Genomic DNA, 114196 nt, shown 5'->3' on the forward strand with positions numbered 1-114196 from the left:
GCCGATGGTACTGCACTGGTGACGGTGTGGGAGAGTAGGACGCAGCCGGACAAACATTCAGAAATGGCCCCCACCTTCGTGGGGGCCATTTCGCATTTGGGGCCATCTGGATCGCTGCGATAGTCTGTGCTCATGGCCGGGCTGCAGCAGCTTCTTCCGCAGCCGCGCTGACGCTCCACCCGGACGTCACCGCGGCAAACCCCTCCTGTGTGAGGGGCTTTTTTGTGGGCAGCCACCCGAGCAGGCAGGAATGACATGAGCGAGACGGCGCACCGCTACACGGCCGAACTGGCCGACCAGATCGAGTTGGCCTGGCAGGACCGTTGGGAGGCCAGCGGCACGTTCAACGCGCCCAACCCGGACGGTCCCTTCGCCGATCCCGCGGAGGTCGCGAAGCGCGAGGGCGGACACCTGCTCGTCCTCGACATGTTCCCCTACCCCAGTGGAGCCGGCCTTCACGTCGGTCACCCCTTGGGGTACATCGCGACGGACGTCTTCTCGCGCTATCACCGGATGCTCGGCAAGAACGTCCTGCACTGCCTGGGCTATGACGCCTTCGGGCTCCCCGCTGAGCAGTACGCCGTGCAGACCGGTCAACACCCGCGGGTCACCACTGAGGCCAACATCGTCATCATGGCCCGCCAGCTGCGCCGGCTCGGGCTCGGACTGGACCAGCGTCGTTCGATCCAGACGATGGACCCGGACTACTACCGCTGGACCCAGTGGATCTTCCTGCAGATCTTCAACTCCTGGTACGACCGCGACGCCGAGCGCCCCGATGGCAGTCGCGGCCGGGCTCGTCCCATCGCCGAACTCGTCGCCGAGTTCGAGGCCGGTACCCGGGAGTTGCCCGAGGGTCGGGCCTGGGCCGACCTCGAGCCGGCCGAGCGTGAAGGAGTGCTCAGTGAACACCGCCTGGCCTACGCCTCGGAGGCTCCCGTCAACTGGTGCCCGGGTCTGGGCACGGTGCTCTCCAACGAGGAGGTCACCAACGACGGCCGCTCCGAGCGTGGCAATTACCCCGTCTTCAAGCGCAACCTGCGCCAGTGGATGATGCGCATCACCGACTACTCCGACCGCCTGGCCGATGACCTCGACCGCGTGCAGTGGCCGGACAAGGTCAAGGCCATGCAGCGCAACTGGATCGGTCGCAGCCACGGCGCGCGCGTTGCGTTCCCGGTTGTCGGCGCCCCGGAGGGCAGCGAGCCGATCGAGGTCTTCACGACCCGACCCGACACCCTGTTCGGCGCGACCTTCATGGTCCTGGCGCCCGAGCACCCCCTCGTCGACACCCTTGTCGCGCAGGGGGAGTGGGCGCCGGGAACGAACCCGGCGTGGACCGGTGGCGAGGCGACTCCGGAAGGTGCGATTGCGGCATACCGGCGGGCGGCTTCTCGCAAGAGCGACGTCGAGCGTCAGATCGAAGGCAAGGACAAGACCGGTGTCTTCACCGGTGCCTACGCGGTCAACCCGGCGACCGGCGCCGAGCTGCCGATCTTCATCGCCGACTACGTCCTCATGGGTTATGGCACGGGCGCGATCATGGCCGTGCCCGGTCAGGACGAGCGTGACTGGCACTTCGCCGACGTCTTCGGCCTGCCCAGGATCCGCACCGTGCAGCCCACCGAGGGGCACCCCGACGACGAGGCGTTCACCGGTGAGGGTCCGGCGATCAACTCGGCCAACGACTCCATCGACCTCAACGGCAAGCCGATCGCGCAGGCGAAGGCCGCGATGATCGACTGGCTCGTCGAGCAGGGTCATGGCGAGACCACGGTCAGCTACAAGCTGCGCGACTGGCTCTTCAGCCGTCAGCGCTACTGGGGCGAGCCGTTCCCCATCGTCTTCGACGCCGACGGAACTGCCCATGGCGTGCCCGAGTCGATGCTGCCGGTTGAGCTGCCGGACGTCCCCGACTACAGCCCGCGCACCTTCGACCCCGAGGACGCGCAGAGCTCCCCGGAGCCGCCGCTGGGCCGTGTCGCCGAGTGGGTCAACGTCGAGCTGGACCTCGGCGACGGCCGTGGCGTGCAGCCCTATCGCCGCGAGACCAACACCATGCCCAACTGGGCGGGATCGTGCTGGTACTACCTGCGCTACCTCGATCCCGAGAACCGCGAGGAGCTCGTCTCGGCCGCGACCGAGGAGTACTGGATCGGCCCGCGCGACACCGCCGTTGACGGTGCGCCGGCCGGAACGCGCGACCCCGGTGGCGTCGACCTCTACATCGGTGGCGTCGAGCACGCCGTCCTGCACCTGCTCTACGCGCGCTTCTGGCACAAGGTCCTCTTCGACCTCGGGCATGTCTCGAGTGAGGAGCCGTTCCGGACCTACTTCGCGCAGGGCTACATCCAGGCTGCCGCCTTCCGCGACGACCGCGGCCAGCCGGTTGAGTCCACTGAGGTTCAGGAAGTCATCGGCGACGACGGTCACTCGGCCTTCACCTGGCAGGGCCAGCCCGTGACGCGTGAGTTCGGCAAGATCGGCAAGTCGCTCAAGAACATGGTGTCCCCGGACGACATGTATGCCGCGTATGGCGCCGACACCCTGAGGCTCTACGAGATGGGTCTCGGCCCCCTCGACCAGAGCAAGCCGTGGGACACGCGTGCCATCGTCGGGTCCCAGCGATTCCTGCAGCGTCTGTGGCGCAACGTCGTTGACGAGGAGACCGGTGAGGTGCGGGTCAGTGACGCGCCCATGGACGACGCGACGGCTCGGGTGCTGCACCGGACGATCGACGCGGTGAAGCGTGACTACGACGAGCTCGGGTTCAACACGGCGATCGCACGCCTCATCGAGCTCAACAACGCACTGACCAAGCTCGACGCCGTTCCCCGTGAGGCGGCGGACCAGATCGTGCTCATGGTGGCGCCACTCGCCCCGCACATCGCGGAGGAGCTGTGGTCGCGCCTGGGTCACGCCGAGTCGCTGACGCACGAGGACTTCCCCGTGGCGGACCCGGCCCTGCTCGTCAAGGACTCGGTCACCTGCGTCATCCAGATCAAGGGCAAGGTGCGTGACCGCATCGAGGTCGCGTCCGACATCAGTGAGGACGAGCTGCGCGAGTTGGCGCTCGGACTGCCCAAGGTGCTCGAGGCCACGGCCGGGGGAGTGCGCACCGTCATCGTCCGAGCCCCCAAGCTGGTCAACGTCGTCCCTCTCTGACTGGACTCTCCTGGCGCCTTCGTGCCCCAAACGGACACGAGCGCGGCGGCCTTCGCCGACGGATCGTGTCCGTTTGGGGCACGAAGACGGTCCTTGGTCTCGACCAACGGTGTGGATGCAGGGCATCGTTGGTGGCATGAGTCCTCAGGTGTGGATCCTCGCGGCAACGGCGCTGGCCGCAGCCGTGTTCGGCGGGGCAATGTTCGCGTTCTCGTCCTTCGTGATGCCAGCCCTGCGTGAGCTCGCGCCACGCGACGGCATCATCGCGATGCAGTCGATCAACCGGTGGGCTCCCAAGAGCCTGCTTTTGCTCCCCATGGGTGTCCTCGCCCTGGGTGGCGTCGCGGTGATCGCCATGGCGCTCTCGGGGCAGGGCGACGATCGAGCTTTGAAGATCGTTGGCGCGCTCCTCGGATTCGCGTCCCTCGTCATCACCGCTGCGGCCAACATCCCGATCAACAACAAGGTCGACGCGCTCACAGCTGGCCGGGAAGCGGAAGGCGAGTGGGCGGCATACGCCGCGGTGTGGTGCCGGTGGAATCACCTGCGCACCGTGACGAGCCTCGCCTCAGCCGTGCTCCTCGCCCTCGCCGCCGCGCGTACCTGACGCACTCGCCCTAGTCTCGGAGTGGGAAGTCACGAGGCCTTGGGGGAATGGAACGTGCGAGCAATCGTTGGAGTTGCGGTGGTGCTGTTGGCCCTGTCGGGTTGTAGCGAACCGGAGGACCAAGAACGACTCATTGTCGACGTCATATCGGATGTCTGCCTCGCTGGGGAATGCCACGGGTTTCCGGTCAGTGGCGTCGAGCTGACGCTCACTGTCGCCGAGAGGACGGTGGGTTCGTCTGTGACCGATGACGCGGGGAAGGCCAGCTTCGTGTTGCCGAAGGGGAGCGGTCAGGGGGAAGTTCGGATCGCACGGACACCCTGGCCCCGCTACCCGGCGGAGACCATCTCCGCGCCCGTCACGTACACCCATGGCGGGTACCTGTCCATCTCGCTGCGGTTGCCGATGTTGAAGGCCACGCCGGCCACCTGAGGCCAGGCGACGTGGCCTCCCCGATCTCACTCCGTGGACCGGGGGTCCCGAGGGGTGACGGGCTCGCGCTAGTGTGCTGATCCAAGGTCACGAGTACCAGTGTTCAGCCCCGGCTTGCTGGTCGGCAACCCTCCTCCGCGGTGGGGTGCTCCGGGTGACGACCTGGTCGGCTGCAGCAACGCAGTCGGCAAGCGCGGACTCGCGAGCACCTTCGAGAGTCCATCGACTCTCCAGGGAGCACCGGATGTCCATCGCCAGCTCGATTCCTCACACCTTCACTCGCGAACGCCGCCAGCCGTGGCTGCGCTCCGTCCCCGCGCCGAGCTCGCCCGTCGAGGCGCTGGCCCAGCCGTCAGCCCAGGCTCCCACCACGACCCCGGCCATCACGGTGCCGGCGGTCGTCGCGGCGCCCAGGGTTCCGACCTGCCACGGCACGTTCGTCGAGTACGCGAACCTCGACCACGGGGCGTCGACCCCGGCGTTGGCCAGCGTCGTTGCGGCCGTCGACAAGGCGACCCAGACGTACTCCAGCGTCCACCGCGGCCAGGGGTGGACGAGCCAGGTGTCGAGCCACTACTACGAGGCCGCGCGCGACGAGGTCGCCCGCTTCGTCGGGGCGCGTGAGAGCGACGAGGTCGTCTTCACTCGCAACACGACCGACTCGTTCAACCTCCTCGCCCGGTCCCTGCCGCGTCGCACGCAGGTCATCGTCTTCGCGAGCGAGCACCACGCGACGCTCCTGCCGTGGGAAGCCCGCAAGACGACTCGCCTGCCGGTGCCGCTGACCCACAAGGACGCCGAGGCCCTGCTCACCGAAGCCCTCAAGCGCGCCACCTCCTCGAGCACCCTGGTCGTCCTCAGCGGCGCCTCGAACGTCACGGGCGAGTACTGGCCGATCGAGCGCCTGGCCGCGATCGCCCGCAAGCGTGGAGCCCGCGTCGCGCTCGATGCGGCCCAGCTCGCTGGTCACCGTCGGATCGACCTCGACACCCTCGGCGTCGACTACGTCGCGTTCAGCGGCCACAAGATCTACGCGCCCTACGGCGCCGGCGTGCTCGTTGGTCGCGCCGACTGGCTCGACGCGGCTCCGCCCTACCTCGCCGGTGGTGGCGCCACCGCTGCCGTCGGCCCGCTCAGCACGACGTGGCAGACCGGTCCGGCTCGCCACGAGGGCGGCAGCCCCAACGTCCTCGGCGCGGTCGCCGTTGCTGCGGCCTGCGCCGCCATCCGCGAGAACCGCGGCGCCGTCGAGGAGCACGAGGCGCGTCTGGCCACCCGCCTCGTCGACGGACTGCGCGCCATCGACGGTGTCGAGACCTTCAGCATCTTCGGCGACGACGCGGACCGTGCGCCGGTCGTGGCGTTCACCGTCGAGGACGTCGAGTCCTCCCTCGTGTCGGCCGCCCTTTCCGCGGAGTACGGCATCGGCGTGCGCGACGGGAAGTTCTGCGCGCACCTCCTCGTGGATGCCCTCCTCGCGGACGAGGAGGCCCACGTCACCACCGCGGTGCGCGTGAGCGCCGGGTTGGCCACAACCACCGAGCACGTCGACCGGCTCCTCGCTGCAGTGGCAACCCTCGCGTCGCAGGGACCCGGCGTCGAGTACCACCAGGTCGAGGGCCGCGGCTGGGTCCCCGTGGACGACCAGCGGGAAACGCTCGTCGACCTGCCCTGGTGACCACGCGGCATACCTGCACATCGTCAGGAGTGTTCGGGACCAGTGCGCGAGTGCTGACCACAGCGACACCGTCTGAGCACTAGCCTCAGACCGTGGTCACCGCACTCGTCACCGACTCGACGGCATACCTGTCTGCTGACCTCATCGAGGCGCACGGCATCGGTGTCGTGCCCCTCCACGTCGTCGTCGGCGGGCAGGAGCGCCGTGAAGGCGTCGATGTCGCGGCCGGTGAGGTGGCCGACGCGCTGCGCAACTTCCGGCCCGTGTCGACCTCGCGCCCGGCGCCCCAAGCCTTCCTCGACCTCTATCGTGAGCTCGCGGACAAGGGCGCCGACTCGATCGTCTCGGTCCACATCTCCGCCGACCTGTCGAGCACGCTCGGCTCCGCGCAACTCGCGTCCCAGCACTCGCCGGTCCCCGTGACCGTCATCGACAGTCGGTCGATGGGCATGGCGATGGGTTATGCCGTCCTCGCCGGTGCCGCTCTCGCCGCCCGTGGGGCGACGGCCGAGGAAGTCGCTGACCACGTTCGTGCGCGCTGCAGCAACGCGACCGTCGTGTTCTATGTCGACACCCTCGAGCACCTCCGGCGCGGCGGTCGGATCGGCAAGGCGAACGCCCTCGTGGGATCAGCCCTGGCGATCAAGCCCATCCTCGGACTGCAGGACGGCGCGATCGTTCCGCTCGAGCGGGTGCGCACGTCGTCGCGCGCCATCGCCCGCCTCGAGGAGCTCGCTGTGGAGGCAGCCGGATCGCAGCGGGTCGACGTCGCCGTCCACCACCTTGACTCCGCCGAGCGCGCCGAGAAGCTCGCCGAACGACTGCAGACCCGCATCGAAGGGATCGAGGACTTCCAGCTCCTTGAACTCGGCGCCGTCGTGGGTGCGCACGTCGGGCCGGGCACTCTGGCCATCGCAGTCAGCCCGCGGATCTGACCCCGGTCTCGCCGTGAGCCTCTCGACCTCCGGCACGGTTCTCGTGGCGTTGGTCGTCGCGACGCTCTGCTACGCGATCGGCGGGATCAACCCGGCCACCATCATCGGTCGTGCCCGCGGGGTCGACGTGTCGCAGGTCGGTTCCGGCAACCCCGGTGCGACGAACCTCGGACGGACCGTCGGCAAGAAGTGGGGGATCGTCGTCGGGGTCCTCGACGTGCTCAAGGGGTTTGTGCCGACATTCGTCGTGCTGCGGACCATGGGCACGTGGGTGGCACTCGCTGCGGGCGTGGCGTGCGTGCTCGGCCACATCTACAGCCCCTATCTCGGCGGGCGTGGCGGCAAGGGAGTGGCGACGTCGCTCGGGGCGATGCTGGCGCTCGTGCCGTGGGTGGCGCTTGCCGCGCTCGTGGTGTTCGCGGTGTGCCTGCCGTTCGTCCGGCGGCTCGGCAACGCGTCAGTGCTCGCGTGCACGTTCTTGCTGGGGGCGGGTGTGTGGCTCGTGGTGCGGGCCGACACCACTGTTGACCGTGGCGTGGGGGTCTGGCTCGTGGTCGTCTCGCTCATCGTGCTCGCCCGGCACCATCGCAACATCGCGACCTGGATGGGGCGCCTGAGCGGCTGAGGTTGTCCACAAGGTCCCTGGTCGTCGGGTGGTCGTCCACAGATGGTTCGTCCGGGGTTGGGTGGGGCGCCCGTCGTTCCTAACGTCGGCGTATGCCGTTCCGCCGCGAACCCGACACCGTGTCACCGCGCGCCCTGGCCAGGGTGCGAGAGGGCGGTGGCCCGGGTGATCGGACCGATCGGGTCGATGGCGGGGAGGTCGAGGTTCGTGGGGACGTCGAGGAGGGTGGGCGGCACCGACCCCTCGAGGTGCCGCGCGGTCCGGTCTTCGAGCTGCCGCTGAGTCTGCGCGGTGCCCGGTGGGTGCCGAGCCGCTCTGCCGTGATTGCCGTGCTGGCAGTGATCGCCGTGGTGGTCGTCGTCTTCGGGGTGCGCATCTGGCTGGCGGGTGCCGGTGATGGTGCGGCCGTGGGGCCGCGAGCCACTGCTGGGTCGCAACCCACGGGAGTGAGCCGGGGGACGTCCACCCTGTCGCGGGCCTCACCTGGCGCGCCCTCGGCGACGGTGAACCCGTCCGCGGGTCAAGGTCCCGGGGTGGACACGGCCGGTCCCGTGGTCGTCCATGTCGTCGGGCAGGTCGCGAAGCCCGGCGTCTATCGCATGACGGCCGGGGAGCGGGTCGGCGACGCCGTGACCGCGGCGGGCGGCGCCACTCGTGCCGCCGACCTCACGGCGGTCAACCTTGCCCGGGTGCTCATCGACGGCGAGCAGATCGTCGTCCCCAAACCCGGCGAGGTCGTGGCGGCTCCCGGTGCGGCGGGGTCGGGCACGAGTGCGGGTTCGGGCGCTGGGAGTGGGGGTGCAGTCGCGGGCTCAGGGTCTGGTTCGACTGGTGGCACGGTCTCGCTGAACTCGGCCGACCTGTCTGCCCTCGACACCTTGCCCGGCGTGGGACCCGTTCTCGCCCAACGAATTCTCGACTGGCGCACCGAGCACGGACGGTTCACGAACGTCGAGGAACTCGGTGAGGTGAGCGGCATCGGGGAGAAGCTCCTTGCCCAGCTGACGCCCAAGGTCACGCTGTGACCGTTGATGAGTCGGCAGAGCTGCGCGCGCGCCGGGATGAGTGGACCCGTGAAGTGGTGCGCTTCAGCGACATCCGGCTGCTCGTGCCGGCGCTCGCGGCGTGGGCCCTGCTCGCGTCCACCCTGACCTGGTCAACGGGGCCACGATGGGTGGTCACGGGCGGGCTGGTCACGGCCCTCGTGGCCGCACAGGTCCTGCGACGGCGTGCCCGCCGACTGCTGCTCGTCGTCGGTGTGTGCCTGCTCGTGCAGGTCGCGGGCAATGGGCAGCACGCCCTGCGTGGCATCGGGGACCTCGACGACCTCACCACCGCCCGGGCTGTCGTCACGCTCGACGCGACCGTGACCTCGGACCCCGTGGAGCTCGCGGCGCGAGGGAGTGGAGAGCCCGTCGTCATGGCCAAGGCCACAGCGCACCGGGTCGATGGGCGCGGACGGAGCACGCCGGCATACGCCCCGATTTCGTTGCGCGGAGACGAGTCCTTGCTGCGGGTGAAGTGGCACGACGAGGTGCGGCTGCGTGGGCGGTTGGCGCCGCCCTTGCCGGGCTACCCGGAACTGGCCGTGCTCCGAGTCTCGAACCAGCAGGTCACCGAGCCTGCGGGCGCGATCGCTCGTGTCGCCGAGCATCTGCGGTCCGGGCTTCGCAGGGCGGTGGACCCCACCCCTGCCGATGCGCGCGGGCTCCTGCCCGGACTCGTCATCGGTGACACGAGTCGGACTCCGCCAGATCTCACAGAGGCCATGCAAGCGACAGGGATGACTCACCTGACGGCCGTCAGCGGTTCGAACATCGCGGTCGTGGGTGGGATGGTGCTCGGGCTGTGCGTCCTCGTCGGGGTACCTCGGCGCTGGCGGCCCTACGTCGTTGCCCTCGCGATCCTCGGGTTCGTCGTGTTGGCGCGTCCCGAGCCGAGCGTGGTGCGGGCGGCCGCCATGGGACTGATCGGCCTCATCGGGATGAGTCGCTCGCGCCGAGCTGCCGGTCTTCCGGTGTTGTCCGGTGCGGTCGTCGTCGTGCTCGTCGTCGACCCGTGGATGTCCCGATCATTCGGGTTCGCCCTGTCGGCGCTGGCCACGCTTGGTCTGCTCCTCTTCACCCGGCCGTGGGGCGACGCGATCGCACAGCGGCTGCCACCGAGGTTGGCGTTCATGGGGCCAGCGATCGCCATTCCCATTGCGGCACAGGCGATGTGCGCTCCGCTCATCGTCCTGCTGCAGGGCTCGGTCAGCATCGTCGGTGTCGTCGCCAACCTCGTCGCGGCACCACTGGTGGCGCCGGCCACGATCGCCGGCGTGGTGGCTGCGCTGGTGTCGGTCGTCGCCGATGGTCCTGCCCAGCTCGTGGGGTGGCTCGGCGCCGTGCCCACGTTGGGCATCGCGCGGACTGCGCGCGTCATGGCCGACGTCCCGGGCGGGACACTGCCGTGGCCCGATGGGGCGCCGGGTGCGCTCCTGCTTGCGGGACTCACCGTCCTGCTGTTGCTCATGGGGCGGTGGCTTGGGCGCTACGCCGTGGTCAAGCCTCTCGTCTCCCTGCTCATCGTGGCCGTGACGGCGGCCATGACGATCCCGACGCGGGTCGTGACCTGGCCACCGGACGGCTGGCGCATCGCCTTCTGCGACGTGGGCCAGGGTGATGCGGCGGTCGTGCGGACCGGACCTGGGCGGGCGCTCGTCGTCGATGCCGGGCCTGAGCCGGCGGCGGTGGACGGGTGTCTCGACTCCCTGGGTGTCGAGGTCGTCGACGCCGTGGTGCTGACGCATTTCCACGCCGACCACGTCGAGGGTCTCCCGGGGGTCCTCGGCGGACGCGAGGTCGGTCAGGTGCTCGTGTCACCGATCGCGGAGCCGGGCTACCAGGTCGCTGAGGTGACGCGCTGGACGGGAGCACGCGGCATACCCGTCTCTGCGGTGGCGGCAGGCGACCGGCTCGCCTTCGGCGAGGTGACCGCGGAGGTCTGGGCGCCCGTGCGGCGCATCGCGGCGGGGTCGGTGCCCAACAACGCGAGCATCGTGCTCGCCGTCCGTGTGGGGGAGGTGGATGCGCTGCTCCTGGGAGACGTCGAGCGGGAGGCAGCGCACGATCTCGTGTTGAGGATGCGACGGGATCCCCAGATGGCCTCTGCTGCAACGGAATTCGACGTGGTCAAGACGCCGCATCACGGAAGCGCGAACCTGGACCCTGCGTTGATGGCCGCGGTGCGGGCACCCGTCGCGGTGATCAGCGTGGGCAAGGACAACGACTACGGGCATCCGACGGCCGCGCACCTGGCGATGCTCAGGAGCAACGGGTATGCCGCCTATCGCACCGACCAGCGTGGGCACGTCGCCGTCGTCGAGCGTGACGGTCGACTGGAGGTTGTCACGGCGAAGTGAATGGCGCGGTCGATCAGTGGGCCAAGGCCTTCTTGCGGGTCTTGGCGCTCGACGCCTTGGCGCTCTCGACGAGGGCGTCGAGGGTGGCCTTGACCGCCGGCACGCGCTGGAGGTCCGGCGTGGTCACGGCCACGATGTGACGGCGCGAGGCCGGCGTCATCGGGAGCGCGGCGACGTCCTCGTGGTGGACGGTCTTGAGGATGAGGTCGGGGATGACCGCGACACCCAGGCCCTCGGCGATGAGACCCATGACCGCGACGTAGTCCTCGGTCTCGTAGGCAATGTTGGGGACGTAGCCGGCCGTGCTCGCGAGCTGGAGGAGGTGGCCGCGACAGCGCGGACAGCCAGCGATCCAGGTCTCGTCCTTGAGGGCGGCCATGTCGACGTTCTTGGCGTGGGCGAGCTCGTGGGTGCGGGGGACTGCGAGCAGCACCTCGTCGTCGAGGAGGGGAGTGGTGACGAAGGCGTCGAGGTCCTCTTCGCCGCGACCGAGGTCGGTGCCCTCGTAGACGAAGGCCACTGCAAGGTCGCACTCGCCGGCGCGCAGGGCCGCAAGGGACTCGCGTGGTTCGGCTTCGCTGAACGTGATCGTGACACCGGGGTGGTCGGCCTTGACCTTGGCCAGCGCCTTGGGGACGAGGGTCGCGGACGCGCTGGGGAAGGCCATGAGCCGGACGCGGCCGGAGCGCAGTCCGGCGATGGCCGCGACTTCTTCCTCGGCGGCGTCAAGAGCAGAGAGGACAGGGCCCGCGTGGCGGGCGAGCACGGCGCCGGCCTCGGTGAGCCGCACGCTGCGACCGATGCGCTCGACGAGCGTCGTGCCCGTGCGTGTCTCGAGGCGGCGAACCATCTGCGAGATGGCGGGCTGGGAGTAGCCGAGCGAGAGCGCCGCCGCGGTGAAGCTGCCTTCATCGGCGATGGCGCGCATGACCCGGAGTCCGGCTGCATCAATCATGGATGCATTCTATAACGCTCAGTTATCAAAGTTCCAGTCCTCTGCACAGGGTGTGATGCAGGGTCCTGTGGTGGTGCGGCGTATCTGTGGGGAGAGCGCCGCCTCCTTCCGTACATGAAGACCACGATCCGCCGGCGGACAGCCCGCCGCAGCCACCACCCGGACGTCAGCTGTGACGCCCTCGGGCGCTGGCACTGGAAGTGCCAGTGTGGCGCCGGGGCCCACGCGGGAGGGTCGGCCACGGACTGGCGCTGGATGGTCACGGGGGCCCTCGTCCACCAGAACGCCTGCCCCGGCGAGTGACCGCCCCGGCCTCTCCCTTGCGTCTGCGTGAAGGGTCGCTGGAGCCGCCACATCCGCAGACGCAACGTGGGAAGTGGCGGAAAGTTTGCGGATGATGTCGTGGGAGCCACTAGGCCGACGGGTTGCCCTCGGTGTGAGGTGGTGACATGACCTCCGAGACTGCTCCGTTGCCCGCCATCGCCGACAACGCCGCCCTGGTGTTGATCGACATCCAGAACGGATTCGACGACGCGGCGTGGGGGCGCCCCGGTCCAGATGCCGCGGCGGCGCAGGAGCGGATGCGCGAACTCGCGCACAAGTGGGGCGAGTCGGGTCGACCCCTGGTCGTCGTACGCCACGACAGCACGAGCTCCGCCTCACCGCTGCGCCCGGGGCAGCCCGGCAACGACGTGGTCGCGTGGGTGGCAGAGCTCAAGGCCGACGTCCTCGTGACCAAGAGCGTCAACTCGGCCTTCATCGGTGAGCCGGACCTCGACGGCTGGCTGCGTGGACGCGGCATCAGCCAGATCGTCGTCATCGGGATCCAGACGAACATGTGCGTGGAGACGACGTCGCGAATGGGCGGGAACCTCGGCTACGACGTCATCGTGCCGATCGACGCGACGAGCACCTTCGACCTGGCGGGGCCGGACGGCGCAGTGATGTCGGCCGAGGACCTGGCCCGGGCCACGGCGACGAACCTGCACGGTGGAGGTTTCGCAACCGTCACTTCTGCGAGGGCGATCCTGGCGTCCGCCTGATGAGCGTGTCACTCGGCGTCGCGCCGCCCTGACCCCTCGGGGGCGGTCTCGTGCCGACTTACGATGGTGCGGTGAGTTCTGCGGTCAGGTCCAACATGAGCACCAACGTCAGCGTCGCCGACGTGGCTGCCCTGTTGCGCGACTGCGATCCAGCGCTCGTCCTCACCGGTGCCGGCATCTCCACCGAGAGTGGCATCCCGGACTACCGCGGCCCGGACGGCAATCGTCGGGTCACGCCAATGTCGCACCAGGAGTTCATTGCGACGAGTGCTGCGAGACAGCGCTATTGGGCTCGCAGCTTCATCGGCTGGCAGCGCTTCAGTGCGGCCGAACCCAACGCCGGACACCGCGCCGTCACCGGGCTCCAGCGCGCCGGGGCATTCGGCACGGTCATCACCCAGAACGTCGACGGACTCCATCAGGACGCCGGCACGCGTGACGTCATCGAGCTCCACGGGAGCCTCGCCGAGGTCGAATGCCTCACCTGCGGGGAGCGCGTGGACCGCGACCTCGTCCAGGCGTTCATGGACGACGCCAACCCCGGATTCGCCTCTCTCGCAATGGGACTCGTCGGCGACGGTTCTCAGGTGAGCAGTCAGATCCGGCCCGACGGCGACATCGTCCTGGCCGACTCGGCCGTCCAGACCTTTGTCGCTCCACGCTGTCTCGTATGCCGTGCCGACACCGTCAAACCCGACGTCGTCTTCTTCGGTGGTTCCGTTCCCAAGGCGCGGGTCGAGCAGTGTTTCGCCCTCACCGACGCGGCGCCCGCGCTCGTCGTGCTGGGGTCGTCGCTCAAGGTGATGAGCGGCTACCGGTTCGTACGACGGGCGGCCGCACACGGCATACCCGTCGTGGTCGTCACGAAGGGCCCCACACGCGGCGACGCCGAGACAACGCATCGGATCGATGCGTCGCTCGGCGTCACGTTGTCCGCGTTGGCGGACGAACTCGCTGTGAGTGTGGACTAGATCCGGCGGAGGACCGCGGTGACCTTGCCCAGGATGGTGGCGTGGTCGCCGTCGATCGGGTCGAAGGCGGGGTTGTGCGGCATGAGCCAGACCTTGCCGTCCTTGCGCTTGAACGTCTTGACTGTCGCCTCGTTGTCGAGCATCGCGGCCACGATGTCGCCGTTGTCGGCGTTGGGCTGCTGACGCACGACGACCCAGTCACCGTCGCAGATGGCGGCGTCGATCATCGAGTCACCCACGACCTTGAGCAGGAAGAGCGAGCCCTCGCCGACGATCTGCTTGGGCAGCGGGAAGACCTCGTCCACCATCTCCTCAGCCATGATCGGCACACCGGCGGCGATCCGTCCGAGGACGGGCACGTAGCTCGCCTCGGGACGCGCGTCACCCGAACCGGTCGGATCCATCTCGGCGTCGATGTCGTCGGGCGAGGCGCCACCGCGATAGCCGCGGATGTCGCTCGGCGTGTCGGGCGAGATGACCTCGAGCGCGCGCGGCCGGTTGGGGTCGCGGCGCAGGTAGCCCTTCTTCTCGAGCGCATTGAGCTGGTGCGACACCGAGCTGGGGGAGGTGAGGCCAACTGCCTGGCCGATCTCGCGCATGCTCGGCGGGTAGCCGCGCCGATCCACGGAGTTGCGGATGACGTCGAGAACCTTGCGCTGACGCACCGTGAGCGTGCCGTCACCGGGGTCGCGGTCGGGCAGCTGCTGCACAACACTGTCGTCGGCGTCGTGGCGGCGCTTGTCGCTCATGGGTTCGTCTCCTCGCGGGGCGTTGTCAGTGGTGCCTGATTGGCTTCCTGACATGAGCACAGACTACGGAGTTCGAGTACATGTTTCAAACATCTGTTCGACGCGTGTCTTGAAGTCCTCGAACATCCGTGCTAGAAATCGTACAAGCGTTCGTTCGAACACCGTTTCGATCGTGACATCGACCCAGGAGGACACCATGAGTGCAGTTGCAGTTCTGGACAGCGCTGCATTGCTGGACGGCACCACCAATGGGTATGCCGCACCCCGGCCCGTTCCGCGTCGTGCCCCGCAGCCGCGGCTCGTGTCCGTTCCCACGGGCGAGTCGGTGCGCGAGGTGGCGCAGCCCGCGCTGCGTCTGACCCGGGCCGGACGACTCGTTCTCACCAGTGCCGTCGTGCTCGTCGCTCTCCTTGTGGCGTTCGTCGCTCTCACCGGTGGGGCTGCCGCGTCGGCGCCCGCCGAGACGGTGACCGTCCAGCAGGGACAGACCCTCTCCGAGATTGCCGCCGAGAACTTGACCGGCGTGTCCATCGCGACTGGTGTGTCGATGCTCCAGGACGCCAACGACCTTGCCAGCGCGCAGGTCCAGGTCGGCCAGGCCATCGTCATCCCGCAGGGCTGATCGCACAGACACACACCACGAACTCCGAGCCGCTTCGACCCCGGCTCGGTCCTGAGTCCTTGGATGAGCTTCGACCCCTCTCCGACTCAGCAGGGAGAGCGCCCCGCCACTGTTGGTGCGGGGCGCTCTTTGCTGCGCAATAAGTCGGGGCAGTTTGCGCTTGGACCTCTCATGACGAACGAGAAGATTCAGAAGGTCAAGCAACTGCGGATCGTTGTCGAGGCGCAGGACTATGACGAGGCGGTCCGGTTCTATCGCGACGTGCTGGGCATGGACGAGATTGCGGCGTTCTCCGAGGGCGGCGACGACCGTGTCGCGATCCTCGAGGCCGGGCGGGCGACGTTCGAGATTGCGAGCCCCGCGCACAAGGTCGCGATTGACGCGGTCGAGGCCGGCGGAACCCCGAGCCCGAAGATCCGGATCGCCTTCGAGGTTGACGACGCGGAGTCGGCGACGCGTGAGGCCGAGGACGTCGGTGCGACCGTCGTGGCTGAGCCGGTCCTCACGCCGTGGATGTCGCTCAACTCGCGGCTCGAGGCGCCAGCCGGCCTGACGATCACCTTCTTCCAGGAGACCGTGGACTCGCACGAGCGTGCCGAGCGTGAAGGGTTCGGCACCAACGAGGTCTGACTCGTCAGCGGATCCAGACGGTGAGCGGGCCGATGGTGTCGAAGCGAGCGGCACGCGCCGCCGCGACACCATCGCCCGACTCCCACCCGACAAGGTGGTGACCCGGTGCCACGAGTGCCGCTGCAGCGGCGGCTCCGACCCACGCGCGCGCATCGTCCCCGTCTGCCGCGAAGACGTTGGTGATGCCTGCGACCTGGCCCGTCACGTTGACGATGCACCCGGCGGTCACGTGCTCACCCTCTGTTGCGGCCAGGACCTTCACCCCCTCTTCTGCGAGCAGCGAGGGACCGAGAATGACTGCGTCCTGCGGGGCTGACGCCCAGGCCCGACTCCACCCCTCCATCTGCGCTGCCGATCGAACTTCGCGCCAGGTCCCACCGTCGCCGCCAGTGCGTGCGGCGGCATCGTCGGCGTCGAGCCAGAGCCATTCACCCGCGATGAGCGGGGCGAAGTCGGCCCTGGTCAGGTCCAGGCTCGCCCAACTGTCCTTGATCGAGGCTCCGGCAGCGGCGTCGATGCGCTGCAGGATGTCGAGCTCGCTGGTCGACTCCGTGAGGGTGACGGCGTCCGGGTAGAGCGGAGGAGTGCGTACCGGGCTCGACCACACCGCAGAGCCGAACGTTCCCGAGATCCCGTGCGAGCGGCATACGCCATCGCACCAGAGCGCATTGTTGCGGGCGGCGAGCTCGATGCGGTCGGTCACCACCCGATCATGGTCACGGGACAACGGCGTGTCGCGTGATTTTCGGGGGAATGGGTGAGAAATGCACGGGAGGGGTGGGGGGAAAGGCGTTGGCGGTCAGGGCTTCTCGCCTGTTAGGCATGGCGCATGACTTCTCCCGAGATCGCCTGGCCGCGCACGACTGAGCGCCTGACCCTGCGGCCGGTGACCGATGGCGACATCGACCAGATGCTGACCTACCGCAATGATCCCGAGGTCCGACGCTGGCTCATTCGGGCCACCGTCGATCCCGCGACCTTCCGGCAGAAGTGGCTCGCGTCGGTCGAGGATCCAGACGACCACTCGTGCATCGCCCTCGTGGGGGACCAGCACATCGGCAGCGGAATGTTGGAAGTCCTCGATGGCATGGGCCAGGACGACGCGCCGGAGTCCATCAAGGTCGAGGGAATGCTCGGCTACATCCTCGACCCGGCGCACGCGGGCCACGGTTATGCCACGGAGCTGGCCCACAACCTGCTCTCCTTGGCCTTCGACAACCTGGGCCTGCGTCGGGTGACGGCCGGTTGCTACGCCGACAACATCGCCTCGCGGCGGGTTCTCGAGAAGGTCGGCATGCGACTGGAGCAGTACGGCGTGCAGGACTCGTGGCAGGCCGAACTCGGCTGGATCGACGGCTGCACCTATGCGCTCCTCAAGGAGGAGTGGGACGCCGCGGTCTCAGGCGAAGACGAGGCGCAGCGGTAGCTCGTGGAAGGCCGCGAGGAACTCAGCCGCCTCGGCAATGCCGTCCCGTTCGGCTGGATTCAGGTCGACCTCGGGCCGGATCGTCACCGTGGCCTGCTTGGCCTCGGCCTTGCGCTTGAACGTACCGATGTCATGTCCGTCCACGACGACGATGCCGCCACCGGCCTCCGAGACCAGGCGCGTCCGGTCGGCCTCGCGGCTGCGTCGTGTGAACCCGATCGTCGGATAGGTCAGCGCCGCTTCGTCGAACGTCGACAGCAGGTATGCCGTGTGGTCGCGTGTCGTGCGCGCCGTCACCGAGGGGTCGAACCAGAGCGTCTCGCCCTGGCACTCGACCGACTCCATCGGGTGTGAGGACTGCAGGGATGGCGAAGTCGTGAGTTCGGCTGTGGCAGAACGGATCTCGGTGAGCGTCAGGCCGCTCCAACGCTGAAGGTCACGCTCTGATGCGGGGCCGTGTCCGGCATGGAAGCGGTGGGTGAGCTCGACCGCCGACCGCTCGCGTGACCACGAATCCGACTCTGCCGCCGGGATCACCTCATCGACCAGGACGTAGGTGTGTTCGGTCCCGCGGGGTGGCCCGGAGCAGATCACTGACCGCACCTCGCCGACGATGAGCTGGTGTGCCATGGGCTCGCCCGGCCCTGGGAGGCCAGCCTCGGCAAACGCTGGCCCGATCTCCTTGCGCGTCATGGCTTTGCCGCCCGCCAGCAGTTCGCGCAGCAACTCGGGTCCGCGTTCCTTCATCTCCGGGGTGATGCCGAGCTGGCGGTGTCGCGCAGGCATGGAGCCTTCGACCTTGGAGCCGGTGAGCGCCTGGATCCAGCGCAGGTCCTCGGGTGCGACGTGGTGCCAGGTGGGTCGCAGGATGTGGGTGCGCACCCAACCGCCGGCCGACTGCTCGGCCAGCACACCGGCATACGCCGTGGTGCGTGTTCGCATCGCGAGGGAGTGCGCCGCGAGGGGTGCGTCCTGGGATTGGACGCAGGTGAGCAGGCGCACGGCGTCCGCGGCCCGGGGGAGGGCGGCGGAGGAGAGGCGTTGGGTGGCGAGGCGTCGGCGGATGACCCACTCGCGGGTGACGATTCGCGTCATGGGCACATCCTGCCTCGAGAGGATGTCCCCATGGAGCAGAGCACCGAGGTCGACATCCAGGCAACGCCCGAGCGGGTATGCGAGGTCATGACCGACGTCGAGCGTTGGTCGGAGTGGACCGACACCTCGCGGCACAGTGTCGAGGCCCAGTCAGGCGGTGTGACCCGGGCGAGGTTGTCCGTCGACCAGGCGGGGCCACTCGGTGTCGTCATGGGGCGGCTCTTCTTCAAGGGCCTCACCGACCGCTACCTCGCCAACGAGGCCGCCGGGCTGAAGGCCCGGAGCGAGGGTTCCCGCCAGGGCCGCCTCGTGGGCCCGCGCCTGTGCGTGGGCGTGAGCCAGCGCGTGGGCGTCGGCCTGCGCCTTCGCCCGAGAGCGCGCCCGACGCCGCCCCAGTCCGCGCAACCCGAAGAAGAGTGCCGCCAGCAGGGCAGGGATGCCGAAGAGCAGGCCGGCGCCCACCGCCGTTGACATGCCCGCCGCGGAGTCGGCTCTCTCGAGTGCCTTGCCGGCCGCCGCGGTGTCGCCCTTGACGAGCGCCGACTGCGCGCGCTCGAGGTCGGCTCCGGGCCGGAGCACGAGGCCACCCAGAACGGCCAGGGGGTTGGCGTCATCCACGTCGGAGCGCAGCTCGCCATACGTCGCGGCCCGGGCACTGAAGGCACGCAGCTGTGCCGCCACTGCGTCGTAGCTGGTCTTGTCACCCGCCTGCTCGTATGCCGCCCGCACACCCTTGGTGTCCAGACCGGCCTTCGTGGCTGCGGACTGGGCCGTGCCCGCCTGGGTGGACAGGGCGGAGGTCTGGACGAGCCCGGCCTTGGCCACGGCGAAGTTCCAGTTGGCCATGGCCTGGCGCACTCCGCGCGGGAGAGCCCAGTCGCCGTCGAGCTTGTCGTTCGTGGCGTACGTCTTGCGGGTGGCATCGCGTGCGGTGAACTCGGTGGCGGACTTGGGGCCCGTGACCCATGCCGTCATGATCGAGCGGGTCTGCTTGTTGCCGCCGGTGACCTCGAACAGGTCGTAGGCCTGCTGCCAGCTCGTGCCCTGGGCGGCGAGGGTGCCATCGCCGGGGGCGTCGTAGATGGTGCGCTTGGTCGTGAGTGCGCGAAAGAGCTGGGGCTTTGCTGCCGGGGTGCTGCCCGCGACGAGAGCGTGGACGGCGTTCCAGGAAGCGGGGTAGGCGTAGTCCTCGGCGGTGGTCGCGGAGTCGGACTCGTCGGTCCACTCGGCGAGCGGGAAGGCCCCCTTCTGGGTGGGCCTGACCGTGTCGCGGTCATCGTCCTTGCCCTTGGTCGCGGCCATGACCTGTGTTGCCAGCTCCTGCGCCAGTCCTTCGGTGAGCCAGCGCTGGTCGAGATTGTCGTAGTTGGACCAGGCGTGCGCCAGCTCATGGGCGAGCAGTGCCGGGTCGAGGGCTTCGGAGATGTTGATGCTGCCGAGCTTGTAGGTGCCGTCCCAGCCGTAGACCTGGCGGCTGAAGTCCTCGGAGATGCTCGTCGTGGGCGTCGGCCACTTCTGCCCGGTGAGCTTCTCGAGCTCTTGCAACGTCGGCGGAAGGTTCTTGGTGATGTGCGCGACCCAGGCCGTGTCGCCGGGGAAGGCCGCCAGGTTGAACGTGCGGTTGCCGACCTTGACCTCTTTCTTGAGGGTCTGGGACGAGTCACGCAGCGACAGGAGGGACCAGAGGCCGTCGGAGCCGCCACCGCTCAGGGTGGAGATCCGGTTGTCGCCCTTGGTGGTCTCGGAGTACGGCTCCGAGAGGTCGACGGTCATGGCCCTGGGCGCCACGATGTCGATGGCGGCCTCGCCATCCTCACCGGGCGAGAAGACGTCGATCGCAGCGAACCCCGTGCCCACCCGACCCGGACTCAGGGACCGCGGGGGAGCGCCAGGAATGGTGTAGGTCACCGTGAACGTGCGGGTCTGGCCGTACTGCAACCGCTTGGGAAAGGAGACGTCGGCGTACTTCTGGCCCTCGACGGTCGTCAACTTCACCGAGATGGGCGACCCGTTGGAGGTTGCCCTGAGGTTGGTTCCACCGTTGGGCAGCCACAGCGGGTAGCCGGTCCAGAAGAAGTACTTCGTGGCCGTCGACGGACTCTGATTCGTGACGGTCATGGTCTGGGTGACGGTGATGGGTTTGCCGTCGCCCGGCACGGTGTAGGTCGCCTTGCCCTTCTCGGCGAGTCCTCCTTCGGCATTCGCAACGCTCGCCGTGGCGACCAGCCCCACGGCTGCAACGGCGATGGTGGTGAGTGCGGTCGCGGCCGCACGGATCGATGGCCCCCAAGTCATGCGAAAAGTATGACTTCTCAGACCGACAGCGTCCGACGCATGGTCAAGCGCGGCAACTGGCTCGCTGTCGCCGAGGTGGTGCCGACGACCTCGAAGCCGGACCGCTGGAACATCGCCCTGGTCCCGACGAACGCCATCGTGAGATCCATGCGTCCCGGGGGATCGACAGGATGCGCCTCGACGGCCGGGGCTCCGTTCGCTGCCGCGTAGTCCACGGCCCCGTCGATGAGGTGCTGTGTCACACCGCGTCTGCGAAAGCCGCTGCGGACGACGACGCACACGATGCTCCACACCGGCACGTCATCGGTGGGCAGCATGAGCTTGGAGCGGTTGAGGCGGGTGATCTCCGAACGGGGACCGATGTTGCACCAGCCGGCCGGTTCGCCGTCGAGATAGGTGACGACGCCTGGTGGGTACTCGCGCTCACACAGGGACCGCATCGCCTGCTCGCGCTGATCCTTGCCCTTGCCGCCAAGCTCGGTGATCTCAGCGGCGGCGAGTCGGTGGGACACGCACCAGCAGTGGGTCTGTCGTCGGTTCTTGTTGATGACGTCGGCGAAGTCCTCGAACCGGTCGGGCGTGACCGGATGCGTCTCCCATGTGTGCTCGCTGGTCGTTGCGGTCATGAGTGCATCCTGACGCGTACGACCGACACTGTCCTGCGCCCTCGCGGGAGTGGGCACTGGTGAACCTCCGATCGGACCGGGCAAGATGGTGCCGCCCCCTCGATGAAGGGGCCCGTTCGTGTCACGGACGGCTGACCCTCACAACGGAGTGAGCATGACTCGTTTCAACCAGCGTCGGCGGACGACCTTCGCCGTCGCAGTGACGGCGGCAGCTGCTGTCGCCCTGCTCGGCGGTGTCCCCACCGTGGCATCCGCTTCCATCACCGAAGCCTCGACCCCCGTGCCGATTGCCACGCCGGACGGTATGACCATGAGCTACATCCTCAACACGAAGGTCGCGAACCCGGGCCAGACCCGTCTGGTCGAGAAGGCCGTGGCCATGGCTGGCGGCGTCGTCGTCCAGAGCTGGCCCCAGATTGGCGTGGTCGTGGCCCACTCCCAGAGGTCAGCCTTCCGGGCAGACGTCCGGGCATTTGGTGGCAAGGCACTCGAGTCGGTCGGCGCGAGCCGCACCGCCGAGGTCCTCGAGGGCACCCCGGCGGACGCACAGGCCCCGTGGGGCCCCGGTGCGAGCGGCTACAAGCAGGGCGCCAAGAAGTCCACGAACGGCGACGTCGAGGCTCCCACCACTCCGGCCGCGACCACCGACGCCCGTGAGGGCGAGCAGTGGGACATGCAGATGATCAAGGCCGACCAGGCCCACAAGATCACCGACGGTTCCCGCAATGTGCTCGTCGGAGTCCTCGACAGCGGGATCGACCCCGACCACCCGGACCTCCAGGCCAACATCGACGTGGCCGACTCGGTGAACTGCACTGACGCCGGGCGCCCGGACACCTCCGCGACGGGTTGGTACCCCACCACCAGTGACCACGGCACCCACGTCGCGGGCACCATCGCTGCTCCTCGCAACGGAGTGGGCATCGTTGGAGTGGCGCCGAACGTGCGGATGGCCGCAGTCAAGGTCGTCAGCGACCAGGGCTTCATCTACCCGGAGTACGCCGTGTGTGGCTTCATCTGGGCCGGTGAGAAGCACATGGACGTCACCAACAACAGCTACTACATCGACCCGTTCGAGTTCTGGTGCAGCGACCAGCCCGACCAGGCCGCAGCCAAGGAAGCCGTGAGCCGCGCTGTTGCCTGGTCGACCAAGCAGGGTGTGGTGCACGCCGCCGCCGCAGGCAACTCGGCGTACGACCTGTCCGACAAGTCGAAGTTCAAGGACCCGGGCAGCCCGAACGACACCACGCCGGTCCTGCGCACCATCAACAACGACTGCCAGGACATCCCGGCCGAACTGCCCGGTGTCGCCACCGTGTCGTCGGCCACCCGAACGGGCGCGCTGTCGAACTTCTCCAACCGCGGTTTGGGCGTCATCGACGTCTCCGCCCCCGGCAGCTCGATCCTCTCGACGATCGTGCGCAACAACGGGTACGGCACCAAGAGCGGCACCTCGATGGCCTCCCCGCACGTCGCGGGCGTCCTCGCGCTCATGAAGTCCGCCCACCCGGAACTCACGCCCGAGCAGATGGTGGCCAAGTTGCGTGCGGACGCCACTGACAAGGCCTGCTCTACCGCGAGTGGTCCGGCCTGCGTGGGGACCACGCAGGACAACAGCTACTTCGGCGAGGGCATGGTCGACGCCCTCAAGGCCGTCAGCTGACGCACCAGCTCGTCGAGAAGCACTGAGGTATCCCTGACTGCCGGGGGTGGGCACACCGCTCACCCCCGGCAGTTGTGCGTTGCGTGGTGCTGGACCTCGTCGGAGTTCCAGTGGGAACAATTCTCTTGCGTCTGCAGTTGTGTAATCATGTAAGCACTGCAAGACGCAGAGCTCCACCACAGGAAGGGAGACCCCCATGAGGTCCCACCACACACACTTCAGTCCAGAAGATTCCGAGCACACTCCCCGCGGCGAACGCGGTCCTCGCGGCGAAGGCGGCGAGCGACGCGGTCCCCGGGGCGGCGGTCGGGGTCCCGGCGGTCGCGGCGGACGCGGACCCGGCATGGGTCGCCCCGGCGGCTGGCAGCAGGCCGATGTCCCCAGCGCCGACGATGCACAGGACTGGTTCAACGGGCGCCTGCCCGAGGACTGGTTCACCGAGGTCGACGTCAACGTCGACCGTGACGAGATCACCGTCATCGGCACCCTGCCCGAGCCAGACGGCGGCGCCAAGCTCGAAGGCGCCGAGGCCGAAGGTCGCGTCAGCCGTTGGCGCTCCGACACCAAGGAACGACGCATCGAGATCGCCCGCGAAGCCGAGGGTCGATACCAGCGCAAGGTGTCCTGGGGGGTGCGGCTCGGAGACGGGACGGCACTGTTCACCCACCTCGCCGCGCCGGTCATGACGCGACTGCGCCAGCCCGAGCGCCAGGTCCTCGACACCCTCGTCGACGCCGGCGTGGCCCGCTCCCGCAGCGACGCGCTCGCGTGGTCGGTCCGACTCGTCGGACAGCACGCGGACGAGTGGCTCGGCCAGCTGCGCGAGGCCATGAGTGAGGTCGACAAGCTCCGTTCCCAGGGGCCCACGATCTGACCTACTGCCTTGCGTCTGCGGATGTGGTCGCTCTAGCCGCCGAATCCGCAGACGCAAGAACCGTGCAACGTATGCCGGCAGCTCTCGCGAGCTGGCGGCATACGTCGCGTTGTGGCGGTGTTCTGTCAGGCGGCGTGCTCTCCGGCGATGCAGAACTCGTTGCCCTGCGGGTCGGCCAGGGTGTGCCACGCGAAGTTCTCGTCACCTCGGCGCTCCACGAGCGTTGCCCCGGATGCAAGAAGGTGCTCGGTCGCACCCTCGAGATCCTCGGTGGTCAGGTCGAGGTGCAGGCGGTTCTTGCCCAGAGTCGGGTCCTCGACCTTCTGGAAGGCCAGCGTGACGGGCAATGAGCCGCCCTTGACGATGACGAACCAGCCGTCATTGGTCTCGGCGATCTCGGCTCCCGTCACCCGCGCCCACCATGCGCCCAGCTCCTCTGCGTCAGTGGTGTCGGTCGTGATCATGGCCAGCTTCAGTGTCATGCCCCGAACGCTATGACCGACCTCTGACAGAGCGACCAGGGATGTCCGTGCGGGGCACGAAGCGGGGGTGGGATGTCCGTGTGGGGCACGAAGTCGGGTTCACGGGCGGCGACACGCCGACGGTGAACTCGCCACGCGGATGGGCTTGCGGCGTGTGTCACAGCGGCGCATACTGGCTACTACATCTAGTGGTTACACCGATGTAGTTCATCCACATGTGGTTCACAGGGGCGGGGCACTTCTCCACAGGTTGTCCCCAGACCGTCCCCAGAGTTGTCCCCAATCCCGGCCCAGATGAGGGTCACAGACGCGAAAAGGAGTCGGTTTCATGCACTGCCCGTTCTGCCGCCACACCGACTCCCGCGTCATGGATTCGCGCGCCACCGACGACGGCTCGAGCATTCGCCGCCGTCGCCAGTGCCCCGAGTGCGGCAAGCGCTTCACGACCGTCGAGACCGCGGCACTGTCCGTCGTCAAGCGGTCCGGAGCGGCCGAGCCGTTCAGCCGCGCCAAGGTCCTCGTCGGCGTCCGCAAGGCCTGTCAGGGCCGCCCGGTCACCGAAGACCAGCTCGCCCTCCTCGCCCACCAGGTCGAGGACAGCATCCGCGGCGCCGGACAGGCCGAGATCGACGCCCACGAGGTCGGCCTCGCCGTCCTCGAACCGCTGCGCTGCCTCGACGAGGTCGCCTACCTGCGGTTCGCCAGCGTCTACCAGGCCTTCGACAACCTCGAGGACTTCGAGCAGGCGATCACCCTGTTGCGCGTCGAGCGCGATGAAGCCACGGGCGAGGAACCACCAAGGGGTATGCCGGCCCGCGGGCCGGGTGCCCCGGTCGCCCCGCCGGGCTGACCGGGCAGGGCAGCGGCACCGCAGCACACGGCATACCCGGCAACCCTAGAGACACAGAACTTCTGTCGCCAGATCCATGACAAGGCGACACCACCAGCAGCACCTGACCACTGTCAGTGGTCACCGCAAGAATTGATGCAGTTCATACGAACGCCCGGGATGAGCCGGGCAGAAGAGGGAGTCAGGCAATGACGGAGACCGCCGGCGCACGCACAGGGGCACGCAAGGCCAAGGGCAAGGGTGTGCTTGTCGAGCGCATCTTCACCACGCCCGGTGTGCACCCCTATGACGAGGTGACCTGGGAGAAGCGCGACGTCGTCCAGCAGAACTGGAAGACCGGCGCCACGATCTTCGAGCAGCGCGGGGTCGAGTTCCCCGACTTCTGGAGTGTCAACGCCTCCACGATCGTCACGACGAAGTACTTCCGCGGCGCCGTCGGCACCGAGGCACGCGAGACCGGGCTCAAGCAGCTCATCGACCGCGTGGTCCTCACCTATGTCAAGGCGGGCAAGGAGCACGACTACTTCTCCTCCGACAAGGACGCCGAGCTCTTCGAGCACGAGCTGACCTACGCCCTGCTGCACCAGGTGTTCAGCTTCAACTCCCCGGTCTGGTTCAACGTCGGAACGGCTTCGCCGCAGCAGGTTTCGGCCTGCTTCATCCTCGCCGTCGACGACTCCATGGACTCCATCCTCAACTGGTACAAGGAGGAGGGCTTCATCTTCAAGGGCGGCTCGGGTGCAGGTCTCAACCTGTCGCGCATCCGCTCCTCGAAGGAGCTGCTCAGCTCAGGTGGCACGGCCTCGGGTCCGGTGTCGTTCATGCGTGGCGCCGACGCGTCCGCGGGAACGATCAAGTCCGGTGGAGCGACCCGTCGTGCGGCCAAGATGGTCGTCCTCGACGTGGACCACCCCGACATCGTCGAGTTCGTCGAGACCAAGGCCCGCGAGGAAGACAAGATCCGCGCCCTCCGTGACGCCGGCTTCGACATGGACCTGGGCGGCAAGGACATCGTGTCCGTGCAGTACCAGAACGCCAACAACTCGGTGCGCGTCAACGACGAGTTCATGCGCGCCGTCGAGGAGGGCACCGAGTTCGGTCTGAAGTCGCGTGGCGACGGTTCGGTCATCGAGACCGTCGACGCCCGCGAGCTCATGGGCAAGATCGCCAAGGCCGCGTGGGAGTGCGCCGACCCGGGCATCCAGTACGACGACACGATCAACGACTGGCACACCAACCCGGAGACCGGCCGCATCACCGCGTCCAACCCCTGCTCCGAGTACATGTCGCTCGACAACTCCTCGTGCAACCTGGCCTCGCTCAACCTGCTCAAGTTCCTCAAGGACGACGACACGTTCGATGTCGTGAAGTTCCAGCAGGTCGCCGAGCTCGTCATCACGGCGATGGACATCTCGATCTGCTTCGCGGACTTCCCGACCGAGCCGATCGCCAAGACGACTCGTGACTACCGCCAGCTCGGCATCGGCTACGCCAACCTCGGCGCGCTGCTCATGGCGACCGGTCACGGCTACGACTCCGACGGTGGCCGCGCGCTCGCCGCGTCGATCACGTCGCTGCTCACCGGTGCCGCCTACAAGCGTTCCGCCGAGATCGCCGGTGTCGTCGGACCGTATGCCGGGTACGCCCGCAACGCGGACGCCCACAAGCGAGTCATGCGCAAGCACGCCTCGGCCAACGACTCGATCCGCACCATGCAGACGATGGACAAGGACATCCACCGCGCTGCGACGAAGGCGTGGGACGCCGTCGTCAAGGTGGGGGAGAAGAACGGCTACCGCAACGCCCAGGCGTCGGTGCTCGCGCCGACCGGGACCATCGGCTTCATGATGGACTGCGACACGACCGGCATCGAGCCGGACTTCTCGCTCGTCAAGTTCAAGAAGCTCGTCGGTGGCGGCTCGATGCAGATCGTCAACCTCACCATCCCGCGTGCCCTGCGCAAGCTCGGCTACACGGAGGAGACGGTCGAGGCGATCGTCGAGTTCATCGCCGACAAGGGTCACGTCATCGACGCGCCCGGCCTCAAGACCGAGCACTACGAGATCTTCGACACCGCCATGGGCGCGCGCTCCATCTCGGCCATGGGCCACGTGCGGATGATGGCGGCCACGCAGCCGTTCCTCTCCGGTGCCATCTCCAAGACGGTCAACCTGCCCGAGGACGCCTCGGTCGAGGAGATCCAGGACGTCTACATGCAGGGCTGGAAGCTCGGCCTCAAGGCGCTCGCGGTCTACCGCGACTCCTGCAAGGTCGGTCAGCCGCTGTCCGATGGTGGCTCCACCGCGAAGGATGCTGCCACCGACAAGGCTGCCGGTGTCGCTGCTGCGGCTGCCGGTGCTGTTGCCGGCCCGGCGCAGGTCGTCGAGAAGGTCGTCTACCGCCCGACGCGTGAGCGTCTGCCGAAGCGTCGCTCCTCGCAGACGACGTCGTTCGCCATCGGTGGCGCCGAGGGTTACCTCACCGCCGGCACCTACGCCGATGGTCGCCTCGGTGAGGTCTTCCTCAAGTTCGGCAAGCAGGGTTCGACGCTCGCCGGTGTCATGGACGCGTTCTCCATCGCCGTGTCGGTTGGTCTGCAGTACGGCGTGCCGCTCGAGACGTTCGTCGAGAAGTACTCGAACATGCGCTTCGAGCCGGCCGGCATGACCGACGACCAGGACATCCGGATGGGTCAGTCGCTCGTCGACTACGTCTTCCGCCGCCTGGCGCTGGACCACCTCGACTTCGAGACCCGGTCGTTCATGGGCATCCACACCGCCGAAGAGCGTCAGCGTCAGCTGGAGACGGGCTCCTACGCCCCGTCGACGGTTGAGGGTGACGACACCGAGGCACTCGAGGACGAGATCGAGTCGTACTCACAGGGTGTGGGTGCGTCCTCCCCGAAGAAGACGGCAGAGGTGGCACCCAAGGGGGACTCGCCGGCCGTTGACGACGTGGAGCACGCCAGCGAGGTCAAGTCCGGTGCAGGCGCGGCCTCGGCCCGCAAGGTCTCGGACGACGTCCACTCCTCGGCTGAGCTGATGGAGAAGTTCCAGGGCGTCTCCGCGGACGCGCCGATGTGCATGACCTGCGGCACGAAGATGCGCCCGGCAGGCTCGTGCTACGTCTGCGAAGGCTGCGGAAGCACCAGCGGCTGCAGCTGATCCAGCAGTAGCTAGAAGAGCGGCCCCGAGGACCTCCTCGGGGCCGTTCGTCTTGCCCTCGCCATGGCTCGGCGTTCGAGGCTGAGAGCCACCAGTTGGCTGGGGGGAGACGTCTGGGGGACAAGCCTCAGGTACGCGGAGAACTAAGGTGACGGGGTGCACCCCTCAGCCGAACGCGCTCTAGACCTCATCTCCAGCCAGCAGTCCCCGGCCAAGCTGCTCGACGCCAGTCGAGAGGCGTGGGACGAGCATGGCTACCCCTTGACGTACGCGTGCTTCATGGCGCTCGTGGCGTTCGGCGACAACTTCGGCGGTCAGGGGAGCGATGGCGAGCCCCTGCAGGTCGTGATTCCACGCCCGCCCTCCGAGGTCATCATCCTGGCTGGGCGACGCCGCGGTGAGGAGGCGCTCGACATGCTCAACAGCCTGTTCACGCGCGTCCGGGAAGCCGACCTCGCGCGGACCCAGGAACTGGCTCCCGGCCCGTCGCTGGCGGACCTGGACAAGAACTACAAGGGGAACGCGGCCTACCTGATGGCGTACATCGTGGGATCGGGAGTGGCGACCCTGGTGGAAGAAGGCCAGGACGGCGAGGGAGTCCTGGACTCAGTCGGACAGTTCCTCGAGGAGCTGTCCGGCTAGACCCGTCGTCGATTGGGATCGGCCCGAGTCCGTTCGAGCATGAAGCTCTCGATGCGTTCGAGGGGCAGGAGCCGGCCCCGCCTCAGATGAGTCGGGTCCGTACCCACCTCCTAGGTGTGCCTAGCTCTTGCCTGCCAGACCTGAGCACAGGTGAGGATCTCCTAGGCATCACCGGCGAACAGGATTCCGGACGGTCAGTCGCTCGTCGACTACGTCTTCCGTCGCCTGGCGCTGGACCACATGGACTTCGAGGCTCGCTCGTTCATGGGCATCCACACCGCCGAGGAGCGTCTGCGCCAGCTGGAGACGGGCTCGTACGCACCGTCGACGGTCGAGGGAGACGACTCCGAGGCACTCGAGGACGGGATTGAGTCGTACTCGCAGGTTGTCGGGGCGTCCTCGCCGAGAAAGACGGCCGAGGTGGCCCCAAGGGTGACTCGCCGGCGGTCGACGCGGTAGAGCATGCCAGCGAGGTGGGTGCCGGTGCGGCCTCGCCCGAGATCTCCTCGGACGTGCACTCCTTGGCCGAGACGCTCGAGAACTTCCTGGGTGTCTCCGCAGACGCGCCGATGTGCATGACCTGCGGCACGAAGATGCGCCCCGCCGGGTCCTGCCACGTGTGCGAAGGCTGCGGAAGCACCAGCGGCTGCAGCTGATCAAGTGGGAGATCGACCTGCCCGGGCAAACGCTTGTGCCGGGCAGGTCGATGCTTTATGCAGAGACTCTGAGGGAGGGCTCCGTGACCCCTACCGGTGAGACGTTCGCCGAATCCAGGACACCGCAGCCTCCGAAAAAGGTGCGGACGCCTTGGCCCCCGCAGCGATCACTTGGAACAAGCGTGTGATCGCAGTCTGGGTAAGGCACTTACGGAGATCAACGAGATCGAGTCCTGATGCGGCGCCTTTCCCAATGAATGATGTCGACCACGCACCGCCCTCAACTTCTGCTGTTAGGCCCCAACGACGGATTCGATCCATGCCACTTCGGCGGGGTGCCGACGAACCTTCGGTGGCTTGCGGCAGGATGGGTCCAGTTGCCACCAGCACTTAAGGAAGCGCATGTCCGCCCCTGCGGTCGTCCCTGCCGTACCGCTCGCGAAGCCCTCCGTTCTCTCCGTCGTCGACGATGCTCCGGTTCGTCCCACTAGCGTCGAGCTATTCGCCGGAGCGGGCGGCTTGGCGCTTGGATGCCAGATCGCTGGCTTCAATTCCGTCGCCACCCTGGAGCGAGACAAATGGGCGTGCGACACGGTCAGGGAGAACAAGCGACGCGGTCACGAACTCGTCTCCGATTGGAACGTCCACGAGGGCGACGTACGCGACTTCGACTGGTCGGGGGTGGCCGACGACATCACACTGGTGGCGGGAGGCCCGCCCTGTCAGCCATTCTCGGCCGGCGGACGAGCCAAAGCCGCCGATGATCCCCGCGACATGTTCCCGGCGACGGCGGAGATCATCGCGGAGCTGAAGCCGAAGGCGTTCATCCTGGAGAACGTCCGAGGGCTCACCCGCGCCGCTTTCGCCGACTACTTCGAGTACATCCAACTGAGGCTCACGCTGCCCACCCTCACAGCCAAGCGGGACGAGGAGTGGATCGAGCATCTGCTGCGGCTACGCATGGCGAGCGAGAACCGGGGACGGTACAACCTGAGCTATCGAGTCGTCCCCAACATAGTGAACGCCGCCGACTACGGCGTACCGCAACAGCGGCACAGGGTCTTCATCGTCGGGTTCCGGGGAGACCTCGATGTCGATTGGACCTTCCCAACTCGCACGCACTCCAAGCAGGTCTTGCTGCATTCGCAATGGGTCACTGGGGAGTACTGGGAAGAGCACGAGGTCCCGAAGAGCAAGCGACCTGAGGCACCCAAGACCGGCATCCTTAAGTCTCTCGACGCCGAGCCAGGACAGCGCTGGCGCACCGTACGCGATGCCCTAGTCGGTCTTCCCGAACCCACCCTCAAGCCGTCTAAGGCCGTGCTCAACCATGTGCTCCAGCCGGGAGCCAGGTCGTACCCGGGCCACACAGGTAGCCCTCGGGACATGCCGGCCAAGACGCTAAAGGCGGGCTATCACGGGGTGCCGGGTGGCGAGAACATGCTCAGGGACATCGACGGCTCGATCCGATACTTCACGGTGCGCGAGAGCGCGCGACTCCAGACGTTTCCCGACGACTACGAGCTCCATGGCTCCTGGGGCGAGGCGATGCGTCAGATTGGCAACGCCGTACCGGTGCTACTCGGGCAGGTCGTCGCAGAAAGTGTCCACAAGGCCTTGATCAAGGAGGGGATTGACCTATGACCGACACGCAGCCAGCTACGCTCAACCTCACGCCGTCTCCACGGATTCTGGAGATGATCGCGGAGGTCGACCTTCAGCTTCACCAATGCCTAGGTGAGTTGATCGACAATGCGCTGGACGAGTTGGTCGAGGCATCGGCCCAGGACCCGACTCTGGAACCGCGGATCGACGTCACACTTCCGACCGCCGGGGCGGCCGAGAAGTCCTCGGAGATCTGCGTGAGTGACAACGGGCGTGGCATGTCGCCGGAGCAGCTCCAGGACGCGCTCAGCGCGGGTACGTCGGGCAAACAGCGCTTCGGCAGTCTGGGCCTGTTCGGGATGGGTTTTAACATCGCCTCGGCGCGGCTGGGCGCCATCACTGAGGTGAGGACCGGCTGCAACGGCGACGACCAGTGGGTCATCGCGACCATCGATCTCCTGGCGATGCAGCGCCAGGCGAGTTACGACGTTCCGCTGCGCTATGAGGACAAGGCGCGCGAGGAGCACGGCACCCTGGTTACCGTCACCAAACTGCGCGAGGACATGGTGACTCGGCTGAGATCCACTCGTGCGGTGAGGGACACGATGGCGCACCTGGGGCGCATCTACACGTTCATGCTTCGTGACCCACAGGGCGGCCACTCCGGCGCCGAGCTGATGGGTGGCGCGGATCAGCGGCTGTATGTGAACGAGCGCGCGGTCTCGCCACATCTTCCGTGCATCTGGGATCCGAGCCGTTCGGTGATCTACAAGGGCGCTCCCGTCCCGACCGCGACCAAGATCGACATCCCGCTCACCAACGCTTACGCGTGCATGAACTGCGGACGCTGGTACACGACGGCCTACGAGAAATGCATCGACTGTGAGAGCACCGACATCAAGGAGCAGGAGCGACAGGTCCGCGGCTGGCTAGGCATCCAGCGTTACGCCGACAAGTCGGACTTCGGCCTGACGTTCCTGCGCCACGGCCGCGCCATCACTTACCAGGACAAGTCGCTGTTCAACTGGGAGACACCGGACGGCGACTTCGAGCTGGAGTACCCCATCGAGCTCGGGATGGGGCGCATCGTTGGTGAGCTTCACCTCGACCACGCGCCCGTGAATGTCCGGAAGACCAACTTCGACACCTCCTCGCAGGAGTGGCGCTTCATGGTCGAGAAGGTCCGGGGCCCGGAGCCTTTACGACCGAAGCACGCGATGCGCCTGGTGGGGCACGAGAACGGCTCGCCGATGAGCCAGTTTTTCAACGCGTACCGAGAGACCAGGCCCGGGTTGCGTTATCTTGTCCCGGGTAACGGCGAGACCTCGATTCACGAGCAGGCGAAGTCCTGGGGGACGAAGTTCCGCGACGGCGATCCCGAGTACTTGACCGATGAGAAGTGGTACAAGGCGGCGGCAGACCATAACCGAATCAAGGACGGCCCACCAGCTGAGACAAAGCCTTCGACCGACGATGACGACTGGCTGGATGACGAAGGCCTGGGGCACCTCGGCGGTGGAGACGACGCGACCGAGTCGACCGACGATGAAGACGCCGCCGAGACCGAACCAGTCAAGCCCGAGACCCGTGAGGAACGATTCGCGCGATACCGGGCTTCCGCGATGCTCATCCCCGATACCGACCGCGCGATTAGGATCGGGACTTCGCAGCCCGTGCTTCGCGTCTACGTCACGTCCGGAGTCGAACTCACCGAGGATGGCCTGAGTCAGCCATACGCGATCCAGATCGTCGGCGGCGAAATCGAGGTGTACGTCGACTCGGGCACGTCCCTCATCGCCCAGTACGCGTGGTCGCCGATGAACGTCGCACTCGTGTGCGCCGCGCCTCAGCTCAAGAGCGTGTACTCCGTCGACTGGTCGATCCACCAGCTCGTAATGTCCATCCTCGACCAGTTCCCCGATCGCAGGGTCGACGCTGCGGCCGTGCGGGCGCGCGCGGACTCGCTACTCGACGACATGCGTGACCGCCTCGGCGATCTGGCCTCTAAGGATCCCAACGCCTACTGGAGCGGTCTGTCCGGGGAGGCTCGTCGCGCCGCAGAGGCGAACGCGGTGACCATCGCGCCGGACATCGACTGGAACGCCGCCGTCGACATTGGCGACTTCGGGAGGTATCTGAGCGCCGAGGGCGTTCACGACCTTGTGACCAACAGCCCCGCGCTAGTGCTGGACGGCACCCTGTTCCGAGCCACCTACGCGTCCCTTGGCGAGGAAACGCAGGCGGATCAAGTGGCGCGCGTCGGCGCGCTGCTCGCTGATCTGCGCAGGATGACTGCGGGAGCGCCCACTCGAAGGGTAGAGCTGTCCCGGCTGCTGCTTACAGCGGAACTTCTCGACGAGGAGATCGTCTCGGAATGACGAACTCTTTTCTGGATCCATCCTTCCTGGTCGAGGAGGGACCGAAGGGGTTCACCCGACAACTGGAGAGGCTCCTCAGACTGATCGCGTTCACCGACGTCGTCAACGTGGACGGTCCCGGCGACAAGGGTGCCGACGTACTTGGCCGCCTGAAAGGGGAGGACTGGATCTTTCAGGCAAAGTGGAAGATGTCGGGATCCGTTGACTTCGAAGCCGTGGACGAAGCGCACGCCGCGATGCAGCACTACGGTATTCACCGCGCTGTGGTTGTGACGAACCGCCAGTTCTCACGGAAGGCCACGGAACGAGCAAAGGCGTTGCGGGGTGTCGGCGTCAACATCACCCTCTGGGACGGTGGCCGCATGTCCACTATCTACGCGCGTGCTCCCGACAACCCACAGTCTTTCGACCTGCACAAGTATCAGGACCGGGCCGTCGAGGAGTCGTGGCGAGCCTTGACCGAGACCGGTCAGGCTCTCGTGTATCTCGCGACCGGGCTTGGCAAGACCGTCGTTGCTGGTCGAGTGCTCAGACGGTTCCTGCTGGCGAACCCTGGAGCTCAGGTACTGGTCACTGCGCACATGGTCGATCTGGTGGAGCAGCTCGAACGCGCGATGTGGCGCGACATCCCTAAGAACATTCCTACGCGCCTTCTCCATGGCTCGTCCAAACCCAATGCGCTACCGGGGGTGACCTTCGGCGTCGCGCCGACCGCCAGGCACTACATCGCGTCCGGGTACTCGCCGAGCCTCGTCATCGTGGATGAGGCGCATCATGTTGGCGAGACCGGCAACTACGCGACGATGCTCGACCGACTGCCCAAGGCCAAGCGCCTCGGAGTGACCGCTACCCCGTGGCGAGGGGACAAGTACGACATCGAGCAAACCTTCGGCGAGCCAGTGGTCCGGGTGTCGATCTCGAAGGGCATGAAGCTCGGCTACCTGGCGGACGTCAAGTACCGGGTGTTCGCTGACAACATCGACTGGGACTTCGTCCGAGAGGCCTCGGAGCACGGGTACACCATCAAGGACCTGAATAAGCGTCTGTTCATCCCGGAGCGGGATGAGGCCGTCAAGGGACACCTTGAGAAGGTCTGGGATCGGACGACCAATCCCCGCGCCATCATCTTCTGTCAGACCATCGAGCACGCCGAGCAGGTGCGCGACCTCATCTCGCGTCGACCCGGGTGGGAGCGGACGTCGACCTTGCACGCCAATCTCAAGAGTCGAGAGCGGCGTGCGCGGCTGCTGAACTTCCGGTCCGGCGAGGTGCCGATCCTGGTGGCCGTTGACATCCTCAATGAGGGTGTGGACGTCCCCGATGTGAACATTCTGTGCTTCGCGCGTGTCACCCATAGTCGACGGATCTTCGTCCAGCAGTTGGGGCGTGGCCTGCGACTACGGAAGGGCAAGACCTACGTGGAGGTGCTGGACTTCGTTAGCGACGTCAGGCGTCTCGCCGAGGTTTACGACATGCGCGAGCAGGTGTCCGAGGACGAGATCGAACAGGTGTCGCTGGGAAGCAGCCAGTTCCTGTTCGAGGACCTGCAGGTGCGGGATCTCCTCGAACAGTGGATGGCCGATGTCGGCGACCTGGGAGGTGCGGACGACAGCGTGCGTCTCGAGTTCCCGCCGATCGAGGGAGTCTGATGGCGGCGATTCCGGCCGACGTGCGGTCCGAGGTGATCGAGGAGCTCGTCCGCCAGTTCGACGCGGCGCGGTGGGAGGAGTTGTCCTCGCCCGAGGCCAGCGGGATGTACGACCGGTTCGTGAAGGACCCGAAGATCGGCGGGCGGCTGTCGACCTACATGCCGGCAGACAAAGTGAGGGTTTGGATCAAGGATGGTCCCGCCAAGGAATACCGTCGGGCGCTGGAAGGTATCGGACCAGTCGCCTCCTTCACGAAACGCGCGTATCCCGGTCCCGAGTCGGTGGTGCGCCTCGCCCTTGGAGACCGGTGGGTGCCCAAGAAGGACACCACCGAGGAGAAGCCCATGCGGTGCTTCGCCAAGGACCCAGAGGGCCAATCGATGTTCGTGATCTGGGGACCCTTGAGCGCGCTCCAGGGGCTGATCTGGAATTCCTGTCTGATCCGCGCCGAAGATCCCCTGAAACCCATCACCGTCGTCGTCACGAGGCCGACCAGTGCCTCGCTGCCGAGCGACGATTGGGAACTGGTGAAGCGCCTGTGCGACATCGTCGACGCGGACTGCAGGCAGGTGACTTACGCGGTGAGTCGGAAACCTAGCGTATAGTTTCGGCGGCCTCACGAACCGTAGAGGAGATCTGGTCGGCCACGCTCGCAGGGTCTTCGTGCTCCCAGAAGCGGAGTACCAACCACCCGGCTGCGATGAACGCGTCGGACGACTCGACGTCCCGCCGCTGGTTGACCTCGATCTTGTCGGCCCAGAAGTGGCTACGGGAGCCAGTCGCGGGTCGGTAATGGTCCGGACAGCCGTGCCAGAAACAACCGTCAATGAGGACCGCGATCTGCTGCCTGGGAAAGGCGATGTCGGCTGTCCGCCGCAGCCCGGGGACGGGCCGGTAGCTCACCCGATACCGCAGCCCTCTTTGGTGTAGTTCGCGTCGGACCGACATCTCGGCAGCCGTGTCGCGCCCACGTGTGTTAGACATTCGAGCGCTGACGGCGGGATCGACGGCTGGTGGAGAGACCATGAGGCTATGGTCTCCTATCCGTCTACGTGCGGTCAGCGTGGCGGAGTCGACGCCGCTGTTGCCGCAGGTGCAGCGCCGCAGCGCGCCGACGCGTGGGCGGTTCGAGGTGACTACCCAGGGCCTAGCAGGGTCTGCACTACCGTGGAAGCGCCCGATTCCGCGCCCGGTCCGTTCACCAAGGGCGCACGTGCGGCCAGAGCGAAATCTCGATGTCGTCGATGCTGTCCGCGCCGGCGACCATGCCATCCACGAGTGATTAGGCTGCGGCCCACCATCTCTGGGTCAAATACCAGGAAAGGTCGACTTGAAGATGTTGACGAGTTGGCTGGCGCGCTCTCGATCAAATTGAAGCGACTGAGAGACCTTGCCGAGGATCGAGCGACCGTCGGAGCCGTAGGTATCTAGCTGGATTACAAGGTCGCCGTCGCGATCCGTGACTCTCCAGCCGCATTCGCACTCGGTGTGTCGACTGGTCTTGTCTGACGTTGACTTGGTGAAGTTCGTAACGAAGGCCATAGAAACTGTTTGTACCAGTGCTGGGCCCATTGTGGGGGGATTCGAGGATTGCCATGCCTTCGGCGGCGATCCTGACGTGATCCGTGAGATGGGTCGGCACGAGGCCGCGAAAGCGATTGGCACTCTAGGGTGTCTTGCGTGACCGGACGTGCGGTGGACGTGCTCATGTATGGCAACTTCATTGATCCGCTCGAGGAGCATGGCGTACAGCTCGTGAACACCATGCTCGCCCGAACCCGAGCGAGTCAAGACGCGCCAACTGGCGACCAGAGCCTGCCTGAGGGCCCCCACTTCGTCTACGAACATGCCCCCAATCTGTTTGGCGGCAGATCGGGTCGCGGACCCCTTCACGTTGCTTGGGACACAAATCTCCTGATCGACTATTTTGAGCGCGGTCCTCGCCTTTGGTCCGGCGAATCGATGCCCGACACGCTGCCGGGAACCTATGGCGAGGAACTTGAGGGTCTGCAACTGATCGTGACTCTGTGGGTCCTACGCGACATCCGGTTCCATGTGCCTCGCTTCTTTCTACGAGACACGAAGCGCAAGGCCTTGTCGAGCGAACGCCGAAGACAACGGCATCATGCTATGCACGAGTTCCTCCAGGCGATCGCCTTGGTTGCAGATGGCGGAGGCAGCGATGGCCCAAAACAATGGACTTGGCACAGAACTGATCAGGTTTTCCTGAACCGTGTTCCGGCGGGAAACGACCGCGCACTTGTCGAAGAAGCCCTTCGGTCTGGAATGGACGTTTTTTTGACCCGGGATGCCGGCGTCCTGGCGGCGAAGTCGTCCCTACGACTCCTCGGCCTCACCGTGGCTAGTCCCCTTGACCTCGTCGAGGAGCTGGCGGCAGCCGGTGCCCTCCACTGCCTATTCGAGCCTCGCTCCCTTTACTGGGCCATGCCGGATCAGGCCAGGGTGGCGCACTTGGTGCGTGCGATGGGGCCCTCCGTTGACCCCTAAGGATGCGCGGCGACGCGCCAACTTGTGGCGTGGGCTGCCTGGAGAGACATGAGCAACTAGAAGTTGCTCATTGGACTGGTCTCGCGTCTCCTGACGTGCAACAACAGGTTGGACGTCAGGAGGTTGGTCATTGGTTCGGAACGCTGGAGGGACAGGTGCACGTCAAGGCCTCGCCAGAGGTGGTCTTTGAGGTGGTGAGTCGTCCGGAGCACATTCGCGAGTGGTGGTCCGACGACGCCAGCCTCAACGACGTGGCACCCGGTGCCGTCGGTGAGGTGGTCTGGGGCGACCGCGCCCAGGTCGAGTCCTTCACCGTCGTTGAGGTGGACCGCCGCGCCGGTTCTCCTTCCGCTGGGTCACGTCCGAGGGAGAAGCGGCCACGCAGGGCAACTCACTCCTGGTGACCTTCGATCTCGAGCCCTCGGCCACTGGTACGATCCTGCGGCTCGCCGCGACCGGCTTCCGGGAGCGGGGCTGGGAGGTCGCCGTCCTCGAAGAGGTTTACCGCGACCACGAGAACGGATGGGACACCTTCTTGCCACGGTTGGGTGCCTATGCGTGAACCCTCACGGCGTCATGAACACCCTCACGAGCGCCCCCATCGACGACGACCTCTGGTCGGCAGTCGGGGACCCCACGCGCCGGCGGATGCTCGACGCCCTGATCGCCCGCCCGGGCACCGCCACGAGCCTCAGCGAGCACCTCCCGGTCACCCGCCAGGCGGTGGCCAAACTGCGCCCGGGCTCGACGGGTTCGCCGGTGATGGACGCTCGGAGACCGCCGCAGGGGGTCTTCGCCGCGATGATGAATCGCGACGCCCGCCTGCTTCCTCTGCTCACCCATGCCGTGCGCCACGGGGGTGGGGTGGCGCCGGATGCCTACGAGCCCGAAGGCACTCTCGCCCAGGACGTACTCGGTGCCGAAGGGATCGAGAAGAACCTCGTGCCCAAGGTGCTTGGTGCCGTGCCCGGCCCCGCCGTTCGCGCCGGCGGCACCGACGTCCTTGACATGGGCTGCGGAAGCGGCATGGAGGTCGTCGTCATGGCACGGGCCAACCCGACCTCGCGCTACACGGGTTACGACCTCGCACCCGATGCCATCGCAAGTGCTCGGAGCAAGGCCGCGGAGGCGGGCGCGGAGGCGACCTCGAGGAACGCGACATCGTCGACATCCCAGCCGCGTCCTTCGGCCCCCTCACGGCGCTGGACACCATTCACGATCTCGGTGACCGCCTTGGCGCCCTCGTCGCCGCCCGCGAGGGACTTCGCGAAGGCGGAACCTTCCTCATGTGCGAGGCCACGGCAACGGGTGGCTTCGAGGTCGACCGGCACTCGGACTCGGCGTGGGAGTACTTCACGTGCCTTGCAACCTGTTTCCCAAGAGCCAGTTCTTCGGCGGCCCCAGCCTCGGGTCGATGTGGGGTGTCTCCGGTGCCCTGCCATTGCTCAAGGAGGCCGCCTTCGCGGAGGTCGCGACGTACGACACCAATGCCGGTTCGACCGTCTACGCCTGCCGCGCAACGAGGGGCTGAGCAACGAAGGGCTCCACGCCGCCGTTGGCCCAGGTGGCTGCGCCCCTGCGCGCAGCCACCCAAGCCAGCCACACGGCATACCCCAGGGATGGATCGGGCGAAGCCCGGATCAGAACGTGTCGTTGATGGTGATCCGGTCGTAGCCCTTGGGCTTGGGGTCGGTCCCGAAGCAGTTCAGGGTCGCGGTCTGGCCGGGGAGGATCTGGTCCGACGTGCAGTCGAGGGACGCCAGCACCTCGTTGCCCTTCATGAACTTGATCTCGACGAAGGGGCCGTCGCGATCGTCGCGGTTGTTCGTCACCTTGAGGTTCTTCAGCTCCATGCCGAAGTCGCTGCTCGTGATCTTCCAGCCGGCGGCGTACGCCAGCTTGCGGATGTCGAACGCCTTGCCCTCGACGATCGTCACCGGGTTCGCCTCGTTGCCGACGTCGTCCGGGTCGACCTTCGGCTCCGAAGGGACGGCCGGCTTGGCGGGCGTCTTCGCACCGGCCGCGGCGGCGGGGGAGGAGGTCGTCGTCGGTGCCGCCGTGGTCGGGTCGTCACCGCCGCCCTTGAGCGCAGCCTGGAAGCCGAACATGGCGATGAGTCCGATCCCGACGGCCAGGATCGGGTGTCGCAGGACCCAGCCCTTCTTCTTCACCGGCGGCGCTGGCGGGTTCGTGGGCTGCCACTGGTTGGGCTGCGGGGTGTGGGTGGGGTTCTCGCTCATGTCGTTCTCCTTGGCTGGCGGCCGCATATCGGCCGGGTTGGCGTGATGAGCTGAGTTCATCGCGTATGCCGGGTTGCGGTCTGCCACAGGCCGGCTCACGTTCGTTGGCCGTTTGGGGGAGATGGGGTATGCCGGGTCCAGCCGTTTGGTGGACACGGCAGGCCGGGTGCCGGGCCGGGGGAGCGGGCGAAACACATCGGCAACCAAGGGTTGCGCAACGGTTTGAGGTCGCATACTCTGATGCGCAACAACAGGTTGCATATCAGGAGGTAGGTCATGGAGTTTGGAACGCTCGAGCGACAGGTGCACGTCGAGGCCTCGCCAGAGGTGGTCTTCGAGGTGGTGAGTCGCCCGGAACACATCCGCGAGTGGTGGTCCGACGACGCCAGCCTCGACGAGGTGGCACCAGGTGCTGTCGGGGAACTGGTCTGGGGCGACCGCACCCAGGTCGAGTCCTTCACCGTGGTCGAGGTGGACCCGCCGCGGCGGTTCTCCTTCCGCTGGGTCACGTCTGAGGGGGAGGCGGCCACACAGGGCAACTCGCTCCTGGTCACCTTCGACCTCGAGCCCTCCGCCACCGGTACGACCCTGCGGCTCACCGAGACCGGCTTCCGCGAGCGGGGCTGGGAGGTCGCCGTTCTTGAGGAGGCCTACCGCGACCACGAGAACGGGTGGGACACCTTCCTGCCACGACTGGTTGCCCACGCCGGGACGCTGTCGGCGCCATGAGCTGCGGGCAGGAGCCTCAGCGAGGGCCTCCCGGCCACCCGCCAGGCCGTGGCCACTCCGTGGGCAGCCCGTGGGACGCCCGACTTCAGCGCATCAAGCGGCTCGCCGAAACCATCGAGCGCGCCAACACAACACAAGGCACGACAACACAGAAGGGAAAGAACAATGGTTGACATCCTGCACCAGGTGGGAGTCCAGGCGACTCCCGACAAGGTCTACGAGGCCATCGCCACCATCGATGGACTCAAGGGGTGGTGGACCGAGGAGACGACCGGCTCCACGGACGTCGGCGGAGTGATCCAATTCCGTTTCCCCGCAGGCGGATTCGACATGCTCGTGCGCGAGAGCATCCCCGGCGAACGCGTGCTCTGGGAGGTCGTCGACGGCCCTGAGGAGTGGATCGGGACGACCATCGACTGGTCCTTGGTCAATGAGGGCGACTGGACGACGGTGAACTTCAGCCATCGCGACTGGAGGGAGCCGGTCCTGTTCATGCACCACTGCAGCACCAAGTGGGCGACCTACCTCGTGAGCCTCAAGCAACTCATCGAGGACGGCGCCGGAGCCCCGAGCCCGCGCGACCTCAAGATCATCAACTGGGAGATCGAGGCAGCGGCGAGCTGAGGCTCGGGCGGCCGCAGTTCGGCCGGTTGGTGTGATGGGCCGAGTTCATCGCGTATGCCGGGTTGCGGTCTGCCACAGGGCGGCTCACCTTCCGTGGCCGTTTGGGGGAGATCCGGTATGGCGTGTTCAGCCATTCGGTGGACGCGTATGTCAGTGCCGGGCTTTACTTTGGGCACATGACCGCCATCCCCGTCCCGCCCCGCCCTTCAGGGGTGGAGTTGTGGCGGTCCCGGTTGGGGAGCCCGAAGTGGCGGACGTGGTGGCTGTACTTCCCGATCTGCTTCTGCAGCTCGATGGTGGCCGCGATGACGTGGGACACGCGGCGGACGGGAGCGGTTGCCACAGGGACCGCAACCGACATCGCCATGTTGGTCTTCCTCATCGGGGCTCTCGCTGGTGTCAGCCTGGTGTGGCGCCGGCGGTTCCCTGAGCTCGTCGTAGTCGTGACGAGTGCCATCGCGCTGTTCCTTCCGCTGGACCCCGTGCCCGCGTTGATCGCTCTTGGCTCTCTGCTCGTGCGGCGCCTGGACCCGGTGGCTGTGGGTCTGGGTGCCCTGGTGAGTGTCTCGACGTTCATCTCGACGTGGAAGGACACTCGGGGCACGTCGAATGCCGCCTCGTTCTGGCAGGCCCTTCGCGGTGGCGAGGTGGATGCGACCCACGAGCCGTTCTCGGTTGTGGCAGTCCTGGCACTCACGTTCGTGCTCGTAGGGGTGGCCGTGGGGTTGGGGTTGCTGATCCGCTACCGCGATCGCTTCACGAACGCGCAGATCGTGGTGGAGAAGCAGCAGGTCGTGGTGGACACCTTGAGTGACGAGGTCGCGCGCCAGTCGGATCGTGAGCGCATCGCCCAGGAGGTGCATGACGCCCTGGGGCACCGGCTTTCGCTGCTGTCGTTGCACGCTGGCGCATTGGAGGTGACGTCGGGGGACAACCCTGGGGTCGCTGAGTCGGCTGCTCTGGTGCGTGCAAATGCGCAACAGTCGATGGCGGACCTGCGTTCGCTGCTCGCGATGCTGCGTCAGCCGGATTCACCCGATGTGGCTGCCGCAGTGCCTACGCTGCGCGACGTGCCGGCGCTCATTGACGAGACAGTCGCGACGGGCGTGAACCTCGTGTCCACGGCACAGCTCGAAGGCATCGGTCGGCTCGACGAGACCACGAGTCGGAGCGCGTTCCGCATCACGCAGGAGCTGCTCACGAACGCCCGCCGTCACGCGCCGGGCATCGGGGTGCGCGTCCTCGTTCGGGCGACACCGGAGTCCGGCGTCGAGATCGAGGTGGCCAACCATCTGCCGGCCGACGTGGCACTGGAGTTCCGCCCGGGAAGCGGGCTGGACGGCATACGCCACAGGGTGTTGACGCTCGGCGGTGACTTCCGATGTTTCGTCGACGACCGACGGGTCTTCCGTGTTGCCGCGCGACTGCCGTGGGTGTGGGCAGCCGACCTCGGGTCCGCCTGGACGCCCGGTGATCAGGTGGAAGGAGAGACCCGATGACGCGCGTTCTGCTCGTGGACGATGACCCCTTGGTGTGCGGAGCCCTGGAGACGATGCTCGGGTCGGCCGAGGACCTTGAGGTGGTCGGCAGCGTCAACGACGGCGACCAGGTGATCGAGGCGATCCACCGCCATCGGCCTGACATTGTCCTCATGGACGTACGAATGGCGCGGCAGGACGGCATCACGACCACCGCTTCTTTGTCTGCCTTGGCGTCACCGCCGAAGGTCATCATGCTGACGACGTTCGACCACGACGACGTGATGTTGCGGGCGGTGCATGCCGGTGCGGCAGGGTTCCTCCTCAAGACCGCGAGCCCGCTCGACATCATCGCGGCGGTGCGCTCCGTGGCTGCGGGCGAGGGCGCGTTGTCGGCGCGCAGTGCCCGCCAGGTTGTCGAGCACCTTCAGTCCGATCCGGCGCGGGATTTGAGGCGAGCCGCCGAGGCGCTGGTCGCGACATTGACCGATCGCGAGAGAGACGTCGTGCGGTGTGTTGCACGCGAGATGACGACGGCGCAGGTTGCCGCTGAACTGTTCCTGGGGGAGGCCACAGTGAAGTCGCACCTGGCCCGGGCGCAGGACAAGCTCGGTGCCCAGAACCGAGTCGGAATCGGCATCATCGCCGACCGCGCCGGCCTGGTCTGACCTGCGCACGGGACGTCCGGCGTTCGCCCGCGTTTCCCTGCGGCACACGACATGCGTGATCCGGCTCCTCGCAGGCGGTTGGAACACGGCTGAGGGGACACTGGGGCCATGAGCGCGAGCCGCGACGTCGAGGCCCCACAGGTACCCACGCGGCATCGTGAGGCCGAGACGCGCGGGGAGCGGATCGCTCGACCCTTGCGGATGATGACGGGCTTGCGCGAGCCCGCTGACGAGGCTCTGCTCGACCGGCTCGGGGCCGGGCTCATGGAGCGCGACGAGTTCGCCCATGATCTGGCCGTCGCGATGCTCCTTCGTGTTGGTGCACAGGGTCGCGTCAGCCGGGCGCAGTGTGCGGCTGCTCTCGGGAGCGGACTCGAGGCTGTCGGCGATGATGCGCCGCCGGCTCTGGCTCGGTTCATGGAGGCAGTGAGTGCGACGCCGTCCTGGGTCGACTGGGATCTGGTGGATCGCGGCGCCTCGGTCTTCAATCGGCTGGGGCGCAACGCTGGTGACGTCCTGCTGATGCTGTCGCTCACGGGCGGCTACCGGTTCGGTGGCCCGCCGGACCTCCTCGTCGCGACGGGTGCCCTGACGGGGGACTCAGCGATGCAGCGCCTTGCCGAGACGCAGCACTGGGTGCTCAGCCTCATGGTTCCTGGCGCGTTGCAACCTGGCGGTGACGCATGGCGCCAGACGTTGCACGTCCGGGTCATGCACGCCATGGTCAACGCGACCTTTGAGAGCTCACCTGACTGGGACGTCGCGCGTTGGGGCCTGCCGATCAACCAGACCGACCAAGCGGGGACGCTCGGCCTCTTCGGCGCGACAGTGATCCTCGCCAGTCGTGGCCTCGGCGTTCCCATTGCGCCGGGTGACGCCCGCGCCTTGCTGCATCTGTGGAAGTACGTCGGATGGCTCATGGGCGTTCACCCCGATTTCCTCAGCGACGTTGAGCGAGAACGCAATTGGCTCAACCTGCACATCCTGCTCGCGGCGGCCGACCAGACCGACGCGGGTCGTGAACTCGCCCGAACGATCGTCCGCGTACAGCCCGACCGGCGGTACGGTATACCCCATCCGTTGCTGTCTCGAGCGCGCGGACGGTATGAGCAGGAGCGGTTGCTCAGCATGCTCACCGTCCTGCTCGGACCGGCGAGCATGCGTGAGTTGGGGCTGCCGCTGCGGCCTCCCTGGGCGTATGCCGCCCGCCTCGCGACCAACGTCTGGAGTCACCGTGTCGTGGGTCGGCTCCCTGGTGGTCGCGACGCGCTTGAGCGGCGCGGGCGGGCGGTGCAGCTGCGGGACCACTCGACATACTTGCCGGTCGGCACCAAGGACGGTGTCGCCGATCTGCCGGATCGTCCGGCGCGAAAGGTCTTGCCGTGACGACGCGTACACGTTCTTGGTGGGGCTGGGGCAACGTGGAGGACGCAGTGTCCGGTGAGGAGGGCGCTGTGTTGGTTGCTCGTGTGGCCGCGCCCACCAGCGCGTCATACGCTGCGCCACCCGAGACGCCGTGCAGCGCCAGACCCGCGACGAGGGAGGGCACGTCCTCGGGCGAGAGGCCGATCACCGGCAACGTGATCCCGGCCCCGACGGACATCCTCAACCCCAGACGGCTCATCGACCCGGTCGGTCGTCTGCCGGCCGCGGCCAGCGGGTAGGTCACTACTGCCGACTGGTGTGGGTCTACTGGCTCCCGTACAAGCGGGCCTTGGCCTCGCGGATCTGAAGCGTGACGACGGGCTCGTCCTGAAGGTCTGCGACACCGCCGAGTGGAATCCAGTTTGCGCCACCGTTCACTCTGTATGAGCCGGTGAGTTCCGCGTCGACCTTCACCGCCGCCTCGCTCGGCTCCTCGTAGCTGTGTTGGATCTTGCCCTCGGGATATGGCCCACCAAGATCGTTCGTCCGACCTGAGGAGGCCCCGTCACCGAAGTCATAGTTGTAGGCCGCCGGGTCAATCCGAAACTCGATCGACCATGAGAGCAGTTGAACCTTCGGGCTGATATCACCCGGGCCGAGCCCTCGAGAGGGCCACTGCGCCTCGAAGTAGGTCGGCAAATTGACAAGCGTGACGTCACCCTCCGGTTGGATGTTGACTGTCGGTTTGGCAAAAGGAAGTGATCGGAATGCCTCAATGATCTGTCCCTGCGTCGGAATCGCAGGCGGAGGCTGCGCGCCTGGCGGGAGGTCTCTTGGCCCGCAAGACACCCCGGTGAATTCCCAAGGGCCGCCCGTGCGGAGTCGGCGGTAGACCCTCAGCTCGGGTTGGGCGCCGTCTCCCTCTTCGGCGCAAGCTGCGGTGGCTTGTTCACATGACTCTCCGGTGATCTGACCAGGAACAAGGTTCCCAGCATTGCCCCCTGGACAACTGTAGGTATAGGCGTACTCGTACGGATCTGGCTTGAACACCACAGGTTCGGGCTTCTTACCTCCGTCGTTCGAGCGACCCCGCGGACGGTCCTTCGGCTTGATCGGCACGCACTTCGCTGCAGTGTTAGCTGACGTGTTGCCGAGCGCAGATCTGGCCTTTGCCAAGCGGAATCCTGCCGGGCACGGGCTAGCGGCCTGGGCTTGAGATGTCATGGCGAAGCTCGCCGACACGATGACCGTCGCGATCAATCCAGAAATGCTTCGACGCATCATCGCGGGCCCACCGCCTTGACCTTCCAGCCGTTTTCCCAGACCAGGTCAACTCGAAAAGAGTCCTTTCCGGGTTCACCTGGGGAGACAGTTTCTCCTTTTGCGTTCACGCTCGGGACGTCAGCCACGTCGACGTAGACGTCAACGACGGTTCGGTCGGGGAAGGGCTGGGTCTGAGCGCCAGTGATCGTGAAGGATGGGCGTGGTTGACGTTGGCCGTCCGACTTGGCGGCCTCGACTGTGTTCGCCGCTGTTTGGCAATTTGTGCACGATCTCTGTGCGTATGCAGTGATGGCTGAATTGTCGAGCGTGACGTATGCCCGGTCCACTTCAAGGATGTAGAACCGTGCGAATGCCACTGCCCCGGCGTCAGTCTGCGCCCTAGCCGCGGCCGGCAGCTGGACGCTGGTGGTTGAAGTGGGTGACGGACTAGACGTACTCGTCGTCGACGCTGTTGACGACGCCGAAGCCGTTGCTGTTGGCGTCGGGTCTTTGTCGCCGCCGTTGCAGCCGGCCAAGAGCAGCGTGACTGCCGTTGCGGCGGCGACGGCATACGTCATCGTCCTGCGTGACTTCATCGTTCGGAACCCCTCCATCGTGCGGTGCCCGGCAGCCACTCAGAGGGGCGCGAGGCATCGTGTCTTGTGATCCAGAGTAGAGAAATCGGCGAGTTTCGCCACTTGAGCAAGTGGGTGAAGCGGGTCACGACCGCGCCACCGCCTTGAGCCGGTCGGCAATGGCGGCAGCGTCCTTGGTTGACGCGCCATACAGTTCCACGACGAACGGCCCGACGCTGAAGATCGACTGCTGCACCGTCTCTGGTTTCGACTGGCCGGTGTACTGGGAGGTTGCCGTGATCGTGAATCCGCCGTCACCGAGCGCAGAATCGGTGATGCCGGTGACCTTCCCGGTCGCGACGTGGGTCCCCTTGCTCCTCGTGTAGCGGCCCTTGCAGCCGCCGAACGTTGCCCGTGCCTGTGCCACCTTGGCCTTCGCGGATGATGTGTCGGCGAGTCCTTCAGCAGAGACCACACCGAGGTACTGAGGCGCCTCAGCGCTAGAAGGGTCTTCCACCTCGCTGGGCACTTCGGTCTGAAGCAGCGCAATCGCCGTCCCCCCAGGCAGGAAGGTCTTGGACGACGACGCACACGGCTGTGACGGCGAGCGGTTCTCGCGCACACTCACTGACTGTCCCTGGCCCGCGCTCTTTACGAGCAGCATCTTGGTAGCCACGAGCCGGTTGGCGTCCGTGATCGCAACATGCTGCTCGGCAGCGAACGGCACCGCCTGAGCCATCTCTGTGAGGCACGACGTCACGGTGCTCAAGGCGAGCTGGGCCGTGGCGGAGTCTGCCGTGCAGTGCAGCAACACGTTCTCGACTCGTGCCGCCCCCATGGCCGAGTGCCGACCCGTTCCCAGGATGGTCAAGTTCTCTCTCGTGCGCACCATCGATCTGGCGGCCCCGGGTACAGGTACTTCATGAGTCGTGAACGGTATGTCGTTGCCCGGACAAGTCGACCTACCGTCGAGCTTCTCGTCGGCCCACTCGATGGTCGGCCGGGAGGAACCGAGGACGACGACCTGTGCCTGCGTCTGGCCGACTTGCACGGATTCGCCCCCTGCAGACCCACTGGCATCACTCTCGCTCGATTCCGGGTCCATGCTCAGGGCCGACCACCTTCCGCGTCAGCCGGGGCCTGTTCAACGGAGGCGCCACAGAAGTTCATGGCGTAGAAGTCGTCAACGAGGGGTTCTGCCGCCCTTTCGTCCGGAAGTCTCTGACCCACCGCTGCGATGGCCTTGGCCTGCTTGTGTGTCACCTCATACGCAGGCTGTGCGTATGCCGTCGCGCTGGCTGTCGCCTTCGCCTCACCTTCCGGGGAGTCGGCTTGCGAACAGGCGCCGAGCGGAAGGGAAGCCGACAGGGCAAGGGCGGCAACGGCATACGCGCGCTTCGAAGTCATGCACGGAGTCTCGCCAAAATCGCGAAACCGACCGCAGAGTTATCCCCAGGTGCGCTCAGCGCAGCCGAACTGTCAGCTGTCCGTTGTCCTTGGACTGGTGCTCCACGGCGTCGCTCTGAGCCTCAATGAAGGCCTTGAACGTGGAGTACCCGAGCGACTTCTCCTTGAACGTCGAGTCCATCCTCTGCATCTGTTGCTTCACTGACGACGCCTGCAACCAGCCGTCATCGCTCTTCTCCGCTCCGACGCGTACCGCCCGGACGAGAAGTTCGGTCGCCCTCGCTTGAGCCTTCTCAGCCTTTGTGAGCGCCTTGACGACAGGAGGTGCAGTCTTCTTCGCAGCCGCAGCCTTCTTGGCCGGAGCCTTCTTCGCGGCCGCCGCAGCCGGCGCCACCACCTCCGTCTTCTTCGGCGGCACGACCGTACGCACGCCCGGCAGGTCGCCGTAGTCACTGAACTCGTCACACGCAGCGACCAGCGCCCGACTCGTCGACCCGGTCACCCCGATGCCCACGACGAACCGACCCATGCGGCGGCACCGTTGCGCCAACGCGATGTAGTCGGAGTCCCCAGCGACGATCACGACGTGCGTCAGGTCCGCGTGATCGACCAGGTCGTTGACCGCGTCGATCGAGAGCCGGATGTCGGCGCCGTTCTTCGTCCCCGACGTGGCAAAGAGCTGCACGAGGTCCACGGCGCGGTCGATGAGCTGCGTGCGATACGCGGCGTTGGCCGGCACGGACCAATCGGCATACGCCCGCGTCAGCGCCACCGTCCCGAACGACGACGCGTAGTCGATGATCGCGCCCAGGTCGACCATCGCCTCCGCCAGGCGCTGGTCCACGACGTCGCCACCTCCGGGGCGATGGTCACGCGCGTTGTCTCGCCGCCATGACCCGGCCTCGTGCAGGTTGTCGTAGCGGGAGATGACCATGTTGTCGAAGTCGAGATAGACGGCGACGCGGGTGCTGTCTGGCATGGCCTGACCCTACGGCCGCGCGCTCACGTAGTAGCGGAAGAGCAGCCACGCAGCCACCGCGTCGAGCACGTGCCAGACCGCATGGGGTTGCAGCAGCGACTGCGGCTCACAGAGCGGGCCACCGTCCTTGCCGGTGTTCCAGATCGCGAATGCGGCGAGCAGCGTTGCGACAGAGGCGAATCCCCATCGCACGTCGAGTCGGTTGGTGCCTCGTGTCCGCAGCACGATCTCCATCACGAGGCCCGCGAGCAGCAGGACGGCGAACACCGCGTTGCCGGCGGTCATGACCACCGGCACGTCCGCCGACGTGAACTCCGCAATGGTGCACACCCCGAGCGAAGCGGCGAAGAGTCCCGCGAAACCGGCGGCCGGGAGCGCAAGGAGCCGCGCGGCGGCATACGCCATGACGAAGGACGCGAGCAGATACATGCTGTAGACGTCGAGATGGCCGCCGATGGCGCTCTGCGAGGCGTGCATTGCCGCGCTACCGGGGCCGAGCAGAACCACCACGACGGCGTATGCCGTCCCCAGGCTTGCGCTCATCGTGCCGCTTCCGCGGCGGGAGACGTGCCAAGCCGCGGCGAGCCCGGCGACGACGAAGCCGAGGTTGCTGAATGTGTTGGCGGGTTGCTTGACGAGCGCATTGCGGGCCTCCTCGCAGAAGCTGCCGCCGCGGCCGACGTCGGGGCCGAGCCAGCCGAACGTGAGTGAAGCAGCGAACAGAGCGACGGAGATGATGGCGATTGCCCCGGCGATGACCAGCGGCCGAGGGCCGGTTCTCGGGGTCACTGGGGGCTCGGGGAATCGCATGGTTCCCAACGTGGCACACGTCGATCGATCGCGTCGTGAGTTGGCTGTCAGTGGCTCCGTCTAGGTTGGTTGGTGAGCGTTCTTCGGTGGTGCTGGGCCGGGTGGGTCGGTCGTGAGTTCGGCTGGGGGAGTGTGGGATTCGCTCGGAGGCGGGCGTTGTCGGAGTGGCGTTGTCAGTGGTTGCCGATAGGTTGAGATCAGTCGTTGGAGGAGGGATCGATGGACGAGCAGCAGCAGGCTCCCGCCACGCCATTGCGTGGGGTGCTGAACGCTGCTCGCGATGGGCTCGCCGGCGTTGGAGACGCCATCTCCTCGCTTAGCGCCAGCGATCTCGCGGAGCTCATGACTCTGGCCGACGAAGTGAAATCCCAAGCCGCGGCCGCGCAGGTGCGCGTCACGGCGGAGGCGTGCCATCGGGGCGAGTTCGCCTCGGCTCGGCGCGGGGTCGGGTCCGTGCATTCGTGGGTGCGCGAGCACGCTCCGTCGCTGCGTCAGGGTGGCGCCGGGCAGGTCGCGCAACTCGCACAGGAGGCGGCAACGTCGACCCCGGGGGGACTGTGGTCGCGGGGCGGTCCGGAAGGCGGTGCCTTTGCCGACGAGAACCGGCCGGAGGGGATCGTGTGGGGGCGCGTGGTCTCCGGTGAAGTGGGAGCGGGGCTGGCGCTCACCGCACTGCGTGAGGTGGCCCGGATGAAGGACCTGCTCACCGAGGAGGCCGTGCCGACGGTGACCAAGGCGATCCTCGACCACGGCGTCGAGTGGGGACCGGCCGAGGCACGCAAGATCCGCCCGAGGCTGCTGGCGAAGTACGGCGTGGAGGGCGAGTTCGACGACAAGCAGAAGCGACTGCGCCCCGGTGCGTTCCTCTCCAGCCCGATCGTCGCGGACGCAGACCTGACGGAATATCGGATGGCGATGACTCCCGCCCAGGCCTCGCGGCTCGAGGCTGCGATCGGGCCGATGTCGAAGCCGGCGCCCAACCCCGACACTGGCGAGGCCGACCTGCGCTGCTCAGGTCAGCGGCGGGTGGAAGCCCTCGACGCCGTGCTGACAGGTGCCGCCTCAGCGGATGGCGCGAACAAGGATCCCGGTGCCGCAGCCACCGTCGTGCACGTGACCGTCACGTTGGCAGAGCTGCTGGCGGGATTGGCTGGAGTGACTGGCGGCACGGGGAGCGGTGCCGTGCTGGGATCGCGCGCGCACCAGACCATGCTCGCCCCGTCCGTCGTGCGCCAGCTGGCCTGCGACGCGGACGTCATCCCGGTGGTGCTCGGCGCGGACGGCGAGGTCGCGGATCTGGGGCGCGTGACGCGCCTGTTCACGCTGGGGCAACGCCGCTTCCTCTGGCACCGCGACCGGCAGTGCACGTTCCCCGGCTGCACGGCTCCTGCGGCCTGGTCCCAAGCGCACCATGTCGTGCACTGGGTCGACGGCGGCCCCTCTGATCTCTCCAACGCTGCGCTGCTCTGCCAGCGTCACCACACCCAGGTCCACGAGCAACGCCTGATCGCGGTGGTCCATCCGCCGGACGAACACGGCCGATCCATCACCTGGGACCTCAGCCCGGGGAGCTATGACCGACATCTGCCCGGGCGGCAGGCCGAATTTGCCCGAGCTCGGGAGCGAGATGAGGCACAACGTCGCCGTCGCCGACTCAACACTGCCCCGTCGGAAGGGTGGGAGCACGCCATCCCCGAGTTCGAGCTGCTCGCGCTCGCCGACGAACTCGAAGCCGAACATCTCGCGAGGTGGGAAGACGACGCCCTGTGGCGGGAACGGGAAGAGGAAGCCGCCCTGTGGGACGTCCCGGCCTGACCTGACCCGTCGGGCCGCGGCGTCCGCAGCAAGGCGCCCACTGGCCGATAGTCGATAGTCGGTGGCAGGGGGCAGGGGGCAGGGGGCAGGGGGCAGGCGGCTGGTGGCAGGCGGCAGGTGGGTGGGGCGTGTTCAGCGAGACGCGGACTCGAGGCGTTCGCGCATCCAGTCGCACCACTCGACGGCAGCACGTCGCGTGCGCACGCCACCCTCGAGGGTGAGCACGCTCGCGAACTTCGGCTTCGTCGGATCTGCTGCCTCCGGGTCGCCGTCCAGCTCGGCCAGTTCGACCTCATAGGCAGCCAGCCGCTCCGCATGCGCAGCTCGCGCTTCGGCAACCAACGCCAATGCAGCGTCCTGATCGAGGAGCCACATGTTCCACAGGCGCAACGTCTCGAGGTCGCGCACCGGTTGGGGTTCGAGTTCGCCAACCACCCACTCCCGCAACGCTTTCCGCCCACGTGCGCTCACGGCATACCGTTTCGTTGGTCTGGGACCGGCACCCTCGATGACGGTGTGCCGCACGAAGCCTCGTGCTTCGAGGCGCGCGAGCTCGGGGTAGATCTGGCCGTGGTGAGCACTCCAGAAATAGCCAACGGGCCGTTCCATGCGCCGGGCGAGCTCGTAGCCGGTGCTCGGGCTGCGCGCCAGAAGTCCGAGCAGAGCGAATCCGAGGTTTCCCGTGGACTCCTGGCGTGACATATGTATATATTGACATATGAGGCGATGTGGCTGGGTGATGGTGGCGGCAATGCTCGCTGTGTCGGGATGTGGGGCGGGCGAAGCACCACGAGGTGCTGCGAAGGCGAGCGCGGAGCAGGAGGCCGCGCCAGCCCCGACGCGATCCCTTCCCAGGACGGTCGAGGCGCGCTGCAAGATTCCGGCCAAGGGTGACGTTGTGCAGGTCCCGGCTCCGGGAGGCATGCTCAGCGCCGGAGTCGTGGGGGAGGGAAAGGTCGGTGCCGTCCTGCTCCACCAGACGTCAGGCGCGGGATTCTGCGGGTGGGCGACCTATGGGCAATGGCTCGCCGACAAGGGCGTCAACGTCGTCATGCTCGACGTCTGCAACTACGGCCAGTCCCAGTGCGACGACGCGCTCACCAAGGACTGGGTGGCCCAGATCAAGGCGGGGATCGACTTCGCGCGCAGCCGTGGCGCGACCACGGTGACCGTCGTCGGCGCCTCGCTCGGGGGAGTCCTGGCGCTGGGTGCTGGCGAGCAGGCCGGCGCGGACGCCATCGTCAACCTCTCAGGGCCGAGCGAGTGGGAGGGAGTTCCCGATGCCATGGCTGCGGCGAAGGCGACGACCGTGCCCCTGCTCATCTCTGCGGCCGACGCGGACACAGGCATCGAGGTGGACGTCCTCAAGGCGGCGGTCGCGGCAAGTCCGGCGGCGCACAAGAGATACGTTCCGATGCCCGGTGAGGCTCACGGGTGGACGGGCATCAGCAACGGCATGAGCATCGACCCCGTCTTCGAGCCGCTGGCGACGACCGTCCTCCAGTGGATCCAGGGCGACTACGGGCACTAGGGCAACACGGAAACCAGCGCGACCAGTGCGCACAGCCGTACGGCGGGATGCGGCGGGGCTCTGCGGCCTATCCCGCGCGATCGGCTGCGGCCACGGCGCGTACGTCCCTCGGATCGGTCATCGCCCACCTCACAGCCGACGTGGCGGCGCCGCCCAACGGCCGGCCCAGCACTCGTTCGGTCACCGGCAGCCACGGCAGGCGCAACGGCCAGCGCGCCCATCGGGGGAGCAAGGACACCGCGCCGGCGGCGAGGGCGGAGTACCCAGGTCGCGCCAAGATGGGCAGCGGCGGGTGCACCAGGAGGAAGCGCGCGGCCTCTCGGGCTTCGGGGGTGGACTCGAGCTCGGGACGGTAGGCAGCAATGGTCGCCTCGAGCGCGGCCGTCGTCAGCGGTGGATCGATGACGCCCAACCGTTGTGCGACGACAGCGGTCTGCTCGACGTAGAGATCCGCCTCGATGTCCGTGAGTGGGTGCGCGGCATACCGCTGGAACGAGGTGAGGAAGCTGTCCACTTCGGTCACATGGACCCACTGGAGTAGGTGCGGGTCGCTCGCGGCGTAGGGCCGCCCGTCAGCCGCCTTCCCACGCACCCGCTCGTGGATCGCGCGCACCCGGTCGATCATCACGTCGGCATGCTCGATCGTCCCGAACGTTGTCGTGGCGAGGAATTCACTCGTCCGTTGCAGCCGTCCCCACGGGTCGCCCTTGAAGCCCGAGTGTCCCGCGACGCCGGCCATGGCGAGCGGGTGCAGCGACTGCAGCAACAGTGCGCGGATCCCGCCGGGGAACATTGCGGCGTCGGCGTGGACGCGCCAGATCGGGTCCTCGGGGGTGAACCACCGCTCGCCCTCGGCGCCCCAGATGACGGCTGCCTTGGCTGCGGCGTCATCCCCCGCGACCCTCGAACGCAGGGCCGTGGCCAAACCCTGGCGGGCTCGCGAGGACCACCCGCCCTGGGTGGATTCGTCCTTGTCGGTCGAGCTCGTCATCTCTGCACCTCATGGCTTTGCCGGATACCGTGACAGTAGCCGCGGGGCCTGACAGCCTCATGGACGGAACAGGCGCTGTCAGTGGTGGCTGGTTTCCTTGGGGACATGGAGATCTCACCGGCCCTCGCACTCGGGCGCCGCCTGCTGCGGGAGCACGGGCTGGAGCACTGGAACGTCACGACCGACCGCGCCAAGACCAGAGCTGGCGTATGCCGCTTTGCCGCCCGCACGATTTCCCTCAGCGCTCCCTTGACTCGCCTTCACGACGAGGTCGAGGTGCGCGACACGATCCTGCATGAGATCGCCCACGCCCTCGTGGGACGCGCACATGGTCACGACGACGTGTGGCGCGCCAAGGCCATGGCCATCGGGTGCTCCGGCGAGCGCACCGTCTCCACGGAGGCGCCCAGGGTTGAGGGCCCTTGGCGCGGGGAGTGCCCCGAAGGTCACCACTACACCAGGCATCGTCGGCCGGGTCGGGTGATGAGCTGTCTCAGGTGCAGTCCTGAGTTCGATGCCGCGGCACTGCTCACGTGGACCTACCAGGGCAAGCGAGTCGACATGGGCGAGGCCTACCGGGCCGAGCTCGACCACATCATCGAAGCGCGAGGCGTGGTGCACGCGCGCCCGGTCCCGCGTGTGGCGACCTCTGCGCGGTCGTCGTTCCCGATTGGCGCGTTCGTGCGCATCGTCGTGGACGGGCCGATGAACGGTGAGATCGGCGAGGTCGAGGCGGCCTTCGCGACGCGCAGCCAGGTGAGGGTCGGCGACGAGCTCTATGCCGTGCCCAACGAGCTGCTCGCCAGCGCCGAACTCGTGGCCAGCTGAACCTCGGTCGGTCAGCCCGTCGGGACGATGCCGCGACGGCCTTCCCACTCACCGTGTTCGGACAGGGGACGGAAGCGCAGCGTCGTGAACTCGAAGTGGAAGTCCTCACGCTCGCGTTCGGCCATGGCGGTGGCGTGGCGCTGCGGTGAATGACCCGAGCCGTGGCCCTCGACCATGGCGCGCATCGCGCCCACCGAGTTCCAGATCGTGAACGTCGAGAAGGTGCGCGGTGGGCGCACCGCGGCGAGGGCAAGAGTGGTGCCGGGGGAGTCGCGCACGAGTTGCTCGACAGGACGGCCCCAGTGGAAGAAGCGTCGGAGCTGGGGAAGCTTGAGGTGCGCGAGGGTGACGGCGACGACCGGCTCTTCGGGCTCCATCGTGCTCGCGTTGAGGGGGAGCCGGTGCAGGCCCGTGACGGCGCCCCACCGGCGGACGAACTCGAGGCGTACGTGCCAGCCTTGGGCGAGGTGTCGGCCGAGCGGAGTTGCGCCCAGGTAGTCGTCGAGCGCGCCCTCGGACTCCCACTGTGCGAAGACCGCCACACGTCGCAGCTGGAGACGCTCGAAGGAGATCGCTGGAGCTCCGAGCTGCATCACCGAGAGGTGCTCGATGTGTGTTGGCCCGGGGACGCCGTCGTCGCGTGGACCGTTGGACGAGCGGAAGAGCGCGCTGGCTGCTGTCGTCGGCGGGACGGTCGCGAGGTGGAAGCTGTGGATCCTCATGGTGTCGGCGACGCTACCCGGAGCCGGCGTGGCCCCGGTGATGGGAGACGTCGCGGGGGTGTGGATGTCGGTGTTGGTCGGTAGCGTCGCGACTGCCAGCCCATCGTCCACGGAAGGTTCACCATGAACGCCCAGCCCAACGCCGGCACACTCCTTGAGCGCGCCCTCGACCAGACCGCAGGCCTACTGGATGAGGTCTCGCCCGACCAGTACGACTCGCCGTCGACCTGCGAGGACTGGAAGGTCGGGGACCTCGTTCGGCATGTCGTCGCGTCCCCGCAGAACTTCGTCTCGATGTTCACCGGCAAGGACGTCGACTGGGCCAATCCACCCGAGCTCGGCGACGACCCGGCAGGGGACTTCCGGGCGAGTGCCGCGAGTCTGGTCGAGCAGGTGCGCGCCGACGATTCCGGCGGGTCGTCCGATGCCGCGATTCCTGAGTTCGCAGTGCACGGCTGGGACATCGCGACGTCGATCGGCAGTCCGACACCCCTCGACGACGAGGTGGCCGAGCACGCGCTCGCGTTCATGAATGCGAACCTCACGCCCGAGAACCGCAAGGGTGCGTTCGGGCCCGAGGTGGAGGCCGCATCCGATGTGTCGGTCCACGACCGCCTCGCCGCCTTCGCCGGTCGAACGGTCGCCGCAACGAACTGACGTCCGGTCGGAAGTCACGGTCGGAAGTCACCGTGTGATGGCACCGTCTGAAGGCACCCTCGGAAGTCACTTGCAGGCGTCACGGGCCGACGTCACGCCGTCGGGAAGGTGGTCCCGGTCAGCTCTTGCGAGATCTCCCAGATGCGCTGAGCGTCCTGGGTGCTGACGAAGCGGGGCCGGGCTCGCGCACGGCCGAGCTTGCCGAGCTCCCTATCGCCCGTATCGAGGAGCACCGTCAGGTGTTCACCGACCGACGGTTCGGCCAACAGCCTCCACCCCAGCCCACCCCGAGGAAGGGCACCGAAGCCCCATTAGGGTCAGGGCATGAACGAGGTCACGCGCATCGACTACACCGGCACCGGGCTCTCCGAGGACGAGGTCGCTTCGACCCCGTGGCAGCAAGCCAAACTCTGGGTCGACGAGGCAGTCGAGCGCTCCGGTGCCCAAGCCGACGTGCCCGAGCCGCACGCCCTCTCGGTGGCCACGGTCGACGCCCACGGCATACCCAACGTGCGCACTGTCCTCATGCGATTCTTCGACGAGCGAGGACCGGGTTTCCTCACGAACACGTTGTCTGCCAAGGGACGTGAGCTCGCAGGCAACCCGGGCGTTGCCGCGTCGCTCACCTGGCCCTCGATGTTTCGTGCCATCCGCTTTCGCGGTCGGGCCGTGCTCCTCGAGCGCGATGAGGTGACTGACTACTTCGGGTCGCGACCGTGGGGCTCACGGATCTCGGCGTGGGCCTCGCGCCAGTCGGAGCCGGCCACGTCGAGAGCCGAGCTCGAAGCGGCATACGCGATGTATGCCGCCCGGTGGCCCGATCTGGGCAACGTCGACGACGTGCCCGTCCCGGACTTCTGGGGCGGCTATCGGATCGTCTGCGACGAGGTCGAGTTCTGGGGCGGACGCACCAACCGGTTGCACGACCGCCTCGTCTTCACCCGAGTCGCCGACGGGTCGCTTGACGACGCCTTGGCCTGGTCTCGGGGGCGCCGTCAGCCCTGACTTGGACCCCGCTTCCGGCGGATACAGTGATCGCGACCGTACGACGAAGGAGTGAGCCAGAATGACGCCCGAGCAGACCACCGCACCGGTGAGTACCGAGCAGCACATCGAGACGACCGAGCGCTATGCGGCGCACAACTACCACCCACTGCCGGTCGTCATCGCGAGCGGTGAGGGCGCCTGGGTCACGGACGTCGATGGCAAGCGCTACCTCGACTGTCTCGCCGGCTACTCCGCGCTCAACTTCGGCCACTCGCACCCGCAGCTCGTTGAGCGCGCCCGCCAGCAGCTCGGCACGCTGACGCTGACGAGCCGCGCCTTCTTCAACGACCAGCTCGGCCCTTTCTCGCAGGCTCTCGCCGAACTCACCGCCAAGGACATGGTCCTGCCGATGAACTCGGGCGCCGAGGCCGTCGAGACCGCGCTCAAGGTCAGCCGCAAGTGGGGCTACGAGGTCAAGAACGTCCCCGAGGACCAGGCCAACATCATCGTCATGGAGGGCAACTTCCACGGCCGCACCACGACGATCATCAGCTTCTCCGACGACAAGATCGCGCACGACAACTACGGCCCCTACACGCCGGGATTCCGCGCAGTTCGCTACGGCGACATTGACTCGGTGCGCTCTGCGATGGACGAGTTCACGGTGGCCGTGCTCTTCGAGCCGATCCAGGGTGAGGGTGGCGTCGTCGTCCCGCCCGAGGGCTTCCTGCGCGACCTGCGAGCCCTGTGCACCGAACAGAACGTCCTCATGGTCGCCGACGAGATCCAGTCGGGTCTCGCGCGCACCGGTACGACGTTCGCGTGCGACCTCGAGGAGGTCGTCCCCGACATGTACATCCTGGGCAAGGCCCTCGGCGGTGGCCTCTATCCCGTCTCCGCCGTCGCGGCCAACAAGGACGTGCTCGGCGTCATCTCGCCCGGGTCGCACGGCTCCACCTTCGGTGGGAACCCGCTCGCTGCCGCGATCGGACACGAGGTATGCCGTCTGCTCGCCACCGGTGAGTTCCAGGAGCGCGCGCGTCGGCTGGGTGCGCGTCTGCTGGCCGGGCTCGAGCCGCTCGTCGGCAACGGGCTCGATGCCGTGCGTGTGCGCGGGCTGTGGGCCGGACTGGACGTCACGCCCGGCGGCCCCAGCGGCCGCGAACTCTGTGAGCGCCTCATGGACCGAGGCATCCTCGCCAAGGACACCCACGGCATGACGATCCGTCTCGCGCCGCCGCTCGTGATCACCGAGGACGAGGTCGACCTGCTCGTCGCCGCAGTGACGGAGTCCCTCACCAGCGCCTGAGCCTTGGAAGAGGGCCCGAGACCACAAGGTCATGCCGAACGCGTCAGATCTGACGCGTTCGGCATGACCTTCTTGGTTCAGGTGTCGGTGCGGGTCAGCTGCACGACGGGGATGACTCGGTCTGTGCTCTTCTCGTAGTCGCCGAAGTTGGGCGCCTCACGTGGTGAGGTAGCCGAGAGGCGCACCCTTGGCCTTCATCTGTCGTTCGAAGAGCCAGAGGGCTGCGGGCTTGATCCACTTCGGGAGCGGGGGAGCTTCGCGCCACGCTTGCCGCGTGCCGGGATGTCTACTGCCATGTCGTCAGTGTCCTCCCCTCGCGACGCCTCGTCACTGCCTCGGGTGCCCGGATCGCGAGTTCAGCGTTGGAGAGGGAACATCCTTGTCGGTCCCAGTGACGGAACTCCCTTGTGGGAGAACGTTGTTGGAGCAGTGGTGGAGTCGAAGCAGCTCCCGGTGATGCCTGCGGGCGTCGGCGGACTGTAGCCAGGCGTCGACACGACCACAGTGGCGTCGACGCTGGATTCGGCAGGCGCCGCAACCTGCGACAGTCGAAGAACTGCTGTGCGCTTGCCTGCGGGACGGGACAACTCGGCAACGTTCGGTGCGCCGGGACCGATGCACGCGGCATACGTCAAGGTCCATCCTTGCGCGCCCAGTGAACTGACGGAGCTGGCCAGACCTCCGGTTGCAGCGACGTCTTTCGCGGAACCCATCGCAGCGTCGCGCGCCTCCGAGTCCTCGTGCGCCGCCGGCATCGCCACGACCAGACCGAGGGACTTCAAACCCTGGTCGTTGGTGAGGGCATCAACTCCTGCACGCAGGTCGCCCTCGGCGTCATCCGACCACGTCGGCGGGTCGGTGCGGTCGCCTGACAACCGTCCAATAGTGGGCTCAACCGGAGGGGTGGACGAGGGGCCCGGGCTTGCGGGAGTCGTTGACGGGTCCTGCAGGAGGCAACTCGCCTCCAGTTCCATGGCAGGAGCGTCCGGCCACGCGGTGTCGAGATGATGGGGGACCAAGGCCCCGACACTGACCTGCGTGTATGTCGGCGCCGGATTCGTAGGGGGGCTGCCAGACGCGTCGGAGTGGGTGGCTGCTTCGATCGTGGCAAGGCTCCAGTCATCCAGCTGCGAGCCGCGGGCGAGCTGGGCGTTCACATCGATGAGGCTTCCCTTCTCGTTGCGATCGCACTGTGCTCCGACGAGCCGCCATCCAGCCGTGATGGCCGCACGCACCTCGGTGGTGGCGATCGTCAAGGGGGCGACCGGTGTCGTGTACCCGCGTCCAGCGACGCCGCGCTTGAAGGAGGAACCAAAGGCGCTTGGGCCTGCCACCGAGGGGGCCTCATTGGCCAGCCACGGATCACTCCAGACTCGATGGGCTCGCGAGACGTCCGTCGCATTCGAGTAGTTGCGTCCGTCGTTCGGGACGCAACCGCTGAGGAGTCCAGCGGCGAGCCCCCCGATGGCGATCATCGGCAACCCTCGGCGTGCACGCATGGGACCAGCCTGCCACGGGCTCATGCGGGCGGCAGGATCGCGACAAGGGGCTTGTCCCAGCTCATGGAGCCACTGAGCTGGCGCGAGTCGAAGTCCTCGCGGGTCGTGATCGTGGTTTCGCCGGATCCGGGGTTGTAGACCCGGAGGTTGCCATCCTCGGTGCCGGTCACGAGCACGACGTGAGCTCCAGCGTTGCCTCCATCGATGTCGTACGTGTAGACCGGCACGGCCTGCCCGTTGTCGGCTGCGCGCGCGATCCGGTCGTAGGTCTCACCGGCGTTGTCGGGGTCGACGTAGCGGGTCTCGTAGCCGCCCCCCGTCCCTGAACCACCATCGCCGGACATCTGCCGCGCCGCCGAACCAGGGCTCGTTCCAGCAGCCTCTGGCCACCAGCCGTTGAAGTTGCCGTCGTGGGTGGTCAAACCGTTGGTCTGGTGATGCATCTCGATCGCGGCGTGCTGGAACCTGTTGTGCATGGCGACCTCCTCAGACGTGGGGTTGTGGCCCCACGGGTCCTCGTTGGGGTCGACAGCGCCGGGGTCCCCCACCTGCTGTCCCGTGCGCGGGTCGTAGCCCGTCATGATCTGCATCGCGTAGAGCGGGTCGTTGAGCATCTTCGCCAAGAGGAGGCTGGACGAGCCGCAAGTCGTCAGGTCGGGCTGTCCGAAGACGCCGGGGTGGGCAGTGGGATCGAGACCCTTGCGCTCGCTGTCGCTCAGTTGGCCGAGTTTCCTCGAGTAGTTCAGCAGCGTCGCGCCCGTCGCACCTGCGGCGATCGCCGCGAGGATGCAACCGCGAGACGTGTCGTCAGGAGCATTGGCCAGCAGCCGTTGGGCAGCCGCGCGCTCCTCGGGTGTCATCGCTGCCATGGCTGCATTGGCGCGCTCAACAACGTTGCCGCGCAATGGTCCTGAGTCGTTGCCGTCGCCCCCACCGATGAAGAGGTTCACGCCGCTGACCGGGCTCACGCCGTCGGGGAGTTCGTGGGGGAGTTCGAGCTCATCCACCGCGTTGCGAATGTCCCGTGCCGCGGTGGTGATGGCGGAGTTGGCGTCCTGGTAGGCGCCGAGGAGTTCCTGCGCGCCATGGACGACAGCGCGCAGGATGCCGGCGATGTAGTCCTTGAGCTCCCACGGCCACAGGTCGCCCCACGAGATCGACGTGTGTTTGTTGAGCTCGTCCCAGGCGTCGCCGTGTCGCTTGCGGGCGTCGGTCATCTTGGTGCTCAGGGTGCCCAGTGCGGTGTCGATCTTGCCGGTCGCGGGCTCGACCGAGTCCATGCGATCCACCAACGCCGTCAGGGAGGAGCGGTAGCCGTTGCCGGCATCGCCCTCCCAGATGTCGATCGTCGTCTTGGTGCTGGTGCGCCCGACGTCCGTGCAGGCGCTGCTCCAGGTCCGGCCGAGGCGACGCCACGCGGCCGCTGCGTCGTCAACGTCGGTCGGTGCCGGATCCGGTGCCTCGGTGGCGATCTCGATCATCGTGCCGATGAGGTCGACGATCGTCTGGGCCGCATCCCACGGGGGCCACAGGTCAATGTCCTGTAGGTCGGCGAGGACGCCCTGCAGCTTGTCGATGATGTCGGTGATGGTGCTCATGGCTGCGGTCGCATGAGGGTGGTGAAGGCGCCGGCCGACGCCTGGTCGGTCGTCTCATAAGTCGTGATGCAGGCCTCGACGTTGGTCTTGAAGCTGTCGACGACCCGGTTCGTCGTGGTCGTGACCCCGCGAAGCCGCTCCACGGCATACGTCAGATCGTCCGCAAGGTCGCCCATGGACGTGCCCTGCGCGTCCGTGAGGTCGGTGCTCGTGTTCCCCAGGTCGGTGCGCGCTTCCTTGGCCCCGAGATCCCACGCCGAGCGCACCTCTCCGGCCTTGATCCGGATCGTCATGCGTCCAACCTAGGGCGATGCCTGACTCGGTGGAATGGGGAGAACTCCCCGGCCCGTCAGCATTCGGCGGACGGCTCGTCGTCCCAGGCCGCCGCGGCGATGAGCCACGTGCCGGCCGAGCGCACGAACTGGATGGACTTCCCGCCACGTCCGTCAAACGGCTCGTCCCCCTGAACGCCCTTCTTCGCGTAGTGGCCGAACCAGTGGGCGACGTCCCCGAACACCTCGACGTGACCCGACGTCGGCCACTCACTGAAATCACGGAGCGTGCCGTCGGAGAGGAGCGCGCGTCGCGGTTCGATGAACTCGTCGACGCTGTATGCCGCCATGGTCGGGCCCGCGGTCGACACGATCCGGGCGCCGGGCAGGAACATCGCCCGCAGCCGGTCCATCCGCCGGTCGAGGTCGGGCGACGTGGTGAAGGCTGCGAAGAACTCGGCGACCAGTGCCTCGATCACCACGACATCGTCGGCTGCGTGGGTGGGCCCGGGTGCATTGCTCACGGACGCAGCATAAGTTCGTCTGCATGTCGTCCACGGATCGCACGCGCCAGATCGCCGTGACCCTCGCCGAGATCTTCTGCATCCTGGGCACTCTCGTCGGGGTCGGCGTGATCGGTACGCGGGTCGAGGAGTCCGCCGGTGGCGCTCTCGCGGCGGACGCGACGTTGCTCGCCCCCGCTGGTCCGGCCTTCTCCATCTGGTCGGTCGTCTACCTCGGCCTGGCTGCCTACACGGTGTGGCAGTGGCTTCCCCGAGGCGGCAGCAGTGAGCTGGCCCAGCGCACCGGGTGGTGGGTTGCGGCATCGATGGTGCTCAACGCGACGTGGCTGCTCGTGACTCAGCAGGGCTGGGTGTGGTTCAGCGTCTTCGTCATCGCCCTGCTGCTGCTCGTGCTCGCCCGGCTCGCCCTGGAACTGGCGGCCATGCGTGACGGAGCGGGCGACGCGGTGGGTACGTGGATCGTCCGGGCGACCGTGGGGCTCTACCTCGGCTGGGTCGCCGTGGCCACCCTCGCCAACGTCGCGGCGGCGGTGGCCGACAGCGGGCTCGACTTCACCCGGGGTGTGGCAGCGGTGGCCGCCGCAGTGGTGGCCCTCGTGGTCGTGACGGCGCTGGCCGCGGGGTTGATGCGTGCCGAGCCCACCCGGTGGGGTGTTGCGATCGCGGCCGTTTGGGGGCTTTCCTGGCTGGCGGTCGGGCGGTTCACCGACGAGCCGCGTTCGAGCCTCGTCGGGGCGACGGCACTCGTTGCCGCCGTCGTCATCGCGGCGACCGCCGTCACCCTCACCCTGCGGACGAAGGGCGACGTGCGTTCTGCGTGATCGCGTCAACGATCTCGGTGCGGCGACCCCGCGGGAGGTCGTGCCCCATCTCGGGGAACATCAGCAGCCGCGACCCGGGGATGGCGCGGGCCGTCGCGACCCCGCCGCTGGGCAGGATCAAGCGGTCCCGGAGGCCGTGGATCACGAGCGTCGGCACAGTGATCCGATGCAGGCGGACGGTCCGGTCGGCGGAGGCATTGATGGCGTTGAGCTGGCGATCACGGCTCGTGGCAGTGACGGCACCGCGCGCAACGTGTGCCTGCGCCATGACCCGCATCTCGGCCTCGTTGAAGTCACTGCCCGCGATGACCCGGAAGGCCTCGACGCTTCGCTCCAGGGCCTCATCGCGGGTCGTGGGGGGAGCAGCGCGGATCTGGCGGACGAGGGCGGGCAGCAGGCGCGTCGAGGTGCGACCAAAGCGGCGGTGGCCCGTGTTCGACATGATCGAGCACAGTGATCGCACACGATCGGGGTGGTTGAGGGCGAGCTCCTGCGCGATCATCCCGCCCATCGACGCACCCACGACATGAGCCGAGTCGATGCCGAGGTGCGTCAGGAGACCTGCAGCATCGCCAGCGAGATCAACGAGGGTGTAGTCGGCCTTGGCGAACCGCCGCGCCGCCAATCCCCTGGCGACGTCGCCTCGCCTGGGTGGCGGACTGTCCGTGAACGACGACAGGCCCTGGTCGCGGTTGTCATAGCGGATGACCCGGAAGCCTTGAGTCACGAGCAGGTCCACGAAGTCCGGGGGCCACGCGACGAGCTGGGCCCCCATCCCCATGATGAGCAGGATCGGCTCCGCGTCGTCGGGCCCGTCGATGACGTACTCGATGCGCTGGTCACCGATCTCGGCAGAAGTCATCCCGCCATACAACCAAAGGGTGCTGGGCACACGGCAGGAGGGTGATCGACGAGACGTAGGCTGTGCGCCGTGCTCCTCCCGCTCACCCAAGTGCTCGTCGCCGCGGCCCTCCTGCTCGCCGTGGTCGCTGCCGGCTATGCCCTGTTCGACCGGCTCATCGGCAACGTCGTCCTCGCACTGGCTGCCCTCGTCGAGGTCGGGGTCCTCCTCCAGCTCGTCCGTGGCCTGTTCGGCATCGCGTCGCTGGAGGGCACGGAGCCGAAGGCGACGTTCACGGCATACCTCGTCACGTTGCCCTTTGTCCTCGCCATCACCGTGTGGAGCGCCATCAAGGACAAGACTCGTTGGGCCATGGCCTCCATCGCCGTGGGTGCCTTCGCCGTCGCTGTCATGAGCCTCCGCCTGCAGCAGATCTGGGGTCTCCATGCCTGACGCCACCGACACAGCACCGGAGTCGTCCGTGGAGCCGCACTCGGCCCGCGGTCCGGGGCGCATCCTCGTCGCGGTCTATGGGGTCCTCGCGCTGGCTGCGACCGGCCGCTCGATCCTGCAGATCGTCGAGTACTTCGACCGGGCGCGGCTCGCCTACGTGCTGTCGGCGCTCGCGGCCGTCATCTACATCGTCGCCACCATCGGGATGGCTCGCGGCGACCGCAGGAGCACGCGGATCGCGCTTCTCGCGTGCACCGTCGAGCTTGTCGGCGTCCTTGTCGTCGGAGCGTTGTCGTATGCCGTGCCGAGCGCCTTCCCGGACAAGACGGTCTGGTCGCACTTCGGTTCCGGCTACGGCTATGTGCCGCTCTTCCTGCCGATGCTCGGCATCTGGTGGCTCAACCGCGTGCGGAGCGATCGCGCCTGAAGGTCAACCGCGTGAGGACTTCGACCACAGGTTGATGCCCGCGTCGACGGCGTGCTTGTCGATGGCCTTGAGCTCGGCATCACTGAAGGTGATGTTCTTGACCGCGAGCAGGTTGTCGTCGAGCTGTTCGACACTCGAGGCGCCGACGAGGACCGACGTGACCCGCGAGTCCTTGAGCAGCCAGGCCAACGCCATCTGGGCGAGTGTCTGGCCGCGCTTCCTGGCCATCGCGTTGAGGGCGCGCACGTGCTTGAGCGAGTCCTCCGTGAGGAGTTCGGGGCTGAGGCTCTTGCCCTGGGAAGCGCGTGACCCCTCGGGGATTCCCTTGAGGTACTTGCTCGTCAACATGCCCTGGGCGAGCGGTGAGAACGCGATGCAGCCGACGCCGGTCTCACCGAGGACGTCGAGCAAGTCCTCCTCCACCCAACGGTTGAGCATCGAGTACGCAGGCTGGTGGATGAGCAGGGGAGTGCCGAGCTCGCGCAGGATCTCGATGGCCTCACGGGTGCGCGGGCCGGAGTAGGACGAGATGCCGACGTACAGCGCCTTGCCCTGTCGCACAAGGGAATCGAGTGCGCCCATCGTCTCCTCGAGAGGGGTCGTCTCGTCGAAGCGGTGGCTGTAGAAGATGTCGACGTAGTCCAGGCCCATGCGCTTGAGCGACTGGTCGGCGCTGGCGAGGATGTACTTGCGGCCGCCACCGCCCTGGCCGTACGGGCCCGGCCACATGTCGTAGCCGGCCTTGCTGCTGATGATGAGCTCGTCGCGGTACGGCTTGAGGTCGCGGGCGAAGTGCGTGCCGAAGTTGCGCTCGGCGGCGCCGTAGGGCGGGCCGTAGTTGTTGGCCAGGTCGAAGTGGGTGATGCCCTTGTCGAACGCGCGGCGCAGGATCGCCTGCTGGCGGTCGAGGGGCATGTCGTCACCGAAGTTGTGCCAGAGGCCGAGAGAGATCGCGGGGAGGTCGAGACCGGACCTCCCGGCCCGGCGATACGGCATACCGGCGCGGTAGCGGCCAGCGGCCGCCTTGTACTCATCGACGTGGAAAGTCATGGGACTCATCATGCCTGCCCATCGCGGTCCACGATCAGAGACACCGCTCCCGTGGGCACCTGCTCCGGCGTTAGCGTTTCAACCACAGGTCATGAGTGCCAGCGACAAGCCCCGGCTCGCTGGCCGGCAACCCTCCTACCGCGGTGGGGTGCCCCGGGTGAAGACCGGGCGGAGCGTCGACCGACGCCCGCAAGCACGGCATACAAGGAGTTTTGGCGATGGCTGAATCAACCCCGAACTGGTCCTTCGAGACCCGACAGATCCACGCCGGACAGGTCCCCGACCCCACGACCGGCGCCCGCGCACTGCCGATCTACCAGACGACCTCCTACGTCTTCAAGGACACCGAGCAGGCGGCAAACCTGTTCGCGCTCAAGGAGTTCGGCAACATCTACACGCGCATCATGAACCCGACGCAGGACGTCGTGGAGCAGCGCATCGCCTCGCTGGAAGGTGGCGTCGGGGCCCTGCTCGTCGCGTCGGGCCAGGCCGCGGAGACCATCGCGATGCTCAACATCGCCGAGGCCGGCGACCACATCGTTGCGTCCCCGTCGCTCTATGGCGGCACGTTCAACTTGCTCAAGCACACGCTGCCGAAGTTCGGCATCGAGGTGACCTTCGTCGAGGACTCGACTGACCCGCAGTCGTGGCGAGCAGCGGTGCGCCCCAACACGAAGCTCTTCTTCGGCGAGACGATCTCGAACCCCAAGATCGAGATCCTCGACATCGAAGCAGTGGCGGCTGTCGCGCATGAGGCGGGTGTTCCGCTCGTCGTCGACAACACGGTCGCGACACCGTATGTGTTGCGGCCGCTCGAGTACGGAGCCGACATCGTCGTGCACTCGGCGACGAAGTACCTGGGCGGGCACGGGACCACGATCGCCGGTGTCATCGTCGACGGTGGGAAGTTCGACTTCGGCGCCGATCCGGAGAAGTTCCCGAACTTCAACACGCCCGAGGAGAGCTATCACGGGCTCGTGTTCGCGCGGGATCTCGGTGTCGGTTCGGCGCTCGGTGCGAACCTCGCCTACATCCTCAAGGCTCGGGTGCAGCTGTTGCGCGACCTCGGTCCGGCCGTCGCTCCGTTCAACGCCTTCCTCATCTCGCAGGGCATCGAGACCCTCAGCCTGCGCATCGACCGTCACCTCGAGAACACGAAAGCCGTGGCCGAGTTCCTGCAGGGCCACGACCAGGTGGAGTCGGTGCGATGGGCATCGCTGCCGGGCGACGACTTCTACGAACTGGCGCAGAAGTACACCCCCAAGGGATCGGGTGCGGTGCTCGCGTTCGAGATCGCTGGTGGGGCGGAGGCCGGTCGGAAGTTCGTCGAGGCGCTGCAGCTGCACTCGCACGTCGCGAACCTTGGTGATGTGCGGTCGCTCGTCATCCATCCGGCCTCGACGACGCACTCGCAGGGGCCGGAGGAGGATCGACTCGCTGCTGGGGTGACACCCGGCCTGGTGCGGCTCGCCGTCGGGATCGAGCACATCGACGACATCGTCGCCGACCTCGAGCTCGGATTCGTCGCCGCCAAGGGCGCCTGACCCAACCCCCGACTTCGTGCCCTGCGTGGACAGCTCGCTGACGCTCGCCGTTCGCACGGGGCACGAAGTGGTCACGGGGGTGTGGATAACTCGGCGGTGAGATTCGCGGATAGATCTAGCGTCTGATGCATGACACGGATGCAGATCGGTGCCGAGGTGATCGCAGCCCTCGGTGTGTCCTTGGGGGACGTCGCGAGCGATCTTGAGTCGACCAAGGACGGGGAGGTCGACCGTTGGGCCATGGGCGGGGGCGAGGCGTCGGAGGCGTTCGACGACCTTCTCTATGGTTGGCGCCGCAACCGCCTGCTGCTGGCCAGGGTCCTGCGTGACCTCAGTGAGAAGGCCCAGAACGCGGGCCAGGCGTACGTCGAAACCGAAGTCGAGGCTCGACGCATGTTCGGTGGTGAAACGCGGTGATCGGCCAGACCCTCGCGCCCATCGAAGGCAACCCGGAGGCGGTGCGCGCGCTGTCACGCACCCTACGAGCGGCGGCAACAAAGCTCACGTCGATGAACGCGGTCCTCGTCGGCATCAAGGCTGGCGCCTCGTGGGACAGCCCTTCCGGGGAACTCTTCGAGGCAGCTGTGCGGCAGTCTCCACCGATCCTGGATTCACTCATTGACCGTTATGCCGGCGCCGCCGGCGCACTCATGACCTTCTCGGACGAGCTCGACCCCGCGCAGACCCGTGCCAACGCGGCCATCTCGCGCCATGAGGGGTCGACCCGGGAGTACTTCCGCCTGGAGGACGTTCTCGCCTCGGTGATGGGCACGCCGGAACAAGCGGTGGTTGAGGAGCGTCAGAAGCACGCCCTGCAGGCGATGCACTCAGCGCAGGACGATCACACAGCCGCGTGGAAGTCCTTCACCGCTGCCGACCAGCACCTTGCTCGTCAGCTGCGCCATCTGGCCCACGACATCCTCGATGACAGCGCCTTCTACAGCGTGCTGGCGAAGATGGATGAGTTCTCGCAGGAGTTGACCTACATCCCGCCCGTGACGCGCAGGTTCCCCCTCGTGAGCGCCCTGGCCACGGCTGGGGACCTTGCCGGGGGTGTCAGCGGGGTGTCCCTTCTCCTGCTCTACGGGGAAGGAAGCTGGAAGCAAGTGGGGATCAACGTCGCCGCCAGTGGAACGGTGATGGGTGCCAAGGGGCTGAAGACCGGTTCACTGGCCGCCTCCCGACCGATGTCGCGTCTGGCCGACGGCAAGCGCGTCTACGCAGGCGAACAACTCTCGACCAAGGACCGGTTCTTCATCGGGACTCGCGAAGAGCTGCACAAGAAGTACCCGAAGCTGGGCAGTGCTGTGGATCCACGCGTCCCGGAGAGCCGCATGGTCATTCCCCTCGCCAAGCTTGAGTCGATGCTCCCGACCAAGGGCATGCCTCTGGGGCAGAAAGCGAAGATCTGGCGTGCGCAGGCCAAGTCCGTGAGCCAGAGGCAGGTCGACAAGGTGTTCTTGGACAACTGGCGCGCAGCATCGGCGGGAGGGGCGAATGCCCAGAAGATGTTCGTCGCTGGTTCGACGTTGGAGCGTGCCGTGCCGAAACTCAAGGTGGGGGCCACCAACGCCCTGGTCGAAAAGCCGGAGGAGAAGGTCACGGCGCCGACCTATCCTTGAGCGCGTGCCGCAGCCAGAGCAACACGAGGGGACCCGCGTCCTCGACTCCGCCCCCGCCGAGCGCGGCCCCATCGACCCCGCGCAGCTGAAGTACCCGGAGCAGCTCCCCGTCGTCGAACGACGCGACGACATCCTCGCTGCCCTGCGTGACCACCAGGTCGTCGTCATCGCGGGCGAGACCGGGTCCGGCAAAACCACCCAGCTCCCCAAGATGTGCCTCGAGCTCGGCCTCGGCAGCACCGGCCAGATCGGACACACCCAGCCGCGCCGCATTGCCGCCCGTTCCGTCGCCGAACGCATCGCCGAGGAGATGGAGGTCGAACTCGGCGACCTCGTCGGCTACCAGGTCCGCTTCACCGACCACAGCAGCGACCGCACCCGCCTCAAGGTCATGACCGACGGCATCCTCCTCGCCGAGATGCAGCGCGACCGCGACCTGCGTCGCTACGACACGATCATCATCGACGAGGCCCACGAGCGGTCGCTCAACATCGACTTCATCCTCGGCTACCTCAAGTCGCTTCTCCCGCGCCGACCGGACCTCAAGGTCGTCATCACCTCGGCCACCATCGACCCGGCCCGGTTCGCCGAGCACTTCTCCACCGATGCTCGCGGCAACGTCGTGCGCGAGGTCCCGATCATCGAGGTCTCCGGCCGCACGTTCCCCGTCGAGGTCCGCTACCGGCCCCTCGTCGAGCGCAACGACACCGGCGGAATCATCGAGGAACGCGACCAGGTCACAGCCGTCTGCGACGCCGTCACGGAGCTCTGGACAGAGACTCCTCCCGGTCACAGCGCGACCGACATCCTCGTGTTCTTCTCCGGGGAGCGGGAGATCCGTGACGCCGCCGACGCCCTGGGCGGCCTCAACCTGCCGAGCACCGAAGTCCTCCCGCTCTATGCCCGCCTCTCGGCCAACGAGCAGCACCGCGTCTTCGCTCGAGGCAAGGGGCGCCGGATCATCCTGGCCACCAACGTTGCCGAGACCTCGCTGACGGTCCCGGGCATCGGCTACGTCATCGACACCGGCACCGCCCGCATCTCCCGCTACTCCCAGCGCACCAAGGTCCAGCGCCTCCCCATCGAGCCGATCTCCCAGGCCAGCGCCTCGCAGCGCTCTGGGCGATGTGGCCGAGTGGCGGATGGCATTGCGGTCAGGCTCTATTCAGAAGAAGACTTCGAGTCGCGCGACGAGTTCACCGAGCCAGAGATCCAGCGCACGTCCCTCGCTGCCGTCATCCTCCAGATGACCGCTCTGGGGCTTGGCGACATCGCGCGCTTCCCGTTCGTCGACGCCCCCGACCCGAAGCAGATCGCCGACGGTGTCCGCCTGCTCGACGAGCTCAACGCCCTCCAGGACGGCAAGGGCAGGCGGGGCGAGAGGCGACTCACGGCATACGGAAAGACCCTGGCGCGACTCCCGCTCGACCCGCGCATGGGCCGCATGATCATCGAGGCCAACCGCCTCGGCTGCACGCGCGAGGTCCTCGTCATCGTGGCGGCCCTCACCATCCAGGACCCGCGCGAACGTCCAGTCGACAAAGAGGCGCAGGCCCAGCAGCAGCACGCCCGCTTCAGGAGTGAGACCTCCGACTTCGCCGGCTTCCACTCCCTCTGGCGCTACCTCAAGGAGCAGCAGAAAGCGTTGTCCGGCAGCGCTTTTCGCCGCATGTGCAAGGCGGAGTTCCTGCACTACCTACGGATCCGCGAATGGCAGGACCTCCACCAACAGCTGCGCAGCGCCTGCAAGGCGGCCCGGATCGACCCCGACCAGAGCACGACCACGGCCGACGGCGAACCCGACTGGGACGTCGTCCACAAGGCCCTGCTCGCCGGCCTCCTGTCGCACATTGGCGTCCGCGACGAACAAAAACGTGAGTATGCCGGTGCGCGGGGTTCGCGTTTCGGCATCAATCCCGGTTCGGGCCTGTTCAAGAAGCAGCCCGACGTCGTCATGGCCGCGGAGCTCGTCGAGACGACTCGCCTGTGGGCCCGGGTCAACGCCGCGATCGACCCCGAGTGGGCCGAGGAGGTCGGCGCCCACGTCATCAAACGCACCTACAGCGAGCCGCGCTGGTCCAAGTCCAAGGGGAGTGTCATCGCTTCCGAGCGCGTGACGCTCTACGGCGTCCCGCTCATCGTGGACCGGACGGTGCTCTACGGCCGGATCAACCCGGAGGAGGCGCGTGACCTCTTCATCCGCAACGCCCTCGTCGAGGGGGACTGGGACACGCACCACAAGTTCTGGAAGGCCAACACCGACCTCCTGCAACGTCTTTCGGAGCTGGAGGAGCGAGCGCGTCGACGCGACCTCATCGTCGACGACGAGGTGGTGTTCGCGTTCTACGACGCTCGCATCCCGCCTGAGGTCACGTCCGTGCGGCATTTCGATCGTTGGTGGAAGGGCGAGCAGCGCCGCCGTCCCGACTTGCTGATGTTCACCGAGGCGCTCCTCACTCGCGAGGATGTCGACACCGTGTCGGCCAACGACTACCCGCGCACGTGGCGGCAGGGTGGTCTCGAGCTCGATGTGACCTACCAGTTCTCCCCGGGGGCCGACGCTGACGGAGTGACCGTCCACGTCCCGACAGCGATCCTCAACCAAGTGACGCCCACGGGCTTCGACTGGCAGGTGCCCGGGCTGCGCGAGGACCTCGCCATCGCCCTCCTCAAGTCCCTGCCCAAGCCGACGCGTCGTCACTTCGTGCCCACGCCGGACCATGCCCGTGCCGCCCTCGCTGGCGCCGAGCAGTCGTCCGGTGGGGCGTTCACCGACGAGCTGGCCCGGGTCCTGCGCGGCCGCACTGGCGTGAACATCCCTGCAGCAGAGTGGGATTGGGAGCGGGTGCCCGACCATTTGCGCATCACGTTCTCGATCGAGGGCCCCGGCGGCCGCGTCATCGCCCGTGGCAAGGATCTCGACGAACTGCGCCCGAAGTCCCAGGGGGCTGTCCGGCAGGGCATGGCCAAGGCCGGCGCCTCGATCGAGCGCAGCGGCCTCACACAGTGGAGCATCGACGACGTGCCGCGCACGTTCGAGGGTCGCTCGGGCGGGCACACCATCCAGGGGTATCCCGCACTCGTTGACGAGGGCTCGAGCGTGTCGCTCCGTGTCCTCGATCATCCGGGGTCGGCCGAAGCCGCCCATCGCGCTGGCGTTCGCCGTCTCCTGCTCCTCAACACCACGGCCCCGTGGAAGCGCGTCCTCGCCCGCCTCAGCAACGCCCAGAAGCTCGCGCTCGGTCAGAACCCCCACGGATCCGTCCCCGCCCTCCTCGAGGACTGCCTCGCCGCGGCGGTCGACTCGATCGTGGCCGACCTGGGCGGTGCCGAAAACGGGGGAGCGGTTCGCACCAGGGCCGAGTTCGAGGCCGCTCACGACGGCGTCCGCACCCATGTCGTCACCCGCGTCCTCCAGGTCATCGAGGCAGTCGAGCCCGTCCTGGCTCTCGCCACCGACGTCCGCCGTCGTCTCGACTCCCTGGAAGGGAGTGCCGTGAGGAACAGCCTCGCCGCCACCCTTGCCGACGTCCGGGCGCAGCTCAACGGCCTCATCCGCCCCGGCTTCGTGGCCGACAGCGGACTCCAGCGACTTCCGCACCTCCAGCGCTACCTGCGCGCGATGCTCCAACGCCTCGAGAAGGCCGCGACGAACCCCCGTGAAGCGCAGCTTCAGACACAGATCGACGCGATCGAGACGGCATACGCCGATCTCCTGGATGCGCTCCCGGCAACCGGACGGCGGGCACCCGCGGTGAGCGACATCGCCTGGATGATCGAGGAACTGCGCGTCAGCCTCTTCGCGCAGGCGCTCGGCACGGCCCACCCGGTCAGTGAGAAGCGCATCCGTGCAGCCATCGCGGCGGTGTCACCGTGAGCGGAATGCCGGGGTTTGCGAGTCGTGCCCTCGACGGAGTGCCAGAGCCCGATTTCGCCGACGTCCAGATCGTGCCGCTGCGTGGTGCGACCGGGATCGCCCCGGACGACTGGGTCCGGGCCATCTTCGACCGGCGCAGCATCCCGATCGGGGTCCGGGCGCTCTTCGGCCTGCGGGCCGTGCTCGTCCCGTTCATCGGCCTCAACCAGAGTCGCGAGCGGGCCTCGAACCCCTTCGAGGTCGAGGACGTCGTCGATGGTGAGGCACTGGTCGCCCACGATGAGCCGCACCTGCTCTTCCGGCTCGGCGTCGCTGTTGACGAGCAGGCTGGGCTGCTTCGCGCCACCACCGTGGTCGTCCACCACAACTGGCGCGGGCGCCTCTATTTCATTCCGGTGGGTGTGCTGCACGGGCCCGTGCTGCGTTCGATGATGGTTCGTGCGGTGAATCGGGCCCGATGAGGGAATCTCAGCGCGGCCCGACACGTTCCAACTTTCACGTGACCCCCCTGAGAGGTAAGTCCCCGTGCAGAACCCGTCTGATCTCTACCGTTTCGAACTCGATGGCCCCGCGCCCACCCGCGAACCGGGCGCGCTCATCGTGCTGCTCGGCGCCTTCATCGACGCCGGCAACATCCAGCGCATCCTCGGAACCCACCTCGTCGACACGAGTGAGGCCGAGGTGGTCGCAACCTTCGACGTCGATGCGCTCCTCGACTACCGCGGGCGCCGTCCCGCGATGGTGTTCGACACGAACCGCTGGGAGAGCTACGCCGACCCGTCCATGGTGCTCTACCGCATGAGCGATCGGGACGGGCAGACCTACTACCTCCTCACGGGTCCCGAGCCGGACTTCCAGTGGGAGCGCGCGATCGAGGCGATCCGCCAGCTCATCCAGCTGCTCGGCATCTCGCTCGTCGTCACGAGCCACGGCATCCCCATGGGTGTGCCGCACACGCGACCTGTCGGCATGACTGCGCACGCGACGGACGCTCGCCTCGTCGGGGGCAAGGAGTCGCCGTTCGGCACGGTGCAGGTGCCGGCGTCCTTCCCCGCGCTCCTTGAGCTGCGGCTCGGTGAGGCCGGCCGCGACGCCTTGGGCTTCGCGATCCACGTGCCGCAGTACCTCGCACAGGCCGAGTGGGCCGAGGGTGCCCTCGCCGCGCTCAACGCCATCACCGACGCGACCGGGCTCAACCTGCCCAACGACGACCTGATCGCCAAGGCCGGCGTCAACAACCGCGAGATCGCCTCCGAGCTCAACGACAACGCTGACGCCGGTCAGATCGTCAACGCACTCGAGCAGCAGTACGACGCGTTCGTCGAGGGTCAGGAGCGGCCGAGCCTGCTCGCGACCGAGGCCGAGGACCTCCCGTCGGCCGACGAGCTGGGCGCGGACATCGAGGAGTTCCTCCGCAACGTCAGCGACGACTGAAACCCCGACTTCGTGCCCGCTACGGACGGCGAGCTCCAGCGAGTTGTCCGTAGCGGGCACGAAGTCGGGAACGAGGTAGGTGGCGAGCTCCAGCGAGTTGTCCGTAGCGGGCACGAAGTCGGGAACGAGGTAGGTGGCGAGCTCCAGCGAGTTGTCCGTATGGGGCACGAAGTCGGGAACGAGGTAGGTGGCGAGCTCCAGCGAGTTGTCCGTATGGGGCACGAAGTCGGGAACGGCGTAGAGCGCGGGAGGGTCAGTCCTTGGCGTCGGACCAGCGGGCGATGACGGAGGTGTCGGCGACGAACCTCACAGGAGCGCCGGCGGCCCAGCGACGCGACGCGTCGGCCAACGACTGATCGACCAGCGCCGCCACCTCCGCAGCGCGTGACTCGGGGGCGTGCACGAGCAACTCGTCATGCAGGCACAGCACGATCTGCGCGCCCAGGGGTGCCCCAAGCGCCCGCACTGTCGCCGCCCACGCCTTGAACAGCTCCGCGGCCGCTCCCTGAATGATCGCGTTGCGCGCGAACCGTCCTCGGGCAGCGTCGAGCGCCGGGTTGGTGCCGACCGGCGACTGCGCCAGGAAACGTCCGGTGGGGATGAGCCGACCGCCAAAGGTCCGCAACGGCTCGCCGCGCACCCCTGTGTCGTAGGCCCGGTCGAGCAGCCCCATCGCCACGGGATACGCCCGCTCCAACCCCTTGAGCGCCTCGCCCGCCGCCCCCGACCGCTGGCCGTACATCGCCGCCAGCACGGCGATCTTGGCAACGGGGCGATCCACCCCCAACCGCGACGCGACGGGCGCATAGAGGTCGTCGGCCCGCGTCGCCTCGGCAAAGGCCGGATCCCCCGAGACGACGGCCAGCACGCGCGGCTCGATCTGCCCGAGGTCGGCGCGGACGAAGACGTGTCCCGGATGCGCCGCCACACCGGAACGCAGTGCCGCCGGCAGGTTGTGCAGGCCGTTCTCGGCCGTCATCCGCCCTGCGGCCCCGTCGCATGCGGTCCAGCCTCCGCGCAGCCGGTCGTCCGGCCCGACGCACTGGTCGAGCCAGCGGTAGCCATAGGTCGTCGCGATGCGCTCTGCCTTGCGCCAGGCCAACAACGCGTCGACGACGGGGTGCACGTGCCGATATGCGTCGAGCACCCACTTGCGCGTGTTGGGCACATCGACCCCGACCCCGGCAAGCATGTCGCGCACCTGCACCGGGTTGCGCAGGTCGGTCGACTCGCGCCCAGGAACGTGCCGCAGCACCTCGGCGTCGCGCTCTCGCCGAGCCACGGCAGCAGCCTCCTCCGACGCTGCCCGCGGCCCAGCGAACTCCCCGATGAGGCGCTCCATCACGACCCGGTCGACCGGCAACCCGCCCGCCTCCAGCTCGAGGCACATGAGCGCCGCCGCAGACTCGGAGTGGATGGTGCCGACGATCCGAGCACCCAGCGAGTCGGCCCGATCACGCTGTCGCACAGCGCATTCGAGCGCAGCCTGCGCCCAACGGAGCAGCCGCTCGTCGCTCTCGAGCCAGCCGGACGCCGCGTCGGCGCGCAGGTGCCCGTCGCCTCGGACGAGCTCCTCGGGACCGATGCCGTCCGATCCGGTGAAGTCGAAGAGGTCACCTCCCGACGGGGTCGGCATCGTCGCAACGGGTATGCCGTGTGCCCCCGCCCACACTCGGCCGGGCTCGGCCTTCCACCCGCCGTGCACGATGCGGTGGGCCTCCGCGAGGTCCCAGACCCGGGCGAGAGGTGAGCCGACAGCGGCCACCAGCTCGCCGGCATACGCCGCGGACCACCAGACCCACCGCGGTCGGGACGTCGACTCGGAGGCGACCATCGCGGACGCGATCTCAGCGACCGATCCGACGACGCGCAGGTCCGGCCCAACGAGGGCGGCGCGCCCACGGTGGACGACGACGGCGACGAGGTCGACACCTGTCGCTGGAGTAGCCATGAGCGGCAGCCTAGGTGAGGTCGATGACAGTGCGCGCAGCCCGGCATACCCGCTCTGACGTGGCAGGATCGGTGATGACAGCACCGCTACGGTGGCCCGGTCGGACCGGGCGCGCCACAGGAGGCCACGATGGGACTCTTCGGATTCGGCAAGGACGACGCCAAGGACGCCAAGGACCAGGTCGCCCAGACCAAGTCGGCACTTGAGCAGGCCCAGGATGCGCCCAAGGACCAGGGGTTCATCGGCAACCACGCCGCCAAGCTCGTCGAGAACCTCCTCGACAGCGGCATCGACGGCAAGGGTCCGTTCGACTCGGCCACCAAGGTCGCGGCCGCCGCCCTCAAGAAGAACAACGGCAACGTCGACGAGGCCGTCGACAGTGTCGTCAAGAGCCACCTCAAGCTCGCCGCGGCGGGCGGGTTCGTCACGAGCATCGGCGGGTTCATCACGCTGCCGATCTCGCTGCCCGCCAACGTCCTCGGCTTCTACCTCCTGGCCACGCGCATGACCGGCGCGGTCGCGTCCTTGCGCGGACACGACATCACGCAGCCACAGATCCGCACCGCCGTCCTCCTCACCCTCGTGGGGGCGGACGCCGACGACCTGCTCGCGAAGGCCGGCATGGTCGCGCCGACGGGACGTCTCACCAACCTCGCGGCCCAGCGACTCCCCGGCCCGGCTCTCATGGTCGTCAACAAGGCCATCGGCTTCCGGCTCCTGTCGACCGCGGGCAAGAAGACGTTCAGCCGCTTCGGACGCAACGTGCCGCTCATCGGTGGCGTCGTCGGAGCAGGTCTCGACGGCTGGCTGCTCAACCGCATCGCTGACAATGCCCGCCGCGAGTTCCCGCCGGCGACGGCGCAGATCACGGGAGCCTGAACCATGGCGCTGCACTCCAAGGTGTCCACGTTCAAGAGCCTCGCGACGGCGGTGCGCATTGCGACCCGTCCCGGTGGGCCGTCCATGCTCGAACGGGCCCAGGCGGTGCCGCGGCTCGTCAAGGCCGTGCGTTCGGGTGAATACCAGGGGACGTCCGTCGGACGGCTCCTCATGATCCTCGGGGCGGCGGGCTATCTCGTTTCGCCCGTGGACCTCCTGCCGGAGGGCATCCTGGGTGCCTTTGGTCTGGCCGACGACGCCATGGTGGGCTCGTGGCTGGCCGCGCAGCTCGTCACCGAGACCGAGGAGTTCCTCGCGTGGGAGCGCTCCACCGGTCGCGGTTCGGGGCACGGCGCGTCGGTGCCGGGCGAAGTCGTCGACGACTCCCGTGACGATTCCCCGTCACCTCGTGCGTGAGCTCTGTCCACAGGCCTTGCGCGTATGCCGTGTTGTCCACAATCGCGTGAACTGAGGCTTTCGCGGGCGGTGGGGTTCTTCCGACGCTGAGGGCATGACCTCAGTGAAGATCTCCACCACCGAAGAGCTGCTTGCCGTCCTGCCGCACCAGCTCGGCTACCGCCTCCACGACTGTGTCGCCATCTTGATGGTGACCGACAAGATCGTGGGGCCTGTCGCGCGCACCGACCTGCCCGACGAACGCGACGTCATGGAAGCGGCGGCGAACGTCCTCGACAGTCTGCTTCGCGTCGAGCCGCAGTTGGCCATGCTGGTGGGCTACGAATCGGTGCCGGGCGAGTCGCGGTCGCTCATGCACGCCCTGCACGACGGCCTGCTCGACGCCGGCGTCGCACTCATCGACCACGTCACGGTCCGTGACGGCCGGTGGTGGGGTGCCTGCTGCCGGCCTGGCGACACGCTCGACGGCTTGCGGCCCGAGCACCTCAAGGGCCATCCGATGGCCGATGACGCCTCCGTGCCGGCGGTGGCCGAGTTCATCGCACGGGGGAGTGCCCCCCTGTCGGATCGCACGGCCGCTGGGGCTCTCGTGCAGGAGGACCCGGTCCTGAGCGGCGGGGTCGGGGATGAGCTCGCGAAGTTGTGGGAGGAGTTCTGCCGGCAGATTGATCCGGAAAACCTCCTCAACGCCGGTGACGATGACGACCACGACAAGGACGAGGACGAGGACGACTGCACGGGGTGCTGCGAACCCGGCACGTGCAGCTGGTGCGACTCGTGGGACGAAAGCGATGAACAGGATGACGACGACGATGACCTGGCTGAGGAAAGGGAGCAGGCACGGCTTGCCCTCCTCGGGCAGGTGATCGCGCGCATCAGCGAGCAGTCACAGCAGGCCCAGCGGGTGCCAGAGCTCTGGGCCCGGGTGCTGGCGCCACCGGGGGAGCGGGGAGACGTCTTCGAGGTCTCCGACGTCCAGGTCGCACGCATGGTGCGCTCTCTCGTCAACAGGGCCTGGCGCGACGCGCTCATCGCGTGGCTGTCTCCCGTGATGTTCCCCCTCGACAAGGTCGACGACGACTCGAACGCGTTGTTGCGCAGTCACGTGCCGACGGGGCCGGCCACGACACAGGTGGCCTCACAGGTCGCCCTGCGGCGGCTGCTCCAGCTCGCGCGACGCGTGCCCGACACGTGGTCGCACGAGGCTGCGGCGATCTGCACGATGGCCGCCTGCGTGGCCTGGGGCATCGGCAACGGCTCGACCGCTGGTGATGCGGTGACCCGTGCGCTGCGCGTCGATCCGGACTATCGCCTCGCGAAGTACCTCGGTCGGATGATCGAGTTCCAGATGCGTCCTCGCCACCTCTGGACCGACGTCGCCGCCTGAACCGACGGCGTGCGCCGTGAGGCTGCGAAATCTGCTCACTCTCACGCTGCGGACAGGGTGCCGTCGCAGGCGTCGCCGGTTCTAGACTCGGGCACAGGTCATGAGTCCCAGCGACAAGCCCCGGCTTGCTGGGCGGCAACCCTCCTCGCGGTGGGGTGCCCCGGGTGAAGACACGGCCCTTCCGGCATCGGAGGGGCAAGCGCGATCCGAGGAGCAACTCCGATGACCATCACCGACCTCCCGACAGCGTCGTTCTGGCGCCCGGGCGACCACCCGGGCGAGCGTCAGTTCGCCCACGTGGGGCCCGTCGCGCTCGAGCGCGGTGACTCGCTGCCCGACGTCACCGTGGCCTACGAGACGTGGGGAACGCTCAACGCCGCCCGCGACAACGCGGTGCTCGTCGAACACGCCCTCACCGGCGACGCCCACGTCGAAGGCCAGGCCGGTCCGGGCCACGCCACGCCCGGGTGGTGGGACGGGCTGGTGGGGCCGGGACGCCCGCTCGACACCGACCGCCTCTTCGTCGTCGCGAGCAACGTCCTCGGCGGGTGCCAGGGCACGACGGGTCCCTCGAGCGACGCTCCCGACGGTCACCCCTGGGGTGGACGGTTCCCGGCCATCACGATTCGCGACCAGATCACGGTCGAGGTGCTCCTGGCCGACCAGCTCGGTATCGACCGCTGGGCAGGTGTCCTCGGCGGGTCCATGGGTGGGATGCGCGCCATCGAGTGGGCGACCTCCCATCCGGAGCGGGTCGAGACGTGCATCGTGATCGCCTCCACGGCATACGCGACCGCCGACCAGATCGCCTGGTGCCAGCCGCAGTTGCTCGCCATCCGGAGCGACCCTCGTTTCCACGCGGGTGACTACTACGAGCACGGCGTGGCACCGCTCGACGGGCTGGGGATCGCCCGCCGCATCGCCCACGTGACCTATCGCCACGAGGGCGAGCTCTCGGAGCGGTTCGGTCGTGATGCCCAACCGGGTGAGGAACCGCTCGGTCGTGGCGGACGGTTCGCGGTCGAGTCCTACCTCGACCACCATGCTGGCAAGTTGGGTGCGCGTTTCGACGCCAATTCCTACCTCGTCCTCAGCGAGGCAATGAACAGTCACGACATCGGCCGTGACCGCGGGGGAGTCGCAGCGGCGCTCGCGGCCTTCACCGGTCGCCTCGTCGTCGCTGGCGTCGACACCGACCGGCTCTATCCGGCGCGCCTCTCCGAGGAGATCGCGGCACTTCGCCCGGGCACGACGTTGAAGCACATCTCGTCGCGGTTCGGCCACGACGGTTTCCTCATCGAGATCGAGCGGGTCGGTCAGATCATCCGCGAGGCGTTCGACGGTGGCCCGGGCGACGTCTGATCGGGCACTGATCTGGCACAGACGGCGCCACGCTCGTCTCGGCCTCAAGGCGCGCCGGGCTGGCCCCGTGTCAAGCGTCACAATCTCCGGTACGGTCCCAGCAAGAGCCCGAGCGGGCTGACCTGCTGTCAAGGAGGAACTCGTGGCCATCGTCGTGGGATACATCCCGACCAAGGAAGGCGCGGCCGCGCTGACTCGTGCCGGCGAGGAAGCACTCCTGCGCAAGACCAATCTCATCATCATCAACTCCGACCGCGACGGGTCAGGTGACGGCGGCGATCTCGAGTCCGTCCGCAAGGACCTGGAGGGCAAGGGTGTCGACATCGAGATCCGCCAGCTGGTCCGCGGCAACGAGCCGGCCGAGGATCTCATCGGCGTCGCCGAAGAGATCGGCGCCGAGCTCATCGTCATCGGTCTGCGCCGCCGCACCCCCGTGGGCAAGCTGATCCTGGGTTCCAACGCCCAGCGGATCCTGCTCGACGCACCCTGTCCGGTGCTCGCCGTCAAGAGCTGATCGACACCTGAAGGAATCGCCGCGGCTCCCCCTGGAATAGGGATGGGGGCCGCGGCGATTTATAATGTAAACGCACCCTCCAAGCAACGGCCGATCCTCACCCCTGCGGATCACGTCAGAGAGTGCACAAACTTGACCAGCCGGTCAGTGCTCCGCCCGCGCGTGAGCATCGCCGTGTGCTCCCCGTGACGAAAGGTTGTCGGTCGCCTGTGCCCACGAACGCCTCCGAGATGCCCCTCCCCACCGAGTTCAGCCACCCCGCCCTCCAGGACCTTGTCCGCGCCGGACACACGACCGGCCAGGTGACGGGTGAGCAGGTGGCCCAGGCCATCCACGCGGCGGGTGTGAAGGCCAGCCGCGGTCGGATCGTCCTGACGGCACTGGCCGCTCAGGGCATCGAGGTCAGCATGACGCTGCCGGACCGCGCTGTGGCTGCGACCAAGGCGACGGCCAAGAAGACGACCACCGCCACGACCAAGAAGGCGGCTGCAGCCAAGGCCACTCCGGCCAAGGCCACCGCAACCAAGGCCACCGCTGCGAAGGCCACCGCCACCAAGACGGCCGCGAGCAAGGCCGCCGACGCCGACGAGACTTCGGCCACGAAGGCCGCTCCGGCCAAGAAGGCGGCGGCTGCGAAGACCACCAAGGCTGCTCCGGCCGCCAAGGCCGCTCCGGCCGCGACGACCAAGCAGGCCGCTTCCGCTGCAGTGACGCCGGCCGCCAAGGCCGCCGCCAAGAAGACCGCGGCCAAGAAGGCTGCTGCTGCCAAGGCCGACGCCGACGTTGCTGCGGTCGCGGCCGGGCCCGAGGACGAGGGCGACGACGCTGACGACAAGAAGGACGAGCCCGCGACCACTGCGGTCGCAGCTGGTGGCTTCGTCCTGCGTGATGACGACGAAGAGGACGCCCCCGTCCAGCAGGTCGTCACCGCTGGTGCGACGGCCGATCCGGTCAAGGACTACCTCAAGCAGATCGGCAAGGTCGCCCTCCTCAACGCCGAGCAGGAGGTCGAGCTCGCCAAGCGCATCGAGGCCGGCCTGTTCGGTGAGGAGCGCCTCAACTCGGGCGACAAGATCGACATGAAGCTCAAGCGCGAGCTGTGGTGGATCGCCCAGGACGGAAAGAACGCCAAGAACCACCTGCTCGAGGCCAACCTGCGTCTGGTCGTCTCGCTCGCCAAGCGCTACACCGGTCGCGGCATGCTCTTCCTCGACCTCATCCAGGAGGGCAACCTCGGCCTGATCCGTGCGGTCGAGAAGTTCGACTACACCAAGGGCTACAAGTTCTCGACCTACGCGACGTGGTGGATCCGTCAGGCCATCACGCGTGCCATGGCCGACCAGGCCCGCACGATCCGTATCCCGGTCCACATGGTCGAGGTCATCAACAAGCTGGCGCGTGTGCAGCGTCAGATGCTCCAGGACCTGGGCCGCGAGCCAACTCCAGAAGAACTCGCCCTGGAGCTTGACATGACGCCCGAGAAGGTCGTCGAGGTGCAGAAGTACGGCCGCGAGCCGATCTCCCTGCACACGCCCCTCGGCGAGGACGGCGACAGCGAGTTCGGAGACCTCATCGAGGACTCCGAGGCCGTGGTCCCGGCCGACGCGGTGAGCTTCACGCTCCTCCAGGAGCAGCTGCACTCGGTCCTCGACACACTCTCCGAGCGCGAGGCCGGCGTCGTCTCGATGCGCTTCGGTCTCACCGACGGTCAGCCCAAGACCCTCGACGAGATCGGCAAGGTCTACGGCGTGACGCGTGAGCGCATCCGTCAGATCGAGTCCAAGACGATGAGCAAGCTCCGTCACCCGAGCCGTTCGCAGGCCCTTCGGGACTACCTCGACTGAGTCTCCAACTCAACGAACGACGCAACGTATGCCGTCCGCTCACCAGAGCGGGCGGCATACGTGCGTTGTGGCTGGGTCAGTGGCGGCGGAGGCGGGACCAGGCTGCGCGGGGCCAGTCGACCACGGCGTCCCTGGTGTCTCGCCATTGCCGCAGGCCATCACCCGGCACGAGGTGGGCCCTTACCTGGTCGCTGCGTTGACGAGCCGACAGGGCGGCCTTCCAGACGGTCTTCGCATCCGCGTGCACGTCGGGGATCTGCGCCTGCGGAGGGGCGTAGCGAGCCCGCTCGACCGTGGCCACGATGCGGCCCATGGCCTCCTTGGACCTGCCCGACAGGATGGCGTCCTGGGTGAGCCGCGCTCCGGCCTGGCGGGGGGTGCTGCCGTCCGGCGGAGCGATGCCGATGTCACCGAGGCGTGAGATGAGCGAGGCCCATTCGGCCTCGACCCGTTCGGCATCGTCGCGGGCCGCGATCCGCAGCCGGCGGCGCCGCACCCGGGCCGCGACGGGCAGCAGGAGCAGGGACAGCACGACGGCGAGCAGGACGACGAGGACAAACAGGTTGTCGCCGACCCAGGCGATGGGCCCGGACGCTGTCGACGACTGGTCGTCGACAGCACCGGCGTCGCTCTCGGGGCGTTCACTGGTGGAAGGCGACGGGACCGCGCCAGTGGGTGTCGGGGTGGGGGTCGCCGACGAGCCGACCTCTGCCGGGATGAGGCTGTAGGTGGGCGCACCACCGGTGCGCACGCCGGGAGTGGGCTCGAACCGGGTCCAGCCCAGGTCGGGGAACCACAACTCGGGCCATGCGTGGGCGTCAGCAGCCTTCACCGTGTAGGAGCCGTTGGTGTAGGTGCCGGGGAGGAACCCGATGGCCATCCGCGACGGAATGCCCTTGAGCCGGGCCGCCATGATGAAGGCCGACGCGAACTGCACGCAGTAGCCGGTGCGTGACACGAGGAAGTTCGACAGGGGGTCGGACATCATCGTCCGACCCGACACCGGATCGGTGGGGGTCGGCAGCTGGAGTGAGTAGGTGTACTGGGTGCTGCGGAAGTGCGCCTGCAACAGGCGGGCGGTCTCGAGCGCTGAGGAGCCCTCTGGCACAACGGTGTCGACGAGTTGCTGGAGGCGGTCCAGACCTTCACCGTCGATCTCGCTGTAGATCCCCTCCTCCCAGCCGCGCGGGCGGGGCCCCTCGAGTGAGAAGGCGCTGTCGGTGGGCGCGAGCTGGCTGTAGGTGGCGGCGTAGTCGTCGATCTTCTGGTCGACCTCATAGCTGCCGACGAGGTTGCTGCGCAGTGGCACATCACCCAGGTTGACCGCGACCAGCGGAGTGGGAAGAGCGATCTGGGGCGCCTGCAGCCGGTTGTCCTTGACCTTGACGTTGACGTTGGTCCGCTTGACGTCGGCATCACCGACCGGCGTGTCCGGCCCTCCGGTGAGGACCTCGTTGGCGTCGAGTGACGTGCTCCACTGGCCCCGCCGGTAGTCGGTGAGGACGCCGACGCGCAGGGGATCAGGGGAGGTGGCGGTTGTCGTGTAGTCGAGAACGGGGGACTGGGACTGGTCCTCGAGCGAGCGGAGCAGATCGACGGTCGTGTTGAGGGTGATCGCGTCACCGCCGCCGCGGGCGTTGTCGGACCGACCGAGCCCGTCGGCGATGAACGTCGTCGGCAGGTGTGGCACGACCATCGGCAGCACCACCGCGAGGGCCAGGGCGCCAGCGCCGAGGAGTCGCGCCGTCCCGGCCACGCCGAGGACGGGGTCGTGGTCTTCGCCATCGACACCTCGTGGGACCGCGGTGCTCCAGCGGCGCACCGTGCCAAGGCCCTGGGTGGCGAGGAGGGAGAGCCAGAACGCGACGGGCAGGATGAAGTACTTCCAGGACAGCCCCTCACCGGAGTTCGTCGCCGAGACGAGGTAGGCCGTGAGCAGGGCGAGCCCGGCGAGGGCCGGCGAGCGCAGGGTCACCCCGATGGCGTCGACGACCAGTGCCGTGAGGCCGACGAGGATCGTGATGGCCACGATGACGCCGCGTTCGGTGGGGGCGGGGGCCGAGTAGGCCATGACCGTGTCGCCTGCCTCGCGCAGGAGGATGCCGAGCGACGAGACGGTGTCGGCGCCCGGGACGAAGCCGAAGTAGAGGTGCCCCTGGCCGTGCATCCACGAGATCGCGAGGAAGGCCGCGATCGCCTGTCCGAGGACGACCAACCACCTGGACGCGACGAGCGTTCGCAGGCCGAGGCCGACGAGCGCGATGGTCATGACGACGACGACGCTGGGACGCACCCACGTGTTGGCGTCGAACAGTGTGAGCAGGGGAAGCGCGACGGTGAAGGTCGCCAGAGCCGCGAGCAGCGTCTCGACCGGGCGGGTGCGGTTCATCGTGCACCCAAGAGGGTGCGGGAGCCGGCGACGGTCGCCCAGGCGTCAGCGACCCCGAGGCCGGGCTCGACGGAGAGGACCGACCATCCGGCCCCTGCGAGGGATGCGGTCGTGGCGCGAGGGTCGAGGTCCTCGAGGGCGGGGGTTCGACCTGGGCCGGCGAACGCACCGGCGTCGACGACGAAGGACAGGCCCGGGCCGCCCGGCTGGCGCAACGAGGACAGGGCGCGCGCAGCGTCGTCGTCGACGGCGCCGACCAGAGCGACGATGAGACCGCCCTGGGCCGTGGCCGCGCTCGCCGCGTGGAGGAGGCTGCCGATGCCGGCCTCGTCGGTGGGCACGGCGCGAGCGAGGGTCTCCAGGGCCTGGTCGAGGTCGAAGTCCTCGCGGACCCCCGACTCCTGACCTGCGTCAGGGGTGAGCAGGTGCACGGCGAAGCCCGTGTCGAGCAGGTGGGTCACGACGGAGGCCGCCATGGTCACGGCCCACTCGAGCGACCCGGTGGGACCCTTGCCGCCGTGGGCGCGGGCGCGGGTGTCGAGAAGGACGACGGCCCGACGCTTGGCCGGACGGTCCTCCTGGCGCACCATGAGTTCTCCGGTGCGGGCCGTCGCTGGCCAGTGGATGCGGCGCAGGTCGTCGCCGTCGCGGTACTCGCGCACCGACTGGTCGTCCTCACCGTGCAGGGCCACGCGGTGGGGGACCGATCCCTCGGCGCCGAGCCCACGCCCGAGCGCTCGCCCGTCGCTGAGGCTGAGGACGCGGGGCAGGACGAGCAGTTCGTCGTGGGTGCTGAGCGACGCGTGACGCATGGTCAGACCGAAGGGGTCCTGGACGCGAACGCCGAGCGGCCCGAGACGGTGAGCGCCGCGCGCGTGGGCGCGGACGGCATACTCCACATGCGTCGTGACACTGGCGGGCAGCGCGGGGATGACGAACCGCGGCCGGTCGCCCAGGGAGTAGTCGAGGTGTTCCTCGGCGAACAGGGCGGGCGAGCGGGTCAGGGAAGGGTTGGAGATCGTCATCTGCACGACGGCAGGCTCGTCGATGGTGACGCGTGAGGGTCGTGCGTGCCGCTCCACGACGAGGGTGAGGTCATGGCGACGACCCAGCATCCCGGCGAAGATCGGCAGCGCCATGAGCGCGGTGCCGATGCGGCTGAGATCGTGCTGACCCAGGGCCAATCCAGCGAGGACGAGGACGATCCCCGAGGCGAGGAAGGCCGCGCCTCGCGTCGTGAGGGAGTCTCGGAACCGACGCATGTCGCCGCGTCAGCGTGTCGGGGCAGGGACGCGAACGCGCTGGAGCAGGTCCGTGAGCACGTCGGCTGCGGACCGGTGCGCGAGCTGGCTCTCACCCGTGAGCATGAGTCGGTGGGCGAGGACCGGGATCGTCATCGACTGCACGTCGTCGGGCAGGACGTGGTCCCGTCCGGCAAGGGCGGCGTGGGCACGGCTGGCGCGCAACAGGTGAAGGCTCGCGCGAGGTGACGCCCCCAGACGCAGGGCCGAGCTCGAGCGAGTGGCCTGGGTGAGGTCGACGACGTACTGCTTGAGGGCCTGCGAGGCGTGGACCCCGCGGACCGCCTCGATCATCTGGGTCACGGTGGCCGCGTCGGTGACGGGGCGCAACTCGTCAAGGGGGGAGCGGGCGCTGTGCTGGTCGAGCATGTCGACCTCACTGCGCGCCGACGGGTAGCCCATGGAGATGCGCGCCATGAAGCGGTCGCGCTGCGCCTCCGGGAGGGGGTAGGTGCCTTCCATCTCGATCGGGTTCTGCGTCGCGAGAACCATGAACGGGCGGGGAAGCGCGTAGGTCGTGCCGTCGACGGTGACCTGTGCCTCCTCCATCGACTCGAGCAGCGCGGACTGTGTCTTGGGTGAGGCGCGGTTGATCTCGTCACCGACGACGACGTTGGCGAAGATCGCACCCGGGCGGAACTCGAAGTCGCGCACGTCCTGGTTGAAGACGCTCACACCGGTGATGTCGCTGGGCAGGAGGTCGGGTGTGAACTGCACCCGTCGCACGGATGCGTCGATGCAGCGCGCGAGGGTCTTGGCGAGCATCGTCTTGCCGACTCCGGGGACGTCCTCGATGAGGAGGTGTCCCTCGGCCAGGAGCGCAGTGACGGCGGTGCGCACGGCGGCCGGCTTGCCCTCGATGACGGTGTTCATCGCGCTCTGCAGTGAGCTCGCCACCTGGAGGACCTGATCGAGCGCTGCGCCCGATCGCGGCGCGCCCCCGTCAGCTCGTCGCTGCTCTGGATTGTTGCGGACCTGATGGACCTCGTCGTGTGTGGACACCGATGGCTCCTGGGATGGGCGCTCCCGAAGCCCTGCGCAACGGGGTTTTCGATCTTGCCCCACATTCCACCACTGGGGTAGGCGCTGGGGTCACAAATGCGTCGCTTCACAGCGTGCGTGCAGGTTCAGCGGGGGTGAGCGGACGGCATACGTGGGTATGCCGGGTGCTCCCGAGCGTGCGAACCGGCCGTCACGCCGAAAGCACTCCACTTTGCACCACCGCCTCTGACCTGCGAAAAAAGGGTTACTGAAGCCAGGTAACGACTTGATTTCGGTCAAAGGTGGAGTAAAGTGGAGGAATCCGGAGAGAAGTGTCGCCCCGGGGTCGGGTCGAAGTTGGGGAGGTGAGCGCGGTGTTTCTCGGTACGCACACGCCCCGCCTCGACGACAAGGGCCGCCTGTTCCTCCCGGCCAAGTTCCGTGAGCGCCTGTCAACCGGCCTCGTCGTGACCCGCGGGCAGGAACGCTGCCTCTACGTCTTCCCCATGGACGAGTTCGTCAAGGTGACCCAGCAGATGCAGGAAGCGCCGACGACCAACCGCGCCGTCCGCGACTACATCCGCGTCTTCCTCTCCGGCGCCAGTGACGAGATCCCCGACAAGCAGGGACGCGTGACCGTCCCGGCCCACCTGCGTCAGTACGCCGGTCTCACCCGGGAGTGCACCGTCATCGGCACGGGATCGCGCGTCGAGGTCTGGGACACCGACGCCTGGAACGCCTACCTCGCGAGCACCGAGCAGGCCTACTCCGAGCAAGCCGAGGAGGTCATCCCCGGACTCATGTGATGCATCCCCGGCTCCCGGCCTCCAGCCGACTGGGCTCCCGACACGACTTCCCCCGTGCCGGGCCCCGGACGGATGGGGACCAGGAGCCGGGGAACGGATCACGACCCCGCAGGGACCGACCCGCTGCCGCACCACATCTCAGCCCCACCGCACAGCGCCAACACCAGATGCACGCCACAGCCAGTCACAGCCAGTCACAGCCAGAAGGAGATCGAGATGGAGTCACGGGGAGCCGCCGAACAGCGGCACGTTCCCGTGCTCCGCGACCGCATCGTCGAACTCCTGGCCCCGGCCCTCACTCAGCCGGGGTCCGTTCTGGTGGATGGGACGCTCGGGATGGGCGGCCACGCGGAGGCCTTCCTCGAGGCGTGCCCCGAGGCGACCGTCATCGGAATCGACCGCGACGAAGAGGCGCTGGCGCTCGCCGGGGAGCGGCTCGCCCGCTTCGGCGAGCGGTTCCGTGGCGTGCACGCCGTCTATGACGAGATCGGCGACGTCGTGAAGGACCTTGGTCTGCGCGAGGTCCAGGCCGTGCTGTTCGACCTCGGCGTCTCCTCGCTCCAGCTGGACGAGGCCGACCGCGGTTTCGCGTACGCCCAGGACGCGCCCCTCGACATGCGCATGGACCAGGGGAGCGGCATCACCGCCGCCGAGGTCCTCAACACCTACGCCCCCGCCGACCTCCTGCGGATCCTGCGGGACTACGGCGAGGAGCGGTTCGCCAAGCGCATCGTCTCCTCTGTCGTGCGCGAACGTGAGATCGAGCCGTTCACGCGCTCTGCCCGACTCGTCGAACTGCTGCGCGCAGCCGTGCCTGCGGCCTCGCAGCGCACCGGCGGCCACCCGGCCAAGCGCACCTTCCAGGCATTGCGCATCGAGGTCAACGACGAGCTCGGCGCCTGGCAGCGCGCGGTCCTCGGCTCGATCGACGTGCTTGCCGTCGGCGGACGGATTGCCGTCCTGTCCTACCACTCGCTCGAGGACCGCATCACCAAGCGCGCGCTCGTCGCCGGTGCAACTTCAAGCACCCCTCCCGGTATCCCCGTCGAGCTCCCCGAGCACGCGGCATACCTCCGTCTGCTCACCCGAGGCGCCGAAGAGCCCTCGGAGTCCGAGCAGTCCACGAACCCCCGATCCGCGTCGGCACGACTGCGGGTTGCAGAACGTACACGTCCTACGAAGGGAGCCCGGCGATGACTCAGACCGCGGCCCGTCCACTGAATCGCTCCGCACCACGGACGATCCCGCGCACGTCCCGTCCGCGTCCGCTGCGCGTCGTCCGCGAGCAGCCGCAGCACGGTCAGCCGGCGTTCGTCGCCGCCTGTCTCGCCCTGCTCATCGCCGGCCTGATCGGCGTGCTCATGCTCAACACCGCCATGGCCAAGGGCTCCTTCGTCCTGGGTGACCTGCAGGACACCTCCAACCAGTTGTCCGACGCCGAGGAGGAGCTCAGTCACGCGATCGACGCCTCGAGCACTCCGGCCGAGCTGGCCAAGCGCGCCCTCGACATGGGCATGGTTCCGTCGACGACCGCCGCGTTCCTCCGACTCAGCGATGGCAAGGTTCTCGGCGTGGCGGAGGTCCCGGACGCGAAGAAGGAATTTACTGTTGCCACACAAGGCAACTCGGCTGCCGCGGCTGCCCGCCCCGCCACGACCCCTGCGACAACGGTCAAGACGGTGGGCACCGTGACGACGACAACGGTGACGACGGTCAAGGGGGCCAACATCGAGGTGACGACCACGAGCGTCGACTCCCGCACGGGGATGACCAGCACGACGACCTCGACCAGCAAGCAGGCCCCCGCGCAGGCTGCCAGCGCCGGCACCGGGCCGAGCTCCACGGCCACGGCCTCCCCGAGCAACTCGGGCGCCACCCCGTCGGCCAAGCCGGACGCCTCGGCGAAGCCCGACGCGTCGACCGCACCGAACCAGGCGGCTCGCCCCACCGCCACGACGACGCCGTGACGCCCCGGACGCCGCCGCCGCGCCCGGCCAAGAAGCGCCAACCCCCCGCCACCGGTGCTGCTCGCACGCAGAAGCCTGCTCCGGCAAGACGACCTGCCCCCGCGAAGCGTCCGGCTGCGGCCAAGCGCCCCGGTCCGGCCAAGCGTCCTGCCCCGGGCCGGGTCGCGTCGTCGTCGAGGGCCCAGGGTGCCTCGCGTCCTGCGCCTCCCCGGACGGCGCGCAAGGGACCGCCGCGTCGCCCCACGGCCCGGCGCAGGGCCACCACGCCGCCGGGCAATCCCCGCCGTCGCATGCGCGGACTGACCGTCGCCACGATCTTCGTCTTCAGCATCTTCGCGGCGCAGCTGCTCCGGATCCAGGGCTTCGACTCGTCCGCCGTCGCCGCCGAGGCGCTCGAGCAGCGCACCGAGAAGGTCACGATCCCTGCCCTGCGGGGCAAGATCACCTCTTCGGACGGTGTCGTGCTCGCGTCCAGCCGGGCTCGCGAGACCGTCGTCGCCGACCCCACGGCCGTCTGCACCTACAAGCAGAAGGACAAGAAGAAGTGCGACCCCGCCACGAGCGGTGTCGCCGTCGACCTTGCCGCCAAGGCTCTCGCGCCCCTGCTCGGCAGCACCGTCGAAGACCTGCGCCCCAAGCTCACTGGCAAGGGCCGCTACCAGGTCCTCGACCGCAAGGTGAGCCCGCTGACGTGGCGCAAGGTCGCGGGACTCGGCATCCCCGGCATCTACAAGGACTCGGCCGAGGCTGTCCCCGAGCGCGTCTACCCGCAGGGCCCCAACTCCGCCTCGCTCGTCGGGTTCGTCACCGATGACGGCGCGGCCGGTGGCGGGCTCGAGACGATGATGGACAAGGCCCTCAAGGGCACCGCTGGCCACTCCGTGTTCGAGAAGGCGCCCGACGGATCCAAGATCCCCGGAGGTCGTCAGGGTGGGGTCAAGGCCGTGGACGGCAAGGACGTCACCCTCACGGTGAACTCCAACATCCAGTGGTACGCCCAGAACGCGATCGCGCAGCAGATGGCCAAGATGGGTGGGCAGTCCGGCACCGCGGTCGTCATGAACGCCAAGACGAGCGAGATCCTCGCGCTGGCCTCCTACCCGACCTACGACCCCAACGACATCGGTCGCGCCAAGGGCAGCCTGGTCAACAAGGCCCTCAACGACGTCTTCGAGCCCGGCTCGACGGCCAAGGTCATGACGATCGCTGCGGCGATCGAGGACAAGAAGGTCACCCCGGACCAGCCCGTCATCATCCCCAACCGGATGAAGCGCTACGACGCGCTGTTCAAGGACAGCCACGACCACCCGACCCTGAACCGCACCGTCGCCGGCACGCTCGCGGAGTCGAGCAACATCGGGACGATCCTCATCGGTGAGACGCTCGAGTCCAAGCGGCTGGAGGAGTACTACCGCAAGTTCGGCCTCGGCTCGAAGTCCGGCATGGGCTTCCCCGGGGAGTCCGCCGGTCTCCTTGCCCCGGCCGAGAAGTGGAGCGGCACCCAGCGCTCGACGGTCATGTTCGGTCAGGGCCTGTCGGTCACGGCGATCCAGGCGGCCTCGGTCTTCCAGACCATCGCCAACGGCGGAGTCCGCATGACGCCGAACCTCATCGAGGGCACGACCAACGCCAACGGCACCTTCACCAAGACGGCGTCCAAGCCCGGGACCCGCGTCGTCTCTCAGGACACGGCGAGCAAGATCAACGCCATGCTCGAAGGCGTGGTCTCCAAGGAGGGCACTGCCCCCCAGGCCCAGATCCCCGGATATCGCGTCGCCGGCAAGACGGGTACGGCCGACTTCTACGACGCCACTCTCCGCAGGTACAGCGGCAAGACAGCCAGCTTCATCGGCTACGCACCTGCCGACAACCCCGAGATCGTCGTGGCCGTCATCATCCAGCGACCCAGCGCGAGCATCTTCGGCGGGACGGTCGCCGGCCCGGTCTTCCACGACGTCATGACCTACGCCCTCCAGGAGCTCAAGGTCCCCCCGACGGGGACGACCAAGGCGCCGATCAAGATCTCGGTCACCCCGGAGGAGGCCGCGTCGGACCCCAGGACACTGCGGGACAGACCACGCGGCAGCGGCAAGTAGTCTGACTGGTCGTGTCTGCACCCCGACCCGCCTCCCTGACCAGCTCGAGCGTTCGTGACCTCGCGCTGCTCGTAGGCGCACCCACCGCCGGTCTCAGCGACGTCGATGACCTCGTCGTCAGCGGAGTGACCCTCGACTCGCGCGCCGTCCGACCCGGAGACCTGTATGCCGCACTGCCCGGTGCCCGGGCCCACGGCGCCGACTTCGCCGCGCAGGTGGCGGACGCGGGCGCCGCTGCGGTCCTGACCGATGCCGACGGCGTCGAGCGACTTCGTGCGGCCGGTGTCGCGCTGCCCGTGATCAGCATCCAGGAGCCGCGATCCGTCCTCGGCAGGATCGCCGCACACATCTATGGCACGACAGACCTGAACCTCACCATGGTGGGGATCACCGGCACCAACGGCAAGACGACGACGGCCTACCTCGTGGCCAGCGCGCTCGACGTGCTGGGGCACCGGACCGGGCTCATCGGGACGGTCGAGACGCGCATCGGTGACGAGCGCATCAAGAGCGTGCGCACGACGCCCGAATCCACCGACCTCCACGCGATCCTTGCCGTCATGGACGAGCGCGACACGGACACGTGTGTCATGGAGGTCTCGAGTCACGCGCTCAGCCAGCACCGCGTCGACGGTGTCGTCTACGACCTGTCGCTCTTCACCAACCTCTCCCAGGACCACCTCGACTTCCACGCCGACATGGAGGACTACTTCTCCGCCAAGGCGATGCTGTTCACCCCGGAGCGCTCGACGCGCGGACTCATCTGTGTCGATGACATCTGGGGCCGCCGCCTCGCGGAGGAGTGCGGCATACCGGTCACGACGTTGACGACGCTCGAGGGCCAGGTTGCTGACTGGGTGGTCACGGTGGACCCGACCGAACCTGCGCGATTCTCGCTGCGCGGCAGCGGAATCGAACTCGATCTGCGCTCAGCACTGCCCGGAGACTTCAACGTCGCCAACACCGCCATGGCAGCCGTCGCGCTGCTTCTTCTCGGTGAGGACACCGAGGCCGTGGGCCGCGCGATCCTCACGGACCCCCACGTCCCGGGTCGCATGGAGAAGGTCGCGCCCACCCAGGCGGCCGACATCGACAGCGGACTCCTCGCCGTCGTCGACTACGCCCACACACCGGATGCGGTCGAGGCTGCGCTGGCAGCGCTGCGACCCACGACCACCGGCCGACTCGTCGTCGTCCTCGGTGCCGGTGGTGACCGCGATCGCGGCAAGCGCCACGGCATGGGTCGGGCCGCGGCCGGACTGGCCGACGTCGTCGTCGTCACCGACGACAACCCCCGCAGCGAAGACCAGGCCGAGATCCGCACGGCAGTGGTCGAGGGTGCTCAGTCCCTCGACTCGACGGCGGTGCTCGTCGAGGTCGGCGGCCGACGAGAAGCCATTCGCGAAGGCGTTCGTCTCGCCCGCGAGGGCGGGCCGGGTTCCGTCGTCGCCGTCGTCGGCAAGGGACACGAGACCGGCCAGGAGATCGCCGGAGTCGTCCACCCCTTCGATGACCGTGACGAACTGAGGGCCGCTCTGGACGAGGAGGTCACTTCGTGATCGCCCTGTCGCTCGCCGAGATCGCCGCCGCGACCGGAGGCACGCTCCACGGCGCGCCCACCTCAGGTCGCCGCCCCGTCATCACCGGTGCCGTCGTCACCGACTCCCGTGAGGCGCAGCCCGGCAGTCTCTACGTTGCTCGCATCGGCGAGTCCATGGACGGCCACCAGTTCGTCGGCGCCGCCCGCGACAACGGTGCAGTCGCCGCCCTCACGAGCCGGCCCGTCGACGAGCTGCCGTGCGTCGTCGTCGACGACGTCCAGGCCGCCTTCGTCGCCATCTCCCGCGCCGTCCTCGACCGCGCCACGAACCTCACCGTCATCGGCATCACCGGCTCGTCGGGCAAGACGAGCACCAAGGACCTGCTGGGCAGCGTCCTCGGTGCTGCGGCCCCGACGATCGCGCCGGTCGGTTCCTACAACTCCGAGGTCGGCGTCCCACTCACCGTCACCCGAGTCGCCGACGACACACGCTTCCTCGTCGTCGAGATGGGCGCCAGAGGCATCGGCCACATCGCCTACCTGACCAGGATCGCCCCACCGAGCATTGGTGTCGTCCTCAACGTCGGCACGGCCCACGTCGGCGAATTCGGTTCTCGCGAGGCCATTGCACGCGCCAAGGCAGAGTTGATCGAGGCCCTGCCGAGTGACGGCGTAGCCATCCTCAACGCCGACGACCTGGTCGTGCGCGCCATGAGCGACCGCACGAGGGCACGCGTCGTCCTCGTGGGCGAGGCCGCCGACGCGACCCTCCGCGCCGAGGACATCACCGTCGGCAGCGACGGCCGAGCGACCTTCCGCGCCATCACCCCGGCGGGCGAAGCCACGATCGCGCTCCGGCTCGTCGGTCGCCACCATGTGGGCAACGCCCTGGCCGTACTCGCCGTCGCCCTGGAATGCGGCATACCCCTCGCATCGGCGGCCACGTCGATCGCGGAAGCCGGCATCGTCAGCCGCTGGCGGATGGAAGTCACCGAACGCCCCGACGGGGTGACCGTCGTCAACGACGCCTACAACGCCAACCCCGACTCGATGCGCGCGGCTCTCGCGGCGCTCGAGTCCATGGGGGAGGGCCGGCGCACCTGGGCCGTCCTGGGCTCGATGCTCGAGCTCGGCGACGAGTCCGACACCGATCACGCCGAGGTCGGCGCCGAGGCACAACGGCGAGGTGTCGACGAGCTCCTCGTCGTCGGTGAGACCGCACGCCCCATGGCCGACATCGCGTCTGTCGACGGCACCCGTATCCGTTGGGTCGCCGACGCCGATGCGGCGCAGGCGTTGCTCCGGGCAGAAGTCGCACCACCAGACGTCGTGTTGTTCAAGTCGAGCCGGGATGCAGGTCTACGGTGGCTCGGAGACAGGCTCACCGAACCACCGACCGTGCCTGATCAGACACCAGCCCGCACCACCCAGGAGGACCCCCAGTGAAGGCCGTGCTCGTTGCTGCGGTGGTCAGTCTGATCGTCGCGCTGCTCGGCACTCCCATGTTCATCAAGTGGCTGGTGAAGCAGGGTTACGGCCAGTTCATCCGTGATGACGGTCCGACCTCGCACCACACCAAGCGCGGCACCCCGACCATGGGTGGGGCGGTCATCGTCGGCGCGACCCTGCTGGCGTACGCCATGGCGCACATCGTGTTCTGGTCGGCCCCCAGCTGGAGCGGCGTCCTCGTCCTGTTCCTCATGGCCGGGCTCGGGCTCATCGGTTTCCTCGACGACTACATCAAGATCAGCAAGCAGCGCAGCCTCGGGCTCCGGTCCAAGCAGAAGCTCGCCGGCCAGACAGCGGTCGCCACGATCTTCGCGATCCTCGCGCTGCAGTTCCCCAACAACTCGGGCCGCACCCCGGCCTCGACGAAGCTCTCGTTCGTCCGCGACTCCAACCTCGACCTGGCCTTCGCTGGGACGATCGTCGGCGTCCTGCTCTTCGTCCTCTTCGCCAACGTCGTCATCGCCGGCACGAGCAACGGCGTGAACCTCACCGACGGACTCGACGGTCTGGCCACCGGTGCGTCGGTGATGACGTTCGCGGCCTATGTCCTCATCGGGATCTGGCAGTTCAACCAGAACTGCCAGACCAACCCCGGCATCAAGTGCTACGAGGTGCGCGACCCGCTCGACCTCGCCATCGTCGCGGCGGCCGCGATGGGTGCCTGTTTCGGGTTCCTCTGGTGGAACGGCTCGCCGGCCAAGATCTTCATGGGCGACACCGGCTCGCTCGCCCTCGGTGGTCTGCTCGCGGGCCTCGCCATCGTCACCCGCACCGAGTTCCTCGTCGTCATTCTCGGCGGGCTCTTCGTCACCATCACGCTGTCGGTGATCATCCAGGTCGCGTCGTTCAAGTCGACCGGCAAACGCGTGTTCCGCATGGCCCCGCTGCAGCACCATTTCGAGCTCCTCGGCTGGCAAGAGGTGACCATCGTGATCCGCTTCTGGATCATCGCCGGCCTCTTCGTGGCGCTGGGTCTCGGCCTGTTCTACGCCGAATGGGTCGTGGGCGCAGCATGACCGCCGGCACCACCGATCGGCTGGAGCGGCTCACCCACCGCGAGGCCGATTGGGCAGGGCTGCGCGTCCTCGTCGCCGGACTGGGTGTCAGTGGCTTCGCGGCCGCGGATGCCCTGCTGGAGAGAGGCGCTCACGTCGTCGTCGTTGACGGCTCGTCCGCCGATTCGTCGCCGGCCATGGCCGAGCGCGCACGCATTCTCGAGGTCCTTGACGCCGAGTTGCGCTTCGGTCCCGAACACGTTGCGGGTATGCCGTCCGAGCAGGTCGATCTCGTCGTCACCTCTCCGGGATGGGCGCCGACCCAGCCTCTGCTGGCCGCTGCGGCTCAGGCTGGTGTGGCGATCTGGGGTGAGGTCGAACTGGCCTGGCGGATGCGACCCCTCGAAGGTGCGGCGCCGTGGCTCACCGTGACCGGAACCAACGGCAAGACCACCACCGTCCAGATGCTCACCTCGATCCTGCGGGCCGCAGGCAAGCGCGCGATCAGCGCCGGCAACGTCGGCACCCCGATCCTCGAGGCGATCATGGACCCGGAGCCGTTCGACGCGATCGCCGTCGAGCTCTCGAGCTTCCAGCTGCACTGGTCCGACTCGATCCGACCGCAGGCCTCGGTCTGCCTCAACGTCGCGCCCGACCACGTCGACTGGCACGGCAGCCATGACGACTACGTGGCCGCCAAGGGCAAGGTCTACAACGGCACGCAAGTCGCCTGCATCTACAACGTCGACGACCCCCAGACCGAACGCCTCGTCGAGGACGCGGAGGTCCAAGAGGGTTGTCGTGCCGTCGGGTTCACCCTGGGCACCCCAGCCCCGTCGATGTTGGGTCTCGTCGGCGACGTCCTCGCCGACCGAGCGTTCGTCGAGCAGCGCCGTCACGCCGCAGCCGAGCTCGCCACGATCGAGGACCTGCGTGGCGACGCACCCGACGTCGCGCCCCACCTCGTGGCCAATGCCCTGGCCGCGGCGGCTCTGGCCCGAGCACATGGCGTCGACGCCGGAGCGGTTCGCGCGGGCCTCAAGGCGTTCCGTCCCGAGGCACACCGCATCGCCCACGTCGCGACGCTCCACGAGGTGCGCTACGTCGACGACTCCAAGGCGACGAACCCCCACGCAGCGGCAGCGTCGCTCACGGCATACGAGCACGTCGTCTGGATCGCCGGTGGCCTCCTCAAGGGTGCCGACGTCGACGACCTCGTGCGCACGGCCGCTCCTCGGCTGCGTGGTGTCGTGCTCCTCGGTCGCGACCGCGCGCTGATCGCTGACGCGCTTGCCCGACACGCGCCGGATGTCCCCGTCGTCGACGTCGCGGACACGGACACTGGAGTCATGGATCGCGTCATCTCGCAGGCCGCGTCGCTCGCTCAGTCGGGCGATGTCGTGCTGCTTGCGCCGGCGGCCGCATCCATGGACATGTTCGTCAACTACGGCGCACGCGGAGACGCCTTCGCCGAGGCGGTGCTCCGCCGCGCGGCTTCGGGGGAGTGAACCAGTGAGCAGCACGACCGGTTCCGTCAAGAGTTCCGTCAGGACGCCAGCCAACAGCCCGGCCAAGGACGCTCGCAGCGCGGGCATCGTCTCCGAGTGGCTCGAGCGTCTCAACCGGCCCGTCACCACCTACTACGTCCTCGTCGGTGTGACGACGGTGCTCATCGCGTTCGGCCTGATCATGGTGCTGTCGGCCTCGGCCGTGACCTCGCTCAGCGAGACCAACTCCGGTTCGGCCTACTCGATCTTCTTCAGCCAGCTCGTGTTCGCGACGGTCGGGATGGTTGCGCTTCTCATCGCGTCGCGCCTGTCCGTGGCGACGTGGAAGAAGCTGGCCCTGCCCGTGCTCGTCGCCGGGCTCATCTTCCAGATTCTCGTCTTCACGCCACTGGGTGTGGGGGTCAAGGGCAACCGCAACTGGCTCAACTTCGGGTTCGTGACGATGCAGCCGTCCGAGCTGCTCAAGGTTGGACTGGCTCTCAGCGGTGGCCTCGTCCTGTCGGCCAAGCGCAAGCAGCTCGCCCGCGTCGGACACGCGCTCGTGCCCTACGTCTTCCCGATCGCCCTGTTGGCGATCGGCCTCGTTCTCGTCGGCCATGACCTCGGCACCGTGCTGGTCATGGCGGCCATCGTGGGCGGCGTCCTGTTCACCGCAGGAGTTCCCGGTCGATGGTTCGCCCTGTCCGCCGCGGCGTTCTCAGCCATGGCAGTGGCCTTCGTCGTCACCAGCCCCAACCGACTCGGGCGCTTCGACGTCTGGCTCGGCCGCGACACCGACCAGTTCGGGCCCGCACGGCAGTCCATCCACGGCCGCTATGCCCTCGCCGACGGCGGCTGGATCGGGGTCGGCCTCGGCCAGTCCCGCGAGAAGTGGAAGTGGCTCTCGGAGCCGCACAACGACTTCATCTTCGCGATCATCGGCGAGGAGCTCGGCCTGCCCGGGACGATCATGGTGCTCGCCCTCTTCGTCGTCCTCGCGCTGGCCTGCTACCGCCTCGTGATGCGCAGCTCCGACTTCTTCGTCCGCATCGCCACCGCCGGGATCATGAGCTGGATCATCGTCCAGGCCATGATCAACGTCGGCGCCGTCATCGGGCTGCTCCCCGTCATCGGTGTGCCGCTCCCGTTCGTCTCCTCAGGTGGATCGTCCCTCGTGACAACGATGTTCGCGCTCGGGATCCTGCTCTCGTTTGCCCGTGCCGAGCCCGGATGTGCGAAGGCTCTCGCTGCGCGTCCGTCGCTGCTCAAGCGCTCCTTCGCCGTTCTGCCCAAGCGGTCGCGGTCATGACCGACACGACCGGACTCCTGACGTCGGTCGTGCTCGCCGGTGGCGGCACTGCCGGGCACGTCTCGCCCCTGCTCGCCCTGGCCGACTGCCTGCGTCGCCGCGAGCCCGACGTCCGCATCACCGCCCTCGGCACGGCAGAGGGCCTCGAAGCCCGACTCGTGCCGGCGCGCGGCTACGACCTCGAGGTCGTCCCCAAGGTCCCCCTGCCGCGCCGGCCCTCGGGGGCGCTGCTCCGCCTGCCCGGGTCGCTGCGGCGGGCGGTGCAGGCCGCCGACGACGCGATCAGCGCTGCGGACGCCCGGGTCGTCGTCGGCTTCGGCGGCTACGTCTCGACGCCCGCCTACCTGGCAGCCCGGCGACGCGGCATACCCATCGTCGTCCACGAGCAGAATGCTCGCCCCGGCCTTGCCAACAAGGTCGGTGCGCGCTTCGCCACGCACGTCGCAGTCACCTTCCCGGACACGCCGCTGCGCGGCGCCACAGTCACGGGTATGCCGTTGCGACGCGAGATCGCGCTCCTTGACCGCAAGGCCCGCCGCGCCGAAGCCCTGGCCAACTTCGGGCTCGACCCGCAGTGGCCGACGGTGCTCGTCACTGGTGGCTCGCTCGGTGCGCAGCGCATCAACGAAGCCTTCCACGGTGCCGTCAGCTCGCTCAGCGCAGCAGGTGTCCAGGTGCTGCACGTGACCGGTGTGGGCAAGGAGTTCGACGTGCCCTCTGCCGGAGCAGGCGCTCCCTATGTCGTCGTTCCCTACGCGGACCGGATGGAGTTGGCCTACGCCGCGGCCGACATCGTCGTGGCGCGATCCGGTGCCAACACCGTCTGTGAGCTCACCGCCGTGGGGCTCCCAGCGGCCTATGTCCCACTGCCCATCGGCAACGGCGAGCAGAGCCTCAACGCGCGCGCCGTGGTCGCTGCCGGCGGTGGTCTCATCGTCGACGACGCAGACCTCACGACCGACTGGGTGGAGCGCACCCTGGTCCCGCTCCTGCGTGACGCCCCCGGCCTCGCCGAGATGGCGGCCGCAGCGGCGTCCGTGGGGGAGCGCGGCGGTGACGAGTTGCTGGCTGATCTCGTCATCGATGCTGCATCGAGGAGGGGCTGATCGTGCAGGCACGCAACCCGCGGTTCGACTTCACCACTGAGGTCCCCGGGCTCGACTCCCTGGGTCGCGTCCACTTCATCGCCATCGGTGGGTCGGGCATGTCCGCGGTCGCCCGCATCATGCTCGCTCGCGGTGTCATCGTGAGTGGCTCCGATGCCAAGGACAGCCCCGTCCTCGAGACCCTGCGTGGGCTCGGCGCGCGGGTCTTCGTCGGTCACGATGCCAGCCACGTGGCGGACATCGACACGGTCGTCATCTCCTCGGCGATTCCCGAGACCAACGTCGAGCTCGCGGCTGCGCGTGAGGCCGGATGTGTTGTCCTGCACCGCTCTCAGGGACTTGCGGCGACGATGCACGACTCCCGACCCGCGGCCGTGGCTGGTGCCAATGGCAAGACGACGACGACCTCGATGCTCACCGTCGCGCTGCAGGCGGCTGGCCTCGATCCGTCGTTCGCCTCCGGTGGAGAACTGACCGGTCAGGGCACCAATGCGGCCTGGACCGGAGGTGACGTGTTCGTCGTGGAGGCGGACGAGAGCGACGGCTCCTTCCTCGTCTATGGGCCAGAGGTCGCGATCGTCACCAACGTCCAGCCCGACCATCTCGACTTCTACGGCACCTTCGGCAACGTCCAGCGGGCCTACGCCACGTTCGCCGACTCGATCCGCGCCGACGGTCTGCTCGTGGCCTGCGCCGACGACGCCGGATCGGCTTTCCTCGCATCGAACGCCGCCATCGGCGGGACTCGCGTCCTCACGTACGGCTTCGACGGCACCGCAGACCTCACGTTGGCCGATCACCGTGCCGACGACGAGGGCATCGGCACGACGACGACCCTGCACCTTCCCGAGGGAAGCACCGCGACGATGCGACTCGCGACACCGGGCGCGCACAACGCACTCAACGCTGCCGCGGCCTACGTGGCAGCGACCGAAGGCTTCGGAGCGGACAGTGCGCTCGTCCTCGAGGGTCTCGCTGGCTTTGACGGTGCGCGCCGCAGGTTCGAGGTGTGCGGCGACGTCGGCGGCGTCACCGTCGTCGACGACTACGCCCACAACGCGGGCAAGGTCGCGGCAGTTGTCCGGACGGCTGCCGAGATCGCGGCGCGTCGGGGTGGTCGGCTCCATGTCGCCTTCCAGCCGCACCTGTATTCACGCACCCGTGACTTCGCGCAGGGATTCGCGGCTGGTCTCGCACCCGCCGACACGGTGGTCCTGCTCGACGTCTACGGAGCACGTGAGCAGCCGATGGAAGGCATCACGAGCGAGCTCATCGCGGCGCCCCTGCGTGCCCTGGCGGGGGAGCGGGCGGTCTCTGTCGGCGGCGCCTTTGACGCCGTGGCTGCCCACCTGGCGGAGATCGCCTCGGACGGGGATCTCGTCCTCACGGTCGGTGCCGGTGACGTCACCGAGTTGGCCGGGCACGTGCTTCGTGCGCTGCGCGAAAGGGACCAGAGGTGAGCGGCGTGGGAGTGTCCTCGCGAGGTCTGGCCTCGGCCGACCCGCGCTTTCGTGAGCGCGCCCTCCAGCGCCGCCGCCAACCGTGGCGGCGGGTCCTGTGGGCCATCGTCTCGCTGGCTGTCGTTGCAGCTGTCGTCTGGCTCGCCTTCTGGAGTCCGGTGCTCGCCGTGCGCAAGGTCGAGGTGACAGGTGTGACCGGGATGGACAGGACGGCCGTGGCCGGGCTGGTCGGAGTCGACCAGGGCACGCCGCTCGGGCGGGTCGATCTGGGCGGCGTCGAGGAGCGCGTGCGCTCCCGCACGTCCATCGCCGAGGTCTCCGTCGAGCGTGCTTGGCCGAGCACCCTGCAGGTGCGTGTCGTCCCGCGACAGCCGGCTCTTGTGCTCAAGAACCCTGACGGTCAACTTGAGGTTGTGGATGCTACGGGCGTTTCCTACGGCGTCGTGACGGCTCCGCCGGCGGGCGTGCCCGTCGTCACGGCCGCATCGACCAAGGGGACGACGAAGGAGGCCCTGGAGGCCGCGCTGAGCGTCATCCAGACCCTGCCCATCGACCTCGCGAAGCAGGTGAGTGCCATGCAGGTGAGCACCGCCAACCTGGTCTCGTTCACGCTGGACGGGGTCAAGGTCGTCTGGGGTGGCGCCGACGCCGCCGACCGCAAGCTCGAGATCCTGCGCGCACTCCTGCCGACCGAGCCCGACGTCATCGACGTCAGCGCACCCGAGACGCCGGTGACGCGCGGCGGTCCGTCCCCGTCACCTTCGGACGACTGACCTTCACCTCCCGCAACGTCCGCGGCTGAGGGCGGCTCCCGCAACGTCCGCGGCTGCGGCGGCCAGAACAACCAGATGTGCAGACGCAACGCCAGCCCCTCCCGCTGCGTCTGCGCATGGCGGCCAGAACAACCAGATGCGCAGACACAAGGGGTTCGCAGGGCGGCTGTCGTGGAAGAAACGGGGCCAATGTGACTGAAGTGACGATGGTGAGGAAGAATCATCGGACTGGGCCACGACACGCCCACCCGCTCGTTGCATGACGCCGCGCCGACGCCTAGCGTCAGGTCAACGGTTCGTGATCAAACTGTGACCCTTGACTTGAGGTAGAGACTCCGGCACGGGACTCACGGAGTTTCGCGAATCGAAGCGCAACATCGAATCACCAGCTCGACCACTCAGCAATCTCAGGAGAGGCCCCCACCGTGGCAACACCCCAGAACTACTTGGCCGTCATCAAGGTCGTCGGCATCGGTGGAGGTGGTGTGAACGCCATCAACCGGATGATCGAGGTCGGCCTCAAGGGCGTCGAGTTCATCGCGATCAACACCGATGCGCAGGCTCTCCTCATGAGCGACGCCGACGTCAAGCTCGATGTCGGACGTGAGTTGACCCGTGGGCTCGGCGCCGGCGCTGACCCCGAGGTCGGCAAGAGGGCCGCCGAGGATCACGCCGAGGAGATCGAGGAGGTCCTCAAGGGGGCCGACATGGTCTTCGTGACCGCTGGTGAGGGCGGTGGCACCGGCACCGGTGGCGCGCCCGTCGTCGCTCGCATCGCCCGGGGCCTGGGCGCACTGACGATCGGTGTCGTGACCCGGCCGTTCACCTTCGAGGGTCGTCGCCGCGCCAACCAGGCCGAGACGGGCATCGCCGGGCTGCGCGAAGAGGTCGACACCCTCATCGTCATCCCCAACGACCGACTCCTCTCCATCAGTGACCGCGCCGTCTCGATGCTCGACGCCTTCCGCAGCGCCGACCAGGTCCTCCTGTCCGGTGTTCAGGGCATCACCGATCTCATCACGACCCCGGGTCTGATCAACCTCGACTTCGCCGACGTCAAGTCGGTCATGCAGGGCGCCGGTTCGGCCCTCATGGGCATCGGTTCGGCTCGTGGTGAGGACCGTGCGGTCCAGGCCGCCGAGCTCGCCATCTCCAGCCCGCTGCTCGAGGCGAGCATCGACGGCGCCCATGGCGTGCTGCTCTCGATCCAGGGTGGTAGCGACCTCGGTCTCTTCGAGATCAACGAGGCCGCTCGCCTCGTCCAGGAGGCCGCCCACCCCGAAGCCAACATCATCTTCGGTGCGGTCATCGACGACGCCCTCGGCGACGAGGTGCGGGTCACCGTCATCGCGGCCGGCTTCGACGGTGGCACGCCAGTCAAGCGGCCCGACGAGCGCCACATCGGCAGCATCCAGGGTCCGAGCAAGACTCAGCAGGCCGCCGGTCAGCAGGCCCCGTCGGCTCCTGCCGGTCAGCAGGCACCGCAGGGCCAGCCCGCGCAGCGCCCAGCCCAGCAGGGCGAGCCCGCTCAGGCCCCGGCTGTTCCGCAGGTCTCCCCGACCGGAGAGCCGGTTCGACAGGCGGAGGCTGCTCCGGTCCAGCGCAGCCAGGAGTCCGAGCAGCGTCCGACGCCGCCACGCACCGTCACCTTCGACGACGGCGACGACCTGGACGTGCCTGACTTCTTGAAGTGAGCTCAGGCTGAAGTAGTCAATCGAGCGCGACGAGGGCGACCGGTCACACCGGTCGCCCTCGCCGCGTCTACGGTGGTCCCGTGTTCTTCTGGCGCGACGACGTGGGCGACCTTCGCCGTGCCTTCACCGACCGCTCGGGCGGGGTGAGCTCCGGCGTGTATGCCGGTCTCAACCTTGGTGGCCACGTCGGCGATGCGCCAGATGCGGTGCGCGAGAACAGGATTCGCGTCGCGGACGAAATGGGCGTCCACATCGATCGCCTCGTGTTCATGGACCAGTGCCACGGGTCCGACGTCGCGGTGATCACCGAAAAGCCCGATGGGCCTCTTGTCGTCGATGGCATCGTCACGGCCGAGCCCGACCTGGCCCTGGCCGTCCTCGTGGCGGACTGCACCCCGGTTCTGTTGTCGGATACGCAGGCTGGTGTGGTTGGCGCTGTGCACGCAGGGCGGCCCGGCATGACCAAAGGCGTTGTCCCACAGGTGATCTCGGCGATGCGTGACCTCGGTGCGACGCGGATCTCCGCCGCAGTCGGGCCCAGCGTGTGCGGTCGTTGCTACGAAGTTCCCCTTGAGATGCGCGAGGAAGCGGCGGTGGTCAGCCCCGAGTCGCGAACCGTGACCTGGACCGGAACGCCGTCCATCGATGTCGCCGCCGGAGTCGTCGCGCAGCTTCGCGGCGCCCGCGTAGATGGCATCACGTGGGTCCCCGGCTGTGCGCGTGAGGACGAGTCACTCTTCTCCTACCGGCGTGACGGCACGACGGGCCGATTCGCCGGAGTCATCGTGCGGACCTCCCGGTGACAACACGTCGTGAGGAGCTGGCGGCCAACCTCGCCGGGGTGCATGAGCGCATCGATCGCGCCGCAACCGATTCTGGCCGCGCCGCGTCCGGCATCAACCTGGTCGTCGTGACGAAGTACTTCCCGGCGAGCGATGTCGACCTGCTCGCCGACCTCGGAGTCCGTCACATCGGTGAGAACAAGGATCAGGAGGCGAGCTCCAAGGTCGCCGACCTGACTCGGCGCGGCGACCTGACGGTGCACTTCATCGGCCAGCTCCAGTCCAACAAGGTCGCGCACGTCGCGTCGTATGCCGACGTCGTTCAGTCCGTCGACCGAGCCAAGATCGTCACGGCGTTGGATCGGGCCGCCGAACGCGGCGGTCGACACCTCGATGTCCTCCTGCAGGTGGCCCTCGACGGCAGCGGAGGTCGTGGGGGAGTGGCACCGGAGGACGCCCCAGCCCTCGCCGATCTCGTGGCCACCTCGGCTTCGCTGAGACTGCGAGGCGTCATGGCCGTGGCCCCTCTCGAAGGTGACCCACGTGCGGCCTTCGCCCGACTGCGCAAGGTGGCGGACGGCATACGCGCAGGTCATCTCGATGCCACGTGGATCTCGGCCGGCATGAGCGGCGATCTCGAGGACGCTGTTCTCGAGGGTGCGACACACCTGCGTGTCGGGAGCGCAATACTCGGTTCTCGCCCGTCACTTGGGTAACTTCATGACCGAAGGATCGACCACTCGGGTCGCCGATTCGTACTAGGAGTTCTCATGGCTGGCGCGCTGCGCAAGACGATGGTCTATCTCGGCCTGGCCGAGGACGAAGGCCGTTACTACGACGAGGCCTACGACGAGTACGACACCGACGAGGCCACCTACGACGAGCAGGAGACCCGCGAGCCGCGCGAGCGTGCCGCCGAGGTCACCCCGCTGACCGACCGACGCAGCGTCGCCCAGGTGGTGCGCACCCCGGAGGCTTCCGGCATGTCCCGGATCACGACGATTCACCCGCGCACCTACAACGAGGCCAAGACGATTGGTGAGAACTTCCGTGACGGCACTCCCGTCATCATGAACCTCACCGACATGGACGACGCCGACGCCAAGCGTCTCGTCGACTTCGCCGCCGGTCTGGTCTTCGGTCTGCACGGCGCCATCGAGCGCGTCACGGCCAAGGTCTTCCTGCTCTCGCCGTCGACTGTTGAGGTCCACGCCGAGGAGTCGGTTGCCGTCCCCGGTCGCACGCTGTTCAACCAGAGCTGACCCCGGCCCCCTGTTGTCACAGCCCGGTCCCGCACACTGGTCGACATGAAGACCGTGCTAGGACTGCTTGAATTCATCGTCTGGCTCTACCTGATGGTGGTCTTTGGGCGGCTCATCCTGGACTGGATCCGTGTTTTCGCCCGGGACTGGCGACCGCGCGGAGTGATGCTCGTCATCGCCGAAGCCGTCTACACCCTCACCGATCCGCCGCTCAACGCCCTGCGCAAGGTGATTCCTCCGTTGCGCCTCGGCGGGGCCTCGATCGATCTCGGATTCCTTGTTCTGGTCCTCGCGCTCTACCTCCTGATCGCCATCCTCTAGGCTGGATGGCTGAGCCCTGTGTCCTTCGTGATGCATGGCATTCCTGAACCGATCGATCCAGAGGAGTTGACATGGCGTTGTCGCCCGAGGACGTCCTCAACAAGACGTTCACGACCACCCAGTTCCGTCGCGGCTATGACGAGCGCGAGGTGGATGACTTCCTCGATGACATCGTCGCCGAGATGCGTCGCATGACGAAGACGGACGACGAGGTGCGCAAGCAGCTCAACGACTGCCGTCAGGGCCGCGGCCTCGAGCCGGTGACCGCAGCACTTCCCGTCGCAGCAGCCGTCTCACCCGACCGTTCCGCCGAGATCAGCAAGCTTGAGGGCCGCAACTCCGAGCTCGAGGCCCGCGTTCGTGAGCTCGAAGAGCTCGAGGGCAAGAGCCAGCTCGGCCAGAACGGTGGCGAGGTCGACGGTCTCTCCCAGCGCAACAACGAACTCGAGAAGCGCGTCAAGGATCTCGAGCGTCAGCTCGCCGAGTCCGAGCGGGAGATCGCGAAGTTGCGCGATGAGCACCAGGCCGCCGTGGGTGAGCGTGACTCACTGCGTGGCGAGCGCGATGCGCTCGTCGGCGAGCGCGACACCCTTGCTGGTGAGCGTGACAGCCTCGTGGGCGAGCGTGACTCACTGCGCGGCGAGCGCGACTCCATCGCCGCCGAGCGTGACCGTGAGCGCTCCGAGCGCGAGGCGGCCTCCGCCAAGAACGAGCAGGAGCGCCAGGCGGTCTACGCCAAGGCCAACAGCAACGCCGACGACCAGCTCTCGATCCTGCGCACCCGCGTCGAAGAGGCTGAGGCTGACGCCCAGCGTCGGATGCAGAAGGCACAGGCAGCGGCAGAGCAGGCCGAGTCCGAGTCGCAGGAGCGGCTCGCCAGGGCACAGGCCCAGGGTCAGGCTCCGGCCGCCCAGGCGGGCGAAGGTTCCGACGTGGCAGCACTCGCAGGAGCCGGCGCACTGGGTGCCGGTTCGGCTGCCGGTGTCCTCGCCCTCGCCCAGCGCCTCCACGACGAGCACGTCTCCGCCGGCGAGAGCCGTCGCGACGAGCTCCTGCGTGAGGCCCAGGCCAAGCACGATGAGCTGCTGAGCGCCGGTGAGAGCAAGCACCACGACCTGCTCAACCGAGGTCAGTCCAGGCACGACGAGCTCCTCAGCACGGCCCAGGCCAAGCACGACGAACTCGTGTCGTCCGCGCAGGCGCAGCACGACGAGCTCGTCTCGACGGCTCAGTCGCAGCATGACGAGCTCGTGTCGACGGCGAAGTCGCAGCACGACACGATGCTGGCCGAGGCCAACAGCAAGCGTGATGAGCTCATCACCGAGGCGCGTGAGCGTTCCACGGGCATGGTCCACGAAGCGCAGCAGCGCAAGGCGGCCATCCTCGAGGAGTTGGGCGAGCAGCGGACCGTGCTCGAGCGCAAGATCGAGCAGTTGCGCGCCTTCGAGCGCGACTACCGCGGTCGCCTCAAGACCTACATCCAGGGTCAGCTCCAGGAACTCGACCACACTGCGGTGGACGTCGAGATCGAGGAAGCAGCAAAGCAGGACAAGTGACTCGTCACTGACGTCGGTTCGATCCACAGGGCACCCGGTCTCCGGGTGCCCTGTGGCATGTCACCTGCCGGGTATGCCGTGTGAGAACTTGCAGGTCGTGTGGCGTTTTGCATTGTGATGCGGATCATGAGGGCTTATCCTCGCGGCACGTGGTCGAGCCCTTCGGGCCCGACCTTTGTTGACGAGTGAGGACAGGCATGGCTGCCAAGCGCGCTCCCTCGGGGGCCACCAAGGCTGGATCCGGCAAGGCGTCATCCGCGAAGGCGGTGGCAAAGAAGGTGGGGGCCAAGGCTTCGGCCGCAGTGAAGTCGGCCACGTCGAAGGCGTCGGCGACGACGTCCAGAGTTGCCAAGGCGCCCGCCAGGAAGGCCTCCACGGCGAAGGCTCCCGCGGCCAAGGCCCCGGCCAAGACCGCGAAGAAGGCTCCGGCCAGGACCGCCTCGAAGGCGGCGCCCGCAGCGAAGAAGGCGCCAGCGGCCAAGGCACCTGCCGTGAAGGCGCCGGCCAAGAAGGTACCCACGGCCAAGGCGCCGGCCGCCAAGGCTCCTGCCAAGAAGGCGCCTGCCGCCAAGGCCCCCACCAAGAACCCGGCCAAGGCTGCGCCGGCTGCCGCCACGAAGGCCGTGGCCAAGAAGGCACCTGCCAAGAAGTCGTCCAGGAACGCGTCGCTGGTCGTGCGGGAGGACGAGTCGCCCTGGACCGCCAAGGAGCTCAAGGCGGTGCGGGCCGAGATCGAGGCCGACATCGCGCAGCTCACCTCTGAGGTCAAGGTGGCCGAGGCTGAGCTGTCCGATCTGTTGCGCGACTCCGGCGACGGTGCCGGCGACGATCAGGCCGATGCCGGCGCCAAGACCTATGACCGTGAGCAGGAGATCGCGCTGGCCGACAACGCCCGCGAGATGCTTCGGCAGAACGAGCACGCGGTCGAGCGACTCGACGACGGCACCTACGGAGTGTGTGAGTCCTGTGGCCAGCCGATCGGCAAACTTCGTCTCCAGGCCGCACCTCGTGCGACCCTATGCATGCCATGCAAGACGAAACAGGAACGCCGCTGACGCCCAGCCCCCCGTCCACCACTGCGCCGGCCCCGGATCACGTCCAGGGCCGGTCGCGGCTGTTGGCCCTCCTCGTGGGGGTCGGCCTGGCCACGCTGGTCCTGGACCAGGGGTCGAAGATCTGGGCGCTGGTCGCCCTGACCCCCGGTCAGCCGCGCGACCTGCTGGGGCCGATCCTGCGCCTCAACCTCATTCGCAACCCGGGGGCGGCGTTCTCACTCGGGGATGGTGTGACCTGGCTGCTGACGCTCGTCGCGCTCGGCATCGTCGTGTGGGTCGCGCGGGCAGCACGTCAGGTCGGTGACCGTGCGTGGGCGATCACGCTCGGCATGCTCCTCGGCGGTGCCATCGGCAACCTGGTCGACCGCATCCTGCGTGAGCCGGGCTTCGGCCGCGGTCACGTCGTCGACTTCATCGACTACTTCGGCCTCTTCATCGGCAACATCGCCGACATCGCCATCGTCGTCGCGGCCGTGATGGGCGCGACCCTGGCGCTGCGCGGCATACCCCTTGACGGAGTGACCCGTGGTCGGCACGAAGCCGAGGCGCCGCACGTGGCGGCCGCCGAGAACCACACCCTCTCCGAGAACCACACCACCTCCCAGAACCACCACACCGACACGACGGACGGCGAACATGTCTGACAGCCGCACCATGCTCGTCCCCGAGGGGCTGCAGGGTGAGCGCGTTGACGCCGCCATCTCGCGCCTCTTCGGCCTCTCCCGCACCCGGGCCGCTGATCTTGCGGCCGATGGGGGCGTGGCAGTCAACGGCGCCAACGTCGGCAAGTCCCACCGGGTCCACGGCGGCGACCTGCTCGAGCTCACTCTGCCCAGCACCGATGCGAGCCCCACGCTCGAGGTCATCGCCGAGCCGGTCCCGGGCATGAGCATCATTCATGACGACGATGACATCGTCGTGGTGGACAAGCCCGTCGGGGTCGCGGCTCATCCCAGCGTCGGCTGGACCGGGCCGACCGTCCTCGGTGGCCTGGCCGCGGCCGGCTACCGCATCTCCACGAGTGGTGCGAGCGAGCGGCAGGGCATCGTCTCGCGTCTCGATGTCGGCACGTCCGGCCTCATGGTCGTCTGCAAGAGCGAGCGTGGCTACTCGGTGCTCAAGCGCGCCTTCAAGGAGCGTCGGGTCGACAAGACCTATCACACGCTCGTGCAGGGGCTTCCGGATCCGCTCGTGGGCACGATCGACGCGCCCATTGCGCGCCACCCCGGGCACGACTACAAGTTCGCGGTCATGGAGTCCGGCAAGCACGCGGTGACGCACTACGAGCTGATCGAGGCCTTCCGCTACGCGAGCCTGCTCGACATCCGGCTGGAGACCGGTCGCACGCACCAGATCCGCGTGCACTTCTCGGCGTTGCGCCACCCCTGCGTCGGTGACCTGACCTACGGTGCGGACCCGACGCTGGCCAAGAAGCTGGGGCTCGAGCGCCAGTGGCTGCACGCCGTGGGACTCGGCTTCGAGCATCCTGGATCCGGCGAGTGGGTCACCTTCGAGAGCCAGTACCCGGCGGACCTGCAGGCGGCCCTCGACCGCCTCTGAGCGGTTGTTGGCTGGTGGTTGCGCGGCGGTTCAGCCGTCGCTGACGGCACCACACTGTAGTCCCAAGGGCCACTTCCTTCACACACTGGCGCGGCGCTCATGGGTGTCGGCGCAGCGACTTAGGATGGTCCACGATGTCGTCGACCACCTCCTCCCCAGTCCCGGACCGCAAGGACAATTTCGTCCACCTGCACGTCCACACCGAGTACTCCATGCTCGACGGGGCGGCCCGAATCGGCGACCTGTTCAATCGTGCGGGCGAACTGGGTATGCCGGCCCTCGCCATGACGGACCACGGTTACCTCTACGGCGCACACGAGTTCTGGCGCAAGGCACAGGGCACCGGCGTGAAGCCGATCATCGGGCTCGAGGCCTACATCACGCCCGGCACGCACCGCACCGACAAGACCCGCGTCAAGTGGGGGGACGAGCGCACCCGTCAGGGTGACGACGTTTCCGGTTCGGGCGCCTACACGCACATGACGCTGCTGGCCAAGAACAACGACGGCCTGCGCAACCTCTTCCGGATGGACAGCCAGGCGTCGCTCGATCAGGTCTACGCCAAGTGGCCGCGCATCGACCGTGAGCTGCTCGACGCGCACGGGAAGGGCCTCATCGCCACGACCGGTTGCCCGTCGAGTGAGATCCAGACGAGGCTACGACTGGGTCAGTACGACCTGGCCAAGCAGGCGGCGAGCGACTACCGCGACCTGTTTGGCGCCGAGAACTACTTCTGCGAGGTCATGGACCACCAGAACGAGATCGAGCGCCGCACGATCAAGGACCTGTTGCGGCTGGCCAAGGAGCTCGACCTGCCGCTCCTGGCCACCAATGACAGCCACTACACCTATCCCGAGGATGCCACCGCCCACGGCGCCCTCCTGTGCGTCCAGTCCGGCTCGACGCTCATGGACCCCAACCGGTTCAAGTTCGACGGCGACGGTTACTACCTCAAGTCCGCCGCGGAGATGCGCCACACCTGGCGTGAGTTCCCCGAAGCGTGCGACAACACCCTCCTCGTCGCGGACATGTGCGCGGTCTCCTTCACCGAGGGTGAGGGCCGCTACATGCCGCGGTTCTCGTGCCCCCCGGGCGAGAGCGAGGAGTCATGGTTCGTCAAGGAAGTGCAGCGCGGACTGAACGCGCGCTTCGAAGGCGACGTGCCGGCATACGCACAGAAGCAGGCCGACTACGAGGTCGACATCATCGCGTCCAAGGGCTACGCGTCCTACTTCCTCGTCGTCGCCGACTTCATCAACTGGGCCAAGGAGAACGGCATTCGCGTCGGCCCTGGTCGTGGATCTGGCGCTGGCTCCATGTGCGCCTACGCCATGCGCATCACCGACCTCGACCCGATCCCGCACGGTCTGATCTTCGAGCGCTTCCTCAACCCTGAGCGCATGTCGATGCCTGACTTCGACATCGACTTCGACGAACGCCGACGCGGCGAGGTCATCCGCTACGTCACCGAGAAGTACGGCTCGGACCGGGTGGCGCAGATCGTCACCTACGGCACGATCAAGGCCAAGCAGGCGGTCAAGGACTCGGCCCGCGTCATGGGTCACCCGTTCAACGTGGGCGACCAGCTCACCAAGGCGATGCCCGCCGACGTCATGGGCAAGGGCGTGCCGCTGTCGGGCATCTACGACCCCGAGCACCCGCGTTATGCCGAGGGCAACGAGTTCCGCGCCCTCGTCGAGACCGAGCCGCACTTCAAGGAGGTCGTCGAGACCGCCAAGGGGCTCGAGGGCCTGAAGCGACAATGGGGTGTGCACGCGGCCGGCGTCATCATGAGCAGCGAGCCGCTCATCGACGTCATCCCGATCATGAAGCGCCTGCAGGACGGGCAGATCCTCACGCAGTTCGACTACCCCACGTGCGAGACGCTCGGGCTGGTCAAGATGGACTTCCTCGGCCTGCGCAACCTCACGATCCTCGATGACGCCATCGAGAACGTGAAGACCAACCGCAACGAGGACCTCGACCTCGACGCGCTGTCCAAGGACATGACCGACAAGGCGACCTACCGCCTTCTCGCGAGCGGCGACACGCTCGGCGTCTTCCAGCTCGACGGCGGCGGCATGCGCACGCTGCTCAAGCTGATGCAGCCCGACAACTTCGAGGACATCTCCGCGGCCCTCGCGCTCTACCGACCCGGGCCGATGGGTGTCAACGCGCACACCAACTTCGCCCTGCGCAAGAACGGCAAGCAGGAGCTCACGCCACTTGATCCCCAGCTCAAGGGCAAGCTCCAGCAGGAGATGATCGACGCCCTCGGGCCGATCCTCGGCACGACCTACGGCCTGGTGATCTACCAGGAGCAGGTCATGGAGATCGCCCAGAAGCTCGCGGGCTACACCCTGGGCAACGCCGACCTCCTGCGTCGCGCCATGGGCAAGAAGAAGAAGGAAGTCCTCGACGCGGAGTACGTCCCGTTCTCGGACGGCATGAAGGCCAAGGGCTTCAATGAGGCCTCCATCGCAGCCTTGTGGGGCGTCCTCGTCCCCTTCTCGGACTACGCGTTCAACAAGGCCCACACTGCGGCATACGGGCTCGTCTCGTACTGGACGGCCTACCTCAAGGCCAACTACCCGGCCGAGTACATGGCCGGTCTGCTCACGAGCGTCGGCGACGACAAGGACAAGTCGGCGCTCTATCTCGGTGAGTGCCGTCGCATGGGCATCAAGGTGCTCCCGCCCGACGTCAACGACTCCGTCGCCCGGTTCGCCGCCGTCGGCACCGACATCCGGTTCGGCATGGCCGCGATCCGCAACGTCGGACACAACGTCGTCGAGGCGATCATCGGGGCCCGCGAGGAGAAGGGCGCGTTCACCTCGTTCCGCGACTTCCTCTCCAAGTGCCCCGCCGTGGTCTGCAACAAGCGCACCATCGAGTCGCTCATCAAGGGCGGCGCCTTCGACGGGCTGGGGGAGTCGCGCGCCGGACTCCTGCGCATCCACGAGGAGTACGTCGACGCGTTCGTCTCGATCAAGCGCCAGGAGGCCATCGGCCAGGACTCGCTCTTCGGTGCCTTCGGTGACGAGGGCGGCGACGGCGCCGGTGGGGACGCGACGATGATGGGCCTCACCTCCGTGCCGACGGTGGAGTGGGACAAGTCGACGCTGCTGACGTTCGAGCGCGAGATGCTCGGCCTCTACGTCTCCGACCACCCGCTGTTCGGCGTCGAGCACATCCTCCAGCAGCACGCTGACACCGCCATCGCGA

The 114196-nt window shown here is 67.8% G+C and carries 104 protein-coding genes, 3 pseudogenes and 3 riboswitches (1 of these 110 cut by a window edge); of the genes and pseudogenes, 78 read left to right on the plus strand and 29 right to left on the minus strand.

Annotation, left to right across the window (positions count from 1 at the left end):
* The first annotated feature begins 255 nt into the window (after positions 1–255).
* From leuS to ACFQRE_RS16155, 8 genes are all read left to right on the plus strand, one after another.
* Positions 256–3165, plus strand: coding sequence for a leucine--tRNA ligase (gene leuS / locus ACFQRE_RS16120; protein ID WP_380124338.1), 2910 nt, complete (start codon positions 256–258; stop codon positions 3163–3165).
* 136 nt (positions 3166–3301) lie between these two features.
* Positions 3302–3772 carry an anthrone oxygenase family protein gene (locus ACFQRE_RS16125; protein WP_380124341.1) on the plus strand — a complete coding sequence of 157 codons (471 nt, stop codon included), beginning with the start codon at positions 3302–3304 and terminating at the stop codon, positions 3770–3772.
* Positions 3773–3850: 78 nt separating this feature from the next.
* Entirely contained in the window at positions 3851–4204 is a 354-nt protein-coding gene (locus ACFQRE_RS16130) for a hypothetical protein (RefSeq protein WP_380124343.1), read from the plus strand.
* 85 nt (positions 4205–4289) lie between these two features.
* Positions 4290–4404: riboswitch (SAM riboswitch) on the plus strand.
* A gap of 44 nt (positions 4405–4448) precedes the next feature.
* A complete protein-coding gene (locus tag ACFQRE_RS16135) occupies positions 4449–5882 on the plus strand; it encodes an aminotransferase class V-fold PLP-dependent enzyme (RefSeq protein ID WP_380124346.1) in 1434 nt (477 codons plus the stop codon).
* 92 nt (positions 5883–5974) lie between these two features.
* Positions 5975–6817 (plus strand): DegV family protein, encoded by an 843-nt coding sequence (locus ACFQRE_RS16140; RefSeq protein ID WP_380124348.1) that lies wholly within the window; start codon positions 5975–5977, stop codon positions 6815–6817.
* 13 nt (positions 6818–6830) lie between these two features.
* Entirely contained in the window at positions 6831–7442 is a 612-nt protein-coding gene (locus tag ACFQRE_RS16145; protein WP_380124351.1) for a glycerol-3-phosphate acyltransferase, read from the plus strand.
* Positions 7443–7534: 92 nt separating this feature from the next.
* A complete protein-coding gene (locus ACFQRE_RS16150) occupies positions 7535–8467 on the plus strand; it encodes a ComEA family DNA-binding protein (protein ID WP_380124354.1) in 933 nt (310 codons plus the stop codon).
* Positions 8464–10845 carry a ComEC/Rec2 family competence protein gene (locus ACFQRE_RS16155; protein ID WP_380124357.1) on the plus strand — a complete coding sequence of 794 codons (2382 nt, stop codon included), beginning with the start codon at positions 8464–8466 and terminating at the stop codon, positions 10843–10845. The genes ACFQRE_RS16150 and ACFQRE_RS16155 overlap by 4 nt, the downstream gene beginning before the upstream one ends.
* Before the next feature lie 13 nt (positions 10846–10858).
* Here the strand turns inward: ACFQRE_RS16155 and ACFQRE_RS16160 are convergent, their stop codons facing one another.
* Positions 10859–11800: a LysR family transcriptional regulator gene (locus tag ACFQRE_RS16160; RefSeq protein ID WP_380124359.1), complete on the minus strand. Its 942-nt coding sequence runs from the start codon at positions 11798–11800 to the stop codon at positions 10859–10861.
* Positions 11801–11914: 114 nt separating this feature from the next.
* Here ACFQRE_RS16160 and ACFQRE_RS16165 point away from each other — a divergent pair, with 114 nt between their 5' ends.
* From ACFQRE_RS16165 to ACFQRE_RS16175, 3 genes are all read left to right on the plus strand, one after another.
* Complete coding sequence (locus ACFQRE_RS16165) at positions 11915–12103, plus strand: hypothetical protein (protein WP_380124362.1); 189 nt, start codon at positions 11915–11917, stop codon at positions 12101–12103.
* Between the two features lie 146 nt (positions 12104–12249).
* Positions 12250–12843 (plus strand): cysteine hydrolase family protein, encoded by a 594-nt coding sequence (locus tag ACFQRE_RS16170; RefSeq protein WP_380124365.1) that lies wholly within the window; start codon positions 12250–12252, stop codon positions 12841–12843.
* Between the two features lie 71 nt (positions 12844–12914).
* A complete protein-coding gene (locus ACFQRE_RS16175) occupies positions 12915–13814 on the plus strand; it encodes a Sir2 family NAD-dependent protein deacetylase (RefSeq protein ID WP_380124368.1) in 900 nt (299 codons plus the stop codon).
* On the opposite strand, the gene lexA is transcribed toward ACFQRE_RS16175, so the two are convergent.
* Positions 13811–14563, minus strand: coding sequence for a transcriptional repressor LexA (gene lexA / locus ACFQRE_RS16180; RefSeq protein ID WP_380124371.1), 753 nt, complete (start codon positions 14561–14563; stop codon positions 13811–13813). The genes ACFQRE_RS16175 and lexA overlap by 4 nt on opposite strands.
* A gap of 196 nt (positions 14564–14759) precedes the next feature.
* On the opposite strand from lexA, the gene ACFQRE_RS16185 reads away from it, so the two are divergent.
* Positions 14760–15185, plus strand: coding sequence for a LysM peptidoglycan-binding domain-containing protein (locus ACFQRE_RS16185; RefSeq protein ID WP_380124374.1), 426 nt, complete (start codon positions 14760–14762; stop codon positions 15183–15185).
* A gap of 171 nt (positions 15186–15356) precedes the next feature.
* Positions 15357–15815: a VOC family protein gene (locus tag ACFQRE_RS16190; protein WP_380124376.1), complete on the plus strand. Its 459-nt coding sequence runs from the start codon at positions 15357–15359 to the stop codon at positions 15813–15815.
* A 4-nt stretch (positions 15816–15819) separates the two neighbouring features.
* On the opposite strand, the gene ACFQRE_RS16195 is transcribed toward ACFQRE_RS16190, so the two are convergent.
* Positions 15820–16518 carry a hypothetical protein gene (locus tag ACFQRE_RS16195; RefSeq protein ID WP_380124379.1) on the minus strand — a complete coding sequence of 233 codons (699 nt, stop codon included), beginning with the start codon at positions 16516–16518 and terminating at the stop codon, positions 15820–15822.
* 126 nt (positions 16519–16644) lie between these two features.
* Here ACFQRE_RS16195 and ACFQRE_RS16200 point away from each other — a divergent pair, with 126 nt between their 5' ends.
* Positions 16645–17241 (plus strand): GNAT family N-acetyltransferase, encoded by a 597-nt coding sequence (locus tag ACFQRE_RS16200; protein ID WP_380124382.1) that lies wholly within the window; start codon positions 16645–16647, stop codon positions 17239–17241.
* Here ACFQRE_RS16200 and ACFQRE_RS16205 read toward each other — a convergent pair.
* The 3 genes from ACFQRE_RS16205 to ACFQRE_RS16215 form a co-directional block, all read right to left on the minus strand.
* Positions 17215–18336, minus strand: a complete 1122-nt coding sequence (locus ACFQRE_RS16205) for a winged helix DNA-binding domain-containing protein (RefSeq protein ID WP_380124385.1) — start codon at positions 18334–18336, stop codon at positions 17215–17217. The two genes, ACFQRE_RS16200 and ACFQRE_RS16205, sit on opposite strands and share 27 nt — an antisense overlap.
* A 150-nt stretch (positions 18337–18486) precedes the next feature.
* On the minus strand, positions 18487–20631 hold the full coding sequence (locus tag ACFQRE_RS16210) for a hypothetical protein (protein WP_380124387.1): 2145 nt from the start codon (positions 20629–20631) through the stop codon (positions 18487–18489).
* Positions 20632–20648: 17 nt separating this feature from the next.
* Positions 20649–21257, minus strand: a complete 609-nt coding sequence (locus ACFQRE_RS16215; protein ID WP_380124390.1) for a GNAT family N-acetyltransferase — start codon at positions 21255–21257, stop codon at positions 20649–20651.
* A gap of 154 nt (positions 21258–21411) precedes the next feature.
* Here ACFQRE_RS16215 and ACFQRE_RS16220 point away from each other — a divergent pair, with 154 nt between their 5' ends.
* Entirely contained in the window at positions 21412–22920 is a 1509-nt protein-coding gene (locus ACFQRE_RS16220; protein WP_380124392.1) for a S8 family peptidase, read from the plus strand.
* Positions 22921–23263: 343 nt separating this feature from the next.
* Complete coding sequence (locus ACFQRE_RS16225; protein WP_380124394.1) at positions 23264–23794, plus strand: hypothetical protein; 531 nt, start codon at positions 23264–23266, stop codon at positions 23792–23794.
* Positions 23795–23919: 125 nt separating this feature from the next.
* Here the strand turns inward: ACFQRE_RS16225 and ACFQRE_RS16230 are convergent, their stop codons facing one another.
* The gene (locus ACFQRE_RS16230; protein ID WP_380124396.1) at positions 23920–24276 is read right to left on the minus strand and encodes a VOC family protein; all 357 of its coding nucleotides are present in this window, start codon (positions 24274–24276) and stop codon (positions 23920–23922) included.
* A 328-nt stretch (positions 24277–24604) separates the two neighbouring features.
* Between ACFQRE_RS16230 and nrdR the strand changes: the two genes are divergently transcribed.
* The 8 genes and pseudogenes from nrdR (at position 24605) to ACFQRE_RS16270 (ending at position 35825) form a co-directional block, all read left to right on the plus strand.
* Positions 24605–25126, plus strand: coding sequence for a transcriptional regulator NrdR (nrdR, locus tag ACFQRE_RS16235; protein ID WP_380124398.1), 522 nt, complete (start codon positions 24605–24607; stop codon positions 25124–25126).
* A 188-nt stretch (positions 25127–25314) separates the two neighbouring features.
* Positions 25315–28290, plus strand: coding sequence for a vitamin B12-dependent ribonucleotide reductase (locus ACFQRE_RS16240; RefSeq protein ID WP_380124400.1), 2976 nt, complete (start codon positions 25315–25317; stop codon positions 28288–28290).
* Between the two features lie 156 nt (positions 28291–28446).
* On the plus strand, positions 28447–28932 hold the full coding sequence (locus ACFQRE_RS16245) for a hypothetical protein (protein WP_380124402.1): 486 nt from the start codon (positions 28447–28449) through the stop codon (positions 28930–28932).
* A 195-nt stretch (positions 28933–29127) separates the two neighbouring features.
* Positions 29128–29588: pseudogene (locus ACFQRE_RS20000) on the plus strand (vitamin B12-dependent ribonucleotide reductase); the annotation flags it as partial.
* A gap of 402 nt (positions 29589–29990) precedes the next feature.
* Positions 29991–31232 (plus strand): DNA cytosine methyltransferase, encoded by a 1242-nt coding sequence (locus ACFQRE_RS16255; protein ID WP_380124406.1) that lies wholly within the window; start codon positions 29991–29993, stop codon positions 31230–31232.
* Entirely contained in the window at positions 31229–33571 is a 2343-nt protein-coding gene (locus ACFQRE_RS16260) for an ATP-binding protein (protein WP_380124408.1), read from the plus strand. The genes ACFQRE_RS16255 and ACFQRE_RS16260 overlap by 4 nt, the downstream gene beginning before the upstream one ends.
* Entirely contained in the window at positions 33568–35220 is a 1653-nt protein-coding gene (locus ACFQRE_RS16265) for a helicase-related protein (RefSeq protein ID WP_380124410.1), read from the plus strand. Before ACFQRE_RS16260 ends, ACFQRE_RS16265 begins: the two co-directional genes overlap by 4 nt.
* The gene (locus ACFQRE_RS16270) at positions 35220–35825 is read left to right on the plus strand and encodes a hypothetical protein (protein ID WP_380124412.1); all 606 of its coding nucleotides are present in this window, start codon (positions 35220–35222) and stop codon (positions 35823–35825) included. The genes ACFQRE_RS16265 and ACFQRE_RS16270 overlap by 1 nt, the downstream gene beginning before the upstream one ends.
* Here the strand turns inward: ACFQRE_RS16270 and ACFQRE_RS16275 are convergent.
* Positions 35815–36492, minus strand: a complete 678-nt coding sequence (locus tag ACFQRE_RS16275) for a very short patch repair endonuclease (protein WP_380124414.1) — start codon at positions 36490–36492, stop codon at positions 35815–35817. The genes ACFQRE_RS16270 and ACFQRE_RS16275 overlap by 11 nt on opposite strands.
* Before the next feature lie 408 nt (positions 36493–36900).
* On the opposite strand from ACFQRE_RS16275, the gene ACFQRE_RS16280 reads away from it, so the two are divergent.
* From ACFQRE_RS16280 to ACFQRE_RS16300, 5 genes and pseudogenes are all read left to right on the plus strand, one after another.
* Positions 36901–37728, plus strand: a complete 828-nt coding sequence (locus ACFQRE_RS16280; RefSeq protein WP_380124416.1) for a hypothetical protein — start codon at positions 36901–36903, stop codon at positions 37726–37728.
* A gap of 155 nt (positions 37729–37883) precedes the next feature.
* Positions 37884–38132, plus strand: coding sequence for an SRPBCC domain-containing protein (locus ACFQRE_RS16285; protein ID WP_380124418.1), 249 nt, complete (start codon positions 37884–37886; stop codon positions 38130–38132).
* Positions 38117–38290, plus strand: a pseudogene (locus ACFQRE_RS16290) (polyketide cyclase); the annotation flags it as partial. The gene ACFQRE_RS16285 and the pseudogene ACFQRE_RS16290, both read left to right, overlap by 16 nt.
* A 242-nt stretch (positions 38291–38532) precedes the next feature.
* Positions 38533–38874 (plus strand): annotated as a pseudogene (locus ACFQRE_RS16295) (methyltransferase domain-containing protein); the annotation flags it as partial.
* A gap of 211 nt (positions 38875–39085) precedes the next feature.
* Entirely contained in the window at positions 39086–39259 is a 174-nt protein-coding gene (locus tag ACFQRE_RS16300) for a hypothetical protein (protein ID WP_380125879.1), read from the plus strand.
* 109 nt (positions 39260–39368) lie between these two features.
* Here ACFQRE_RS16300 and ACFQRE_RS16305 read toward each other — a convergent pair whose 3' ends face one another.
* Positions 39369–39968, minus strand: coding sequence for a hypothetical protein (locus ACFQRE_RS16305; protein ID WP_380124420.1), 600 nt, complete (start codon positions 39966–39968; stop codon positions 39369–39371).
* 276 nt (positions 39969–40244) lie between these two features.
* Between ACFQRE_RS16305 and ACFQRE_RS16310 the strand changes: the two genes are divergently transcribed.
* The 6 genes from ACFQRE_RS16310 (at position 40245) to ACFQRE_RS16335 (ending at position 45131) form a co-directional block, all read left to right on the plus strand.
* Positions 40245–40697, plus strand: coding sequence for an SRPBCC family protein (locus ACFQRE_RS16310; RefSeq protein ID WP_380124422.1), 453 nt, complete (start codon positions 40245–40247; stop codon positions 40695–40697).
* Positions 40698–40862: 165 nt separating this feature from the next.
* Complete coding sequence (locus tag ACFQRE_RS16315; RefSeq protein WP_380124424.1) at positions 40863–41321, plus strand: SRPBCC family protein; 459 nt, start codon at positions 40863–40865, stop codon at positions 41319–41321.
* A 176-nt stretch (positions 41322–41497) separates the two neighbouring features.
* The gene (locus ACFQRE_RS16320) at positions 41498–42820 is read left to right on the plus strand and encodes a sensor histidine kinase (protein WP_380124426.1); all 1323 of its coding nucleotides are present in this window, start codon (positions 41498–41500) and stop codon (positions 42818–42820) included.
* Entirely contained in the window at positions 42817–43467 is a 651-nt protein-coding gene (locus ACFQRE_RS16325; protein ID WP_380124428.1) for a response regulator transcription factor, read from the plus strand. Before ACFQRE_RS16320 ends, ACFQRE_RS16325 begins: the two co-directional genes overlap by 4 nt.
* 108 nt (positions 43468–43575) lie before the next feature.
* Positions 43576–44853, plus strand: a complete 1278-nt coding sequence (locus ACFQRE_RS16330) for an oxygenase MpaB family protein (protein WP_380124430.1) — start codon at positions 43576–43578, stop codon at positions 44851–44853.
* Positions 44850–45131: a hypothetical protein gene (locus ACFQRE_RS16335; protein ID WP_380124432.1), complete on the plus strand. Its 282-nt coding sequence runs from the start codon at positions 44850–44852 to the stop codon at positions 45129–45131. Before ACFQRE_RS16330 ends, ACFQRE_RS16335 begins: the two co-directional genes overlap by 4 nt.
* 25 nt (positions 45132–45156) lie before the next feature.
* On the opposite strand, the gene ACFQRE_RS16340 is transcribed toward ACFQRE_RS16335, so the two are convergent.
* From ACFQRE_RS16340 to ACFQRE_RS16365, 6 genes are all read right to left on the minus strand, one after another.
* Positions 45157–46092 (minus strand): hypothetical protein, encoded by a 936-nt coding sequence (locus ACFQRE_RS16340; protein ID WP_380124434.1) that lies wholly within the window; start codon positions 46090–46092, stop codon positions 45157–45159.
* 20 nt (positions 46093–46112) lie between these two features.
* Positions 46113–46673 carry a DUF6318 family protein gene (locus ACFQRE_RS16345; protein ID WP_380124436.1) on the minus strand — a complete coding sequence of 187 codons (561 nt, stop codon included), beginning with the start codon at positions 46671–46673 and terminating at the stop codon, positions 46113–46115.
* 142 nt (positions 46674–46815) lie between these two features.
* Entirely contained in the window at positions 46816–47541 is a 726-nt protein-coding gene (locus ACFQRE_RS16350; protein ID WP_380124438.1) for a hypothetical protein, read from the minus strand.
* A 236-nt stretch (positions 47542–47777) separates the two neighbouring features.
* The gene (locus tag ACFQRE_RS16355) at positions 47778–48077 is read right to left on the minus strand and encodes a hypothetical protein (RefSeq protein ID WP_380124440.1); all 300 of its coding nucleotides are present in this window, start codon (positions 48075–48077) and stop codon (positions 47778–47780) included.
* Between the two features lie 55 nt (positions 48078–48132).
* A complete protein-coding gene (locus ACFQRE_RS16360; protein ID WP_380124442.1) occupies positions 48133–49056 on the minus strand; it encodes an NYN domain-containing protein in 924 nt (307 codons plus the stop codon).
* A gap of 9 nt (positions 49057–49065) precedes the next feature.
* Complete coding sequence (locus ACFQRE_RS16365) at positions 49066–49866, minus strand: ceramidase domain-containing protein (protein ID WP_380124444.1); 801 nt, start codon at positions 49864–49866, stop codon at positions 49066–49068.
* A gap of 219 nt (positions 49867–50085) precedes the next feature.
* Between ACFQRE_RS16365 and ACFQRE_RS16370 the strand changes: the two genes are divergently transcribed.
* Entirely contained in the window at positions 50086–51681 is a 1596-nt protein-coding gene (locus tag ACFQRE_RS16370) for an HNH endonuclease signature motif containing protein (RefSeq protein WP_380124447.1), read from the plus strand.
* A gap of 132 nt (positions 51682–51813) precedes the next feature.
* Here the strand turns inward: ACFQRE_RS16370 and ACFQRE_RS16375 are convergent, their stop codons facing one another.
* The gene (locus ACFQRE_RS16375) at positions 51814–52383 is read right to left on the minus strand and encodes a PadR family transcriptional regulator (protein ID WP_380124449.1); all 570 of its coding nucleotides are present in this window, start codon (positions 52381–52383) and stop codon (positions 51814–51816) included.
* 49 nt (positions 52384–52432) lie between these two features.
* Between ACFQRE_RS16375 and ACFQRE_RS16380 the strand changes: the two genes are divergently transcribed.
* Positions 52433–53212 carry an alpha/beta hydrolase family protein gene (locus tag ACFQRE_RS16380; protein WP_380124451.1) on the plus strand — a complete coding sequence of 260 codons (780 nt, stop codon included), beginning with the start codon at positions 52433–52435 and terminating at the stop codon, positions 53210–53212.
* Positions 53213–53279: 67 nt separating this feature from the next.
* Here the strand turns inward: ACFQRE_RS16380 and ACFQRE_RS16385 are convergent, their stop codons facing one another.
* Positions 53280–54203, minus strand: coding sequence for an oxygenase MpaB family protein (locus tag ACFQRE_RS16385; RefSeq protein WP_380124453.1), 924 nt, complete (start codon positions 54201–54203; stop codon positions 53280–53282).
* A 105-nt stretch (positions 54204–54308) separates the two neighbouring features.
* Here ACFQRE_RS16385 and ACFQRE_RS16390 point away from each other — a divergent pair, with 105 nt between their 5' ends.
* Complete coding sequence (locus ACFQRE_RS16390; RefSeq protein ID WP_380124455.1) at positions 54309–55031, plus strand: SprT-like domain-containing protein; 723 nt, start codon at positions 54309–54311, stop codon at positions 55029–55031.
* 11 nt (positions 55032–55042) lie between these two features.
* Here ACFQRE_RS16390 and ACFQRE_RS16395 read toward each other — a convergent pair whose 3' ends face one another.
* Positions 55043–55753 (minus strand): hypothetical protein, encoded by a 711-nt coding sequence (locus ACFQRE_RS16395; protein WP_380124457.1) that lies wholly within the window; start codon positions 55751–55753, stop codon positions 55043–55045.
* 123 nt (positions 55754–55876) lie between these two features.
* On the opposite strand from ACFQRE_RS16395, the gene ACFQRE_RS16400 reads away from it, so the two are divergent.
* On the plus strand, positions 55877–56410 hold the full coding sequence (locus tag ACFQRE_RS16400) for a TIGR03086 family metal-binding protein (protein WP_380124459.1): 534 nt from the start codon (positions 55877–55879) through the stop codon (positions 56408–56410).
* Positions 56411–56502: 92 nt separating this feature from the next.
* Here the strand turns inward: ACFQRE_RS16400 and ACFQRE_RS16405 are convergent, their stop codons facing one another.
* A complete protein-coding gene (locus tag ACFQRE_RS16405) occupies positions 56503–56676 on the minus strand; it encodes a hypothetical protein (RefSeq protein ID WP_380124461.1) in 174 nt (57 codons plus the stop codon).
* A 58-nt stretch (positions 56677–56734) separates the two neighbouring features.
* Between ACFQRE_RS16405 and pdxH the strand changes: the two genes are divergently transcribed.
* Complete coding sequence (gene pdxH / locus ACFQRE_RS16410) at positions 56735–57415, plus strand: pyridoxamine 5'-phosphate oxidase (RefSeq protein ID WP_380124463.1); 681 nt, start codon at positions 56735–56737, stop codon at positions 57413–57415.
* A 61-nt stretch (positions 57416–57476) separates the two neighbouring features.
* Positions 57477–58706 (plus strand): ornithine--oxo-acid transaminase, encoded by a 1230-nt coding sequence (gene rocD / locus ACFQRE_RS16415; protein ID WP_380124466.1) that lies wholly within the window; start codon positions 57477–57479, stop codon positions 58704–58706.
* Between the two features lie 356 nt (positions 58707–59062).
* Here rocD and ACFQRE_RS16420 read toward each other — a convergent pair whose 3' ends face one another.
* Genes ACFQRE_RS16420 through ACFQRE_RS16435 form a run of 4 tightly spaced genes read right to left on the minus strand, consistent with a single transcriptional unit; the run spans position 59063 to position 62599 of the window.
* A complete protein-coding gene (locus ACFQRE_RS16420) occupies positions 59063–60205 on the minus strand; it encodes a hypothetical protein (RefSeq protein ID WP_380124468.1) in 1143 nt (380 codons plus the stop codon).
* Positions 60206–60225: 20 nt separating this feature from the next.
* Entirely contained in the window at positions 60226–61803 is a 1578-nt protein-coding gene (locus tag ACFQRE_RS16425) for a hypothetical protein (protein ID WP_380124470.1), read from the minus strand.
* A complete protein-coding gene (locus tag ACFQRE_RS16430) occupies positions 61800–62096 on the minus strand; it encodes a hypothetical protein (protein ID WP_380124473.1) in 297 nt (98 codons plus the stop codon). The genes ACFQRE_RS16425 and ACFQRE_RS16430 overlap by 4 nt, the downstream gene beginning before the upstream one ends.
* A 56-nt stretch (positions 62097–62152) precedes the next feature.
* Positions 62153–62599 carry a nuclear transport factor 2 family protein gene (locus tag ACFQRE_RS16435; protein ID WP_380124475.1) on the minus strand — a complete coding sequence of 149 codons (447 nt, stop codon included), beginning with the start codon at positions 62597–62599 and terminating at the stop codon, positions 62153–62155.
* 23 nt (positions 62600–62622) lie between these two features.
* Between ACFQRE_RS16435 and ACFQRE_RS16440 the strand changes: the two genes are divergently transcribed.
* Entirely contained in the window at positions 62623–63420 is a 798-nt protein-coding gene (locus ACFQRE_RS16440) for a tryptophan-rich sensory protein (RefSeq protein WP_380124477.1), read from the plus strand.
* On the opposite strand, the gene ACFQRE_RS16445 is transcribed toward ACFQRE_RS16440, so the two are convergent.
* Entirely contained in the window at positions 63383–64282 is a 900-nt protein-coding gene (locus ACFQRE_RS16445) for an alpha/beta fold hydrolase (RefSeq protein WP_380124479.1), read from the minus strand. The genes ACFQRE_RS16440 and ACFQRE_RS16445 overlap by 38 nt on opposite strands.
* Positions 64283–64351: 69 nt before the next feature.
* Here ACFQRE_RS16445 and ACFQRE_RS16450 point away from each other — a divergent pair, with 69 nt between their 5' ends.
* Together ACFQRE_RS16450 and ACFQRE_RS16455 are read left to right on the plus strand one after the other, a co-directional pair.
* Complete coding sequence (locus ACFQRE_RS16450) at positions 64352–64714, plus strand: hypothetical protein (protein ID WP_380124482.1); 363 nt, start codon at positions 64352–64354, stop codon at positions 64712–64714.
* Positions 64707–65141 carry a hypothetical protein gene (locus tag ACFQRE_RS16455; protein WP_380124484.1) on the plus strand — a complete coding sequence of 145 codons (435 nt, stop codon included), beginning with the start codon at positions 64707–64709 and terminating at the stop codon, positions 65139–65141. Before ACFQRE_RS16450 ends, ACFQRE_RS16455 begins: the two co-directional genes overlap by 8 nt.
* A 3-nt stretch (positions 65142–65144) precedes the next feature.
* Here ACFQRE_RS16455 and mgrA read toward each other — a convergent pair whose 3' ends face one another.
* Entirely contained in the window at positions 65145–66191 is a 1047-nt protein-coding gene (gene mgrA / locus ACFQRE_RS16460) for an L-glyceraldehyde 3-phosphate reductase (RefSeq protein WP_380124486.1), read from the minus strand.
* A gap of 87 nt (positions 66192–66278) precedes the next feature.
* Positions 66279–66393: riboswitch (SAM riboswitch) on the plus strand.
* A gap of 16 nt (positions 66394–66409) precedes the next feature.
* On the opposite strand from mgrA, the gene ACFQRE_RS16465 reads away from it, so the two are divergent.
* From ACFQRE_RS16465 to ACFQRE_RS16490, 6 genes are all read left to right on the plus strand, one after another.
* Positions 66410–67735: a bifunctional o-acetylhomoserine/o-acetylserine sulfhydrylase gene (locus ACFQRE_RS16465; RefSeq protein ID WP_380124488.1), complete on the plus strand. Its 1326-nt coding sequence runs from the start codon at positions 66410–66412 to the stop codon at positions 67733–67735.
* Positions 67736–67864: 129 nt separating this feature from the next.
* Positions 67865–68152, plus strand: a complete 288-nt coding sequence (locus tag ACFQRE_RS16470; protein WP_380124490.1) for a WXG100 family type VII secretion target — start codon at positions 67865–67867, stop codon at positions 68150–68152.
* Positions 68149–69357, plus strand: coding sequence for a putative T7SS-secreted protein (locus ACFQRE_RS16475; RefSeq protein WP_380124492.1), 1209 nt, complete (start codon positions 68149–68151; stop codon positions 69355–69357). The genes ACFQRE_RS16470 and ACFQRE_RS16475 overlap by 4 nt, the downstream gene beginning before the upstream one ends.
* 4 nt (positions 69358–69361) lie before the next feature.
* The gene (gene hrpA, locus ACFQRE_RS16480; protein ID WP_380124494.1) at positions 69362–73234 is read left to right on the plus strand and encodes an ATP-dependent RNA helicase HrpA; all 3873 of its coding nucleotides are present in this window, start codon (positions 69362–69364) and stop codon (positions 73232–73234) included.
* Positions 73235–73239: 5 nt separating this feature from the next.
* A complete protein-coding gene (locus tag ACFQRE_RS16485; RefSeq protein ID WP_380124496.1) occupies positions 73240–73695 on the plus strand; it encodes a DUF2867 domain-containing protein in 456 nt (151 codons plus the stop codon).
* 64 nt (positions 73696–73759) lie between these two features.
* The gene (locus ACFQRE_RS16490) at positions 73760–74668 is read left to right on the plus strand and encodes a PAC2 family protein (RefSeq protein ID WP_380124498.1); all 909 of its coding nucleotides are present in this window, start codon (positions 73760–73762) and stop codon (positions 74666–74668) included.
* Between the two features lie 253 nt (positions 74669–74921).
* Here the strand turns inward: ACFQRE_RS16490 and ACFQRE_RS16495 are convergent, their stop codons facing one another.
* Positions 74922–76619 carry a DNA polymerase gene (locus ACFQRE_RS16495; protein WP_380124501.1) on the minus strand — a complete coding sequence of 566 codons (1698 nt, stop codon included), beginning with the start codon at positions 76617–76619 and terminating at the stop codon, positions 74922–74924.
* A gap of 129 nt (positions 76620–76748) precedes the next feature.
* Between ACFQRE_RS16495 and ACFQRE_RS16500 the strand changes: the two genes are divergently transcribed.
* From ACFQRE_RS16500 to ACFQRE_RS16525, 6 genes are all read left to right on the plus strand, one after another.
* Positions 76749–77498, plus strand: a complete 750-nt coding sequence (locus ACFQRE_RS16500; protein WP_380124503.1) for an EcsC family protein — start codon at positions 76749–76751, stop codon at positions 77496–77498.
* Positions 77499–77501: 3 nt separating this feature from the next.
* Positions 77502–77915: a YkvA family protein gene (locus tag ACFQRE_RS16505; RefSeq protein WP_380124505.1), complete on the plus strand. Its 414-nt coding sequence runs from the start codon at positions 77502–77504 to the stop codon at positions 77913–77915.
* A gap of 94 nt (positions 77916–78009) precedes the next feature.
* Positions 78010–79302, plus strand: a complete 1293-nt coding sequence (locus tag ACFQRE_RS16510; RefSeq protein WP_380124507.1) for a DUF4192 family protein — start codon at positions 78010–78012, stop codon at positions 79300–79302.
* A gap of 96 nt (positions 79303–79398) precedes the next feature.
* Positions 79399–79510: riboswitch (SAM riboswitch) on the plus strand.
* Positions 79511–79524: 14 nt separating this feature from the next.
* Entirely contained in the window at positions 79525–80664 is a 1140-nt protein-coding gene (gene metX / locus ACFQRE_RS16515; protein WP_380124509.1) for a homoserine O-acetyltransferase MetX, read from the plus strand.
* Between the two features lie 142 nt (positions 80665–80806).
* On the plus strand, positions 80807–81178 hold the full coding sequence (locus ACFQRE_RS16520; protein WP_380124511.1) for a universal stress protein: 372 nt from the start codon (positions 80807–80809) through the stop codon (positions 81176–81178).
* A gap of 209 nt (positions 81179–81387) precedes the next feature.
* Positions 81388–83022 (plus strand): RNA polymerase sigma factor, encoded by a 1635-nt coding sequence (locus ACFQRE_RS16525; RefSeq protein WP_420192070.1) that lies wholly within the window; start codon positions 81388–81390, stop codon positions 83020–83022.
* Between the two features lie 76 nt (positions 83023–83098).
* Here the strand turns inward: ACFQRE_RS16525 and ACFQRE_RS16530 are convergent, their stop codons facing one another.
* From ACFQRE_RS16530 to ACFQRE_RS16540, 3 genes are read right to left on the minus strand one after another with little or no spacing between them, the layout of a single operon-like run.
* Positions 83099–85411 (minus strand): transglutaminase TgpA family protein, encoded by a 2313-nt coding sequence (locus tag ACFQRE_RS16530; RefSeq protein ID WP_380124513.1) that lies wholly within the window; start codon positions 85409–85411, stop codon positions 83099–83101.
* Positions 85408–86673 (minus strand): DUF58 domain-containing protein, encoded by a 1266-nt coding sequence (locus ACFQRE_RS16535; protein ID WP_380124516.1) that lies wholly within the window; start codon positions 86671–86673, stop codon positions 85408–85410. Before ACFQRE_RS16535 ends, ACFQRE_RS16530 begins: the two co-directional genes overlap by 4 nt.
* Positions 86674–86682: 9 nt before the next feature.
* Positions 86683–87609: an AAA family ATPase gene (locus ACFQRE_RS16540; RefSeq protein WP_380125837.1), complete on the minus strand. Its 927-nt coding sequence runs from the start codon at positions 87607–87609 to the stop codon at positions 86683–86685.
* 458 nt (positions 87610–88067) lie between these two features.
* Here ACFQRE_RS16540 and mraZ point away from each other — a divergent pair, with 458 nt between their 5' ends.
* The 22 genes from mraZ to dnaE all read left to right on the plus strand — a co-directional run.
* Positions 88068–88499, plus strand: a complete 432-nt coding sequence (gene mraZ / locus ACFQRE_RS16545) for a division/cell wall cluster transcriptional repressor MraZ (protein WP_380124518.1) — start codon at positions 88068–88070, stop codon at positions 88497–88499.
* A 216-nt stretch (positions 88500–88715) separates the two neighbouring features.
* Positions 88716–89696: a 16S rRNA (cytosine(1402)-N(4))-methyltransferase RsmH gene (gene rsmH / locus ACFQRE_RS16550; RefSeq protein ID WP_380124521.1), complete on the plus strand. Its 981-nt coding sequence runs from the start codon at positions 88716–88718 to the stop codon at positions 89694–89696.
* Positions 89693–90466, plus strand: a complete 774-nt coding sequence (locus ACFQRE_RS16555; protein WP_380124523.1) for a hypothetical protein — start codon at positions 89693–89695, stop codon at positions 90464–90466. The genes rsmH and ACFQRE_RS16555 overlap by 4 nt, the downstream gene beginning before the upstream one ends.
* A gap of 290 nt (positions 90467–90756) precedes the next feature.
* Positions 90757–92562, plus strand: a complete 1806-nt coding sequence (locus ACFQRE_RS16560; RefSeq protein ID WP_380124525.1) for a peptidoglycan D,D-transpeptidase FtsI family protein — start codon at positions 90757–90759, stop codon at positions 92560–92562.
* An 11-nt stretch (positions 92563–92573) separates the two neighbouring features.
* Positions 92574–94121: a UDP-N-acetylmuramoyl-L-alanyl-D-glutamate--2,6-diaminopimelate ligase gene (locus tag ACFQRE_RS16565; protein ID WP_380124527.1), complete on the plus strand. Its 1548-nt coding sequence runs from the start codon at positions 92574–92576 to the stop codon at positions 94119–94121.
* Positions 94118–95548: a UDP-N-acetylmuramoyl-tripeptide--D-alanyl-D-alanine ligase gene (locus ACFQRE_RS16570; RefSeq protein ID WP_380124530.1), complete on the plus strand. Its 1431-nt coding sequence runs from the start codon at positions 94118–94120 to the stop codon at positions 95546–95548. The genes ACFQRE_RS16565 and ACFQRE_RS16570 overlap by 4 nt, the downstream gene beginning before the upstream one ends.
* On the plus strand, positions 95545–96627 hold the full coding sequence (gene mraY / locus ACFQRE_RS16575; protein ID WP_380124532.1) for a phospho-N-acetylmuramoyl-pentapeptide-transferase: 1083 nt from the start codon (positions 95545–95547) through the stop codon (positions 96625–96627). Before ACFQRE_RS16570 ends, mraY begins: the two co-directional genes overlap by 4 nt.
* The gene (gene murD, locus ACFQRE_RS16580) at positions 96606–98114 is read left to right on the plus strand and encodes a UDP-N-acetylmuramoyl-L-alanine--D-glutamate ligase (protein WP_380124535.1); all 1509 of its coding nucleotides are present in this window, start codon (positions 96606–96608) and stop codon (positions 98112–98114) included. Before mraY ends, murD begins: the two co-directional genes overlap by 22 nt.
* Before the next feature lie 4 nt (positions 98115–98118).
* Positions 98119–99402, plus strand: a complete 1284-nt coding sequence (gene ftsW, locus ACFQRE_RS16585) for a putative lipid II flippase FtsW (protein WP_380124537.1) — start codon at positions 98119–98121, stop codon at positions 99400–99402.
* Positions 99399–100508, plus strand: a complete 1110-nt coding sequence (gene murG, locus ACFQRE_RS16590; RefSeq protein WP_380124539.1) for an undecaprenyldiphospho-muramoylpentapeptide beta-N-acetylglucosaminyltransferase — start codon at positions 99399–99401, stop codon at positions 100506–100508. Before ftsW ends, murG begins: the two co-directional genes overlap by 4 nt.
* 2 nt (positions 100509–100510) lie before the next feature.
* On the plus strand, positions 100511–101968 hold the full coding sequence (gene murC / locus ACFQRE_RS16595) for a UDP-N-acetylmuramate--L-alanine ligase (RefSeq protein WP_380124541.1): 1458 nt from the start codon (positions 100511–100513) through the stop codon (positions 101966–101968).
* Positions 101969–101973: 5 nt separating this feature from the next.
* The gene (locus tag ACFQRE_RS16600; RefSeq protein ID WP_380124543.1) at positions 101974–102741 is read left to right on the plus strand and encodes a cell division protein FtsQ/DivIB; all 768 of its coding nucleotides are present in this window, start codon (positions 101974–101976) and stop codon (positions 102739–102741) included.
* A 425-nt stretch (positions 102742–103166) separates the two neighbouring features.
* Complete coding sequence (gene ftsZ / locus ACFQRE_RS16605) at positions 103167–104435, plus strand: cell division protein FtsZ (protein ID WP_380124545.1); 1269 nt, start codon at positions 103167–103169, stop codon at positions 104433–104435.
* 80 nt (positions 104436–104515) lie between these two features.
* Positions 104516–105238 (plus strand): peptidoglycan editing factor PgeF, encoded by a 723-nt coding sequence (gene pgeF, locus ACFQRE_RS16610; protein ID WP_380124547.1) that lies wholly within the window; start codon positions 104516–104518, stop codon positions 105236–105238.
* Positions 105235–105933, plus strand: coding sequence for a YggS family pyridoxal phosphate-dependent enzyme (locus tag ACFQRE_RS16615; RefSeq protein ID WP_380124549.1), 699 nt, complete (start codon positions 105235–105237; stop codon positions 105931–105933). Before pgeF ends, ACFQRE_RS16615 begins: the two co-directional genes overlap by 4 nt.
* 54 nt (positions 105934–105987) lie before the next feature.
* Positions 105988–106479: a cell division protein SepF gene (locus tag ACFQRE_RS16620; protein WP_380124551.1), complete on the plus strand. Its 492-nt coding sequence runs from the start codon at positions 105988–105990 to the stop codon at positions 106477–106479.
* Positions 106480–106524: 45 nt separating this feature from the next.
* Complete coding sequence (locus tag ACFQRE_RS16625) at positions 106525–106800, plus strand: YggT family protein (RefSeq protein WP_380124553.1); 276 nt, start codon at positions 106525–106527, stop codon at positions 106798–106800.
* A 71-nt stretch (positions 106801–106871) separates the two neighbouring features.
* The gene (locus ACFQRE_RS16630) at positions 106872–108356 is read left to right on the plus strand and encodes a DivIVA domain-containing protein (RefSeq protein ID WP_380124555.1); all 1485 of its coding nucleotides are present in this window, start codon (positions 106872–106874) and stop codon (positions 108354–108356) included.
* A gap of 197 nt (positions 108357–108553) precedes the next feature.
* Complete coding sequence (locus ACFQRE_RS16635) at positions 108554–109411, plus strand: TraR/DksA family transcriptional regulator (protein ID WP_380124557.1); 858 nt, start codon at positions 108554–108556, stop codon at positions 109409–109411.
* Entirely contained in the window at positions 109384–110055 is a 672-nt protein-coding gene (locus ACFQRE_RS16640; RefSeq protein WP_380124559.1) for a signal peptidase II, read from the plus strand. The genes ACFQRE_RS16635 and ACFQRE_RS16640 overlap by 28 nt, the downstream gene beginning before the upstream one ends.
* Positions 110048–110971, plus strand: a complete 924-nt coding sequence (locus ACFQRE_RS16645; RefSeq protein WP_380124561.1) for an RluA family pseudouridine synthase — start codon at positions 110048–110050, stop codon at positions 110969–110971. The genes ACFQRE_RS16640 and ACFQRE_RS16645 overlap by 8 nt, the downstream gene beginning before the upstream one ends.
* Positions 110972–111105: 134 nt before the next feature.
* On the plus strand, positions 111106–114196 hold the 5' portion of the coding sequence (gene dnaE / locus ACFQRE_RS16650) for a DNA polymerase III subunit alpha (protein ID WP_380124563.1). It continues 524 nt past the right edge of the window; the window shows 3091 of its 3615 coding nt (coding positions 1–3091); the start codon lies at positions 111106–111108; its stop codon lies off the right edge, out of view.

The organism is Knoellia pratensis (assembly GCF_042666395.1).
GTDB classification, from domain to species: Bacteria; Actinomycetota; Actinomycetes; order Actinomycetales; family Dermatophilaceae; genus Knoellia; species Knoellia pratensis.

What these genes read in the sequence shown, in the direction of transcription:
- leuS (WP_380124338.1), top strand. Translation starts at nt 256, where the DNA reads ATGAGCGAGACGGCGCACCGCTACACGGCCGAACTGGCCGACCAGATC.
- ACFQRE_RS16125 (WP_380124341.1), top strand. Translation starts at nt 3,302, where the DNA reads ATGAGTCCTCAGGTGTGGATCCTCGCGGCAACGGCGCTGGCCGCAGCC.
- ACFQRE_RS16135 (WP_380124346.1), top strand. Translation starts at nt 4,449, where the DNA reads ATGTCCATCGCCAGCTCGATTCCTCACACCTTCACTCGCGAACGCCGC.
- ACFQRE_RS16150 (WP_380124354.1), top strand. Translation starts at nt 7,535, where the DNA reads ATGCCGTTCCGCCGCGAACCCGACACCGTGTCACCGCGCGCCCTGGCC.
- ACFQRE_RS16160 (WP_380124359.1), bottom strand. Translation starts at nt 11,800, where the DNA reads ATGATTGATGCAGCCGGACTCCGGGTCATGCGCGCCATCGCCGATGAA.
- ACFQRE_RS16165 (WP_380124362.1), top strand. Translation starts at nt 11,915, where the DNA reads ATGAAGACCACGATCCGCCGGCGGACAGCCCGCCGCAGCCACCACCCG.
- ACFQRE_RS16170 (WP_380124365.1), top strand. Translation starts at nt 12,250, where the DNA reads ATGACCTCCGAGACTGCTCCGTTGCCCGCCATCGCCGACAACGCCGCC.
- lexA (WP_380124371.1), bottom strand. Translation starts at nt 14,563, where the DNA reads ATGAGCGACAAGCGCCGCCACGACGCCGACGACAGTGTTGTGCAGCAG.
- ACFQRE_RS16185 (WP_380124374.1), top strand. Translation starts at nt 14,760, where the DNA reads ATGAGTGCAGTTGCAGTTCTGGACAGCGCTGCATTGCTGGACGGCACC.
- ACFQRE_RS16190 (WP_380124376.1), top strand. Translation starts at nt 15,357, where the DNA reads ATGACGAACGAGAAGATTCAGAAGGTCAAGCAACTGCGGATCGTTGTC.
- ACFQRE_RS16200 (WP_380124382.1), top strand. Translation starts at nt 16,645, where the DNA reads ATGACTTCTCCCGAGATCGCCTGGCCGCGCACGACTGAGCGCCTGACC.
- ACFQRE_RS16205 (WP_380124385.1), bottom strand. Translation starts at nt 18,336, where the DNA reads ATGACGCGAATCGTCACCCGCGAGTGGGTCATCCGCCGACGCCTCGCC.
- ACFQRE_RS16210 (WP_380124387.1), bottom strand. Translation starts at nt 20,631, where the DNA reads ATGACTTGGGGGCCATCGATCCGTGCGGCCGCGACCGCACTCACCACC.
- ACFQRE_RS16215 (WP_380124390.1), bottom strand. Translation starts at nt 21,257, where the DNA reads ATGACCGCAACGACCAGCGAGCACACATGGGAGACGCATCCGGTCACG.
- ACFQRE_RS16220 (WP_380124392.1), top strand. Translation starts at nt 21,412, where the DNA reads ATGACTCGTTTCAACCAGCGTCGGCGGACGACCTTCGCCGTCGCAGTG.
- ACFQRE_RS16225 (WP_380124394.1), top strand. Translation starts at nt 23,264, where the DNA reads ATGGGTCGCCCCGGCGGCTGGCAGCAGGCCGATGTCCCCAGCGCCGAC.
- ACFQRE_RS16230 (WP_380124396.1), bottom strand. Translation starts at nt 24,276, where the DNA reads ATGACACTGAAGCTGGCCATGATCACGACCGACACCACTGACGCAGAG.
- nrdR (WP_380124398.1), top strand. Translation starts at nt 24,605, where the DNA reads ATGCACTGCCCGTTCTGCCGCCACACCGACTCCCGCGTCATGGATTCG.
- ACFQRE_RS16240 (WP_380124400.1), top strand. Translation starts at nt 25,315, where the DNA reads ATGACGGAGACCGCCGGCGCACGCACAGGGGCACGCAAGGCCAAGGGC.
- ACFQRE_RS16255 (WP_380124406.1), top strand. Translation starts at nt 29,991, where the DNA reads ATGTCCGCCCCTGCGGTCGTCCCTGCCGTACCGCTCGCGAAGCCCTCC.
- ACFQRE_RS16260 (WP_380124408.1), top strand. Translation starts at nt 31,229, where the DNA reads ATGACCGACACGCAGCCAGCTACGCTCAACCTCACGCCGTCTCCACGG.
- ACFQRE_RS16265 (WP_380124410.1), top strand. Translation starts at nt 33,568, where the DNA reads ATGACGAACTCTTTTCTGGATCCATCCTTCCTGGTCGAGGAGGGACCG.
- ACFQRE_RS16270 (WP_380124412.1), top strand. Translation starts at nt 35,220, where the DNA reads ATGGCGGCGATTCCGGCCGACGTGCGGTCCGAGGTGATCGAGGAGCTC.
- ACFQRE_RS16275 (WP_380124414.1), bottom strand. Translation starts at nt 36,492, where the DNA reads ATGGCATGGTCGCCGGCGCGGACAGCATCGACGACATCGAGATTTCGC.
- ACFQRE_RS16305 (WP_380124420.1), bottom strand. Translation starts at nt 39,968, where the DNA reads ATGAGCGAGAACCCCACCCACACCCCGCAGCCCAACCAGTGGCAGCCC.
- ACFQRE_RS16310 (WP_380124422.1), top strand. Translation starts at nt 40,245, where the DNA reads ATGGAGTTTGGAACGCTCGAGCGACAGGTGCACGTCGAGGCCTCGCCA.
- ACFQRE_RS16315 (WP_380124424.1), top strand. Translation starts at nt 40,863, where the DNA reads ATGGTTGACATCCTGCACCAGGTGGGAGTCCAGGCGACTCCCGACAAG.
- ACFQRE_RS16320 (WP_380124426.1), top strand. Translation starts at nt 41,498, where the DNA reads ATGACCGCCATCCCCGTCCCGCCCCGCCCTTCAGGGGTGGAGTTGTGG.
- ACFQRE_RS16325 (WP_380124428.1), top strand. Translation starts at nt 42,817, where the DNA reads ATGACGCGCGTTCTGCTCGTGGACGATGACCCCTTGGTGTGCGGAGCC.
- ACFQRE_RS16330 (WP_380124430.1), top strand. Translation starts at nt 43,576, where the DNA reads ATGAGCGCGAGCCGCGACGTCGAGGCCCCACAGGTACCCACGCGGCAT.
- ACFQRE_RS16345 (WP_380124436.1), bottom strand. Translation starts at nt 46,673, where the DNA reads ATGACGTATGCCGTCGCCGCCGCAACGGCAGTCACGCTGCTCTTGGCC.
- ACFQRE_RS16355 (WP_380124440.1), bottom strand. Translation starts at nt 48,077, where the DNA reads ATGACTTCGAAGCGCGCGTATGCCGTTGCCGCCCTTGCCCTGTCGGCT.
- ACFQRE_RS16360 (WP_380124442.1), bottom strand. Translation starts at nt 49,056, where the DNA reads ATGCCAGACAGCACCCGCGTCGCCGTCTATCTCGACTTCGACAACATG.
- ACFQRE_RS16365 (WP_380124444.1), bottom strand. Translation starts at nt 49,866, where the DNA reads ATGCGATTCCCCGAGCCCCCAGTGACCCCGAGAACCGGCCCTCGGCCG.
- ACFQRE_RS16370 (WP_380124447.1), top strand. Translation starts at nt 50,086, where the DNA reads ATGGACGAGCAGCAGCAGGCTCCCGCCACGCCATTGCGTGGGGTGCTG.
- ACFQRE_RS16375 (WP_380124449.1), bottom strand. Translation starts at nt 52,383, where the DNA reads ATGTCACGCCAGGAGTCCACGGGAAACCTCGGATTCGCTCTGCTCGGA.
- ACFQRE_RS16380 (WP_380124451.1), top strand. Translation starts at nt 52,433, where the DNA reads ATGCTCGCTGTGTCGGGATGTGGGGCGGGCGAAGCACCACGAGGTGCT.
- ACFQRE_RS16385 (WP_380124453.1), bottom strand. Translation starts at nt 54,203, where the DNA reads ATGACGAGCTCGACCGACAAGGACGAATCCACCCAGGGCGGGTGGTCC.
- ACFQRE_RS16390 (WP_380124455.1), top strand. Translation starts at nt 54,309, where the DNA reads ATGGAGATCTCACCGGCCCTCGCACTCGGGCGCCGCCTGCTGCGGGAG.
- ACFQRE_RS16395 (WP_380124457.1), bottom strand. Translation starts at nt 55,753, where the DNA reads ATGAGGATCCACAGCTTCCACCTCGCGACCGTCCCGCCGACGACAGCA.
- ACFQRE_RS16400 (WP_380124459.1), top strand. Translation starts at nt 55,877, where the DNA reads ATGAACGCCCAGCCCAACGCCGGCACACTCCTTGAGCGCGCCCTCGAC.
- pdxH (WP_380124463.1), top strand. Translation starts at nt 56,735, where the DNA reads ATGAACGAGGTCACGCGCATCGACTACACCGGCACCGGGCTCTCCGAG.
- rocD (WP_380124466.1), top strand. Translation starts at nt 57,477, where the DNA reads ATGACGCCCGAGCAGACCACCGCACCGGTGAGTACCGAGCAGCACATC.
- ACFQRE_RS16420 (WP_380124468.1), bottom strand. Translation starts at nt 60,205, where the DNA reads ATGCGTGCACGCCGAGGGTTGCCGATGATCGCCATCGGGGGGCTCGCC.
- ACFQRE_RS16425 (WP_380124470.1), bottom strand. Translation starts at nt 61,803, where the DNA reads ATGAGCACCATCACCGACATCATCGACAAGCTGCAGGGCGTCCTCGCC.
- ACFQRE_RS16430 (WP_380124473.1), bottom strand. Translation starts at nt 62,096, where the DNA reads ATGACGATCCGGATCAAGGCCGGAGAGGTGCGCTCGGCGTGGGATCTC.
- ACFQRE_RS16440 (WP_380124477.1), top strand. Translation starts at nt 62,623, where the DNA reads ATGTCGTCCACGGATCGCACGCGCCAGATCGCCGTGACCCTCGCCGAG.
- ACFQRE_RS16445 (WP_380124479.1), bottom strand. Translation starts at nt 64,282, where the DNA reads ATGACTTCTGCCGAGATCGGTGACCAGCGCATCGAGTACGTCATCGAC.
- ACFQRE_RS16455 (WP_380124484.1), top strand. Translation starts at nt 64,707, where the DNA reads ATGCCTGACGCCACCGACACAGCACCGGAGTCGTCCGTGGAGCCGCAC.
- mgrA (WP_380124486.1), bottom strand. Translation starts at nt 66,191, where the DNA reads ATGACTTTCCACGTCGATGAGTACAAGGCGGCCGCTGGCCGCTACCGC.
- ACFQRE_RS16465 (WP_380124488.1), top strand. Translation starts at nt 66,410, where the DNA reads ATGGCTGAATCAACCCCGAACTGGTCCTTCGAGACCCGACAGATCCAC.
- ACFQRE_RS16470 (WP_380124490.1), top strand. Translation starts at nt 67,865, where the DNA reads ATGACACGGATGCAGATCGGTGCCGAGGTGATCGCAGCCCTCGGTGTG.
- ACFQRE_RS16485 (WP_380124496.1), top strand. Translation starts at nt 73,240, where the DNA reads ATGCCGGGGTTTGCGAGTCGTGCCCTCGACGGAGTGCCAGAGCCCGAT.
- ACFQRE_RS16495 (WP_380124501.1), bottom strand. Translation starts at nt 76,619, where the DNA reads ATGGCTACTCCAGCGACAGGTGTCGACCTCGTCGCCGTCGTCGTCCAC.
- ACFQRE_RS16500 (WP_380124503.1), top strand. Translation starts at nt 76,749, where the DNA reads ATGGGACTCTTCGGATTCGGCAAGGACGACGCCAAGGACGCCAAGGAC.
- ACFQRE_RS16505 (WP_380124505.1), top strand. Translation starts at nt 77,502, where the DNA reads ATGGCGCTGCACTCCAAGGTGTCCACGTTCAAGAGCCTCGCGACGGCG.
- ACFQRE_RS16510 (WP_380124507.1), top strand. Translation starts at nt 78,010, where the DNA reads ATGACCTCAGTGAAGATCTCCACCACCGAAGAGCTGCTTGCCGTCCTG.
- metX (WP_380124509.1), top strand. Translation starts at nt 79,525, where the DNA reads ATGACCATCACCGACCTCCCGACAGCGTCGTTCTGGCGCCCGGGCGAC.
- ACFQRE_RS16530 (WP_380124513.1), bottom strand. Translation starts at nt 85,411, where the DNA reads ATGAACCGCACCCGCCCGGTCGAGACGCTGCTCGCGGCTCTGGCGACC.
- ACFQRE_RS16535 (WP_380124516.1), bottom strand. Translation starts at nt 86,673, where the DNA reads ATGCGTCGGTTCCGAGACTCCCTCACGACGCGAGGCGCGGCCTTCCTC.
- rsmH (WP_380124521.1), top strand. Translation starts at nt 88,716, where the DNA reads ATGGAGTCACGGGGAGCCGCCGAACAGCGGCACGTTCCCGTGCTCCGC.
- ACFQRE_RS16555 (WP_380124523.1), top strand. Translation starts at nt 89,693, where the DNA reads ATGACTCAGACCGCGGCCCGTCCACTGAATCGCTCCGCACCACGGACG.
- ACFQRE_RS16560 (WP_380124525.1), top strand. Translation starts at nt 90,757, where the DNA reads ATGCGCGGACTGACCGTCGCCACGATCTTCGTCTTCAGCATCTTCGCG.
- murD (WP_380124535.1), top strand. Translation starts at nt 96,606, where the DNA reads ATGGGTCGTGGGCGCAGCATGACCGCCGGCACCACCGATCGGCTGGAG.
- murG (WP_380124539.1), top strand. Translation starts at nt 99,399, where the DNA reads ATGACCGACACGACCGGACTCCTGACGTCGGTCGTGCTCGCCGGTGGC.
- ACFQRE_RS16620 (WP_380124551.1), top strand. Translation starts at nt 105,988, where the DNA reads ATGGCTGGCGCGCTGCGCAAGACGATGGTCTATCTCGGCCTGGCCGAG.
- ACFQRE_RS16625 (WP_380124553.1), top strand. Translation starts at nt 106,525, where the DNA reads ATGAAGACCGTGCTAGGACTGCTTGAATTCATCGTCTGGCTCTACCTG.
- ACFQRE_RS16630 (WP_380124555.1), top strand. Translation starts at nt 106,872, where the DNA reads ATGGCGTTGTCGCCCGAGGACGTCCTCAACAAGACGTTCACGACCACC.
- ACFQRE_RS16635 (WP_380124557.1), top strand. Translation starts at nt 108,554, where the DNA reads ATGGCTGCCAAGCGCGCTCCCTCGGGGGCCACCAAGGCTGGATCCGGC.
- ACFQRE_RS16640 (WP_380124559.1), top strand. Translation starts at nt 109,384, where the DNA reads ATGCAAGACGAAACAGGAACGCCGCTGACGCCCAGCCCCCCGTCCACC.
- ACFQRE_RS16645 (WP_380124561.1), top strand. Translation starts at nt 110,048, where the DNA reads ATGTCTGACAGCCGCACCATGCTCGTCCCCGAGGGGCTGCAGGGTGAG.